We start from the raw sequence: 86,080 nt of genomic DNA, 5'->3' as shown, positions 1-86,080 counted from the left end.
CACTCTGCGGCGGCGGCGGACAAGGCGACGCACTCATCATCCGCGTCCCCAAGGCTTGAGTGTCTAAATACACCTGAACGAGCGCTCTCGCTCTGCGACGCCCCGTGGTTTTGCTCACACAACTACGGGGCGTCGTAGTTGTTCGGGCACAATGGCCTCATGGCGAACATCTTTGACGTATCCACTCCCGCGAAACGCTTCCGTCTGGTGGCGTGGTGGGAAGCTGTGACCTGGGCGGCCTTGCTGGTTGCCATGTTCTTCAAGTGGGTCCTCGGACACGAAGAAGCGATTCGCATCCCCGGAATGGTCCACGGCACCGCGGGCTTCCTGGTGTTCATCGTTGTTGCTCTGCTGACTGCGTGGTCGCTCAAGTGGGATATCAAGACCACGATCCTTGCGCTGATCTCGAGCGTTCCCCCGTTCGGCACCGTCATATTCGAACGCTGGGCAGTGCGAAACGGCAAGCTCGGCGAGCTGTCCACGGAGTTCGAGGCGTCCAAGGGCAACGCGGCGCTCGTCTGAGTGCTGCATCCCTCTACGTAGCTTCGCGCAACTCGTGACAAACTGGGAGTCGTGACTCGACCAGGTTCCAGGCCCCCCGCGCGTTCGTCCGCAGTTGCTGCCGCCATGAGCGGCGCAGTCGACTTGTCCGCCTTCAAAGAGCGGGCCACGGCCCCACCACCGCCGCGTAACACCAGCGGCGACGGGGCCGTTTCTGCTGTCTCCGAGGCAGTGATCGAGGTGACCGAGGAGAACTTCGAAAGCGAAGTCCTGCTGAAGTCGAGCCAGGTGCCGGTCATCGTCAACATCGGTGGCCGCGCATACGAGCCCTCGGTCGTGTTCACCGAAGTTCTCGAATCATTGGCGGCGCGCGCCGGCGGCAAGTGGATTCTTGCCAACGTCGACGTCGACGTGAGTCCTCGCATCGCGCAGGCATTCGGTGTCCAGTCGGTGCCGACGGTTGTTGCCGTCGCAGCTGGTCAGCCGTTGGCCGATTTTCAGGGCGCTCAGCCAGAGGCGCAGCTCAGCCAGTGGTTCGACGCAGTGCTCCAAGCTGTCGAGGGCAAGTTGAGTGGGCCGGTGTCCGACGGGGACGAACCGGTGGAGGAGGTCGAGGATCCACGCTTCGTGGCCGCTGAAACCGCGCTGGACGGGGGCGATCTCGACGCCGCCATCGCTGCGTACCAGATGATTCTCGACGCCGAACCCAACAATGCGGAGGCCAAGAGCGCTGTCCGCCAGGTGAAGTTCATGGCCCGGGTTCAGGGCGTCGATCCCGAGTCGATCGCGGCCGCGGATGCTGATCCGTCCAATCTCGAACTGCAGTTCGCTGCGGCCGACCTGGAAATGTTCGCCCAGCAACCCGAGGCGGCGTTCGCGCGCTTGATCTCGGTGGTTTCGCGAACCGCCGGCGACGACAAGGCCGCAGCGCGGACGCGCCTGCTCGAGCTGTTCGAACTGTTCGACCCGGCAGAACCGATCGTCATCGCGGCCCGACGTAAGTTGGCTTCCGCTCTCTACTGACGTGTGGACCGGCAGCCGCTACTCCGTGTAGCGGCTGTCGCACACTTCCCGGCCACCCAGTACGCCGGTCCGGAACGCGTCTACGCGTGCAAACCCGCTCGGCACCGTCTCACCGTTGACGTCACTGGCAGCAAGGCCGTCGGTCAGCAGCCCCGATACGGCTTCGTCGAGGTCACCAGGGGAGAGTGTGACCTGAGCCCCGGACGCCGCGGCGTTGGTGGGACTGAGCGCTGCGGTGATGACGCCGGACAGGCAGGCGGCGCGCAAGGCAGTCTGCGGAGTGTCGAGCGATTGGCCGTTCTCCTTCTGCATCGCGAGGGTGTACCGCGACGCGAGCAGGACGTAGGCGTTGTAGTCACCGGTGATGTTGGTCTGGATCAACTCGCGCCGTCCGACGCGACCCGGCGTGCCGCGCTCGGCCAGGTCGTCGACGCTGATTCCGATGGTGTTCGTCGACGGGCAGTACGAGACGGGCTCGGTCGCAACGGCGTCGCTGCACCCGGTGTCTGCGCCGGTGAACACGACCTTCGGCGGCTCGGGTAGATCGAAGATCGCTTGGAATGTCTTCACGAACTCGTCGAGCGTTGCCTCGGTGACAGGCAGTTCTCCGGAGTCGTTGCCTTCGGCGAATTGCTGCGGGAGGTCTGCGCGTCGTGACTCGATTTCGTCGGCGTCCATCTTCGCGCAGGCGCCGGCGCCGTCGGTGAAGCCGATCTGAGTGGCGGTGACGCGCTCGAACGCCGAACCATGGTGGCTCTCAGGATCATTAGGGTCTTCGTCGCGGATGGCGACCGCCGAGGCCAACACCTTGTTGAGGCCGTCGGAGGTGTTCATCGTGAAGTGTGCGGCCTTGTCCTCGGCGACGTGTCGCAAGAAGGCGCCACCGAAACAGTCGGCTTGCTGTTCTCGCACCAGGGCCGCATCTCGTTTGCCGCCGACGATCCCGGCTTTGCGTTGAACGGCGTGGCCGTACTCGTGCGCGAAGATGAAGGCGACGGCCACTTCGCCGAACTTCTCGCGTACCTCGGGCAGTAGCAGTTCGCGATCCCAACCGATGGTGTGATCGATGCTGCAGTACCCGGCGTTGATGAGTTCTTCGGTGGTCTCTTCGCAGAAGTCCGGGCTGTTCGATTCGGTGGGGTCCCACGAGATCAGCTCGTCGACCGGCTCGAAGGGCTTGTCGAACAGAGCCGGGTACTCGGCGGCCCAGTAAGTTTCGATGTCGGTGATGGCATTGGCCGCCAGGGCGTCGATGTCCCCGCCGTCGGTACCGGTGATTGCTCGGTCGGCATTGGGGGCTCCCGGGCGCAATCCGCTGGGGCCTGCTGTTGCGTCGAGTCCGGCGACGCGGAACGGATCGTGATAGATCGAGACGGCGTGCCCGTTCGTTCCGCTGGCACAACCGGCGAGCAGTGCGGCCACTGCGAACAGTGACGACGTGACAATGACTACTCGCCGGCCGACCATCAACGCTCCAGACTTATCCAAATCGCTCCAGCAGCTGGCAGCGCCACCTGTGCGGAGGCTGGCCGACCGTGCCACGAACGCGACGTTGCCGTGACCGCTCCGAGGTTCCCGACTCCGGAGCCGCCATACACCTCGGCATCGGTGTTGAGAATTTCCACCCATCGGCCGGGCTCTGGTAGCCCGACGCGGTAGCTCGAGTGCTCACTGCCCGAAAAGTTGAACAGGCAGGCGACAATCGAACCGTCAGTACCGTAACGCAGAAAACTGAGGACGTTGTTCTCGGTGTCGTTGGCGTCGATCCAGGAGTATCCGCCGGGGGAGGTGTCGAGGGTCCACATCGCCGGATGGCGTCGGTACGCGGAGTTGAGATCTCCGACCAGTCGCTGGACGCCGCGGTGGAGAGTGCCGGTGTACTGATCGTCGAGTTGCCACCAGTCGAGGCCGCGTTCTTCGGACCATTCCGCGCTCTGACCGAACTCCTGTCCCATGAACAGCAGTTGCTTGCCCGGATGCGCCCACATGTACGCAAGCAGTGAGCGTAGGCCGGACGCCTTGGCGAAGTCGTTGCCGGGCATCCGGGTCCACAGAGTTCCCTTGCCGTGCACCACTTCGTCATGGCTGATCGGTAGCAGGTAGTTCTCACTCCACGCGTACATCAGCGAGAAAGTGATCTCGTGATGGTGGTAAGTCCGGTGCACCGGGTCGTGACCGAGGAATCCGAGGGTGTCGTGCATCCACCCCATGTTCCATTTCATGTTGAACCCGAGGCCACCGACATTGGTCGCCCGAGTGACTCCGGGCCACGCCGTCGACTCCTCGGCGACGGTGACGACTCCTCGGTGGTTCTTGTGGACGGTGGCGTTCATCTCCTGCAGGAACGCAACAGCTTCGAGATTCTCGCGGCCACCGTGAATGTTGGGAGTCCATCCACCTTCCGGACGTGAGTAGTCCAGGTACAGCATCGATGCGACGGCGTCGACGCGCAGTCCGTCGATGTGGAACTCCTCGAGCCAGAAGAGCGCGTTGGCGACGAGGAAGTTCCGGACCTCGCGGCGACCGAAGTCGAATACGTATGTGCCCCAGTCCAACTGCTCGCCGCGACGCGGATCGGCGTGCTCGTACAACGGCGTTCCGTCGAAACGGGCAAGCGCCCATTCGTCTTTGGGGAAGTGCGCAGGCACCCAGTCGACGATGACGCCTATCCCTGCGGCATGCAGGTGGTCGACGAACCACCGGAAGTCATCCGGGGTGCCGAAGCGGGAGGTCGGTGCGTAGTACGAGGTGACCTGGTACCCCCACGATCCACCGAACGGATGCTCGGAGACGGGCAGCAGTTCGACGTGGGTGAATCCGGTTTCGGTGACGTATACGGCGAGTTGCTCGGCCATCTGCCGGTAGTCGAGTCCCGGACGCCACGATCCGAGGTGCACCTCGTACACGCTCATCGGGGACTGCGAAGGGTCGACACCAGCGCGGGTTTCCAGCCAGGCCGCGTCGTTCCATTCGTGCGAACTGGTGGTCACTCGCGACGCCGTCGCCGGCGGTACCTCGGTACCGAATGCCATGGGATCGGCCTTGTCGCGAACCGAGCCGTCGTGGCCGTGGACCCGGAACTTGTACAGCGAACCGACTGCGATGTCGGGCAGGAAGAGTTCCCAGACCCCGGTGGAGCCGAGGACTCGCATGGGGGCGAATTGCCCACTCCACCCGTCGAAGTCGCCGACGACGGTCACGCCGCGGGCGGCCGGAGCCCAGACGGCGAACGAGGTGCCGTCGACGGGTCCGTCCGGTGTCTCGTACGAACGCGGATGTGCGCCGAGGATGTCCCACAGTCGTTCGTGCCGACCTTCGCCGAACAGGTGAAGGTCGAGTTCACCGAGAGTCGGCAGGAATCGGTAAGGGTCGGCTGCGAGAACCGTGTGGCCACCCGGGTACGTCACGGAATAGCGATAGTCGATCAGGTCTGGGTAGGGGGCCAGGGCCGCGAAGATCCCGTTCGAAACATGTTCGAGAGGAAAGGTTTTGCCGCCGATGACGGCGCTGACGGACTCGGCGTTGGGACGCAACGCTCGAAGAACGGTGCCGTCGGCGTGGGGATGGGCGCCGAGGACACTGTGCGGATCGTGATGTTCACCGCGCGCCAACAGTTCCAGATCGTGATTGTCCGGCGCGATACCCGAAGGGGACTTTTCGGTTGGCATCACTTGCCTCCACCTGCGCGGTGCGCATTGCGAGCTTGGTAGGCCAGAGAGATCCGGGCCGGATACGGAACGGGTGGGAGCGCGAGGATGTGCGCCACCGAACGCCAGGGCTCGAGGCGGACGAAATTGGCCTGGCCCCAATTGAACTGCTCACCGGTAACCTCGTCGAGCACGGTCATGTGGTCGTGCCATTCGCGGCCGAGCGCCGGCATGTCCAACCAGACGGTGCCCTCTTCTGCCGCGAACGGGTTGAGGTTGATCACCGTCAGGACGGCGTCGCCGGTCGAGGCGTCGAACTTCGAGTAGGCGATCAACGCGTCGTTGTCGATGTGGTGAAAGTGCAGGTTCCGCAACTGCTGCAGGGCCGGGTGTGCACGCCGGATGCGGTTGAGAGCGGTGATCCACGGCTCGAGAGATTCGCCTCGCGCGGCTGCTTCGGCGAAACGGCGCGGCCGAAGTTCGTACTTCTCGGAGTCGAGGTATTCCTCGCTGCCGGGGCGAACGGCTTGATGTTCGTAGAGTTCGTAACCGGAGTAGACGCCCCACGTCGGCGCCAGGGTGGCGGCGAGAGCTGCTCGCAGTGCAAACATTCCGGGCCCACCGTGCTGGAGGGACTCGTGCAGGATGTCCGGTGTGTTCACGAAAAGGTTCGGTCGGGCTTCGTCGGCCTTTGCCGCCAGCTCGTTACCGAATTCGGTGAGCTCCCACTTCGCAACTCGCCAGGTGAAGTACGTGTACGACTGCGTGAACCCGCGCCTGGCAAGGCCGTACATGCGCGCCGGACGAGTGAAAGCCTCGGCGAGGAACAAGACGTCGGGGTCGGTTTTCTTGACTTCCGAGATGAGTGTCTCCCAGAAGTTGGGCGGCTTGGTGTGCGGGTTGTCGACACGAAAGATCTTGACTCCGGCGTTGATCCAGTGGCGGACCACGCGCAGGATTTCCTTGTCCAGACCGCGAGGATCGGTGTCGAAGTTGATCGGGTAGATGTCCTGATACTTCTTGGGCGGGTTCTCGGCGTAGGCGATGGTGCCGTCGGGAAGGACGTTGAACCACTCCGGATGCTTCTGAGCCCATGGATGATCCGGGGCGCACTGCAGCGCGAGATCCAGTGCCACTTCGAGATCCAGCTTGCGGGCCGCAGCGACGAAGGCCTTGAAGTCCTTGAGCGTGCCGAGTTGCGGGTGAACGGCGTCGTGCCCGCCGTCGGCAGAGCCGATCGCCCACGGCGAACCAACGTCGCCGGGTTCGGGGGTGAGGGTGTTGTTGCGACCCTTGCGGTTGATCTCGCCGATGGGATGGATCGGCGGAAGGTAGACGACGTCGAAACCCATTGCGGCGATGCGGGGCAGGTCTTCGGCAGAGGTACGGAACGTGCCGTGCTGCGGTACTCCGTTCTCGTCCCATCCACCGGTCGAACGGGGGAAGAACTCGTACCAGGAGCCGAACAGCGCACGGCTGCGATCGACGACGACAGGGTGGGACTCGCCCTTGGTGACCAGTTCGCGAAGTGGAGTAGCGCGGAGCAGTTCGGCGACGTCGGAGGCGAAGGCCGGAGCGACGCGAGCAGTCAGCGCCTGATCGCTGCGCAGCGACGCCGTGACGGCCTCGAGCCTGGACCTGTTGCCCCGCGGCACTTCGTGCGCGGCCTTTTCGAACAGGCGCGCACCGATTTCCAGGTCGTTGGCCAATTCGGCCGCCCCTTGCCCGACGGCGAGCTTTGCTTCCACGGCGTGCTTCCAGGTGGCGATGGGATCGCTCCACGCCTCGATCCGGAACGACCACATACCTTCGGCGGACGGCGTGAACACCGCGTCGACGGTGTCCGGTTCGGTCCCGGGATCCATCGGAATGCGCAGCGGCTTGGTACCGCGCGGACCACGCACGACAAGAGTGGCGGAAATGGCGTCGTGGCCTTCTCTCCACACGGTGGCGTGCACCGGGAAGACTTCACCGACCACGGCCTTTGCCGGATAGTTACCCGAGATCTCGGGTACCACGTCGTCGATACCGAGGCGTCCTGACACGGGAAGCTCCATTTCTGATGATGGATCGCGGTAAAACTTTCTTTCGCCGGGTCCAACCGTAGTGGGTGCGGCGCTGGAGTGCTGATAACGGCGAAGCCGCCAGGCTGATAACGACGAATTCGGGTCTGTCGGTGGTCAGGTCGGCTCGGGCGTTCGGTTCCACCGGACAGAGTGCAAGGAACTCGACTAGGGTTCGCGGGGTGAAAGCCTTGCGTCGGTTCACTGTCCGAGCCCACATTCCGGAGCGCCTCGCCGCGCTCGGCCCCCTGTCCACCAACCTTCGGTGGTCGTGGCATCCCGAGACACAGGATCTGTTCTCGCGACTCGACCCCGAACTCTGGCAAGCAGTCCAGTTCGATCCGGTCCGCATGCTCGGGGAAGTCAACCCCACCCGTCTCGACGAACTCAGCAGTGACGAGGCATTTCTCGGTGACCTCGACACTGCAGCAGCCGATCTCGATGCCTATCTGAGCACGCCGCGCTGGTATCAGTCCCAGCAGGCCAAGGGCACATCGTTGGCCGGCGGAATTGCGTACTTCTCCATGGAGTTCGGAGTCAGCGAAGTTCTGCCCAACTACTCCGGCGGATTGGGCATCCTCGCGGGCGATCACCTCAAGGCCGCGTCCGACCTCGGGCTGCCGCTTATCGGCGTCGGACTGCTCTACCGATCCGGCTACTTCCGCCAGTCGCTGACCGCCGACGGTTGGCAGGCCGAGCACTACCCGCCGCACGACCCTCAAGGGTTGCCTCTTCGTTTGCTGACGGACGCAGGCCCGACTTCCGACGACGGATCACCGGTTGTCATTCACGTCGCCATGCCCGGTGGACGAGTGCTGCGTGCGCGAGTGTGGATCGCTCAGGTCGGACGAGTGCCGTTGCTGCTGCTCGATTCCGACATCTCCGAGAACGACGCGGATCTGCGCGGCGTCACTGACCGTCTTTACGGTGGGGACCAGGATCACCGCATCAAGCAGGAGATCCTCGCAGGTATCGGCGGCGTCCGCGCGGTGCGTGCCTACACCGCGGCGTACGGATTGCCCGATCCCGAGGTTTTCCACATGAACGAGGGGCATGCCGGATTCCTCGGCATCGAACGGATTCGGGAACTTGTGACCACCAGCGGTCTGGACTTCGATTCGGCTCTGGCCGCGGTCCGCGCCGGAACGGTCTTCACGACGCATACTCCGGTTCCCGCCGGAATCGACCGCTTCCCGGCGGATCTGGTCCGTCACTACTTCGGCGGAGCGAACGGCGAGAACGAATCGAGTTTGCTTCCTGGACTGACCGTCGACCGCATCGTCGGGATGGGGCGCGAATCCGATCCGTCGATCTTCAACATGGCGCACATGGGTCTTCGCCTGGGCCAGCGAGCCAATGGCGTCTCGAAGTTGCACGGCATCGTCAGTCGCGACATGTTCAACGGACTCTGGCCGGGATTCGACGCCGACGAGGTGCCGATCGGATCGGTCACCAACGGTGTCCACGCTCCGACGTGGGCTGCGCCGGAGTGGATGGACGTGGCCAGGCGGATCGTGGGGCAGGAGCAACTCGAAGAAGCGCGAGGTTGGGAGCGCCTACACGAGTTGTCGGCCACCGAACTGTGGGAAACACGTAATGCGTTGCGCGGCAAGTTGGTCGACGAAGTCCGTCGTCGCGTCCGAGCGTCGTGGCTCGAACGCGGCGCGACCGAAGCTGAACTCGGCTGGACCACTGGAGTTTTCGATCCCAACGTCTTGACAGTCGGATTCGCCAGGCGCGTGCCTACGTACAAGCGGTTGACGCTGATGCTGCGTGATCCCGAGCGTCTGCGTGCGATGTTGCTCGACGACAAGCGTCCGGTGCAGTTGGTGGTGGCCGGTAAGTCGCACCCCGCCGACGACGGCGGTAAGGCACTCATCCAGCAGGTCGTACGGTTCGCCGACGAAGCGGATGTGCGTCACCGCATCGTCTTCCTGCCCGACTACGACATGTCGATGGCCCGGTACCTCTACTGGGGCTGCGACGTGTGGCTCAACAACCCACTTCGCCCACTCGAGGCGTGCGGCACTTCCGGCATGAAGTCCGCGCTCAACGGTGGACTCAACCTCTCCATTCGCGACGGATGGTGGGACGAGATGTACGACGGCGAGAACGGGTGGGCCATTCCGACGGCCGACGGTGTTCTCGACGACGTGCGGCGTGACGATCTGGAAGCCAGCGCGCTCTACGAACTTCTCGAGCACGCGGTACTGCCGACGTTCTACGACCGTGATGCAGCCGATCTGCCGACACGCTGGGTCGAGAGGGTTCGCCACACCCTCGAGAATCTGGGCCCGAAGGTGTTGGCATCACGCATGGTTCGTGACTACGCCGTCGACTACTACGCCCCTTCGGCGGAATCAGCTCGAGCGGTAGTGGCGGACGATTTTGCCGGCGCGCGTGAGGTGGCCGAGTTCCGTCGTCGCATCGAATCGCAGTGGCCGTCGGTCGCCGTCGAGCAGGTGGACGGTTCCGGCTTGCCGGACACTCCGGAGATCGGTGCGACCATCTCGTTGAAGGCCAAGGTCCGCCTCGGCGGCTTGTCGGTCTCGGATGTCCAGGTCCAGGCAGTCCTGGGACGCGTCAGTCCGGGCGAGGAACTCACCGACGTGGTGACGTTCCCGATGACACACTTCGGCGCCGAGGAAGGAACCGAGATCTTCGAAGCCGAGGTTGCGCTTCCGGTCTCCGGTTCCGTGGGATACACCGTGCGGGTGCTGCCGCATCACCGGTTGTTGGTCGATGCGTCCGAACTCGGGTTGGTGACCACTCCGAGCGTCTGACGTATTGCATTCTGCCCCGGTCCGTTCGGTCGGTACCGGGGCAGAATTGTGTCCGCGTGAGAACTGGCTCAGGGACGTGAGTCGCGGATGCGGGTGAGCGCCTTGCGGACGACTTCGGGGTTGGTCGTCTCCCAGAAGGGCGGCAGCGATGCGCGAAGGTAACCCGCGTATCTCGCCGTGGCCAGACGCGGATCGAGCACGGCCACCACGCCCTTGTCGTCGGTGCTGCGAAGCAGGCGACCCACGCCCTGTGCCAGGAGCAGCGCCGCGTGATTGGCCGAGACGCTGAGAAAGCCGTTACCGCCATGGGATTCGATGGCTTGTTGGCGAGCCATCAACAGTGGATCGTCCGGGCGCGGGAACGGAATCCGGTCCAAGATGACGAGGCTCAGCGATGGGCCAGGGACATCGACGCCCTGCCACAGGGACAACGTGCCGAACAGTGACGTGGGTTCGTCCTTGGCGAAGGCCTTGACGAGGGTGCCGGTGGCGTCGTCGCCCTGGCACAGGATCGGGGTGTCGAGGCGTTCGCGCATCGCCTCCGACGCGGCTTTGGCGGCGCGCATCGAGGAGAACAAGCCGAGGGTGCGTCCGCCGGCGGCCTCGACGAGTTCGGCGATCTCGTCGAGATAGGCCGGGGAGAGGCCGTCTCGGCCGGGCGTGGGCAGGTGGCGGGCGATGTAGATGATGCCGGCCTTGGCATGGTCGAAGGGCGACCCGACGTCGAGTGAGTTCCAGCGGAAAGCCGAAGCGTCAGAAGGTGCTTCGGTGCCGATGGCCGTACCCGAGTCAGGGCGCACCGACGATTCCGCAGGAAGGCCCCAGTTGACGGCGAGACCGTCGAACGATCCGCCGACGGTCAGCGTCGCGGAGGTGAGAACGACGGTGGATTCGGCGAACAGTCGCGAGCGCAGCAATCCACCGACGGAGAGCGGAGCCATCCGGACGGAGCGCCGAACCGATCCGCGGAACTCGTCCGAGGACAGCCAGACGACGTCCTTGCGCTTGGCCGGGTCTGGTTCGTCGAAGGCGGTGAGAATACGCACGGCACTGTCGTGGACGTCGTCGACGGACGAGAGCGCAGCGTTGCGGGCTGCAGCGGCTTCGGGGTCTGCGGCTGCCATGCCCGGTTTGGCCGGACCGATCGCGGTGCGCAGCGACCAGGCCGCATCGCGTATCGCGGCCAGTGCGGGGGCTGCCCCGTCCGGGAGGCCTTCCCATCGACCTGGACGCAATTCCTCGAGGAGTCCCGCCCAACCCTCGCCGGCAGCTTCGAGTCGGTCGGCGTCCTGCTCTTCGGCGATCTTGCCGCAACGCCTGGCCGCGGCACTGATCGACGAAGCTGTGAGATCGGCCGTGGCAACGCCGGTGACGCGGTCGACCAACTCGTGGGCTTCGTCGATCACCACGACGTCATGGTCAGGGAGGATCTGGATGCCGGTGATGGCGTCGATAGCGAGCAGTGCGTGGTTGGTGACGACGACGTCGGCCTTAGACGCCTCGACGCGGGCGCGCTCGGCGAAGCAGTCCTCACCGACCGGGCACTGGTTCTTTCCGATGCACTCGCGGGAGGTGACGCTGACCTGCCGCCACGCCTGATCGGATACGCCCGGTACCAATTCGTCACGATCACCGGTTTCGGTGTCGGAGGACCATTCGGTGAGGCGGACGACCTCCCGGCCGAGACGCGAGACCGTGAACGGATCGAACAACTCGTCCTCGGGTGGCTGTTCGGACGCGCCGGTGTGGATCTTGTTCATGCACAGGTAGTTGTTGCGGCCCTTGAGGATTGCGAACTCGGCGCGCCGGCCGAGTGGCTTCTTCAGTGCATCGGCCAGCCGTGGCAGATCTCGATCGACGAGCTGGCGCTGAAGCGCGATGGTGGCGGTGGACACGACCACAGTGCGCCCAGACTCGACCGCATGGCGCAGGCTCGGAACGAGGTAGGCGAGTGACTTACCGGTACCGGTGCCGGCCTGGACGGCCAGATGCTCGCCCGTGTCGATCGAGTGCGCCACGGCCGACGCCATCGTCAGCTGACTGGTTCGTTCGGCACCGCCGAGCGACCGCACCGCTGTCTGGAGCAGTTCGGGAACGTTCGGGAGTTGATCGGCCACCCACGAAGGTTAATGGATCCCTACGTCAGAAACGTCCACGGATGATTCCCGGGGTAGTTCCCCGGCATTCGAGTCTTCTTCCGACGACGCCTCGTCTCGCCCGATCAGCTGCACTCCCGCCTCCTGCATCTGTACCAATGCCGACTCGATCGTGGCAGTCGACACACCTGCGGTGAAGGGGAGAAGGACCGTCGTGGCGAATCCCGCGCGCGCCGCGTCGATGGCCGTGGCCTTGACACAGTGATCTGTGGCAATGCCGATCACGTCGACGTCGGTGATCTTGTGGGCGCGGAGCCAGTCCTCGAGCGTCGTGCCGTCCACGGCTGCTCCTTCGAAACCGGAATAGGCCGCGCTGTAGGCGCCCTTGGAGAAGATCGCCGAACCGGCGACGGAAGCGTCGAACGCCGGGTGGAACTCGGCGCCGGCCGTCCCGACGACGCAGTGAATCGGCCAACTGTCGACGAAGTCTGGGGTCTCGGAGAAATGCGCCCCAGGATCGATGTGGAAATCGCGAGTCGCGACTACGGCGTCGTACTCGTGGGAGTTGACGAAATCGTTGACGGCCGCCGCAACCGCAGCGCCGCCGTCGACCGCGAGAGCGCCACCTTCACAGAAATCGTTCTGAACGTCGACGACGATCAGTGCTTTTGCACTCACTGGTGCTCACCTCCGGAGAATCGAACGGGCACAGCCGAGTCTCCGCGCGAGAGCTTGAGTCCTTCCCACGGCAGGCTCACGAGCCCGGCCTTCAGAACTGCGCGGCTCTCTTCGAGCGTCGGTGCGCTCTCGACGACCTTGCCTTCGCGAACCAACGGGATCAGCAGTTCGGTCGCGCCGTCCGCCTCGGAAACCGGAGCGGGCGAGCCGGCAGGGTAGATGACTTCTTCGACGATCGTTCCGGTCGGGCGAACCACGCGCAGTGCCTTCTTGGCGCCGCCGCGAGATGCCTTGTTGGTGCTTCTCTTCTCGACCGCGATTCCGTCGACCTCGACCAGCTTGTAAACCATGCCTGCGGTGGGTGCGCCTGATCCGGTGACCAGTGAAGTACCGACGCCGTACGAGTCGACGGGTTCGGCGCGCAGAGCCGCGATCGCGTACTCGTCCAGGTCGCCGGAGACGACGATGCGTGTCTTGGTAGCACCGAGATCGTCGAGTTGTTGGCGTACCTGACGAGCAAGAACGCCAAGATCGCCGGAGTCGATGCGAACCCCGCCCAGCTCGGGACCGGCAACGGCGACAGCCGTTTTCACACCCTCGGTGATGTCGTAGGTATCGACGAGCAACGTGGTGGATACGCCGAGTGCCGCGACCTGACCGCGGAATGCCGCTGCCTCGTCCGGACCGTCTTCGGTGGTGTGCAGGAGAGTGAAGGCGTGTGCACTGGTACCCGCGCTGGGTACGTCGTGACGCCGCGCGGCTTCGAGGTTGGAGGTGGCGTCGAAGCCGGCGAGATACGCGGCACGTGAAGCGGCGACGGCGGCCTGTTCGTGTGTGCGACGCGAGCCCATCTCGATCATCCGTCGACCGCCCGCTGCGCTCACCATGCGGGCTGCGGCCGAAGCGATCGCGCTGTCGTGGTTGAGGATCGAGAGAATCAAGGTTTCGAGGATGACGCACTCGGCGAACGTTCCGCGGACCGAGAGGATCGGTGAGCCGGGGAAGTAGAAGTCGCCCTCGCGGTAGCCGTCGATGTCACCGGTGAATCGATAGTTGCGCAGCCACTCGACGGTCGTGTCGTCGAGGAATCTCGCAACGATCGCCAGTTCCGGTTCACCGAACCGGAACTGCTCGAGTGCGTCGAGAAGGCGTTCGGTACCGGCGACGACGCCGTAGCGACGACCGTCTGGCAGCCGCCGTGCGAATACCTCGAAACTGCAGTTGCGGAAGGCAGATCCGTCGGCGAGAGCCGCCGAGAGCATGGTCAGTTCGTACTGATCGGTGAGCAGTGCGGTGCTGGCACCGGCGTCGCGGATGTCGGAAATTTGCGTAGGCACGCACACAACTCTATGCGCGAGACGACGTGGGTGGGTGTTGTCGCCTCTCGTCGCGCCGTACCCTGGATACATGGTTTTCGGCGGCGCGACCGTGTCCGGCACTTACTCGGCGAACGTAACGATGAGAGGCGCTACGGCTTCCTCTCCTCAAGCCACGCCCGAGCAGTCGGAGGCTGTTGCGACCATCGAAGCCGCAGATCGGCCATGGGTGACCATCGTCTGGGACGACCCGGTCAATCTCATGCATTACGTGACTTACGTGTTCCAGAAGTTGTTCGGTTACAGCAAAGCCAAGGCCACCGACCTGATGATGCAGGTCCATTCGGAGGGCAAGGCCGTGGTCTCGAGCGGTTCGCGCGACAAGATGGAGGCCGATGTTCGTCGCCTCCACGCTGCCGGTCTATGGGCCACGATGCAACGCGACGACACCTGAGAAAAGCACTTTTTCGACCGATTTGTTCGCCTAACTCGTAGACGGGAGTCCGACGCGTGCGGACGTGGAGTAGGAAGAGTTCACTCGGCGGAGTGAAGTTCAAGTCCGAGATGGACGGCCACGAGGCGGCGGTTCTGCGCTCGCTCGTGGAGTCGGTGACCGGGCTTCTCGACGAGCGCGCGTCTTCGGCGCCGCAAGACGAGCTCGCTGCCCTGACGGGCCTTCGTACCGGAAACTCGGAGACGCCCGACAATCCGGTGTTGGCGCGTTTGCTTCCCGACTTCCAGCGCACCGATCCGGACAAGGTCGCTCCGGACAGTGACGATCTCGACGACGCCGGCGCCAATGTCAACGGCGCGCTGCGTAGTTTGCACGAACCCGAGATCATCGACGCCAAGCGTGAGTCCGCTCGCATGTTGTTGGCTTCGCTTCCGGAGGCCGGCGGCAAGGTCGTTCTCACGCAGGAACAGGCCGATGCGTGGCTGTCCTCGCTCAACGACGTCCGTCTCGCGCTCGGAACCAATCTCGGCATCGACGCCGACACCCCGGAGAGCCTCGAACCCGACGACCCGCGCGCCCCGCATCTCGACGTCTATCACTGGTTGACGTGGATGCAGGACTCCCTCGTCCAGGCGCTCATGCCATGACCACGACGCGGACCGGGCCCACTGATTCACTGACAGATGTCGCCGGCCTCGCTGTCGGTCATCACCACAAGCTCGACGAGGGAGCCACTCTCGGAAGCGGCGCAGCCACCGGCTGCACGGTCGTGCTCGCGTCGGCCGGTGTGGATGCCGGAGTCGACGTCCGCGGCGGCGGTCCGGGTACCCGCGAGACCGACCTACTCGACCCGAGCCATTCGGTCCAGCAGGTCAATGCCGTGCTGTTGACCGGCGGTAGTGCCTACGGACTTGCCGCGGCCGATGGAGTGATGCGCTGGCTCGAGGAACACGATCGCGGGATCGCGATGGGTGCTCCTGGTCAGGTGGTACCGATCGTGCCCGGCGCCGTGATCTTCGATCTGCCGGTGGGGGACTGGACCGTTCGTCCGACCGGAGACTTCGGATTCCTCGCTGCCGACACCGCTTCGCGCGAATTCGCCACGGGCACGGTCGGCGCCGGGGTAGGTGCCAGAGCCGGAGCGCTCAAGGGTGGGGTGGGAACGGCCAGCGTCGTGATCGCCGACGGCCCGGCCGAGGGTACGACGGTCTCCGCGTTGATCGTGGCGAACCCGGTGGGTTCGGTCTTCGATCCCAGAACAGGCTTGCCGTGGGGCGTCGGCTCGGACGGGGCGGAGTCGTTCGGGCTCAGGCTTCCCGACGCGTCCGAACTCGCGGCGGCCAACGCCGTTGCAGCCAAGGGAACAGTCCTCAACACCACGATCGGTGTGGTCGCCACTGACGCCGCCTTGACAAAAGCCGGGTGCCGACGCGTCGCCGTCGCAGGGCATGACGGTCTGGCTCGTGCGATTCGGCCCGCGCATTCGCCACTCGACGGCGACACGATCTTTGCGCTCGCCACCGGCGATCACACTCCGAATTCGGAGATCGCGGTTCCGGCCGCTTTCCCGAACGATCTGCCGATACTCGACGCGGTGTGTGCCGCCTCGGCGCAGGTTGTCGAACGTGCGATCGTCACAGCGATTCTCGACGCCACGTCGGTAGCCGGAATCCCGAGCTACCGCGAACTCTTTCCGTCGGCATTTCTCTAGGCAGCACTCCTGGAATCGGCGGTAATCTCGAATTGAGCCTGGTCGCGAGTGACCGAATCAGAAAACCGGATCGACGGTGGAGGACGCACACGATGACGATGGATTTCAACAATCCGGACTTCGGCACCCGGACGCCGGCACCGAAATCAGGTCCGCCCTCGGTGTGGAAGCAGTCGGCCGTGTTGGTGGGCGGCTTCGCGATCCTGCTCTACGTGATCGAGATCGTGGATGTCATCTCCGGTCAGAACGTCCAGAATGCCGGCGTCACCCCGCGCACGCTCGACGGCCTGTGGGGAATCCTGTTCGCCCCGGTCCTGCACGACGACTGGGCTCACCTGATTGCCAACACCATTCCGGTCCTGATCCTCGGGTTCCTCGTGCTGGTGTCGGGAATTGCGCGCGGACTCGCGGCGACCGGCATCATCTGGGTGATCGGCGGTGTCGGGACCTGGTTGTTCGCCGGCTCGAACTCGAATCACGTCGGTGCGTCCGTGCTGATCTTCGGCTGGGTCACCTACCTGCTGGTGCGCGGGTTCTTCACGCGGAGTTTCACACAGATCCTGATCGGCGTTGCCGTCTTCGTCGTGTACGGCGGAGTGCTGTGGGGCGTTCTCCCGAGCGATCCGCGGGTTTCCTGGCAAGGACATCTGTTCGGAGCGATCGGCGGCGTGGTGGCCGCCTGGGCGCTGACGTCGGGGGAGAGGGCCAAGCGCGCAGGGTCGGCGCCGGCCGTCCGACCACCGAGTTTCTGAACGGACGTGGGTCACACCCTCGCTGCGGTGTGACTTCGACGCGCCAAAACCACCAAGAGCTTTTTTCCAGACGGGTAGACGTGGCAGCATGACCGGTATGCGCATGACCGTCCTGGGGTGTTCCGGCAGCGTCACGGGTCCGGATTCACCGGCTTCGGGATACCTGCTCACGGCACCGGGAACTCCGCCGCTCGTGATCGACTTCGGCCCGGGAGTTCTTGGGGCGTTGCAGCGATACGCCGATCCGGGCGAGGTGACGATCCTGCTTTCGCACCTTCACGCGGACCACTGTCTCGACATGCCCGGCCTGCTCGTCTGGCGTCGCTATCACCCCAACCCGCCGGTCGGGCGGGCTCTGGTTTACGGCCCCACCGACACGGCCTGCCGCATCGGAGTGTCCTCCGCCGAGTGTGCCGGCGAGATGGATGACATCTCCGACACCATCGACGTCCGGCTCTGGGCCGAGAACGAGCCGGTGACGTTCGGAGAACTGAGCGTCGTCGCCCGTCGGATGAATCATCCTCCCGAGGCTTACGGTTTCCGGATCACCGGCGCCGACGGCCGCGTGCTCGTCTACACCGGTGACACGGGTATGTGTGACAACGTCGTCGAACTCGCCCGTGGAGCGGACGTGTTGCTCTCCGAAGCTTCGTGGACCGACAGTCCGGATCGCCCCGAGGGAGTTCACCTCTCCGGTAAGGAAGCCGGCCGTGTGGCTGCCCTCGCCGGCGTCAAGGAACTTCTCCTCACGCACATCCCGCCGTGGACCTCCCGCGAAGACGTGATCGCCGAAGCGAAATCCGAATTCTCCGGACCAGTCCATGCCGTCTCCGCCGGAAGCGTCTACGACATCTGATTCCCCTCACATTCGATGCAGTGCCGACCGGGCGACCGCTAGGCTCACGAAGGTGACTACACGAGAAGACGGTAGGGCGGACGACGAGCTCCGCACGGTCAAGATCACCCGCGGGTTCACCAGTCATCCGGCCGGATCCGTTCTGGTCGAGTTCGGGAACACTCGCGTGATGTGCACGGCCAGCGTCGAAGAGGGCGTACCCCGCTGGCGCAAGGGCTCCGGCTTGGGTTGGCTGACAGCCGAATACGCGATGCTTCCCGCCGCCACGCACACGCGCAGTGGCCGCGAATCGGTCAAGGGCAAGGTCGGCGGCCGTACGCAGGAGATCAGTCGACTCATCGGCCGATCACTTCGGGCCTGCATCGATCTCGCTGCGATCGGCGAGAACACCATCGCCCTCGACTGTGATGTCCTCCAGGCCGACGGCGGTACCCGCACCGCGGCAGTGACGGGGGCGTACGTGGCCCTGGTCGACGCCGTGACGTACCTGCGCGCAGCCGACCTGCTCTCCGACCCTCAGCCCATCTCGTGTGGCATAGCGGCCGTCAGCGTCGGCGTCGTGGACGGACGAGTGCGCCTCGATCTTCCGTACGAAGAGGATTCGCGCGCCGAGGTCGACATGAATGTCGTGGCCACCGATACCGGCACGCTGGTGGAAATTCAGGGAACCGGTGAGGGTGCCACGTTCCCACGCTCGACGCTGGACAAGCTGCTCGACTCCGCTCTGGCTGGTTGTGAGCAACTTTTCGAGATCCAGCGTCAAGCGTTGGCCGAGCCGTATCCCGGGGTGCTACCCGAACCGAAGAATCCGGAACCCAAAAAGAAGTTCGGTGCCTGAGCTGTGAGCGTACGAGTACTGGTTGCCAGCCGAAATGCCAAGAAACTGAAGGAACTTCACCGGGTGCTCGACGCCGCTGGAGTGAACGGAATCGAACTGGTCGGGCTCGACGAGGTGCCGCCGTTCCCCGAGGCCCCCGAGACCGGGGCGACGTTCGAGGAGAATGCACTCGCCAAGGCGCGTGACGGCGCGGCGGCAACCGGAATGCCTTGCATCGCAGATGATTCCGGTGTCGAGATCGATGCACTCAACGGTATGCCCGGCGTGCTGTCCGCGCGATGGTCGGGCACTCACGGAAACGACGGCGACAACACGGCGCTTGTCCTGGCTCAGCTGGGAGACGTGCCAGACGAGCGGCGCGGCGCGGCATTCGTCTCCGCCTGTGCACTGGTGATCCCCGGCGGCGACGAGACTGTCGTGCGCGGCGAATGGCGCGGGGTGATCGGCCGAGAACCAGCCGGCGACGGGGGCTTCGGATACGACCCCATCTTCCGTCCGGACGGCGACACCCGCTCTGCCGCAGAACTCACCCCGGCCGAGAAGGATGCGGCGTCACATCGAGGGCGCGCGCTCGTGCAGCTCGTTCCCGCGCTGGCGGCACTGGCCGGCTGAACCGAATTTCGAAAAGTAGAGCCCTGAACGCGTCTGCGTTCAGGGCTCTACTTTTCGAAACTCTCAGAGCTGATAAGCCTGCTTCACCTGGGCAGTCCGCTTGTGCTCGAACACGAACGACAGGAACGGGATCGTGCCGGCGAGCGCGGTGGCAACCGTCGTACCGGGCTTCCACCGGGCCTTGATCGCCAAGTCGATCGTGAACACGAGATAGAGCATGTAGAACAGGCCGTGGATCTGGCCGATGTAGAACAACCACGACGGTGCGTCCGCCGAATTGTCGAGAATCAGGTACTTGTAGACCATCTCGCCGGTCAGGAACAGCAGCCAGAGACCGGTGATCCAGGCGAGAACGCGGTATCGGACGAGCGCCGACGCAACCTTCTTCTGCTTTTCTGCGTTGACTGCGGGGGTAGCGATGCTCGCTTCCGAACCGGTACTCACGTCGTGCTCCTATCGGACTCGCGAGCGGCGAGCTGCGCAAGGTAGTCGTTGTATTCCAGCATTTGGCGGGCTTCAGGGTCGTCGACGTCGAGGTTCACATCGTCGAACTCGGCCTGCGGGCGTTGCGGCAAGAGGTCGGCGGGAATCTCACGCGGCTCCGCGGCGGCTTCCTCGGCTTCGGCCTCTTCGGGGTCCACGTCTTCGAGCTGAACGAACTTGCGATACGCGTACACGACAAACGCCGCGAACAGCGGCCACTGGAACGCGTACCCGAGATTCTGTCCCGAGCCTCCGACGGCTTCGAAGCGCTCCCACTGCCACCAGCCGAGCGCGAGGCAGCCGGCAGCTGACACGATGACCAGCAGAATCAGCGCAGGTCGGCGTTTAGTAGCGTTCTTGGACACACTAAGACGGTACCTGAGAGCTATAGTGCCTCGCCCTGCGATCTCCGACACGGTGTCGTAGAAGCCGTGCCACGGCGTGTCGTAGAAGCCGTGCCACGGCGTGTCGTAGAGGCCGTGCCACGGCGTGTCGCAGAAGCAGCATGTGCGCTATGCCCATCCAACACCGCACCGCCAGGCACTGAACACATTCACCCAGCTGTGCTGCATCGATAACCTCGGGCGTATCCGAAAGCAGGGGAGTGTTTCATGCACATCAGAGTGATTCGCCCGGTCATCGACACCACACTGACTCCGGCGGTGACAGACGAGGTGGAGCACTGGGCGGCGCCCGGCACGACGGTCGATGTCGTGTCACTGCTCTCTGGCACGGCGAGCATCGAGTCCGAGTACGACGAGGCACTGGCCGGCCCCGGGATCGTGCAGCGGGTCGAAGAGGCGGCAGTCGACGGCGTCGACGGTGTATTCATCACGTGTTTCGCCGATCCCGGAGTGCATGCCGCCCGAGAGATCATCGACGCACCGGTGGTCGGCGGCTTCGAGCCGTCATTTCTGACAGCGATGAGTCTGGGCGATCGCGTCGGTGTCGTGACTATCCTGCCGAACGTCGTGCCGATGCTGCGATCGCTCACTCGGCGGTATGGGCTCGATAGTCGGCTGGGCAGTATTCGAGTCGTGGACATGCCGGTGCTTGGCCTCACCGATCGGGAGGAACTGATCGATCGACTGGCCGCTCAGGCGTCTGCGGCAGTGCAGAACGGCGAGGCCGATTCCGTCGTTCTCGGTTGCACCGGGATGCTCGGTGTGACCAGTGCAGTCCGAGACAGGCTGCATGGCAAAGGGATTCACGTTCCGGTTGTGGATCCGACGGCGTCGGCGATCACGTGGTTGGAGAGCTCGGTCCGTCTGGGGCTGACGCCGAGCCGGACGACGTACATGACCCCGCCGGTCAAGGCACGAAAGCGCTGAGCCTGATCAAGAACTGAAAAAGCCCCGCCGGATCTGATCCGGCGGGGCTTTTCGTTGTGCGCGAGGGGGGACTTGAACCCCCACGTCCTGAGACACTGGAACCTAAATCCAGCGCGTCTGCCAATTCCGCCACTCGCGCGCGGAATTCAAAGGATACGCGAGTGGAATCGCTCGTGGGCACACCACCCTGGTCGGGATGCGCCCGCCCGCTCTCAGGCCGTTGGGGCGAGTGGATCCGCTGCGGGCGGCATGGTGGATTTCTTCGATCGGCGAGGTTGCTCGGCCGTGCGTTGATACCGCCACGCAGCGTGGGTGAGTGTTGGAACATCGACATCGAGATGTTCGGCAACCGCAACTAGCAACTCGGCTGCGTCGGTGCTCGACAACAATTCCTCGCTACTGCTTGCTTCGGTGGCGAACCGTGCAAGTAGATCTATCGAAGTTGCCGTCAACTTCCCGGACAGGAACACCAGCGTCTCGAAGGTCCTGGGGCCCAGGCCTGGAACGGAGACGACTGCCGAACGGAGGCCTTCGGTGTCCTCGACGTCGGCACCGCACCGGCAACCGGCGTCGGCGAGCGCTTTGGCCGCACGAGCCGCGCCTTCGGCTTTGGTGAAGTAGTTGCCCGGCACGCGCTGGCGATTGCCGAGAATCGTTGCGAGCTCGTCGCCACGGTCGGTGAAGGCGGCGAGAGCGGACAAGCTGTCGAGGTGTTCGCCTGCGGCTACCGAGCGGTGTGTGCGCCAACGGTCGACGACGGCGCGGACTCCGGTCTTCGGTGTTCCGTAGGCGGCGCGCGACGAGAAGATCGCGTCGAGAAGGGCGGCTTCGGACTCGCGCGGCCATCCCTGATTCCAATGCGGCCACGCCTCGCGCGGAAGCTCGGCGCCGATGAATTCGGCCGCTCTGACTACGTCTGTGTCTTTCATGTTTTCTCCCCCCGAGAAGTCGTCCGGTGTGGACGCGCTGAACGTAGCGAGGGGGTCCGACAGATGGTGGCCCGGAACGCACGGGATCGACCGTCCGTCAAGGAGGTCACGAATTGGTAACAATAAATATGAGGGGTTCCTCAGGTTTCTGAAAATCCCGGTAACAGTCCCAGGCAGGGCGTTCGCGACCTACTCGCGAGTCACTTTCTCGAAGTCTCGTGAGGAAGATCACGGCCTCGAAAGTCCAGATTTCCAGGGTGCCGACAAACGTGAGGAAATCCTCATGATTCTGTGTAAACCTTGTCTTGCACGAACGCCCTGACTCCGTCGATTCTCTCGACGAATTCGCGAGCACTTCAGCCGGGCAGCACACCGCAAATCCCACCTCGCCGCAGAGGTGACCAGGAGAGGACGTACGCGTGACGATCGATGACACGACACCTACAGGAAACGGACGCGACTCGAAGGGTGGACGCCGTTTCGGCGTCGATGGGGGACAGTCCCGCACGACCAGCAAAGGTGCCCTCGTCGATTCGCTGAACAACGGCGTTTCCTACGCAATCGCTTTCGGTGGACAGGGCGCTCCCTGGCTCACCTCGCTCGAGGAGCTCAGCCGTGACAACGGCCTGGAGCCCGTTCTGACCGATCTGGTCAATGACGCAGCAGCACGCCTCGCGCCCGTCGCACAGGATCTCCTCGTGGTTCGCCCGGTCGGATTCGATCCGATCGCGTGGATGCTCGAAGCCGAGATCGTCGACGAAGAAGAAGGTGAGAAGTCGGCCGGGCCTTCCGCTGCCGCGCTCACCGCAGCTCCGGTGTCACTCCCCGGCGTCTTCCTCACGCAGCTTGCGGCGTTGCGTGCACTCTCCGCTCAGGGTCTGGATGTAGCCGGCAACCCGCCTGCTGCCGTCATCGGCCACTCGCAGGGCCTGCTGGCCACCGCTGCCGTAGCCGCGCAGGGCAACGACGACGGTGAACTCCTCGCCGTCGCACAGCTCGTCGGTGCTGCTGCCAGCCTGGTCGGCCGTCGCCGCGGCGTCATCGCCGGCGCCTCCGCGAAGCCGATGGTTGCGGTCTCGGGCGTCGATCCCGAGCGTCTCGCCGCCATCGTCGCCGAGCTTGCCGAGGGTGTTGCCCCCGAACGCGCGGCTGTTCTCGCCATTCGCAACGGCCGTCGCCGCGTCGTTCTCGCCGGACCGCCCGCTCAGCTGGCACGCGTGCAAGAGCGTTGCGAGCAGATCGAAGCCGAAGAAGCTCGCGAGCGAGAGGGCAAGAAGCGTGGCGGTTCCGTCTTCGCTCCGTCCTTCGATCCGCTCGACACCGAAATCGGCTTCCATCACCCAGCATTGGCCGAGGCCGTCGAACTTGTCGGCAGCTGGGCAACCCGTTGCGGTCTCGATGCCGACCGTGCGCGTGAACTTGCACAGGGTGTCCTCGTCGATCCGGTCGACTGGGTCGAGGCTGTCGACGGCGCAATCTCCGCCGGCGCCAAGTGGATTCTCGATCTCGGGCCCAGCGATCAGCTGACCCGTATGACGTCCTCTTCGCTGCGTGGGCAGGGCATCGGCATCATCGCCGCCGCCACCCGCGGCGGACACCGCAATCTGCTCACCCCCGGTGCTGCGCCTGAGGTCTCACGTTCGTGGAGCGAATTCGCGCCGAAGCCTGTTTCGCTTCCCGGTGGCCGCATCGGCGTCGAGACGGCGTTCACGAAGCTGACCGGTCGTTCACCCATCCTGCTCGCAGGCATGACGCCGACGACGGTCGACGCCAAGATCGTTGCCGCGGCAGCCAATGCCGGTCACTGGGCTGAGCTCGCCGGTGGCGGACAGGTCACCGAGGAAATCTTCGAAGACCGTGTCGCAGAGCTGAAGATGCTGCTCGAGCCGGGCCGCGCGGTCCAGTTCAACTCCCTGTTCCTCGACCCGTACCTGTGGAAGCTGCAGCTCGGTGGCAAGCGCCTGGTGCAGCGTGCCCGTACTGCCGGCGCTCCCATCGACGGCGTCATCGTCACCGCCGGTATCCCGGAACTCGAAGAGGCCGTTGCCCTCATCGACGAGCTGTCCGAGATCGGCATCACCAACATCGCGTTCAAGCCCGGCACCGTGGCGCAGATCCGCTCCGTGATCCGCATCGCCAACGAGGTTCCGAACTTCCCGGTCATCGTCCACATCGAAGGCGGCCGCGCCGGCGGACACCACTCGTGGGAAGACCTCGACGACCTGCTCCTCGACACGTACGCCGAGCTGCGTACACGTCCGAACTTGGTCATCTGCGTCGGCGGCGGCATCGGAACACCCGAGCGAGCAGCCGATTACCTCACCGGTCGCTGGTCTGCCGCAGCCGGTTTCCCGGCCATGCCCGTCGACGGCATCCTGGTCGGCACTGCAGCCATGGCGACTCTAGAGGCCACCACCTCGCCCGAGGTCAAGCAGCTCCTCGTCGACACGCCCGGAACACCGGATTGGGTCGGTGCCGGTACCGCTGAAGGCGGAATGGCCTCTGGCCGTAGCCAGCTCGGTGCCGACATTCACGAGATCGACAACGCGGCTTCGCGCACCGGACGCCTCCTCGACGAGGTTGCCGGCGATTCCGAGGCAGTGGCCGAGCGCCGCGACGAGATCATCGCCGCCCTCGACGTCACCGCCAAGCCGTACTTCGGCGACGTCGAGGCCATGACGTACGCACAGTGGCTGCGCCGCTACCTCGAGCTCACCGTCGGCATCGACGCGGCGAAGGAATTCGATTGCGGCGCAGATCTTCAGGACGCCATCGTCGAGGCGACCTCGAGCCCGTGGCTCGACATCACCTGGCGTGCTCGCTTCGGCGAGATGCTCCAGCGCACCGAGGCGCGTCTGCACCCGGTCGACCGTGGCCCGATCCCCACACTGTTCGGCGACGCCGAGACTCTCGAGCGCCCCGAGGCTGCGATCTGCGCACTGCAGGCGTCGTACCCGGACTACTCGACGACGGTTCTGCATCCCGCAGACGTCTCGTTCTTCACCTCGTTGTGCAAGACGCCGGGCAAGCCGGTCAACTTCGTTCCCGTCGTCGACGGTGACGTCCGCCGTTGGTGGCGCAGCGACTCCCTGTGGCAGGCACACGATCCCCGCTACACCGCCGATCAGGTTTGTGTCATCCCCGGCACCGTCGCCGTCGCGGGCATCACCCGTGTCGACGAGCCGGTCGGTGACCTGCTCGATCGCTTCGAGAAGGCGACCTACGACGAATTGGTTGCTGCCGGAGCCGCTCCGGTTGCACTCGCGAGCCGTCGCCACCAGGATTCCGCACCCGGACTTCTCGACGCCGTCCTCTCCGCTCCCGACCTCCAGTGGGCCGGCCGCCTGACCCAGAACCCCGTCCGTCGCCTCGGCGACCTCGACGAGTGGAACGCAGAGTCTGCCGACAAGGCAGTTCACGGCACCACGGGGTCCAGCTTGACCGTCGTCGATTCCTCGCACGTGCTGCTCTCGGTTCCGTTGGTGGCAGACAAGTCGGTCGACATCACGATCACCATCCCCGAGTCCGTCGTAGACGGCGGCGCTCCGGTTGTCACCGAGGCAGACGCCGAGGGTGCGATGTCCGCGCTGCTGGCAGTTGCTGCCGGACAGGAACTTCCGACAGTCAAGAACGGAAAGGCCCGCCTCAACGTCGCGTGGGTTCCCGATCGCATCGCCGATCACGCCGGTGTCACCGGTTCCGGCCTGCCCACCACGCTCAGTGTCAGCGGCAAGGCTGTTCCGGACGTCGTCGTCGGAGCATGCTGGCCTGCAGTGTTCGCAGTCCTCGGCGCAGCCAAGCTCGACAGTCTTTCCGTTATCGAAGGCATGCTCGACCTGGTCCACCTCGACCACACCGTCGACTTCGTCGGTGAACTTCCCTCCGAGACAAGCATTCTCGTGGTCAATGCCGAGGTCGCCTCGGTTCTCGACACCGACCTCGGTCGCGTCGTCGAGGTCAAGGTCGAGGTCGGTGCCATGCTCGGCGAGGGCCTCGACGCCCCCGCAGTCGTCACCATGACCGAGCGTTTCGCGATCCGCGGACGCACCGGCGCTGGCGAACTCGCCGACCCGACTCGCGCCGGTGGATCGATCAGCGATGCGGCTGTCGACACCTCGCGTCGTCGTCGCCGTGACGCGAAGATCCTCGCGCCGGTCAGCATGGGCGCGTTCGCTCAGGTTTCCGGTGACCACAACCCGATTCACACCTCCGACAACGCCGCTCTGCTGGCCGGCCTCGGAACCCCGATCGTGCACGGCATGTGGCTTTCCGCCGCAGCGCAACAGGTAGTCACCGCAGTCGACCCGGCCGAGACCCGCGTCCCGCCGCGCCGCCTGACCGCCTGGACCGCCCGCTTCCTCGGGATGGTTCGCCCCGGCGCCGAGATCGACGTCCGCGTCGACCGTGTCGGCATCGACCAGGGCGCAGAAATCGTCGAGGTCGGCTGCCGCATCGACGGCGAACTGGTGATGGTCGCCACCGGCCGCACTGCCGCACCGAAGACCGTCTACGCCTTCCCCGGCCAGGGCATCCAGCGCCCGGGCATGGGCCTCGACGCTCGTGCACGCTCCAAGGCCGCCCGAGACGTCTGGGAGCGTGCGGACAAGCACACCCGCAAGGCGCTCGGATTCTCGATTCTCGCTGTCGTGCGCGACAACCCGGTGACCGTCAAGGCGCGCGGTGTCGAGCACAAGCATCCTGACGGTGTCCTGCACCTGACTCAGTTCACCCAGGTGGCCATGGCCGTTCTCGGTGTTGCCCAGGTTGCCGAGCTGCGCGAATCCGGAACCTTCATCGAGGATTCCCTTCTGGCCGGTCACTCGGTCGGTGAGTACAACGCACTCGCTGCTGTCGCCGAGGTTTTCCCGCTCGAAGCACTTCTCGAGGTCGTCTTCCAGCGTGGCTCCGCCATGCACCAGCTCGTTCCCCGTGACGAAGCCGGTCGCTCCGACTACCGCATGGCTGCTATTCGCCCGTCGCAGATCGGTGTTTCCGACGACGACGTGCAGGGCTTCGTCGCCGGTGTCGCCGAGACCTCCGGTGAGTTCCTCGAAATCGTCAACCTGAACCTGCGCGGCAGCCAGTACGCCATCGCCGGTTCGGTAGCCGGTCTCGACGCACTCGAGGTCGAAATCGACCGTCGCCGAGCAGAATTCGGTGGCAAGCGGGCATACATCCAGGTTCCCGGCATCGACGTGCCGTTCCACTCCACCGTCCTTCGTGGCGGCGTGGCGGACTTCCGCGTGTGCCTGCAGGACTTGCTCCCGCACGACATCGATCCGGACATCCTGATCGGCCGCTACATCCCGAACCTGGTTCCGAAGCCGTTCTCGCTGCGTCGTGACTTCGTTCAGGAAATCGCCGACCTGGTGCCGTCCGAGCCGCTGCAGGAAGTCCTCGCAGACTTCGAAAGCTACGCAACGCGCACTCACGAGTTGTCCCGCATCATCCTGATCGAGCTCCTGGCTTGGCAGTTCGCCAGCCCGGTCCGCTGGATCGAGACGCAGGACCTGCTCTTCGGCGACGAGTCCGAAGGTGGACTCGGGGTCGAACGCTTCGTCGAGATCGGTCTCGGCGCTGCCCCGACCGTTGCAAACCTCGCGTCGCAGACCCTCAAGCTGCCGGGCCGCTTCGGCTACCCGGTCGAGGTTCTCAACGTCGAGCGCGAAGCTGCGATCGTCTACGGCACCGACGTCGACCCCGCCGTCGATGACGACGACGAGATCGAAGCGCCTGCCGCGCAGGCTGCACCGGTTGCCGCGGCCGCTGCTCCGGTTGCAGCTGCTGCGCCGGCCGCACCCTCGGGTGGACCGCGTCCGGACGACCTCACCTTCAAGGCGCCCGACGCCACGAAGGTCCTGATCAGCCTGTGGACCAAGCTCCGTCCCGATCAGGTCGGCCCCGCCGACACGATCGAGGCACTGTGCGACGGCGTCTCCTCGCGTCGTAACCAGCTTCTGGTCGACCTCGGCTCCGAGCTGTCCCTCGGCGCCATCGACGGTGCCGCGGATGCCGACATGGGCTCCTTGGGAGCAACCGTCGACAAGCTCGCCCGTACGTACAAGCCGTTCGGACCGGTGCTCTCCGATTCGATCAACGATCACCTGCGCAAGGTCTTCGGCCCCTCGGGCAAGCGTCCCGGCTACATCGCCGACCGCGTCAAGAAGGTCTGGGAACTGGGCGACGGCTGGGCGCACCACGTCACCGCAGCAGTGGCTCTCGGCACCCGTGACGGCGCCAGCATCCGCGGCGGCGACCTCGGTGGCCTGAGCTCCGGCGCACTGGCCGACGCCGCAGCGGTCGACGCAGTCATCGACAGCGCAGTTGCCTCGGTCGGCTCTGCACGCGGAGTCAGTGTCTCGTTGCCGGCCACCGGCGGCGGAAGCGGCGGAACCGTCGACGCAGCCGCCCTGGGTGAGTTCACCGAGAACATCACCGGGCGCAACGGCGTTCTGGCCTCGGCTGCACGCCTGGTGCTCGAGCAGCTCGGACTGAACGAAGAAGCGGCAGTCGCGACGGTCGAGGACACCGAACTGGTCGACCTGGTCTCGGCTGAACTCGGCTCCGACTGGCCGCGTCTGGTTGCTCCGGCATTCGACGCACAGAAGGCCGTGCTGCTCGACGACCGTTGGGCAAGTGCGCGTGAGGATCTCGCTCGTATTTGGCTCGGTGACACCGCGTTGTCGGTCGAGAACTTCATCGGTGCCGGTTCCACCGTCGCCGCACAGGCCAAGTGGTGGGCCACCCGTGCAACCGACGAGGGCCGCACGGCGCTCGCCGAGGTCTACACCCGCATCGTTGATGCAGCCGTGACGACAGAATCCGACGCACCCGAGTGGGCAGGCGAGGTCGCAGTAGTGACCGGCGCCAGCAAGGGTTCCATCGCGGCAGCGGTCACGGGCAAGCTCCTTGCCGGTGGCGCAACGGTATTCGTGACCACCTCACGACTCGACGGTCAGCGTCTCGGCTTCTACCGCGACCTGTACCGCGAGAACGCTCGCGCCGGTGCAGCCCTCTGGGTGGTTCCCGCGAACATGGCGTCGTACACCGACGTCGACGCACTGATCGACTGGATCGGCAACGAGGCCACCGAGAATGCAGGCGGCGCAAAGAAGCTCATCAAGCCGGCCATGACGCCGACGATGCTCTTCCCGTTCGCAGCTCCGCGTGTCGGCGGCGAACTCTCCGACGCCGGCGCTCGCGCCGAAATGGAAATGCGCGTGCTGCTCTGGTCGGTGGAGCGCCTCATCGGCGGTCTGTCGAAGATCGGTTACGACAGCGATGTCGACACGCACCTGCACGTAGTGCTGCCCGGTTCGCCGAACCGCGGAACGTTCGGCGGCGACGGTGCTTACGGTGAGGCCAAGGCTTCGCTGATCGCCGTGATCAACCGCTGGAAGGCCGAGCGGAACTGGGCCGAGCGGGTCACGTTGGCACACGCGGTCATCGGTTGGGTTCGCGGAACCGGACTCATGGGTCACAACGATCCGATCGTCGACGCGGTCGAAGCTGCGGGCGTCCGCACCTGGTCCACCCAGGAGATGGCGACCCAACTGCTGAAGACGGCAACCCGCGAGTCGCGGCGCGCTGCAGCAGAGGCTCCGCTCGAGGTCGACTTGACCGGCGGACTGTCCGAGGCCAACCTGGATCTGGGTGCTTTGGCCAAGGAAGCTGCCGAGGTTGCCGAGATCGCCGAGGCTGTCGACGAAGCAGTGGACGAGTCCAGCATCCTGGCGCTGCCCACGCCGGCTCGCATCGACGACTCGGTCAAGGCTCCGAGCTGGCCCGAACTGGACGTCACCCCCGCGGACCTCGTGGTCATCGTGGGTGCCGGAGAGCTCGGACCCTACGGTTCCTCGCGTACCCGCTTCGAGATGGAGGTCGACGAGCAGCTCTCTGCCGCAGGCGTTCTCGAATTGGCGTGGAACACCGGACTCATCGTCTGGGAGAACGACCCCAAGCCGGGCTGGTACGACGTCGAATCCGGTGACCTGGTACCCGAGGCGGAAATCGCCGACAAGTACCACGACGCAGTCGTCGAGCGTTGCGGCATCCGTCGCTACGTCGACGAGGGCGCGATGATCGACAACACCGCTCCGCTGCTCACCTCCGTGTTCCTGGACAAGGATCTGAGCTTCGTGGTCGGCAGTGAGGCAGAGGCTCAGGCCTTCGTCGAATCCGATCCGGAGAACACGACGGCGACGGTTTCCGCCGAGTCCGGAGACTGGACAGTCACTCGCCGCGCAGGCACCGAGATCCGCGTCCCGCGCAAGATGAAGCTGACTCGTAGTGTCGGCGGCCAGATCCCGACCAACTTCGACGTCACCAAGTGGGGCATCCCCGCCGACATGGCAGATTCGGTCGACCGCGTCGGACTCTGGAACATCGTCGCAACGGTGGACGCCTTCCTCACCGGCGGCTTCACTCCGAGCGAACTGCTCCGCTGGGTACACCCGAGCCTGGTCGCCAACACGCAGGGCACCGGCATGGGCGGCATGACCTCCATGCGGAGCCTGTACATCGACACGCTGCTCGGCGAGAACCGTCCGAACGACATCCTGCAGGAAGCGCTGCCGAACGTCATTGCAGCGCACGTCGTTCAGTCGTACGTCGGCGGTTACGGCGCGATGGTTCACCCCGTCGCCGCCTGCGCCACGGCAGCGGTATCCGTCGAAGAAGGCGTCGACAAGATCCGACTCGGCAAGGCGCAGTTGGTTGTTGCCGGCGGGTTCGACGATCTGAGCACGGAAGGCATCATCGGCTTCGGTGACATGTCGGCAACTGCCAAGACCGAGGACATGCACGCCAAGGGCATCGAGGATCGCCGCTTCTCGCGGGCCAACGATCGTCGCCGCGGCGGATTCGTCGAGTCGGCCGGTGGCGGAACGATTCTCCTCGCTCGCGGTGACCTGGCACTCGAGATGGGCTTGCCCGTCCTCGGTGTGGTCGCCTGGGCCGGATCGTTCGCCGACGGTGTTCACACCTCGATCCCGGCACCGGGACTCGGAGCACTGGGCGCCGGACGTGGGGGAGCGGATTCACAGCTCGCACTCTCGCTCAACGCTCTCGGCGTGAGCGCCGACGACATCGCCGTGATCTCCAAGCACGACACCTCCACTGCCGCCAACGATCCCAACGAGGCAGAGCTGCACGAGCGCCTCGCCGGGGCATTGGGACGCAGTGAAGGTGCGCCGATGTTCGTGGTCTCGCAGAAGAGCCTGACCGGTCACGCCAAGGGTGGTGCCGCAGCCTTCCAGCTGATCGGGCTCTGCCAGGTACTGAGCCAGGGCATCGTCCCGCCGAACCGCAGCCTCGACTGCGTCGACGACAAGATGGCCGAGTTCGAGCACCTCGTGTGGGCACGTCAGCCGCTCAAGTTCGGTGATCAGCTTCCGCTGCGTGCCGGCCTGCTGACCAGCCTCGGCTTCGGTCACGTCTCCGGCCTGATCGCAGTCGTGCACCCGCAGGCATTCGTCGAGTCGGTTCCGGCCGACAAGCGCGCCGTCTATGTTGCTGCGGCGCAGCAGCGGGCGATCGACGGTCAGCGCCGCCTCGCCAAGGCGATGTGCGGTGGCGACAGCCTTTACGAGCGCCCGGCGGATCGTCGCCTCGGTGCCGACGGAACGCCGGCCAAGGCGTCGCGTCAGCTCGAAGCGGACATGCTGCTGAGCGAGGACGCACGACTCGGCGCAGATCTGGTGTACCGCTCGAATCTGCCCGGCTGCAAGTAATAATCACGGTATGGGAGTTCTGGGTATCGGCTTCGACCTCGTGACGGTGTCGGAGTTCGCCGAGCAATTGAACAGGCCGGGAACGGCAATGCTCGACAACTTCACACCGGGCGAGCGTCGAGACGCTGCTACCCGGAGCTCCGAACCTGCACGACATTTCGCCGCCCGGTGGGCAGCGAAGGAAGCAGTGATCAAGGCATGGTCAACTGCTCTCTTCGCCAGCCCGCCGGTGCTGGGGGAGATGATCCACAATCAGATCGAGGTCGTCTCGGACGCCTGGGGTCGCCCGGGCATACGGCTTCGCGGTGACGTGGCCAAACACCTCACCGGAGTGAAGATTCATATCTCGCTCACCCACGACGGGGACATGGCGGGCGCTTTCGCGGTCATCGAATCCGACCCGGAGTAACACTGCCGGACACGAAAGAGCCGGTCTCCCAAGGGGAGACCGGCTCTTTGGCGTTCGACTAGTCCTTCGTGCGGGATTCCTTCTCGGCGACGAGGAGATACGCGATCATCAACCTTTTCAGTTCGGCGACGGCGTCGGCATGCGACTGACCGTCCTGAACCGAGAAATTGAGCATCGAATACACCACGTGGACAAGAACTTCCGCCATCATCAGGCGACGATCTCGCCGCGTACGAGGCGTCAACGGACCGAGCATTTTCGCTACGGTCTCGGCGAATTGCTTTTCGTGAATGACTCCGGTGGCCCGCGTGGACGGCGTCGACTGCATCGCCAGCCAGACCTCGCGGCGCGACGGATCGGACGTCCACAGTCCGGCCATGTGATCGACGAAACTGTTCAGGAACCGCAACCAGTCGAGCGAGGGTACTTCGCCGCCGAACTGCGCAAGCTCGTGCTGGACCCCGACGAGATCCTGGCGGTTCAATTCGCACACTATGACGTACTTGTTCGCGAAGAATTGGTAGAGCGTCCCGATCGGGACGTCAGCACGTGCCGCGACCTCTTCGCAGGTGAACGATTCGAAACCGACATCGGTGAGGAGTTCCCGTGACGCCGCCAGGAGTGCGTCGAATTTACGCTGGCTGCGCTCTTGCGTCGGACGCTTGCGCGGCAGCAGTTCCTGCGGTTCTTCGAGGCTCTGGGGATTCTCCAGTGCTGGGTCGACTCGTCGCCGCGCGCGGTTACGAGTCGTGGGCTGCACGTCTTCCAGGCTATCGGTGTTTTCTGTCGAATTTGGGACTTGTGCATTATCCGGTGTCATCGGCCACCTACTTCGGCGGTCGTGATCGGTCGAAACGCACCGCGCAGGTGCGCGCACATGAGTCCCGATGCTGTTGCCACACCTCGATACTAGGTGACCACCTGTCCAGTAGCTGAAGAGGTTGCTGCGCGGTGTGGCGCAACGGCGATCCTGCCGACTCCCTACGCCCGATTCGGGCACACTGAGATTCTTCGGGCACACCGAGGTTCGATGCCGAGGAGAGGGAGACGATGACGGAAGAACTGCGAACCGCGGTACGTGAACTCATGCCGCGTGCCCATGAGGATCTGAGTGCACTTGTGGCGATGAAGTCCGTCGCAGATGCACGGCAGTACCCGCCGGAAGAGTGCGCGGCCGCGGCACATTGGGTCCTGGAGGCATTCCGGGATCAAGGTTTCGCCGATATCGAGGCGATCGAGACCTCCGACGGCTCGGCCGCCGTCGTCGGTCGTCGACCAGGTCCAGACGGTGCTCCGACCGTTCTGCTGTACTGCCACTACGACGTTCAGCCGCCGGGAAACGAAGAGCTCTGGGGCTCGCCGCCTTTCACACTCACCGAGCGGGGTGGACGGTGGTACGGACGCGGCGCTTCGGACTGCAAGGGCAACGTCGTCATGCATCTGACAGCTCTGCGAGCGCTCACCGCTGCCGGTGTGGATCCGAGCGCCCATCTGACGATCGTCGCCGAAGGATCCGAGGAGATGGGCACTGGCGGTCTCGAGGATCTGGTGCGAGAGCGGCCCGAACTTTTTGCGGCCGACATGATCCTGATCGCCGATACCGGCAACACCGAGGTGGGGGAGCCGACGATCACGACATCACTGCGCGGGATCGCCAACGTGGTGGTCCACGTGTCGACGCTCGAGGGTGAGATTCACTCCGGTGTCTTCGGTGGACCGGCACCCGATGCGATCACCGCGCTGGTGCACATTCTCTCGACGCTGCACGACGGCGCCGGAAACACCACTGTCGAAGGCTTGACCAACGACCAGGAGTGGGAGGGAGTCAGTTACGACGGCGATCAGTTCCGCTCCGACGCCGGGGTACTCGAAGGGGTACAGCTGACTGGTTCCGGTTCGGTCGCCGAGCAGGTGTGGGCTCGTCCGGCGCTGACCATCCTGGGTATCGACTGCCCGCCGGTCGTGGGTTCTGCGGCGGCAATCACGCCCCGTGCATCCGCACGCCTGAATCTTCGTGTCCCGCCTGGCACGGATCCGGCGCAGGCACAGAAGTTGTTGACTGACCACCTCCGCGCAGCGGCGCCGTGGGGCGTCCACATCGAGGTCGTACCGGAATCGACGGGATCACCGTTCTCGTCCTCGACGGAAGGAACGGGATTCGCGCAGCTGAAGTCTGCGCTGACCGATGCCTACGGCCGCGAAGTGGGGTTTGCCGGCCAAGGGGGATCGATTCCGCTGTGCAGTGCGTTGGCCGAGCAGTTCCCCGACGCGGAGATCGCGTTGATCGGCGTCGAGGAACCGCAGTGCCGCATTCATGCACCTGACGAAAGCGTCGACCCGTCGGAGATCGAGAATCTCGCTTTCGCGGAGGCGCTGTTCTTGAGCAGGTACGGGAGTTAGACGGATAGATCGCGTCGTAGCTTGGCGACGTGGCCGGTGGCCCGGACGTTGTACTGGGCCACCTCGATCTTGCCTTCCTCGTCGACGAGGAACGTCGAGCGGATGACGCCCTGGACCGTCTTGCCGTACATCTTCTTCTCTCCGAATGCGCCCCAGGCTTCGAGCGTCGCCTTCTCGGGGTCGGAGAGCAGCGGGAAGGTCAGCTCTTCGGTATCGCGGAACTTCGCGAGTTTTGCTGGCTTGTCCGGCGAGATTCCGACGACCTCCAGCCCGGCGCCGTTCAATTCGGCGAGGCTGTCGCGGAAGTCGCAGGCCTGCTTGGTGCACCCCGGGGTGCTGGCCGCGGGGTAGAAGTACACGATGACCTTGCGGCCGCGGTAATCGTGAAGCGAAACCTCGTTGCCGTCGGCGTCTGGGAGCGTGAAATCCGGCGCGACGTCGCCGGCGGACAATCTACTGTTCTCGGTCACGGGAATCGAGGTTAGTCGAGAAATTGCGCGGCAGGTGGGCGCGAGGGCATTCTGCTCCTCTACGGTAGAGCGAAGTGTCGGCGCGCTGCGTCCGCACAGCAGACCCGCACACAGAGCAGCAGAACACAGACAAGTTGGAGGACACGTGCCCAGGGACACCGAGAGCATCGAACGCGAGATCGAGAAGGCGCGTAACCAGCTCGCGAGCACACTCGACGAACTGACGGTCCGCACCAACCCGAAGCGGCTGGTCGAGAACACCAAAAAGACGGTGCTCGCCAAGCTCAACGAGCCGGCAGTGAAGTACGCGCTTATCGCAGTTGGTTCAGTGGTGGGACTACTCGTGGTCCGGAAGATCATTCGCTGACCCGAGTTTTCGAAGGCAGAACATGAAGAAGGCCCCCACCTGGTGAGGTGGGGGCCTTCTTGCAAGTGCGCCCACAGGGACTCGAACCCCGGACCCAGTGATTAAGAGTCACTTGCTCTACCAACTGAGCTATAGGCGCTCGCTCTTGCGAGACAGAACATTAGCCGACAGGCTCAGGAGTTTGCAAAACGCGTGTTCATCGTGGTGACGATGGTTACATCGCTTCCGGAATTCACGAGTGCGACGGGCGTGAATCCGGCCAGCGGACGGTGCTTTCCAACTGCTGTGCGACGGCGAGAATCGCCGATTCGCCACCGCTGCGCGCAACCAGTTGGACGCTCAGGGGGAGTCCGTGTTCGGAGAAGCCGGCGGGTACCGCGGCCGCCGGGTTGCCGCAGACATTCCAGATAGAACAGTAGGCGGCGATCGGCAACGCCTTGCGGACTGCGGACAGAAGGCCGGTTCCTTCGAGTTGTCCGATCGGGCGTGGCAGCGCGGGCGTCGTCGGCATCAGGACAAGGTCGAAGGTGTCGAAGACCTGGTTGACCGTCGCTGCAATTCGCTGACCTTTGCGGTAGGCGAATTTGCCGACGCGCGCGGGTGCAGCTAAACGGCCGATCGAGGCGAGCGCTCGCGTGCGCTTCTCGAGAAGCGCTGGATGATCGACACGAAGCGCTTCGTCGCGGACACCGCCGAGCACCTGCGGGAGAAAAGCGGCAGTGGCATCCGGGTACTCGGGATCGTGTTCTTCGACGTGATGTCCCAACGCGCTCAACATCTCTGCGATCGAGAGCACCGCGGCAACGATCTCCGCTGACGGACGGACGCCCCGGACCGGACTCCGGGTGGACACCGCGATGCGAAGCGGCCCGGGTGCCGACACGGCCGCGTCGGCAAAGCTGGTTCGGAGCGTTTCGGCTGTGTAGTCGTCGATCTCGGTGGTACCGGTGATTGCGTCGTATACGAGCGCGCTGTCCTCGACCGAACGAGTGAGAGGCCCGAGTGTGCCGAGTGCGCGCCAGAGGTTTCGGTTCGGCGCGGTGCTCACCCGACCGCGTTGCGGCTTGAGTCCGAACAACCCGCAGAACGCCGAAGGCAATCGTATGGAACCGCCGCCGTCGCCGCCTATTGCCGCCGCGACCATTCCCGACGCGACGGCCGACGCAGATCCTCCGCTCGATCCGCCGGTGGATATGCCGGTGTCCCAAGGGTTTCTCGTGTATCCGTTTGCGGCAGTCTCGGTGAAGGGCCAGATGCCGAACTCGGGCATCGTCGTCTTGCCGACGATCACCGCACCCGCTTCGCGCAACCGACGGACAACCTCTGAATCGGCCGATGCGATGCGCGTTGCTGCCGCACCGCCGTACGTCGTCGGCGTTCCGGCGACGTCGTTCTCGTCCTTGATTGCAATCGGGACTCCGTGCAGTGGGCCCAGGGTTTTGCCGTCGGCCTGACGTTGATCGAGCCGTGTCGCCTCGTCGAGTGCTTCGTCCGCGAGAACTCGTACAAATGCGTTGAGCGTCGAATCGAGGCGCTCGATACGGCGAAGTGTGGTCTCGGTGAGTTCGCGGGCGGACAAAGCTCCGGACCGGATCAGAGCTGCCTGACCTGCCACCCCGGCAAATGCCAATTCGCCGCCGGGCGTGAATTCGCGCTCAGTCATCAGACCTCCAGGCCGTGGTTCCGGTAACTGTGAAGTCTATTCACCACGACCTGTCCACCAAGCCACAAAGAAAAATCCCCACCTTCCGAAGAAGGTGGGGACCTTTGCAAGTGCGCCCACAGGGACTCGAACCCCGGACCCAGTGATTAAGAGTCACTTGCTCTACCAACTGAGCTATAGGCGCTCGCTCTTGCGAGACAGAACATTAGCCGAATCGCCGGTTCGGGAGCAAATCGCCAGGTGGCGGCCTCGCTGCCGTAGTCCAATCGGAGGAAATCCGCTGAAAGCGGTAACAAAACGGACGGTTCGGAGCGATTGATACTTGAACGTTACTGACGGCGTGGCCCTTCATGACCGTTGGTAACGAGCGCGCCTGGCATCATTGGTGCAGCGCAGTCATACCGCAAGTCCCACTTGCCTTCCGGTAAGTGGGATTCGCATGTGATGCGGAAGTTAGTCGGAGAAATTGTGAAGCGGAGTCGAACGATGAGTCGTCAAAGGTGGGGTCTGTCCGTGCGCGGGGGGAACGGTCGAGTGTCGAAGAGTGCGGCGATGATCGCGGTGTCTCTCGGTGCGCTCGTTCTGGTCACCGCGTGCACGTCGGGTGGCAAGGACGTCAGCACCGAGGGATCGGCGCCGATCGATTCCAATCCGCTCACCGAACTCATCAAGCCGAAGCTCACCTCGACCGCCGCCGACGGCGCTGTCGGCTTCTCGCCGGGCGACCCGGTCAAGATCAACGTCGCTGACGGCGCCCTGTCCGACGTGACGATGGTCAATCAGGACGGCAAGGCAGTTGCCGGCGCGATTGCTGCCGACGGTGCGTCGTGGACGACCACCGAACCGCTCGGCTACAACCGCAAGTACAAAATCGAGGCCCGCGCATTCGGATTGGGCGGCGCCAGTACGACGGTCACGTCCTTCACCACCAGCGCACCCGGCAACGTCACGAAGCCGTATGTCTTGCCGAACGAGGGCGACGTGGTCGGCATCGGTCAGCCCATCGCGGTGCAGTTCGACGAGAACATCCCCGATCGCAAGGCTGCCGAAGCTGCGATCACCGTCACCACGACTCCGACCGTCGAAGGTGCGTTCTACTGGGTCAACAATCGTGAGGTCCGTTGGCGTCCGGAGAACTACTGGGCACCGGGCACCAAGGTCGACGTGAGCGTCAACGTGTACGGGCGCAATCTCGGCAAGGGAGTCTTCGGGCAGGAAGACGCGAAGAGTTCCTTCACCATCGGTGATGCCGTCATCGCCACGGCGGACGACAACACCAAGCAGGTCACTTTCCAGGTCAACGGTGAGACCGTCATGACCATGCCCACCTCCATGGGCAAGGACAGCACTCCCACCGACAACGGGGTCTACATCATCGGTGACCGCTTCGCGAACATGATCATGGACTCGTCCACGTACGGCGTCCCGGTCACCTCGGCGCAGGGTTACAAGACCCCCGTCGACTGGGCGACCCGAATGTCCTACAGCGGTATCTTCTTCCACTCGGCGCCGTGGTCGGTCGGGCAGCAGGGCTACTCCAACACCAGTCACGGCTGCCTCAACCTGAGCCCGTCCAACGCCAAGTGGGTCTACGACAACACCAAGCGTGGGGACATCGTCGTCGTCAAGAACACCGTCGGCGGAACGCTCTCCGGCACCGACGGCCTCGGTGACTGGAACATTCCCTGGAGCGTCTGGAAGACCGGCAACGCGGACGTCTGAGTGCGTCCCTGAAGCACTGAACGTCAGAATGCCCCCGACCGTCCGGTTGGGGGCATTTCTGCATCTGTATTCCTTTTGTGAGCGAAAGTGCCTCTCGGTCTATCTGAGGCGACGGGAGGTACGTTCGCTCGGCGTCAGCGTCGACCGAAGGCGTCCACTCCGGTCATTTCAGCGGACAGCGCCCACAATCTGCGTGCGTCGTCGCGATCGGTAGCCCAAGGTTTCACTCCGCCGACGCTCATGTCATCCGTCTGCGCGACGTCCGCGATGTTGCAGTCCTGGAGGTACGCGCCGGAGTGATCGGCGAGTATCGGTGCCGTCGCTGCCCACACCGTTGTAGCGGCGCCCTGGGAGGGAGTCTTGAATCCCGGCACGGCGTCGCCATTCGACGTCGTCCATCCGAGATCGTGTTTCTCCGATGCAGAGAAGTGACGTTGAAGGGGAGTGAGGATGCTCCCGGGATGGACGGAGAACGCAGTGATACCGCGTGAAGCACCGGCGCTCGCCAGCTGGACAGCGAATAGAGCATTTGCAGTCTTGGCTTGACCGTACGCAAGCCAGCGGTCGTAACCGTTGCGGAAATGTATGTCATCCCAACCCACTCCCGACAGAAAATGTCCCGCCGACGAGACAGCGACTACGCGAGAACCGTTTGCGGGCATGGCTGGCACAAGCAGGTTCACCAGTACAAAGTGCCCGAGGTGATTGATCGCGAATTGTGATTCCCATCCGGAGCCGACACGGAGTTCCGGGCAGGCCATGACCCCCGCATTGCAGATGATGATGTCCGGAGTGATCCGGGATTCGAGAATTTCTCGCGCACACGATCTGACACTGCTCGGGTCCGACAGGTCGCACGCTCGCACTTCGATACCCGGAAGGTCGGCCACCTCGCTCCGTGCCTGTTCTGGTCGGCGGGCAAGAACTACAACTCGCGCGCCGACCGAAGAAAGTGACCGCGAAATCTCGTATCCGAGTCCGGAGTACCCGCCAGTGACCAATGCAGTTGTGCCGGTTAAATCTTGTCCGGCAAGTACGTCGTCGGCAGTGGAGATTCGGGAGAATTCGGTGTTGATTTTGCGCTGAATGGAATTCATGGCCGCGACCGTAAAATCTGGAGTGCACTCCAGGTCAAGGAAAGGTAGACGGGCAATGCGTGAACTATCAATCGGTGACGTAGCTGTCGAGACCGGAATCAGCATCGATTCCCTTCGATACTTCGAACGTGAGGAATTGCTCGTTCACGAGGTTGCGCGCTCGGCAGGTGGGCGTCGGGTCTACGCCGAAAACGATGTCGCTTGGTTGAAGCTGTGCAATCGATTCCGAGACTCGGGTATGCCGATCGCAACGATCCGCGAATTCGCCGCACTCGTCAGGTCAGGGCCGGGAAACGAGAAGGAACGGCTTTCACTTCTACAAAAGCATGAGGTGTTGATTCGATCCAGGATCTCTGCGCTGCAGGACAACCTGACCGTCATCCATGACAAGGTTTCGGCATACGAGCGACACGTTCGCGAGGGGACCGTCGCAGGTGTCTGGGAGCCGCAACCGTCGCCCGAGTGATCGACGGCTGGGCCATTTGCGGCGATTTCGGGCTACCCCAATGAGAGCGAAAGTGGCTTTCGGTCTATCTGAGGCGACGAGAGGTACGTTCGCTCGGCCCGGGCACGGGTTACTCGGGAGCGGGCGATTTGTCGCGGTCGCCACCCCACCCGCTTCGGGCTGGCGCACAAACCAAAAGAACCCCCGAAAATGTCTTTCGACATCTTCGGGGGTTCCGCTTGGGTGAGCGACGGGACTCGAACCCGCGACAGCCAGGATCACAACCTGGTGCTCTACCAACTGAACTACGCCCACCATTGCCTCGGCCACCGGTTTGACCCGGCTGCTTTGACGAAAGAGATACTAGCGCGAAAGTCGGTCAGGAAGCCAATCGGCAGGTCAGGCGGGACCCAAGCCCTCTACGACGGCTGCGATCTCCGCGCTCGACGGTCCGGGCGCCGCGACGAATGCAGTGCCGCGGTAGTACTTGAGTTCGCGGATGGATTCCTTGATGTCGGCGAGTGCCCGGTGGGCGAGACCTTTTTCGGGCTGGCCGAAGTAGATTCGCGGGTACCAGCGGCGGGAGAGTTCTTTGATGGAGCTGACGTCGATCATCCGGTAGTGCAGGTATGTGTCCAGCGCCGTCATGTCACGTGAGATGAATCCGCGGTCGGTGGCGATGGAATTACCTGCCAGGGGAGCCGTACCGGCGACGGGAACGTGCTTGCGGATGTACGCGAGCACCTCTTTCTCCGCCTCGGCGAGGGTGACCGTCGACTTACGAACCTCTTCGGTCAGTCCCGACTTCGCGTGCATCTTCTTCACGACGTCGGGCATTGCAGCCAACGCGTCGTCGTCGGCGTGGATGACGATGTCCACACCTTCGCCCAAGATGTTCAAGTCGCTGTCGGTCACCAGAGCCGCAATCTCGATGAGTTTGTCCGACTCGAGTCGCAGCCCGGTCATTTCACAATCGATCCATACCAATTTGTCCTGCACCAGGAACACAGTAGTGCGCGCGGGCGCGGGATAAGGTCTGCGGTGGAAACTCGACGTGTGTAAGACGGCGTTCGGGTGATGACAAGAACTTCGCCGCATTGCAACGAGGAGGGCTTTTCGATGACCGTGGATCCGAAGGACGGAGCCGCGCCGCTGACGCCGGCGGAGAAGGCGAAAGCTGCCAAGGCTGCCGCTGCCGAAGCCGCTCGGATTGCAGCTGAAGCCGCTGCGGCAGCTGAGGAAGCCGAGAAGGAAGCGGCTGCCGCTGAAGCCGAAGCATCGGCCGGAGCCACCCCCGCTGCTCAGGCGCCGTCGGGTGCTGCAGCTGAAATCGCGGCGGGCTATTCATCCGAGGGGCGGGCACTCGAGCTCGGCTCGGTGGTGATCGACGGAGTGGCAGATCCCACCGCGCGGGTGCGGATTCCATTGGCGACGATCAACCGTCACGGTCTGATTGCCGGTGCGACGGGTACCGGCAAGACCAAGACGTTGCAGGGCATCGCCGAGCAGCTGTCCGCCGCGGGTGTGCCGGTAGTGATGGCCGACGTCAAGGGTGACCTCTCGGGTCTGTCGAAGGCGGGGGATCCGAGCGAGAAGATGAAGGCTCGCGCAGTCGAGACGGGCGACGATTCGTGGACTCCCGCTGGGATGCCAGTCGAGTTCTTGTCGTTGGGTACTGACGGAATCGGTATCCCGGTGCGCGCGACCATCACCAGTTTCGGGCCGATCCTGCTCAGTAAAGTGTTGGGCCTCAACGAGACCCAGGAATCGACTCTCGGACTGATCTTCCACTGGGCCGACACTCAGGGCCTTGCCCTGCTGGACCTCAAGGATCTGCGTTCGGTCATCGCCCACCTGACGAGCGCTGAGGGCAAAGCGGATCTGAAGGGTATCGGCGGAGTTTCCTCCGCGACGGCGGGGGTGATTCTGCGCGCGTTGGTCAACCTCGAAGCCGACGGCGGTGACACCTTCTTCGGCGAACCGGAACTCGAAACCGAGGACCTGCTGCGTGTCGTCGGAGGTGCCGGTGTGATCACGCTGTTCGAACTCGGTGCCCAGGCCGCGCGTCCGGCAATGTTCTCCACCTTCCTGATGTGGGTGCTCGCGGACCTGTTCCAGACGCTGCCCGAAGAGGGGGATCTGGACAAGCCGAAGCTGGTGTTCATCTTCGACGAGGCGCACCTTCTGTTCGCGGACGCGTCGAAGGCCTTCCTGCAGCAGGTCGAACAGACGGTAAAGCTGATTCGCTCCAAGGGCGTCGGCGTGTTCTTCTGCACGCAACTTCCGACCGACATTCCCAATTCGGTGCTGTCGCAGTTGGGCGCGCGCGTCCAGCACGCCCTACGCGCATTCACGCCCGACGATCAGAAGGCGCTCAACAAGACCGTTCGTACCTACCCGAAGACCGAGCACTACGACCTGGAAAAGGCACTGACTTCACTCGGCATCGGTGAAGCCATCGTGACCGTGCTCTCGGAAAAGGGTGCGCCGACGCCGGTGGCCTGGACCAAGATTCGTCCTCCGAGGTCGCTGATGGACACCATCGGCAACGACGCGATCAAGGCGGCAGCGTCGTCGAGTCCGCTGAATCAGAAGTACGGCCAGACCATCGACCGCGAGTCGGCGTACGAAAAGTTGACGGCGAAGGTGGCCGGTGCTCCGACGGCGGATCAGTCCCTGGATCTTCCGTCGCTGCCCGATCTGCCGCCACCGCCGCCGGCCGAACCTGAGGGCCCCAACATCGCCGAGCAGATCCTGGGTAACTCGGCCGTGAAGAGTTTCCTGCGTTCGGCGGCTTCGGCTGCGGGACGCGAGATTTCGCGAAATATCTTCGGTACCGGTAGCCGTCGCAAGCGCTGAAGCTTAGGCGCCCGCGAGGTCAGATGCCGACCTCGCGGGCCAGCAGGTCGTTGATCGATTCGCGCCTGATCAACGGCCGCGCAATCCCGCCCAGCACAGCGACGACCGGCGGCCGGCCGACGCTGTTGTAAGTGGAGGCCATGCTGTGGTGGTATGCGCCCGTACACGGCACTGCCAACAGGTCGCCTTCATGTAGGTCGGCGGGAAGCCTTGCTCCGACGGCGATTTCGTCGCCCGATTCGCAGTGCCGCCCGGCGACGGTGACTTCCTGGAGCGGTGCGCTCGAATGCCGGTTCACCAATTCGACGTCGTAGTGGCTGTCGTACAACGACACCCGAGGGTTGTCGCTCATCCCACCGTCGACGGAAACGAAGGTTCGACCGCCGCTGATCGACTTGATGTTCTGTACGCGATAGAGCGTGACTCCGGCGCGCGCGGCGATCGCTCGGCCAGGCTCGAGCACGATTTCGGGGCGAGGGAAGCGGTTTCGGGTGCACGCGTCGTCGAGAGTTTCGTCGATGACGTGAGCGAGGCGGGTCAGATCCAGTTGGGCGTCTCCCGGCATGTATGCGATCCCATGGCCACCGCCGAGATCGAGTTCGGTGAGGATGATTCGATGCGTGCGTCGTATGTCGTCCATCTGTGCGATCATCGTCTCGATCGCGGGGCGGAAGAGTTCGGGATCGGTGATCTGGGAGCCGAGATGGCAATGCAGGCCGATGAGTTGCAGGTGCGCCGCGTTGGCGACGACGGATACCGTACGTTCCAGTTCTTCGGAAAACGCTGGTAGGCCGAACTTTTGGTCCAAGATGCCTGTGGACACTGCCTTGTGTCCGTGTATGTCGATGCCGGGTGTGACTCTGATCAACACCTTCTGTCGGTGGGTACACACCGACGCGAGCCGTACCGCTTCGCTGGGGGAGTCGAGGACGATCCGGCCCACACCCGCGTTGACCGCCGCCCTCAGTTCGGAAACCGATTTGGCATTGCCGTGCAGGATGATTCGGTGGGGGTCCACGCCCGCGGCGAGCGCGACGGCGAGTTCACCGGCGGAACAGACATCCACCCCGAGTCCCTCGTCGGAGACCCAGGTAGCCATCGCTCGAATCATCAGTGCCTTGCCGGCGTACACGATCTCCGAGTCGGGGAAGATCTCTCGATACGTGCGGCAGCGGTGCCGCACGTCCGCCTCGTCGACGACGTACGTCGGTGTGCCGTACTGGTCCGCGATCTCTTCGAGGGAGACGTCGCCGATGCAGACACGCCCGCTGTGGTCGTGGCGAGTACTGATGGGCCACAACGCAGGATCCATACGCGGTGTCATTGCGCCGCGTAGGGAGGGGAAGATTTCGAGTAGCGTCACGTCGATCTCCTGAAGGTGACCCGCCGTGTTGCGGGCCACCTTCAGATCTACTCCCGAAGATCACCGGTGGGGCGGTTCTTGACGCTTACTTGACGCGCCGCCGAACGAGGTTGACGCGGCCCTGACGGGGCTCGAATCACTGTGCCTGTCGAATCACTGTGCTCGCCGGCGCTTCCATCCGAACCAACCGAGCACCGCGAGCAATGCCACCGCGGCGCCTCCGCCGATGACCGCCGATCTGTCGGCGGACACACCAACGGACGGAGTTCCGCCGAGGCTCGGGGCGTAACCGGCGCCGTACACGGACTCGACCGCCGCTTGGATGTCGAACCCGGTTTCGGTAGCCGGCCCGCAGCTGTGCCCCTCGTGCTCGGCGTCGACGTCGTACGGCGCAGAAACGAACATCAGCTGCTCGGTGCCGAGCACGTAGCTTGTGCCACAACCGTTCCCGTTCGCGAGTGTCCCCACCGACGTCACCGATGCCAGATCGCCTTTGTAGACCCGGCTGACGTCGAACAGGTAGGTGTCCTCGAACCCGTCCGAAGTTTTCTCCGTCGGAGTCCCGAGGAAAACGGTGCTGGAGACGCTCACGGCTTCTTCCGGGGTAGCCGATGATGCGCACGAACATGCATTCGCTGCCGTGGGCAGCAGTAAGGGCAACCCTCCGGTCAAAAGAAGGATTGCCCCGACTGCCAGTGTTCTTCGCATCGCCATTAACCGACTATATGGTCTGCTATGGCCTGCTCTGAGAAGTTTGCGTGAATCAGCCGCCGAGCTTCTTGTAGAACGTGCCCACGATGGGCGCAACGACGGCACGCGGGCTGTAACCGCCCGCGACGGACATCGCCTTGCTCAAGATGCCCGGTACGACGCGCATCTTGTTCACGGCCAGGCCGTCGAGCGAGACCTTGGCGGTGTACTCGCTCGAGATCCAGAAGAAGTCCGGGACGAGCTTGTCGACGATCGACGCTTCGGCCGGGTCCGGGGTTTCGGTGCGTACTGGGCCTGGGGCGAGCAGGGTGACGTTCACTCCGGTGCCCTTGAGTTCACCTCGCAACGATTCCGCGAAGGTGTTCACGAACGCCTTCGTGGCGGCGTATGTCGCGTTGTTGGGGATCGGCATGTTTCCGGCCGCGGACCCGACCATCAGGATGGCTCCGGACTTGCGTGCGAGCATGCCGGGCAGCACGGCCAGCGTGAGATCGTGCACTGCAACGGCGTTGAGTTCGACCTGGTCGCGCTCGTATGCCGGGTCCAGCTCGGCGATCGGCCCGAAGGTGGCGATACCGGCGTTGTTGCACAGGATGCTGATGTCGCGGCCACCGAGTTCCTCGACCAGAACGGCACGCGCCGCGCTGTCGGAGAGGTCCGATGCACGGACCTCCACCTCGACGCCGTGCGCGGCGCGAAGCTTCTCGGCGAGGACCTCCATGACCTCGCCACGACGGGCAACGAGGATCAGGGAATGTCCGCGTGATGCCAGATCAGCGGCCAGTGCCTCTCCGATGCCGGAGGAGGCGCCGGTCACTACGGCGCGGGCTGTGGTTGTGGGTGTCGGCAGGCTCACGATCAGTCAGCGTAGCCGGTCAGATCTTCGCGGCCAGTCGTGTGCCCTGTTCGATGGCACGCTTGGCGTCGAGTTCTCCTGCCACGTCGGCGCCGCCGATGATGTGGGTCACCACGCCCGCGACGGTCAGTTCGTCCACGAGATCGCGAACCGACTCCTGCCCGGCGCAGATGACGATGGTGTCGACCTCGAGAAGTCGGGGCTTCTCGTGCTTCTCACCGAAGGTGATGTGCAGGCCGGCGTCGTCGATGCGCTCGTAGTTGACGCCCGAGAGCTCGTGGACGCCCTTGTTCTTGAGGGCCGCCCGATGGACCCAGCCGGTGGTCTTCGCGAGGCCGGCGCCGATGCGTCCTGGCTTGCGTTGGAGGAGGTAGACCTCCCGCTCGGAGAGCTCCGGTACCGGAGTGGTGAGAGCGCCCGGGGCCATTTCGGGTTCGGTGACGCCCCATTCCTGCTTCCACTCCTTGAGATGAAGAGTGGGGGAAGTGGGGTGCGTGAGGAATTCGCTCACGTCGACGCCGATGCCGCCGGCGCCGATGACGGCGACGGACTTGCCGACGGGCTTGCCCTCTCGGACGACCTCGGCGTAGGTCAGCACCTTCGAGTTCTCGATGCCGGGGATCTTGGGAACGCGCGGCGTCACGCCGGTGGCAACCACCACTTCGTCGAAGGATCCGATGAGATCTGCCGGTGTGACGCGGGTTTCGAGCTTGACCGTCACTCCGGCCACGTCCAGCATGCGGGTGTAGTAGCGAATGGTTTCGGCGAACTCTTCCTTACCCGGAATGAGCTGTGCGATCCCGAACTGTCCGCCGATCTTGTCCGAAGCCTCGAACAACGTAACCGAATGACCACGCTGAGCAAGATTGAGTGCTGCGGAAAGTCCGGCAGGACCGGCACCGACGACGGCGAGGTTCTTGGTCCGCCGAGTGGGGGAGAGGATCAGTGTGGTTTCGCGGCCCGCGCGCGGGTTGAGCAGGCAGGAGACCTGCTTGTGAACGAAGGCGTGGTCGAGGCAGGCCTGGTTGCAGGCAATGCACGTGTTGATCTCGTCGGACGCTCCTCTCTCGGCCTTGTTTACCCAGTCAGGATCGGCGAGCATCGGCCTGGCCATCGAAATCAATTGTGCGTCACCGCGGTTGAGGATCTCTTCGGCGGTCTCGGGCATGTTGATCCGATTCGAGGCGGCTACCGGAATGTCGACGTGCTTCTCGAGCTTGCCTGTTATGTCGACGAAGGCTGCTCGGGGAACCGAGGTGACGATGGTGGGCACCCGTGACTCGTGCCACCCGATGTCGGTGTTGATGATCGTGGCGCCGGCGGCTTCGACTTCCTTTGCCAGTGAGACGATTTCATCCCAGGTCTGACCGCCCTCGACCAGGTCTGCCATCGACAGCCGGAACACGATGATGAAGTTCGGGCCGACAGCCTTGCGTGTGCGTCGCACGATTTCGACTGCCATGCGTCGACGGTTCTCGGAACTGCCGCCCCACTGGTCGGTGCGCTTGTTCGTGCGCTCGCAGAGGAACTGGTTGATGAAGTAGCCCTCACCGCCCATGATTTCGACGCCGTCGTAACCCGCGGACTTGGCCAGGCGCGCGCAGCGAACGTAGTTGCGGATCTGCCAACGCACCCCACGGCCGGTCAGCTTGCGCGGACGGAACGGGTTGATGGGCGCCTTGATCGACGACGCGGAGACACTGAAAGGCTGGTAGCTGTAGCGGCCGGCGTGCAGGATCTGCATGGCGATCTTTCCGCCCGCGTCGTGAACCGCCTTGGTGATCCGGCGGTGACGGCGCGCTTCGATGCGGTTGGTCAGCTTGGCACCGAAGGGCAAGAGCCAACCGGTGCGGTTGGGCGCGTAGCCGCCGGTGATGATCAAGCCGACACCGCCACGAGCACGTTCCGCGAAGTACTCGGCCAAGCGGTCGGTGTCCTTCGCGCGATCTTCGAGGCCGGTGTGGATCGATCCCATGACGACGCGGTTCTTCAGCGTCGTGAATCCGAGGTCGAGCGGTTCGAGCAGGCGGGGGAACTGTGTATCCGTCATGACTGAAGATGTCCTTCCGTGGCGTACTCGCCGGTGTCTTCGATGGCGTACTCGCCAGTGTCTTCGATGGCGTACTCGCCAGTGGGCAATGCGTCCAGAACTTCCTGGCACCAGTCGGTGAATCCTTCTTCGACGCGGATACCGCCGCGAAGTACCAGGTACTGGTGCAGTGAAGAGCCGGAAAGTGCTGCTGGATTGGGGAAGTCACGCTTTTCGATGAGTCGGTAGACGTCGAGGCGGGCGGCGTGGCCGTCGCGGTGGCGAGCGACTTCGCGTCGTAGAGCGGGGAGATCGGCGTGCGCTGCGGCCCTGATCTTGATGGCCAACTCGTTGCGCAGGTGGTTCGGTTCGGACGGCTCGGCGATCCATCGGGTCAGTTCGGCGCGGCCGGCATCGCTGACGCGGTACATCTTCTTGTCCGGGCGGCCGTCCTGCGCGATGGCCTCCACCTCCACCCAGCCTGCCTCGTCCATTCGCTTGAGGACTCGGTAGATCTGCTGGTGCGTCGCGCTGTGGAAGAAGCCGATCGACTTGTCGAACCGGCGTGTGAGGTCGTATCCCGACGCATCCTGTTCGGACAGGGAGACGAGCAACGCATGTTCGAGTGCCATGGAAAAAGTATCTATGCACTCAGGTGCGTATGCAACTAAGTGCGTACTAACTTGGGTGCATAGAACGTCTTGTGTGTCGACTTCGGAGAGAGGCGCCGAGTCGCCCGCGCGCAGTTAGGCTTCGCCGTATGAGCGCCGAGTCCACGAGCATGCAGGCCGAGCCACCCGCAGGCATCGGTGGTGCGGCCACGAAGAGTCAAGTGTTCGCGTGGGGGCTGTGGGATTGGGGATCGGCAGCATTCAACGCCGTGATCCTCACGTTCGTCTTCTCGGTCTATCTCACCGACGCGGTCGGCGACGACCTGCCCGGCACGATTTCGGCAACTACGTGGCTCAGTTGGGCTCTCGGAATCGCCGGCTTCTTCATCGCGATACTCGCCCCGATCACCGGACAGCGTTTCGATGCGTCGGGTAAACGCAAACTCTCGCTCGCGATACTCACCGGCATCACCGTGCTCTCGATGGCGGGTCTCTATTTCGTCGAAGACAACTACCGCTACCTGTGGCTCGGATTGGTTCTGCTCGCAATCGGTTCGGTGATTTTCGAACTGGCCGGCGTGCCGTACAACGCCATGATGCGGCAGGTGTCGACACCGGAGAATCTGGGACGAGTCTCCGGCTTCGGCTGGGCCATGGGATATTTCGGCGGAATCGTGCTGCTGTTGCTGTGTTACTTCGGGTTCATCGTCGGCGACGGCGACACTCGGGGATTCCTGGGATTGACCACCGACGGCGGCATGAACATCCGGATGGTGGCACTGCTGGCTGCAGTGTGGTTCGCGGTCTTCGCGATTCCGGTGTTCTTCAAGGTTCCCGAGTTGCCCAGCCCCGCGGTCGATCCGGGAGCGTCCAAGGCCGGGTTCCTCGACTCCTATCGGGTGTTGTGGCGCGATCTGCGCGAACTCTGGAACGTCGACAGGCGCACGATCTGGTACCTGATCGCGAGCGCACTCTTTCGTGACGGTCTGGCGGGTGTGTTCACCTTCGGAGCCGTGTTGGCTGTCAACGTCTACGGAATCAGTGCGGCCGACGTCCTGCTGTTCGGTGTTGCCGCCAACGTGATTTCCGCAATCGGTGCATTGGTGGCCGGACGCTTCGACGATCGGATCGGACCCAAACAGGTCATCACCGTCTCGCTGGCGTCGATGATCGTGGTCGGCGCGATATTGATCGCGGTGTCCGGGCCGGTGATGTTCTGGATCTTCGGTCTCGCGCTCTGCCTGTTCGTCGGGCCCGCTCAGTCTTCGGCACGAACCTTCTTGGCACGCATCACCCCGCCTGGGCGTGAAGGTCAGATGTTCGGCCTGTATGCGACCACAGGCCGAGCAGTGTCGTTCTTGGCGCCGACACTGTTCGGCCTGTTCGCTTGGCTCTTCGGTGCAGACCGTGCCGGCATCATCGGACTGCTGGTGGTTCTCGGCGTCGGTCTTGCCGCATTGTCGATGGTGAAGGCGCCGGAAGGGGACAGTGCGATCCCCGTCAATCCTTGAAGTAGACCAACTGGTGTGTCGTAGCGAGCAATGCGCCGTCACTGCCCCAAATTTCGGCCGACTGATCGAAGTATCCGTTTCCGAACCGTTGGGTCCGTGCGGTTCCCAGCACGGAATTGTCTGCCTGTGCGGTCAGCGTCTGAGCGTCGGCGTGGAAGTAGATGGTCATCGAGACCGTTCCGGCCGGAGCCATCTTGCCTCGGCGCAAGAAGACTCGTGGGAAGAAGACATCACACAGTGCGGTCAGCGACGTGAAGTCGAGAGCGCGTGCCGGCTGATCTCGCACCCAGAGCGTCGTGGTCGAGTCGGGGTGCTCGCCCGACTCCAGATCGGGGATCGCACCTTCGACAAAGCGCATCTCGTAGTTCTGTGCCCAGGCGATGAACTCGGGGAACGGCAGCAGCGCAACGTTTTCGGCCGACGGAACTTCCGGCATCGTGATCTCGGTAGACGACCAGGTTTCACGCCTGGTACCGAACACTGCTGTCGCGGTGGTGGCGACGGTTCCGTCCTGAGACAGTTCGATGGACCAGTGCTGCGTCGAGCGGTTGGTACGCACCGGCCGGGCGGAGATCTCGAAGGCGCCCTCGGTGATCGGACCGGCAAAGTTGACGGTCAACGACAGCGGATCGCCGAGGCGTTCGGGGTGCTTCAGTACAGATTCGAGCAACGTGGCAGCGGTGACGCCGCCGAACGGCCCGACCATGTTGTTGTATGCCGGATTGGTTTCGCCGGTCGACAAGCCGGCGGTGAGTGGCGTCAATCCGACAGCGGTGTCGAACGGATGGGGTGGTGCAACGGTCTCGGTCATCGCAGAACTCCTGGTGGTGGAATCAATTCGGCTCTATGTATGACAACATACATAGAGCCGAATTCGTCGCGACGATCAGGATCCTGCACGTGCGAGGATTGCCTCGGCCAACTCTTCGGCCCGCTCTTCCGGAATCCAGTGACTTCCGCCGTCGAGCACGACGAACTCGTAGGGAGCGTCCACGAATTCACCACAGCGTTCTGCGCCTGCGCGGCCGAGCGCTGTGTCGCCGGTGCTCCAGACATACGTGGTCGGCACGGTGGTGCGATCGATGTCGCCGAAGTCGCGAGTCATCGCGCGGTACCAGTTCAAGGCGCCGGTGAGCGCGCCCTCCCCGCTCAGGACACGAATGTGCTCGTCGGCGAATTCAGGATCGATCTGGCCGTCGAACATGGCGCGCAGCCGGCGGAAGTTGTCCTCCGACAACACTTCCTCGGCTTTGCCCTCCTGTCGGAGAAGTCCGATGTACGACGAGCGTTGCTTCTGGTCCTCGTCCTCGCGGAGTGCCCAACCGAAGGCGGTGGGGTGGGGGACCGAGATCGCCGTCAGGCTGCGGATCCGGTTCGGATGGCGACCGGCGACCTGCCAGGCGACCGCCGAACCCCAGTCGTGGCCGACCAGATGCGCGTCGGACAGGCCGAGTGCGTCGAGCAATCCGACGACGTCGGCTACCAGGTGCTCGATCTTGTAGGCATCCACCCCTTCGGGGCGCGCGCCGGCGGAGTATCCGCGCTGATTCGGTGCGATCACACGGTATCCCGCCGCGGTGAGCAGTGGTGTGACCTTGCCCCAGGATGCGGCGCTCTCCGGGAAGCCGTGCAGCGCTACCAGCGGAATGCCGTCGTCCGGGCCCGAGATCAGTACGTCGAAGGTGAGGTCGCCAACGGGGATTTCGTATGTACTCGTGGAAGACATGACTCTCACCGTACGTCGAAAAGGTGAACCCGAGGTCAGTTTCGAGGTGGATTCCAGGTGGCCATTCCGAGCATGATGACTCGCAGTTGCTTCTCGGCTCGTGTGATGACGGCGGCTTCGTCGCGATACCCGGCCGTCCCGGCGTCCAGCAGTTCGACGACAGCGCTGAACATCGTCGAGACGATCAGGTCGGCAGCCATTTCCAGATCGTCCGACGACCAGCTTTCCAGTCCGGCAATTCTGGAGAGGTCGATGGTCAGTTCGCTGACGAACAACCGCATTTCAGTGGCTATCGCACGTCGTACCTCACTGACGCCGCTGTAGCGTTCGCGGCAGAGGAACCGAAACTGTCGCTCGTGTGTATGCACTTGTCGCACAAGGATGCCCAGTGACGTAGCGGCGTCCTTGGTGCTGGGATTACGCCTTGCGTCGCGCAGCATCTGGCGCAACATGCGCATGCTCTCTTCGACGAGGACGACACCGACGTCCTCCAGTGAAGCGAAGTGGCGGTAGAACGCCGTCGGAACGATCCCGGCTTCCCTGGCTACCTCTCGCAAGCTGATTCCGGCGAAGCCGCGATCGGCCGAGAGGTCCATGGCAGTGTCCAGGAGCGCTTGGCGTGTGCGTTCCTTCTTTGCGGCACGACTTTCCGGCTCCCTGTTGTCGGGTTCCCTGCGCTCTGGGTTCACCGGTCCGGCCTTCGTCACGACGTCGAGTGTAGGTACAGGCATTCCGGCTCCTTTCGGCAACTCGTGTAACTCGGATCACATTCTTGTTGACATGTACTTGTGTGCACCTGTCACACTATCTTCGGTGAACATTTGTACACTGAATTCACGCCGTCGGGGGAAGCTAGCCCAGCAATCGATACACCCGGCAACCGAAGTGCGAGGAGGGTCATGACAATCGCATCTGCTCCTGAGAACACGACACCGAAGTCCACACCTCGGCGCGGACTGTCCTTGGTGGGACTGATCGAAGCCATGGCTGCTCCACATCAGATCGATCGGTACCTCGAGTTGGTCAACCCGATGGCGACCGTTCGTGACATCCGCGCGCAGGTTGTCGCCGTCGACCATCCGACCGCTGACTCCGTCACTCTGACGCTGCGCCCGACTCGCCAGTGGCGCGGTTTTCAGGCGGGCCAGTTCGTGCAGTTGGGCGTGGTGATCGACGGTGTTCGTCACACTCGCTGCTACTCGCCGGCCGGCGGCGCGTCTACGCGCAACGGGCTGATCGAGCTCACCGTGAAAGCGCATCCCGGTGGCCTGGTGTCGCAGTATCTGTACGCCAACGCGGCGCCCGGACTCGTTGTCAGCCTCTCGCAGGCAGACGGTGTGTTCTCCCTTCCCGTCGACCGCCCGCGTCGGGTGTTGTTGATCAGTGGCGGCAGTGGAATCACCCCGGTCATGTCGATGCTTCGGACGCTGGTGGAGGAGGAGCACTCGGGCGAGATCGTGTTCGTGCATTACGCGAACACCGATGCCGACGTGGCATACACGCGCGCGCTGAAGACCATCGCCGAGCAGAACCCGAACGTGAAACTGGTACTCGTGTACACCGAAAGCGGTGGAGGTGACCTCGAAGGTTTCTTCGATCGCGGGCACCTCGACGCCGTGGCTCCGTGGATCGCCGATCCGGACACGATCGACGCCCAGGCTTATCTCTGCGGGCCTCCCGGTCTGATGCGGGGAGTGCGTGAGGTGTTCCGTGAGGTCGACGTCGAGCACTTGCTCAATACCGAGGAGTTCGCGCCGGCGGTGGCCGAGCCGGGTGAGGCCGGCGGCGAGGTGTCATTCACCAAAAGTGGGGTGGCGGCCGAGAACTCCGGCGAAACACTTCTCGAACAAGCAGAAGCTGCGGGCCTCAATCCCGAATACGGATGCCGGATGGGAATCTGCTTCTCCTGCACCTCCGTCAAGAAGGCGGGTCGTACCCGAAACGTGCGCACCGGTGAGACAGACGACGAGCCGGACAAGAAGATCCAGCTGTGCGTCAGCGCTCCCGTCGGCGACGTCACCGTCGACATCTGAAGTCCCATTTTCCACACGACTGTCTGGAGACCGACATGTTTGGACTTTCACTTCCCACCCTCCCGTTCCTCGGCAACGGTTCCGATGCGAAGGACGACGCTCCCGTCGTCCTGACGTACGAGCAGGTCGAGGAGATCGGCCGCGAGTTGGACGCATTGCGTGATCGCACCGTCGCTTCGCTTGGGGCCGAAGACCGGGAGTACATCTACAAGATCATCAAGGCTCAGCGCGGGTTCGAGGTCGCAGGTCGCGGCTTGATGTACCTCGGATTCCTACCGCCGGTGTGGCTCGCGGCAGTCGGTGCGCTGAGTGTGTCGAAGATTCTCGACAACATGGAGATCGGCCACAACGTCATGCACGGTCAATATGACTGGATGCGGGAACCCGGGCTCAATTCCGAAGTCTTCGAATGGGATACGGTGTGCCCGGCCGACCAGTGGCGCCACTCGCACAACTACATGCATCACACGTACACCAATATTCTCGGCAAAGACCGTGACATCGGATACGGCATCCTGCGTATCGACGACGCGCAGAAGTGGAACCCCTATTACCTCGGTAATCCGGTCTGGGCCTTTGCCTTGATGATGCTCTTCGAGTGGGGTGTGATGATGCACGATCTCGAGATCGAGAACGTCATCCAGGGCAAACGCAAGTGGCACGACGTCAAGCCGCTTCTGAAGGGCTGGTGGAACAAGGCGGGCAAGCAGGTCCTCAAGGACTACGTCATCTTCCCGGTTCTGACGGGGCCGCTGTTCGTGACCACTCTCGCGGGGAACGTCACCGCCAACCTGGTCCGAAACGTGTGGACGTACTCGATCATCTTCTGTGGCCATTTCCCCACCGGCGTACAGAGCTTCACCGAGGACGAGACGGCCGACGAGACTCGTGGTCAGTGGTACGTGCGTCAGATGCTCGGCAGCGCCAACATCGAGGGAAGCCCGCTCTTCCACATCATGTCCGGCAACCTCTCGCACCAGATCGAGCACCACCTGTTCCCGGACCTGCCTGCGCATCGTTATCCGGAACTCGCTCCCCAGGTGAAAGAATTGTGTGGGAAGTACGGTTTGCCGTACAACACCGGTGGGTTCTTCAAGCAGATCGGTTCGGTATGGGGCAAGATCTTCAAGCTCGCTCTTCCGCCCGGTTTGGTCAAGTCGAAGACCCCTCCCGGTGTTATCGTCGAGCGCCAGCGAACTGCAGCCTGAGAGGCACACACTGATGGTCGGGAAATTCGAACGCCGCAAGGACACGGTCCAGGAACTGACCGAAAGTGCAGCCAACCACGTGGGCTCCATCGCGATGATCATCGCCGGGGCTGTTCGAGACGTGACGCGCGAGATCGGTGACTGGGTGTCCGACGGAATCGAGATGCGTGAAGCAGCGAAAAAGGCTGCGGCTGACGATCGTTCGGAGTCCGTGACCATCGAGCACGACGAGACCGATCCACCGGAAGATTGGCGTTGATTCCAACTCTTCGATCGCCGAGACAGTAAGGCCGACGGCCGGATCGCCCAACCGCGAGCCGTTTCGCCTGAACGACCACGTTGCCCTCCGTCACAGATGACGGAGGGCAACGTGGGTTTCGTGGACTGTTTCGGCGGCCGAAGACGCGGATCGAACACCGATCACGAGTGAGGTCCTAAGCAGCACTTCCGAGGCTCGCCGAGTCGAAGCTGCCGAGCCCGGTGCTACCGAGACCGCTGCTACCGACCCCGCCCAATGCGAGCGCATTGCTGCTACCCGCGCTCAGTAGCTGGACGATGATGTTGATGACGATGGGGTCGCCGGTGAGCGGAATTGTAGGCACAGGGGGACCTGCTTTCTGTTTCGAGATGTGGTGAGCAAGGTGAGCGGCGACGGGATCGTCGACGTGGTCAGGCGGGCTGTTTCAGCCACTTCCGGTGCTGCCGAGCGACACGATAGAGCCGTTGCCGAAGCCGAGTGCTCGGGAGAGTGAGCCGAAGTCGATGACCAGGCTGCCCAGGGTGTGCTGGTTTATCACAGTGGTTCCTGTCTGTGCCGCGACTTTGTGATGCGAGCGGGTAAGTCGATCAGGGAGCAGGCGTCGTGGGAGTTTCGCCGCCGCCGCCGCCAATCGGAGAGTTGTTGGTGTAGAGGAAACTGCTGCCGGCGTTGAACATCTGTAGGACGGTGTTCATGACGACGGCCAAAGCGCCTGTGGTTGGTGCGGCGATCATGTGCTTGCTCCTGGTTTCAGCGGTGGCGACGTGGTGGTCACCGTGGTCACCGCCATCACAGTGTCAGGCGGCTTGGAGCGGGCCCTGCGCGAGAGATTCTCTCGCACAGGGCCCGAGATTCGTCCTAGGAGACGCCGCCGCCATCCGTCGAGCCCGTGCCGGTGCTGCCCGCGTTGAAGAGCTGCAGGATGGTGTCGAAGAAGGCACCGAGGAGAGCGTTATCCTGGCCGTTGATCATGTGTTTCCCCTTAATTGTTACTGGTTTGCGCGGTGATTCGCACCACACTTTTATAGCCCGGTTCGGAGCGGAAAAGTGGGGTCCAGGCGCCACACGTGGACAGCTAATAGCGAGGATGTGAGTGTTCACATTTTCGCTGGACGATTGTCCACATCAGTGCTTGCGAAAGTCAGAGAGATCATGGCAGCGCGCAGTTTGAGCAGTTCAGAGGGCAGGGCCGGATCCAATCCGGTCAGGGTTGCGATGCGCTTGATTCGATTGTCGACGGTGTTGGTGTGCAGGCCGAGCGCCGACGCGGTGCGCTGACGATGCTGGCCGTTGGCGAGATGTATGGACAATGTCTGCAGCAGTTCCGGATTGCCGTCGAGTGGCCTTAGAAGATTGATCAAGCTGTCGCGGCCTGCGCCACCCCGAGTGAGTTGATACTCGAGCGCGAGGTCTTCCATTCGGTACGACCGCGCCGGCAGTCTCAGGCGCCGCACGAGTTGCGCCAATTCGTGAGTGGTTGCTTGGGCGGCGGCGATATCTCGTACCGCGGCGTTCTCGGCGATTGCTGTGATCTCCACCCCGACCGTTGCGCGTGCACGTTGGATGACCTCGCACACTGTTCCCCAGTCGGGTGTGCCCTCGATCAGGACCAGACCACGTTGCGGTGCAGGAGCTTCGAGCAGCGCCGACCCGAAGTGGGCCGCGATTTTCGATTGAGCGACGGAGAGGTCACGGTAGGCCTGTATGCGCTGGTGGTTGCCGTTGCGTGCTCCCGGGCGGATGGGCGGCAGGTTCACCAGGAGCCGCAGGACGAGATAGCGGGGTGCGAGTTCAACGCCCATCTGCAACGCAAGCTGGGTGGGATCGTCGCCGTCCATCATGGCTTTCACGAGAGCGCCGGCGGAGTATTCCCCGAGTTGGGAGCCAGCTGGAAGAGCCGAGAGATAGCTGATCGAGATGAACGAGTGAAGCCGCTGCGCGAGTGCGAACAAGAACTCGTTGAGATCCCCGAGATTGGCGGAGTCCTCGGCGTCGGCCCGGCTGAGGATGAGGGTGCGGAAAGTGCTGATGCCCTCGTTGGTCAAGTTGAGGATCGCGCTGAGTGGCACGCCTTTCAATGCTTGTTGGACGGTCATCGTGTGAATGCCGTCCAACTCTTGGTCGGTGGGAAGTTTGCGGTGATCCAGCAGCTGGATCCCCACTTGGAGCCCCTGCACGATCACCGCAATCAGTTCCCGACGAACTGCCTCCGTTTGGAGGGAAGTCAACGTCGGGTTGGCACGGGACAGGTGATCTACGAGATCGCTTGCCAGTGGGATGACGTCGTTGACCGCTGTGGAGGCGGGCTTGCCTCCCAACATGAGCGGTCCCGGGTTGTTCAGCAGCGCTGGGGACATGGGTGGCCTCCTCTAGACAGGTGCGTCGCCTGGCACAGGCACCCGGAGGCTCGGCGCGTTACGAAGCGGGGTACACGCTGAGGCCTTGTTCGGGGGCATACTCGCCGCTGAAATTTGCGGATCGAATTGCGCCAGGCGTTGTGATTTCTACCACATGAACGATCGTCCAACTGTGAAATGGACAAATGTGAAGATAAGTCCATATGCCCCACGCGCTGCGGACCTAAACAATCGTCCACTTACGGTGTTTTTCGACGTCAGGGGGGAAAACGGATTCGGAGGACACCACGAGTTCCGTCTGGGATCATTGCCGGCGCCCATGGTGCTCGTCGCGGGCGATTTGCTCAGATCAAGCTCGAGGGCCCTGGGCCCTCGCGGACCCAGGGCCCTCGAGGCCTAGGTATTGATTCGACCAGTCCGATGTACGGGAACCGGTTCAGGGTGAAATCACCCCTTTTTGTACTGCTGTCTGTATTGCGGAAATCTCTAAATGACGCCCAGCGAAATCATGGCGTCGGCCACCTTCACGAAGCCGGCAATGTTCGCGCCGTGCACGTAGTCGCCCGGCTTTCCGTACTCGGCAGCGGTGTTGATGGTGCGCTTGTGAATGCCGCGCATGATTCCGGCGAGACGCTCGTCGGTGTACTCGAAGCTCCAGGAATCACGCGAAGCATTCTGCTGCATTTCGAGGGCGGAGGTTGCGACGCCACCGGCGTTGGCCGCCTTGCCGGGCGCGAAGGCTACGTTCGCGTCACGGAAGAGCTGGATGCCGCCGGGGGTGGTGGGCATGTTCGCGCCTTCGGCAACGGCCTGAACGCCGTTGGCGATCAAGGTCTTTGCGGCATCTTCGTCGAGCTCGTTCTGAGTCGCGCAGGGGAGTGCGACGTCGCACGGCACGTCCCAGATGGAACCATCGGCGATGAACTCGGCATGCGGAACTGCGTCGGCGTACTCGCTGATGCGGCCGCGGCGAACTTCCTTGATCTCCTTGAGGAGGTCGAGATCGATGCCCTTCTTGTCCACGATGTATCCCGAGGAATCCGAGCAGGCGATCGCGACGCCGCCGAGCTGGTGGATCTTCTGGATTGCGTAGATGGCGACATTGCCGGATCCGGAGATCACGACGTTCTTGCCTTCGAGGCCTTCACCCTTTGCCTTGAGCATTTCGGCGACGAAGTACGCGACGCCGTAGCCGGTGGCCTCGGTGCGAACCTGCGATCCGCCCCAGGTGATGCCCTTGCCGGTGAGGACGCCCGACTCGTACGTGTTGGTCAGCCGCTTGTACTGACCGAACAGGTAGCCGATCTCGCGACCGCCGACGCCGATGTCGCCGGCCGGAACGTCGGTGTATTCACCGATGTGACGCTGCAGTTCGGTCATGAAGGACTGACAGAAGCGCATGACCTCTGCGTCGGAGCGGCCCTTGGGATCGAAGTCCGAGCCACCCTTGCCGCCGCCGATGGGCAGGCCGGTGAGTGAGTTCTTGAAGATCTGCTCGAAGCCGAGGAACTTCACGATGCCCAGGTTGACGCTGGGGTGGAAGCGCAGGCCGCCCTTGTAGGGGCCGAGTGCACTGTTGTACTGCACGCGGAAGCCACGGTTGACGTGAACGTTGCCCTGGTCGTCGGTCCACGGCACGCGGAAGATGATCTGGCGTTCCGGCTCGCAAAGCCGCTCGATGAGTCCGGCGTCGGCGTAGCGGGGGTGGCGTTCGAGCACTACGTGAAGAGACTCGAAGACCTCTGCGGCGGCCTGATGGAACTCGGGCTCTCCTGCATTGCGAACCAAAACCTGATCGTAAATCTGCGCTACGCGGTCACGTACGGACACCGCTCACCTACCTCGTTGTGAGAACTCTTTTACATTTCCGTTACATACTAGGCGCCTTTATTGCTGTATCGGACAACTGTCCTGTGAAGGTGAAATCGGACACAGCTGTCACTTGTGTCAGTTGAACGGGCGATTTATAACAATTTGCTCAGCTTTCACTCTCTTAACACAGTCCAAATGGTTTGCTTCTGCGGTCGGGGATCACTGTGCCTGTGGTCCGAACGGGAGTCGAAATGATCAGAGGGGCTGCACGTGCGTAATAAACACTCCATGTCGGCGATGTTGTCGATAGGCGTCGTCACGATTGCCGCGACGATTGCCGCAGCACCGTCTGCGTCGGCGATCGGCGGACCGTGTGGGTCGGGAGGAAGTGGTTCCGCCGGATCGATGACGGGTTCGCTCGGTTCGCTGACCGGATCACTTGGCAGTGGTTCCGCCGGTACCGGCTCCCTCGCCAACGCGTTGCCCTGGATCACCGGCGCGCCCAACGGTGCTCTGCCGGTGCTGACCGGCCGCACCAAAGCGATCGAAATGGTCACTGGCCCAGGCAGTCCCAACAACACGATCGAGCGGTTCAACGTGTCGGGAACCGACCTCGGAATCATGTGGGACAACGGTCTTTCGGGGCCGGATCACGACGTTCTGATGGCATTCGGCGATACGGTTGGCGACTGCGACACCCCGGGTGACGACTGGCGCAGCAACGTGTTGTTCCGCAGCAACGACACCGCCATCGCCGACGGCATGAAGATCGACAGTTCTCCTTTGGACGGCCCCAATCATTCCAAGGAGATCATTCCGGGATTCGGCATTCCGGGCGAGTTCACCACCATCCCGACCGCTGGAATCTCTTACGGTGGTGTGCAGTACATCAGATTCATGTCCGTTCGGTCGTGGGACGAACCAGGAGCCTGGACCACCAACTACTCGGCTCTGGCCTTCTCCACGGACAACGGCGAGAACTGGGAGCTCGATCCGGCGACGGTTCGCGCGAACACAGAAGGACTCGGTATCCCGGGGATTCCGGCGGTATCACCGATCAATTCCACCTTCCAGCAGAGCGCCTTCCTCGACGGACGCGATGGTTACCTGTACGAATACGGAACTCCTTCAGGTCGTTTCGGTAAGGCGGTCCTGGCGCGAGTGGCCGGCGCCGACATCAGAAACCTCGGCGCCTACGAATACTGGGACGGCTCCGGTTGGAGTCCGCGAGATACCGATGCCGTTCAGGTCATCAAGGCACCGGTCAGTGAACTTGCCGTGCAGTGGAACGACTACCTGAACAAGTACGTTGCCATGTACACCAGTGCCGAGGGCAACCTGGTGATCCGTCAGGCCGACCAACCGCAAGGCCCGTGGAGTGGTACGCAGACCCTGTTGAGTGGAATCACGTTGCCCGCGTTGTACGGCGGATTCATGCACCCGTGGGCGAGCGGACAGTTCCTCGAATTCGTCGCGACCACGTGGGACCGTTACAACGTCATCTACATGCGAACCGACTTGAACGGACTCAAGATGGCGTCGTCGGATTCGCGCGATCGTCCTGACCCCGCGACCACCGGTGAGGCTCGCGTCCTCGAAGTCACGATGCCGGAAGACCGCTAGCCCGAGCAAGATTCAACAACTGTGGCCTGCAACTCGATCGAGTTGCAGGCCATAGTTCTGTGGGTAGTGATATTCGGGTGATGCTCAGAGAATGAAGAGCATTTCCTGATACGTCGGGAGTGGCCAGTGATCGTCGGCGACGATGGTTTCGAGGAAGTCGGCCGCTGCACGTACCTCTGCCATGGCGGGCAGGAGTGCGTCCTGTGCGTGCTTGGCCTGATCGAATGGCGACTCGCCGGCGTCGGTGTCGATTGCTGCGCGCAGGGCCGCGAGCGCTGTGCGCAGAGCCGCAACGGGCGCCGACACTTCTTCGAGCGGAGCTGAATCCGGTTCGAGGCCGGCGGACTTCAGTGCGACGAAGTTCTGCGCAACTTCCGTCTGGTGGCGCACTGCAGCCGGAAGGATCAGCGTCGTACCGATTTCGGCGGCCAGGCGTGCCTCGACGCCGATGCTCAGTGCGTACTGTTCGAGTCCGACCTCGTAGCGACTGTGCATCTCTCGGTGGTTGAAGACCTTGTACTTCTCGAAGAGTTCCATCGAGGACTCGGTGATCAGTTCAGGAAGGGCGTCCAGCGTCGTGCGAAGGTTCGGCAGGCCGCGAGACTCGGCCTCGATCTGCCAGTTCTCCGAGTAACCGTCGCCGTTGAAGACAACCGCACCGTGGTTGGTGATGATCTCGGTGAGCAGATTCTGGACGGCGGTGTCGAAATCCGCGCCGTCGGCGACCGCGGCCTCCAGTTCGGTGGCCATGTAGTCCAAGGCCTCGGCCATGATCGTGTTGATGGTGACCATCGGGCCGTTGACTGTTTGCAGCGATCCTGGTGCGCGGAACTCGAAACGGTTGCCGGTGAAGGCAAACGGGCTCGTGCGGTTGCGGTCGCCCGGATCGGTCGGCAGGACGGGAAGGGTGTCGGCTCCGATCATCATGGTGCCCTTGTCCTTCGACGATGTTGCCGCGCCCTTGGCGATCTGCTCGAAGACGTCGGCCAGTTGATCGCCGAGGAAGATCGAGATGATTGCCGGGGGAGCCTCGTTGGCACCGAGACGGTGATCGTTGGTTGCCGATGCGACCGACGCGCGCAGGAGGCCGGCGTATTTGTGGACGGCCCGGATGACTGCGGCGCAGAATACGAGGAACTGGGCGTTGTCATGCGGATTGTCGCCGGGGACAAGCAAACTGCCGAGTTCGGAGTTGCCCAGCGAGAAGTTGACGTGCTTGCCGGAGCCGTTGACACCGTCGAACGGCTTCTCGTGGAACAGACATTCCATGCCGTGCTTCTTGGCGATGGTTTTGAAGGTGGTCATCAGCAACTGCTGGTGGTCGGCGGCGATGTTGCCTCGCTCGAACATCGGGGCGATTTCGAACTGGCCGGGGGCAACCTCGTTGTGCCGTGTCTTGGCGGGGATGCCGAGTTTGAACAGTTCCCGCTCGGTGTCCATCATGAATCCGAGCACACGTTCCGGGATCGCCCCGAAGTAGTGGTCGTCGAACTCCTGGCCCTTGGGCGGCTTTGCGCCGAAGAGTGTTCGGCCGGCGTTGAGGAGGTCGGGGCGTGCGAGGAAGAAGTGTCGATCGATCAGGAAGTACTCCTGCTCGGGACCGCAGAACGACACGATGTGCTCGGGGTCGTCGTGGCCGAACAACTTCAGGATTCGTTCGGCGTGGAAACCCATTGCCTGTTGTGAACGCAGCAGGGGAGTCTTGTGGTCGAGCGCTTCGCCGGTCATCGAAACGAACACGGTCGGGATACACAGTGTGTTGCCGTTGGGGTTTTCGAGAACGTAGGCCGGGCTCGTGACATCCCAGCCGGTGTATCCGCGAGCCTCGAATGTGTTGCGCAGCCCGCCGTTCGGGAAACTCGAGGCGTCGGGTTCACCTTGGATCAAGGTCTTGCCGGCGAACTCCGCCAATGCACTGCCGTCGCCGACCGGCTCGAGGAAGCTGTCGTGCTTCTCGGCCGTCAACCCGGTCAGTGGATAGAAGACGTGGGCGTAGTGGGTTGCGCCTTTCTCCAACGCCCAGTCCTTCATCGCCGACGCGACCGCATCGGCGACCATGGGATCAAGCGGTTTGCCTTGCTCGATCGTCGCCATCACCGACTTGTAGACGAGCTTGGGCAGTCGCTTCTGCATGACCACCTTGTTGAAGACGTTGGCACCGAACACCTCGCCGGGTGTCTCGTCGGTGGTGAAACTGACCACCGGAGGTGTGTAGGCCTCGACGTCCTTGATCGCTTGCAAGCGAACTGCATTTCCACTCATGTGCTTACCCCTCGCCCGGGCCCAGGGCTGCGCTGCTGATTGCGAGCCCGACTTCGGCAAACCCTACGAACCTCCGGTATCGGGGGTGTTTCGTAGATATTGCGCCTGTCCGCAAACTTCGAGTCACAACGGAAATGTCGATCTGTCGGAGGTCTACGGCAGACTTCGAGCCGACGGGCTATTGCAGGACAGTCGAATCGGAGAGTCTTCGTGATCAGGGTGTTGGTGCCAACAACGGTGGAGCAGAGCGATCTCGCGGAAGTGCTTCGGTTGTACGAAGAACTTGTCACCGAGACCCGAAAAGAGGTCGGCTGCATCAATTACGAGTTACTGCAGCGCACCGACAATCCCTGCGAGCTCGTGTTGGCGGAGGAATGGGAATCGCAGGAGCACCTCGACGCCCACACTCATACCGAGCACTTCGTCAGGTTGGTTGAGGCGCTGGACAAGCTCGAGACGGCAGCGCCGGCGCAGATCTTCACGAAGGTTCTGTAGCGGCGGAGTCCGGTCTCAGTGCTCGCTCAGGCGTCGAACGAACATTCCGGAGAGCCTCGAGCGTCAACTAGGCGAGCCGTTCCGACACACGCGGAAACTGGTTTGCGTCGACACGCCAGAATCATCGTAGGTCCGTCGAGTCCGATGTAGGACAGCGCCTTCGGGCTCCAGCCGGGCCTTGTGCCGGTGTCGGCCGACCTGCACGGGCGCTCTATACGGTCACGTCGGAGTAGGGCATATGCTCTGACACCCAAGGAAATACGAATTCCATGAGTAGCAGCACCACCGCGACCAAGAGAACGATCGCCAGCAGGGCCTTCACTGGTTGGGGGCCGGGGAGCGCGCCCCAGAGGTAGCCGTACATTCATTGCTCCTGGAATGCCGCGGGAATGGTGCGCGAAGTCTTCGAGATTGTTTCGACGAGAACCGCGTGGACGATCAAGCGTTCGCTGTTCGAGTAGAGCGGATGGCACGTGGTCAGTGTCAACATACTTTCCAGCGTGGCGTCGGGCTCGGCCCAAGGGCTTCCGGGCAGCGGGTTGACGACCGCAACATCCCCGGGCACGGTGATGTGCCGCCCGAGGAGATGGGCGTAGTCGCCTTCGGAAACCCGATCGGCTTGCTCGGGATTCAAGCAGGCTTTCGCCGCAGCGCGACGTTCGGGTGAGGCCTGGTCGAGTGGGAGTAACCGGTACGTCATCCACTGGGACTCGGTCTCCACGACGACGGCATCGCATGCATCGAGTCGATCCAGGTGTTGGAAGACTGCGCCGGAACCATTGCGGTGCCCGGCGAGCGCGAAGTTTCCGGCTTCGCCGGGCATCTGCGAGTCCGGGTAGTGGCCGGGGCCGGCCCGCAGGTCCTCGTTGCGTGTGCCCTCGACGATTGCGTACGCGGCGCCGAGTGTGGGGAAATGCACGCGCGCGAATCCCTCGCCGAGCACAGGGATCAGCGGGGACACCGGCTGACCGTCGATCGCTCCTGGGGCTTCGGGGACTTCGGCCCAGGATTCCTCCAGACTGTTGTTGAGCTCGTCCTGGAGCCGCCCTGAGACGATATTGGTCCAGAACGCCTCATAGATGACGAACAGCAGGACGACGACCCCGGCCGTGAGGAGCAGTTCGCCGATTACCTGGCCTGTGCCCGGCCGCCGACGCCCTGGAACTTTGGTATCGCTCACGGACCGGGGTCTCCTCTTCACAGATCTACCGAGCTAGCTGATGTGTCGAATTGGTGCCGTATCGAACTAGCTGCCCGCGTTGATCGTGGCGCTTCCGGTACCGCCGAGGAGATCGTAAAGGAGTACGGACAGGCGACCGAGCCCGTCGATCGCGGCAGAACCAGTGGTCTCGATGCCTTCGATGACGATCGGGAACGGGAGGAATGACATGGTGTTTCTCCTTCGAGGGGTGGGCCACGGGGGCCGCGAGATAGATACGTCGTGACGGTGAAACAGGGCGGGGGCGACCAGGCGTAGGTCGCCACCCGCCCTGTTTCGGTATTCCTGGTTGGGAGTTACTCCTGGCCGGGTGCACGCTTGCGGTTACGCAGGGTGAGCCATGCGCCACCGCCGATCAGCGCCAGCGCCAGACCGGCGAGCCAGATGACGTTCGCGCCGGTTACCGGCAGGGACGATGACTGGTCCGGTTTGGCCTGAGCAGGATTTCCCAGAGCAGGCGTGCCCGGAGCACCGTTGTGTCCACCACCGTTATTGCCGGGAGTGTTGTTGCCGGGAGTCGACACGTCGGTGCCTGGTCCTCCGGGTACCTCAGAGCCCGGCCACGTCGGGATTTCCCACGGCGGCAGCGGGATCGGGATCGGGATGATGATCAGCCCATTGCTGCTGGTTTTGTTCTCGAGTCCCAGGACCACCGACTTGTTTGCTTCGCCGGTGAGCTTGACGGAAGTTGCGGTCGGTTCGCCGTCGATATTCGAGACGTCCGCCTTGCCTTCCTTGACGCCCCAGATCACTTCACCCCACTTGACGTTGGTGACGTCAGTGTGAGCACCGGATTCTGTGAAAGTGATGTCGGTGTTCAGCGGGAACTGGACCCGGCCGTCGATGACGGCTGCGTCGCACTGGGCGGTCGGAGTGACCGAAGCGCCCGGTCTGACATCGAGAACACAAGACCGCGCCTCATTGTCGATGTCCGTCCACGAAGTCGTGACCTGGAAGATCGTGGATCCGTCCTTGGCCACCTGGCCGCCCTTGGGGCCGGTCACGATCTTGTCGATATCCACCTCGGTGGTCGGGATCGGGCGGTTGTGGATCTCCACCACAGCCTTCTCACCGGCTACCGCCTTGACGGTGTCGCGGTATTCGGCGTCACCGGCATCCGCGGACACGTAGTAATACGGCCGCGCCCAGTCGATACCGGCCAGGGGCTTGGGGTCGACCTCGGAGAAGGTGATCACGGTGTTCCGCGGCACAACCTCGTCGGACGTCCAGCTCCAGTCGTTTCCGGCATCGAGGGTGATGGTCTGGCCCACTGCCGGGAAATCGGTTCCGGCGGGGAGCGCCGGATCGATTCCGTCGATACGGACTTCGAACTTCGTGCTGTCAGGCAGGTCGGCCTCGGGGGCGCGGACGGGGTTGCCGTCAGCGTCGAGGATGAACTTCGTGAATTCGACCGATCCGAATTTCCACAGCGCCTCGTTCGACAGCGTGATCAGTCGACCGTCGGTCGGGTCGTCGGAGACTATGCCCGTCGCGGCGCCGTCGAGGTTCGAATGCAGCCACGATTCGCCTTCCGGGCTGGTTCCCCAGGAGATGGTGCCCCACTCGACTCCGTCGACATCGGGACGGCCGGTCTCGGTGAAGGTCACCTCGGTGCCGACGGGGAGGTCGACGCCGAGCGGTGTGGTCTGTCCCTGCTTGACGCTCAGCACCTGGGTGCGGTACTCCACACCGTCGCGCCAACGCGCCTCGACCGTGAACTCCACGTCGTCGCCGACGGCCTCGGCGGCCTCACCGCCGACCTGCTTTGCGATGCGCAGAGTGCCGTCGTTGACGTCGACGAAGTTCGACACCTCGATCTTGCGCAGATCCTTGCCGATGGTCACCACGGCTGCGTTGTCCGGATTGATCCTGACATTCCCGGAGTATGCGGGCACGCCATAGGCGAGACCGTCACCGTTTGCCGGAACCAGCTCTGTAAGTGTGACTTCGGTGCCACCGGGCAGGTTCTCGCCGAACGGAACCGCGGTGCCGTCGGACGGAAGAGACAGTGTCTTGCTCTGCGGTTTGTCGTCCGTATCGAGCCAGGTGGCAATCACGTCGAAGCTCGCCGGTACGGCCGTGTCGGACGCCTTCGGGCCCGTGAGTTTCTTGCTCACTTCGAAGGTGCCTTGCGTGATCGTGGCCTCGTTGGTGACGGAGACCGTGTTCGCCGACGCGTCGGTGCCGATGGTGAGCGTCTTCGGGTTGATCACCGGCTCCGACCACGTCACGAGGTCGGTGTTCGTCGGTTGGACCTCGGTGAAGGTGACTTTCGCTCCGATGGGCAATTTGCCCAGGTCGTAGTGCTGACCGTCCTTCAGAGTGAATTGACGCAACTCGTTGCCGGCGGCGTCGTCACCGAAGGCGATCTCTGCGTTGACGACGAAAGCCTCGAGTCCCGTGCGCGCTCCGTCACCGATGACGGACTTGGTGATCCTCGCCGATCCCAGACTCGCTTTGTTGAGCAGTGTGACACCGACATTGCTCTTCGGCGTGATGGTCACCAGCGCCTCGGTGCGGTCCCCGTTGAGCGTCACACCCTCTGACGGGCGGAACGTCCCTCTCTCGAAATACACACCGTCAACGGTGGGGAGGTTGATCTCGGACAGTCGGATCTGCCAGCCGGTTCCGCGGGGGTTGATCCCACTGACCGGTGTCCCGTCAGCCTTCACCTTGATCTCGTAGGAGCTCACCGGGGCGTCGGTCGCTGGGTTTTGCCCGGGGGCGAACTCCTCGACTTTCACGGTGAACTCGGTGTCTTGCGGGAATTTCTCGGAGAAGGGAGCGATCTCCTTCAGCAGCGAGAACGAGCCCCGCGACACACCTTGACCGGTGCCGCCACCGCCCCATTCCTGCTTGACGCTCTGCGACAGCGTCTGCTTGCCGGCATAGGTGAGGGTATTGGCGTATTCCGTGTCGCGCTGGTCGAGTCCGCCGCTGCTGGTGCACAGGGTGTAGCTGACGAGGTACTTCGTCTGACGGCTGTAACCGTCCGCGTCACGCGGGAGAGTGAGATCGAAACCGCCGTCGGCGCGCGCCACCGAGGTGGCATCGGTGATATCGCGTTTCTTGTTGCCGTCGAAGAAGTCTTGCGCGACGACCTTGAGATTGAGGTTGCTCTTGAGATCGCCGCCGATTTCACACACCGTCATGTTCGGTGAGAACCTGTCGTTGATGACCGCCGGTTCCGTAAGGCCCTCGAGATCGTGTCCGGAGATTTCCACGGTCCAATTGAGGGTGGTGCCTGCCGGCTGCTCCACGCCGCCGACAGTCTGCGACGTGGTGTTGATCGCGCCGTTCTTGCCGCTCGTGAACCCAGGCCCCTCAGTCTTTCCCGTGATCGACGTCTTGTTGACGACCGCCGAGTTGGTGAGATGGTCCTCGGAGTCTGGCACCTCGGTGGTGGTCAGGCAGGTCCGGTACGTGACGTAGTAATACTGCTCTTCGTTGAACGTGTCCGGGTTATCCACAGTGATCGCCGCGGTGAAGGTACTCGCGCCGGCTACTGCGCCGATGGGAGCAATGGTGAATCCTGCGGCAGGAGTGCGGTAGTTGGGTTCGTTCTCCCGCCCTGGGAGGTAGTCAGACTTCTCGATGACTACCTGCACGCCCGAGGCACAGACCGAATGGGGGCCGCCGAAGGTGTCGGTGATGTCGATCTTGTGGTTGTTGGCGGCAATGTCGGTGCCCGGAACCACAATCGTCCAGACGGCTTCCATATTGCGCTTACCGCCGTCGAGGTAGCCACCCTTCCAGGGCTCGGTCTGCGGCGCATAGTCCTGTCCCACGCCATCCGAAGCCACCGTGTTGTCACCGATCGTCACGGAGTTGGTGTACTGAGTCCCCTTGAGATCCACCACGCCGCTGGTCGTGCATGAGGTGTACTCGATGCGGTAGAGTTTGTTGCCCTCGAAGGGCGCGCCGTTGTTGATGTTGATGGTGACCTGATCACCCGCGTCGGCTTGAGCGACGGTGACGCCGCCGGGGGTCTCTTTGAGATCGCCCGGGCGACCGGACCACAGCTTCGCGTTGAGCAGGCTGCCTGCACACACCTTCATGTTGTCGGAGAGCTCGTCGCTCAGGGTCACCGAACCGGTGTTGCCTGCGTCCAACTTGGCCAGATCGGCGCCGGGGATGTCGATGGTCCACCGCACTGACTGCTTGTTGTCCTGGAGTTTGCCGGACTTCGTCGACTCGCCGATTACGCGGCCGTCGGTGATGCCGCCCGTGCCGGGCAGGTCGACCGGCGTGACCTTGTTGTTGATCGTGAAATCCACAGTCTCTGACGTGGTGTACTCGACTGCCTTCGTGTAGACGAAGAAATCGCCCTTCACCTCGTCCGGCCGATCCGCCACAGCGACGGAGAGCACGCAGGTCATGAGATTGGTGGAAGCAGCCAGATCGCATGTGCCCCAAACCGTCCCATCGTCGCCCTCCAGCGCGATCGTCGGGTTGGACTGAAGCTTCAGCTCGCCAGGGAATTCAATGGTGAACTGGTCGCCCGGCTGCGGACTCGCGCTTGACGCGTCCCAAGTGCCCTTCACGGTGACGGAGTCCCCGACCGTAATCTGCTGGTCGTTCTTTCCCTCGACCTGGACGTCGGTGATTTTCACATCGATGCCGGGATTGACTCCGCGTGCGGCCAGTCGCTGCGCCGCCACAGAAGTCGTAGACGGGGGCGCTGTGGATGTGATCGGCGGTTTCGCAGAAGTGGGTGACTCCGACGTGGAAGTAGGCGGCGCCGTCGTTTTCAGTGGCGCCTCCGTCGTAGTCGCGGGCGGCTTCGTTGTGGTCGGAACTGTGGTGGTCGGAACTGTGGTGGTCGAGGTCCCGATGTCATCTGCTGAGGCAACCTGGACGAAAGAGAACGACGATACGACCAGCGCCAGGACCGCAACGATCATCCCCAAAGCTGCCCACCGAGACACCACCCCCTCCCCGGCACGGCGTGGGAAGACACGGTTACGCATGACGAACACCTTTCGTTCAGAACACATGATTTAGGCCCCGTTTCCGGGGCCGTCGAATAGCGAAACGGGACCTTTGAGCAGCTCTGGAGCCTGGATGCGAGCGTTGGTGATTCTCAGGCGACCTATTGCGGAGCCGAACAGTTGGTAATCGGACCTGGTTGGCGCCAGCGCAGACCGACGGCCGGCTCTGGGTAGGCCAGGAAATTCCAAGAAAAATCGACCGCCGGTATTACCTAACGCGACGACCTACGAGGTACTAAAGGCTGCGGCCGAGGATCTTTCCTGCGCGATTCATTGCAGTTCTGGCATGAGCACCATCCCGGATAGCAAAAGCAACAGTGCGATGGCTCCGAGGGGGGAGTCTTCGTGCTACGTGCTTCGCTGCCGTGACGGTTTTCATGAAATTCCTTTCTTTGGCACAACGTAAAGAAATTTGCGCGGGGCCTTCGCGAGAAGATGCAAATTCCGCGCAAACAACGCAGAAGGCGCAAACCGGGCGATGCGCAATCAGGAATCTAACACGAGCAAATCGCATAGCTGGACACGCCATGGACGTGCGTCCATGCAAGAAAAACTGCGCTTACCTGGCTATATCTATCTTCCGTTGATTTCTTTCAAGTTAACTGGCTGGTTCATCACAATTCGATCTCGACCATCAGTTGAATGCCTGCCTTGGCCCTTTTCGACAATCGGTGAGCGGCCGAGCCGAGTCGGCGCTGCTGTACCGAATGAGCCTTTATGCAGTTCACTGACCCTTATTTGCTGTCTGAACGACAAGGTGTGGAGCGAATTATCTGTGCACACACGCTCGACATAAATGCAAATCATTTTTCTGCGTATAGGAGGAGGGTGAATTAGGGGGTGAATTCAGTCGCGGGTCATCGAAACCCCTGTTCTGAAAGGATCCAGAGATAGGAGTCACATTAGATTCGTTTTTCTTAGCAGATTGGATTCCGGCCTGAGCTAACCGTCGATAATGCTTCGGGGGCCGACATGGCATTTCGAGACGAAGAATCGCCCAGCTTTTCGTAGAAAGCCTTCGGTACGGTTACGTCAGTCCAGCTGATCACGCGCCGCAGCGACTTTTGGCGACGCTCTTGTGCGCACGGATGAGGCACTGCCTGGGATGTGTGTGGATCTCGGAAAATGCCACGTCGGAGGCTTCTTCGAAGATCTCGAGACCTCGCAAGTTCAGGTCGTTCTCGCGCGCCTCGGCACGATGAACTGGCTTACTTTTCAAGCGCTTTCGATGCCCGGAGTCAAATGGTGACGGTGGTTGCGTAGTTGCCGACGGTGGATGCGACCGGCTCGATCGGTGCTCAGTCGCCACATCCGAGCAACCGCACCGAGTGGCCGCGAGGTCCCACAGCCGGTACTTTTCGCAGCTCTCTGGACACTTCGCGAAATCGGACCTTCGAATCGAGTTCTCGCGCAACCATTCTGACGCAGCTTGTGTCAATGGTGCTACACCCACGGCTGACCGCAAGGTTTGACTGCCCCGGCTGCTGTGACGCCTTGGGATCCGGAGCCCAGAGATTCTGTGACAGTCGCGGCCGCTCCGCGCAGCGTGTTGCATGCGACTCAGCCGCCATTGGTGGACTCTTGCCTACCGACTCGTCGTCGTAGAACTTCGTGAGACGACCTTGTCGCAGGGAAGGGCTACAACGATTGGTCGGGTCCGGTCAACGAGGCGGGACCGGTAGTCGGTTGGTGTGCGCCGGTGAACCGCTCGACGACGGATACAACGACGATCGCGAGTGCCAGGATTCCAACGGTCCGGGCGAGTGACTTCAGGGTCTTCGGAAGTGCCTTCTTCATGCGTGGCAGATTACTGCGGACGGCACGCAATTGGGCTAGGTTTCGGTCCGAATCGGATCGGTCTGCACAGATACCGCTTTGCCCACACAGCGTGACTATCCATGATGCAAATCTTGTGGTGCCCCGGCAACTGGCTCTCCACCCCGCCCCACGGAACCGCCGACATCGTCCGGGTGTCCGACGGGTTCGCCCCTACGCACGGTGCGCGCACGGTGATCCCGGGATGAAATGTGACGGTGGGCATCCCAGTTTCGCAGGGATTCTCGCGCTTGCGGATAAAACCGCCATGTACGTTCCCGTCACCTGGCCGGACGGCTGACGCCCCGATCCTCATTGCGGGAATGCGAGGGTTTCGTCGCTTTCCGGAGCGCAAATATGGTCTGAGCTGCAGGTTTCGTGCAACGTCATCTGTTTGGATGACTGCCCGGACCGGTTTTCTCCCGGTAGCGTCTGCCACTCCCATGCCCACAGGTGGCAGAAGTCGAAGGGAAAGCTATGCGCGCAAAGGGATTGGCCAAGAAGGCTGCGGTTGTCGGGGCTGTGGCGGCAGCTAGCGTGATGGTTCTTCCGGGACTGGCAAGCGCCGACGACATCATTACACCGACACCGACTGACGTTTCGCTGTCGGTCAACGACAGGACGGCCACACTGAAGTACACGACTCCGGAGTTCGCGAACTGCACTTCGGCCGTCCATACGCCGAAAAATGTTGAAGCGATACGCGCCTTTGCCGAACATAATCCGGTACGGTTCGCCGCCACCTTCATTTATGGGCACCCGAATCTGGAGGCCGATCCCGTGTGGAAGTCGCTTAACCCGGCTTCCGAAAATAGTGCGAAGATTACGGATGCCATCGCAGGACTTCCGTATGGCAACTATGTCGCCGGAATCTACTGCGTCAGTGACGGACCCACCCCGGCCGGATACAACCAGACTCACAACTTGGTTGAGCTTCCGTTCACTCTCCCGCAGGCGCCTGCGAATCCGGGCGGGGGATTCGGATCCATCCAATTCCCTGCGTTCGGCTCGTAGAAACTCACGACGAAAGCCCCTCAACCTCGCAATGAGGTTGGGGGGCTTTCGTCATCTGCAGAAGGGCTGTTGCTGCTAGCTGCCGAAGATGTCGCCGAGTGAACCGAGCGAACCGGTGCCTGTCTCGGGCTTCGGATCCTTCTTGGCGAAGTTGGTGGTGCAGCCGTTGAACTTCACCGCGTCGACGAAGACGCTCGAGGCCGCCGAGCCGGTGCCGACGCTCACACCGTAGTGCTCGACCTTCGCGCCGGGGTTGGCTGCCACGATGGCATCGAGTGAGGTGGGCTCGCCCTTGACTGCACCGCCGATGGTGCGGGTGCTCCACCAGAGTCCGTCCTGGATGTTCTCGTGCTTGACCGCAGCGTCCGTCACGGGTGCGCCGTTCTGGCTCGGCACCCACACCAGGGTGGTGAAACCGTTGTCGTTCGGGTTCGTGGTGCCGGTCAAACGCAGCTGGAACGCGGCGCTGGTGGTTACGGCGCGCTCGGAGAACCCGATTTCCTTGGCAGCCGCGTCGGCGAGCTTGATGCTTCCAGCCGCGTGGTAGGACACGGAGCGGTCCTTGACGTCGGTGACTTCGAGTTTGAGTGAGCCGTCCTTGTCGAAGACATTATCGGCCGCGTAGGAGGCGGTCTGGTCCTTCTCGTCAGTGAACGGGATTCCCCAGCCGTTCGCGGTGGTTTCGGTAGACGTTGTGGAGCAGGTGAAGCCCGCTTCCGGCTCTGCGGAACCGAGTGAACCAGTGGGCGCTGCGCCCGCGAAAGCCGGTGCAATCAATGCGGCGGAGCCGACAAGTGCGGCAACGATTCCGGCGCGGCGGGTGGCTTGAGACATGCGTGATGAACCTCTCGGAGGGTAAAACGGGGGTGAAGGTCTGTAAAATTTAGCACAGACTGTCCGGTTTGTGAATGTTGAGGATGGGAAACGATTGCCCAAAGTCGTCCGGGGAAAAATGCTGGCAAGTAACGCATTTCGGTTTTCCGCGCGATTTACGATCGCGGCATCGGTGAATCGGCACTCGTGATTTCTCAGTAAGTGAGAACGAGCTACCTCGTCGTCGAACTCCGCAAGAACGGCACCGCAGTGTCCGGCACATCGACCACGATCGGTGCCGGCAATCAGGTCACGGGCGGAACATCCATCGGAACATGGGCTTTCGCAAAAGGTGACGTACTCACTGTGTATGTGACCGGCGTTGGAACATCCCCCGGCAAGGGTCTCGTCGCCGACCTGGAAGGACTCGCCTGATGCCGCTCCTCTTCGCCCGCCCATCAATCGCGCCGGTCGCTCGAACGCTCGCGTACACCAACGGCGGGCAGGGTGGCTGCGTGGCCTACCCGACACCGTCGTCGGGGACTATTACGCAGCTCGGGCCCCGGCATGTCATTGGCATCGACGAGCAGACCGATGAATGGCGCGTCAAGGCGCGCAACTGGCGATCGTTCGACGACACGGCCGGTACTGCAGATCTGGTCGGGCGGGGATTATTTCGGCGAGCATCAGCCTGGAGGGAGTGGGGAGCACACCGGCAACTTCAAGGACGGTGTTGCAACGACGCTCGTGCCGGCCGTCTCCCACAGCAGGATCCCGAACTCGACAAGTTTCTACATCGCACCGTGGTTCACTGATCCAGCCTTGCAGTTCGATCCGGCCAAAGAGTATGTGCTCGGGTGGGGCTTCACCAGTTCAGCGCAACAAATGGCGGCGGGCGCGAACGAGGTGTTTCAGTTCCCAGGTTGGTCTGCCGCAACGAATCCAGCGACAACCGGCGGTGTTGCGGGCGCAGGAAGCACTTACCGCGGGACGCCGATCGACTTTCAGATCGAGTACTCAGATCGAGTACAAGGTGACCTCACGCAAGAAAGCATTCCTGTGGCTCGGTGACTCCATCTCCGAAAGCGCGACAGGTGTTGTCGGTACCTCGTATCCGACCACGTGTCGGCCGTGTTCGATCCAGGACAGCTACCCGGCACGCTGGGCGAGGGCGAACGGTTTTCTGTAGCAGAACATTGCACAGTCGAACCTGTATGCACGTGATTGGGCGGTGACGTCAGCGGATCGTTGGAATCGAACGGATCTTGCTGCCGGAAAGTTCGACGGGGCGTTCATCGCTGCAGGGTCGAACGACTACGCCAATAATCGATCTCTGGCGCAGTACCAGGCGGACGTGGCGACGATCATTTCGAAGATCAGGGACACCATCGGAGCTGACAAGCCGATCTACCTCGTCGACATCATGCCGAGAACCGATGCATCCATTCGTGAATCGTTGCGGACCTAGTACAACAACTGGCTCTACACCCTGCCTCACGGAACCGCCGGCATCGTCCGGGCTTCCGACGTCTTTGCCGCTACCCCCGGCGCAAGCACCGTTATTTCGGCGATGACGTGCGACGGCGTGCATCCCAGTTTCGCCGGGATTCTTGCGCTCACCGACAAGACCAGCATGTACGTCCCCACTAGCTAGACCTTGCGCGACGAAGTCCCCAACCTTTCGAGGTTGGGGGCTTCGTCGTGCGGATTGCCTGTTACGTCCTCTAGCAGGAACTCCGCAGGAAATTGCCAGGAATAGAGTTGCGTTACTCAAAACTTCAACCGAAAGCCGGAACTGTGAGCACTGTGCATCCCCGTGTCGACGAAATCATTAAGCGTGTCATCGACGAGGAGCGCATTGCACGCCGGAAATCCTGCAACGATACTGAACTGACCGACGAGACTGCCCAAACCGAGCTTGTCGCCGCCACGCGCCAGCTCGCCAAAGCCGTGGAGATGCTGTCAGAGATGTAGACCGCACGACAAAGTCTCGGCCTTTCGAGCCAGTGAGACAATCGGGATATGGCCGTCGACCCTGACCCTGACACGCGCCAACCCGGCACAGTGAAACTCGCTGACGGCCGTTAGGCGTACCGCTGGAAAGATGCACCGGACGCCGAACTGACCATCATGAAGCAACCGGAAACACCCGCGGAACCTGCAGGGTAACAAGCGAGTGACGCCCCATCCTCATCGCGAGGGTGGGGCGTCTTTGTCGTTTTCGGGCCAACAAATGTGGGTTCACCTGCAGGTTTCGTTTAATGTCATCTGTTTGGATGACTGCCCAGACTGGTTTTTCCTCGGTAGCGTCTGCCACTTCCATGCCTACAGGTGGCAGAAGACGAAGGGAAAGCTATGCGCGCAAAGGGATTGGCCACGAAGGCTGCGATCGTTGGGACTGTCGCGGCAGCTAGCGTGATGGTTCTTCCGGGACTGGCTAGCGCCGACATCATTGAAGGTCCGCGACCAGCGGAAGCGACCGCTACCGCGGTCGAGAATGGCGTGAAAATCAAGGTGACGAAAGGTGAGGTCGAGGATCAGGGGTATTGCACACCAATTGTTCACACCCAAGCTGTTGCGGATGAATTGAACAACGATCCGGTGGGTCCCATTTCGTTGGTGCCTGAGAATTGGCACCGCATTGACCCAACTTGGCCGGTTTGGGACGATGAACATGGGAATAATCGCGTTTATATCTATCCCGGTGAGTCGTTCGAGACGACTATCGATCTTGCAGACGGCAAATACGTGCTGGGTGTCTACTGCTACATGAACTACCCTCCAGAAGGTATGCGGTCGGACTGGGTAACTCAAATCCCCTTCGTCGTAGGCGAAGAGGGAACTCCTCCCGTGGGAGGATTCGGATCCATCCAATTCCCTGCATTCGGCTCGTAAGCGTCTCGACCACGAAGCCCCCGAACCTCACTGGGGTTCGGGGGCTTTCGCCATGAGGGGTGAACCTCCCGGGCATCGTGTGCGTCCAAGGATGAATGGACGACTACGAGCAGGACCTCGAAACATGCCGACTCCACGGATGGACGCTCGACGAACTCGAAGAAGCCAGAGCGTTTCATGACTCGTGGTGGGCGACGAGGAATGATCCCGAAAACTGGCAGAAGATGGCAGAAGATGTGGCCGCACCGACCGATGCCGTACGTGATTTGCGAGGCCGAGGTGGCGATTCCGCTCCTCGCCCGACCCTCCCTACACAGGCAAAGCGCGGCGCGGGCAGATCAGTGACGCTTCTCGTCGCGCCACTCCTTCGGGGAGCGCGGCAGTTGACGTATGCGAGGCTTGGGGTTGTCCGGGTCCGCCGGTGTGAATCGGCCATAGATTCCAGCGTCTTCACCCTGAAGGTATTGCTCGTGCTGTTCCTGCGCTCGCTGAGCCATGCGTTCATCCTCGGCTCGGTTGGCCGCTAGACGATCCTGGCGAGACCGCCACATTTTTCGAACGATGACAAAGCAAATCCATACTGCGAGCGCAATTCCGCAGATGAGCAGAATTTGTCGCCAGAAATTGATGAGTAGAACGATCGCGACGATCACACCGACGATGATTGCGATCCCTACCGCTGTATCTGAGTTATTGGCAGCACCGGTCGGTCGAGACTCCCGTCCGGCCGTCCCGCTGGGCTTCTTCGTCGACTGCTTGCCGCCGATCACCTTCGTGTCCGAGGTACCTGCACCGGGAACCCTCACGGTTCGTCGAACTTTGCCGTCGGCGCCGCGACCAACCCGCACAGGTCCACTGCCGGCGCTGATCCCAAAACCCTTGGTGGATGCAGTCACTCGGACAGGACCGAACTTCTTAGATTTCCGAAAGCTGACCATGTGTCATCTTCCCTGTCTATCGAGCCGCGCAGTCGCGCTCATTCTCACGTACATCTCGACATCCAACCAGAAATACTGGACATAACAGGAATTTCGGTCGGTTTCGGTCCGAAGTATCCGAAGTATCCGAAGTATCCGAAGTATCCGAAGTAGCAGAGGGGACCAGTTGACGGATAACCCGGTTTCGGTGTGACGGTCCATCCCTCGGCGCTTGATCAGCCGCGGAAGTGGCGTAATCCTCGTGTCGTGTTCGTGAATTCGATGAGTGACCTCTTCCATGCCAAGGTGCCGATTGGATTCGTGCGAGATGCCTTTGGCGTGTTGCGGGAAACTCCTCAGCACACCTATCAGATTTTGACGAAACGATCACTCCGACTGAGTCGGATGGCAGACAAGATCGAATGGCCCGAGAACCATGCGGAGGTGAGCGATCAAGAGATGGTTCTTCGTGTCACCACGCTCGCGGGTTGCTCCCCGCGATCGCGACCGAGCTTGGGGTCTCGGTTGGCACTGCGGGCCTGCTGTTCTCAGCATTTGCGGTCGGTACGGTCATCGGTGCGACAGTTATGGCGGTCCTCTCTGCGGTGCCAGGCTGGCGCGTTTCCTTTCGCGGCCAAGACTTCGAACGCATTAGCAGTACTCCGGAAACAAGTGCACGCAAGCCTCTGCGCCGAGCACCATTGCAACGCCGTCACGCGAACGTGCCACTACCCAACCGAGCCACGACCTCCCCTCAGCGCCCGCTCGTCGAAGCTTTCGTTGCGCCGGTTGCGAAGTGGTGCATCCCATCCGCGTCGAGCCCTCGATGCGCCCAACCGAGCTCGCTGAAGAAGCGGTAAGCGGGCTCGTTCCCCTGGTCAACGAACGCAACCCACCCCGTCGTCGGCGGGTGCTCGGGCCACGAACGGACGCAGTCGATCGTTGCCCGGCCGAGCCCGTTCCTGCGCCGGCGCGGATCGATCGCGAGATCAGTGATGCCATGCTCGTGTCCGTTTGGGTCCCAAGCGCAGCCGACGAGCGCGACCGGATCGACACCGTCGAGCACCACAAGCTGCACACCCGAGTGGGTGGCGAGGACATACTCGAGCCACTCGTCGTCAAGCGGACCCAGCTCACGGTCTAGCGTCTCATCCTCGTACCAGCGCTGGATCCACGGCCAATCGGCACGGGTCATTAGCCGCGCCGCGAGGGTCTGCTCAGTCATGAGGTCTATTCTCTCGTTCTCGTTCTTTTTCGGGGCTTACTCTCATTCGGCGTTGGCAGCAGCTTGATCACGCGTGTGCCGTATGCAGCACAAGAATGCCGCCAGCCTCACCCGAGATAAGGGAGACGCGCCCTAGTCAAGTTTCGCCGGCGGATAGTCCCCGTAGACGCCTTCGTCGCGGCCGGCTAAGTACTTGCTGATGCTGCAGATTCGTGCGCTCGTCGAGGCCTTTGTAGTAGTCGGTCTTCACCTTGCGCATGTCGGCGCGGTACTTGCGAATGAACTTGAAGCCTTCGTGCGTCATCGGGATAACGAACGCCGCGATTACAACCCACAGCAGGATCCACAGCAATGTCTGCCAGTAGTTCGTAATGAAGACAATCAGCAAGAATGCCACGATGAATCCGACGGGCGTCCGTTATTTCGAGATGTATTCCGCGAAAAGTTCTTTATCTGATCGTGCATCGCAATCGTACGCGTGAGTACGGCGACCGTCATCGGTCGTGCGTTTCATGATTCGCATCGATGCGTCAGTTCGCTCTTCCAAGCTTGAACCCTTGTCGCTAATAATCTTTTGGTCCGCTTGAGTCTCCAGATATCCGGGCGTCAGTTCGGCGAAACCCGCACACTGAGTTGCCCTCACTTCCTCGGCGGTGGGACCCGCGGGCTCGCTACTGCATCCGCTGATGAGTAGCGCCGCTCCGATAGCCGCGACTGCGGCGAACGGCATTTTCATGCCGGAATAGAACCAGACGGACCGGTCGTAACTGACATTTGATCTGCCTCAGTTGGTCGTAGTCTTCGGCTCCAGTGGCTTCCTGTTCGGCGACCCATGCGGGTGCGACACTCTTGCGCCAGACGCGCCGGCGTCCGAGTTTGAAGCTAGTGTCCCGCGCCGGTAGTAAGTTTCCGATATGGCTCTCGGAAACGGGTTGGTCGCTCGGATCGAGCGGACCGTGGACTTCTACGGTCCCGGCCGTCCGATTCCGGGAGACGAGCTTCACGCGCGATTGCATGCGCTCGACATCGTCCCGGACAAAGACTTCACCGAGTTCGTGGGACGTTGGGGTGGATGCTTCGTGGGCGTGTCAGTGCACGCATGGGACAACGCCGAGCTTATCGGTCGTGAGACATGCATCGAGCTGACCATTGAGGCGCGTGACGCATACGGTGCCCTCATCGACGGGGTGGTGTTCGCTGACGACGGGTCGGGGAATCCGATCTGGATCGCTGCGGACGGAAGCGTGTGCTTGGTCGACCATGACAACGGGAACACAGTTGTCCGACTGGCGGCCAGTTTCCGCACGCTGTTGGAGGAGAACGTCGACGACTGACTCGCGCGACTAACCCTTCCTCGAGGGTCGGATCTTCTCGGCTTACTTGGTCCAGATGAACGGCTTCGGGTTCTCATTCCATCCCTTGACCCCTGCCGTTGTTCGGCAAGATAGTCGACGATGAGTCGGAATTCGGCGCCTAGCTTGCGTCGAGAGACGTACACGCTCACCTGCGAACCGCTCAACACTTACTCAACACTTTGGTCGGGATTGCGCGGGATAACGCAGGATTATTGCATTGGTCGTATCTACGTACATGCTGGCCTAGAAGGTATTGAGTCCTGCGTAAACGGTACGAAAAGTGCCCCCGGCAGGATTCGAACCTGCGACCAAGAGATTAGAAGGCTCTTGCTCTATCCCCTGAGCTACGGAGGCGCGTGGAACATCATACTCGAGGGTTCGGGATGTGACGCGCGCCGCCCAACTCCGACGCGTTGTCGTAGTCGGTTCGCGAAGGTCCTACCCTTGAGGTATGGCTACACCCGACCTCGCGCCGACAGATTCCCCACCGGAGTCCACACAGCACAGCGGTGCACCCGCTTCTTCGACCGCGATATTCGTGGTCAGTGGACTAATCGCAGGGCTCACCGCAGCCATCGTGGTGGGATTCTCCGCGTCGCAGGCACTGACTCTTCTGGGTATCCCGGATCCAGGCCCGATCACCACGTACGGCCTGCCCGCGATGCGGGCACTGGGGGAGATCGCCGCGGTCATTGCGATCGGGTCACTGCTGCTGGCCGCGTTCTTCGTGCCGCCGCAGAAGTCGGGCGTCCTCGACGTCGACGGCTATCGGGCAGTCCGAACTGCATCGCACGCCGCGATCGTGTGGGCGATCTGTTCGTTCATGATGGTGCCCCTGACGCTCTCCGACACATCGGGTCAGCCGTTCGCCGAAGCGATCAAACCGGCAAACCTCTGGTCGGGACTCGATCAGGTCGAGATCGCCGGCGCCTGGCGCTGGACGGCAATCATTGCGGTTGTTCTGGCGATCCTGGCCCGACTGACACTGCGCTGGTGGTGGACCCCGCTCCTGCTGCTGGTCGGTCTTCTCGGACTGATGCCGCTCGCTCTCACCGGTCACTCGTCTTCGGGCGGGTCGCATGACATCGCTACCAACAGCCTGATCCTGCACCTTGTGGCGGCTTCGCTCTGGGCCGGCGGCTTGTTCGCGCTACTGGCCCACGCGCGGCGCGGCGGCGATTACACCGACGTAGCAGCCCGACGCTTTTCGACGGTCGCATCCATCTGCTTCGTCGTCATGGGATTCAGCGGCGTCATCAACGCGATTGTCCGTCTGCCTCTCGACGACGTTTTCACCACGACGTATGGACGATTGATCGTCGCGAAAACGGTTGCACTGATCATCCTCGGGTTCTTCGGTTGGGCTCAGCGGAGTCGGGCGCTACCGGCGCTGGCGGAGAATCCGAAGAGTCGCTCTGCCCTGATTCGATTTGCCGGCGCTGAAGGCATCGTGATGGCGGCGACCATCGGTCTCGCGATCGGCCTCGGTCGTACCCCGCCGCCCCCGCCGCTGTCGATTCCCTCGATTCCCGAGGTCGAACTCGGTTACAACCTTCCGGACCCGCCGTCGTTCATGGCCTTCGTGACGGACTGGCGATTCGACCTCATGTTCGGCACCGCCGCGATCGCCGCGGCGATTCTGTACGGCATCGGCCTGCGCAAGCTGGCCAAGCGTGGAGACTCCTGGCCCGTCGGCCGAACCATCGCCTGGATGAGCGGTTGCGCGGTGCTCCTGATCGCCACGTCGTCCGGTGTCGGCAAGTACGCGCCGGCAGTCTTCAGCGTTCACATGGGCGCACATATGGCGCTGTCGATGTTGGGCCCAGTCCTGCTGGTTCTGGGTGCGCCGATCACTTTGGCTCTGCGGGCGCTCGATCCGGCGGGCAAGGACGGCGTGCCCGGCATTCGCGAGTGGATTCTGACCGCGCTGCACAGCCCGTTCTCACGATTCATCACCCACCCGATCGTGGCGGCAGTTCTCTTCGTCGGCGGTTTCTACGCGCTGTATCTCGGCGGAATCTACGGCGCGACCGTCGACTCGCACAGCGCTCACCTGCTGATGAACCTGCACTTCATCCTCAGCGGCTATCTCTTCTACTGGGTGGCGATCGGAATAGACCCGTCACCACGCCAATTGCAGCCGGTGACCAAGCTGGCGATGGTGTTCGGCTCACTTCCGTTCCACGCGTTTTTCGGCGTGGCATTGATGAGCACCACCGCAGTCATGGGCGGCGCGTACTTCCGCTCGCTCGGACTCGGTTGGAACAACGACCTGATCGGCGATCAGCAGCTGGGCGGCAGCATCGCGTGGGCGACCGGCGAGATCCCACTCATGGTGGTCATGCTCGCGCTGCTGGTTCAGTGGTCGCGCAGTGACGGAAGGACCGCGCGCCGAACGGACCGTGCCGCCGAGCGTGACCACGACGCCGACCTCGCTGCTCACAACGCCATGTTCGCCGAATTGGCCAGGCGGGACCGCGAGGGGTGGAAACCGCGTGAGGCTGCTGACGCGGAAACTGCAAGCGAGGACTCTGCGGGCGAGACACCCAGCGAGAAGAAATCCGACGAATCCTCCACTAGCACTTAGCTCCGACACTGCCCGGGCCGTTTGGCTCGGGCAGTGCTGTTTCTCCACAGCTGTCCCGCCGATGCACAGGTGGAAATCGAAATCCCGAGCCAGGCGTTTGCCGTTCCACAATCGAAACTGCCGACGCAATGATCGGCCCCGCGACAGTTGGCGGGTTCTGGAGTTCGAAGGGGGATCGGACATGTACGAAACGCATGCAACGGTTGTCGGAACCGTCATCACCAATCCGGTGAAGCGGCAGACAACCAATGGCGAAGAGGTGCTGAGCTTTCGGATGGCGAGCAACACGCGTCGCAAAGACGCGGTGACCGGAGAGTGGACGGACGGAGCGACCCTCTATCTCACGGTCAGTTGCTGGCGGCGGTTGGTCACCGGCGTCGGCGCATCCATCATGAAGGGTGATCCGGTCATGGTGGCGGGGGAGTTGCGCACCAACGAGTACACGACCAAAGAGGGTGTGCCTCGTTCCGATCTCGAGTTGCGGGCGACGGCAGTTGGCGCGGACCTTGCTCGTTGCATCTCGAAGATCGAGCGTCAGAGCAAGCCGACGTCGGCGGAGAATGTCGAGGACGCAGTCGACACCGTCGCTGCGTGAGGACTCACACCGAAGGTTTCGGGCAGTCGCGGGGCCGAGAGTCGTGCCCCGCGTCCACTCGCTCGAGAAGTTCGGTGAGAGTTGCTCGCTCCGACTGGTCGAGGTCGTCGAACACATCCGAGGATTCGCGTCGTTGAGCTTTCGCGACGTCGGCAGCGAGGGCAGCGCCGGCGTCGGTGAGCTCGAGTAACACGGCTCGCCGATCGTTCGGATCGGGAGTGCGGCGCACCCATCCGGCCTCTTCGAGGGAATCCACGACGTCGGTCGCCGACCGCGGAACGATGCGCAGTCGCTCGGCAAGAAACCCGAGTCGAACCGGCTCGCCCACTCGGGTCAGTACTCGCAGCGCTCGGCTTTGCGACGGCGAGAGACCGAATGGTTCCAGCGCTGCCACCTGACGTCGGCGGATGAGCCGTGCCACGGACATCACGACGTCGGTGAGTTCGCGCTCTCGGGAATGCATGGCGTCAGTCTAGCGTTGTTGGTGTCAGCCTCATAGTGAGGTAACCTCATCAATATGAAACTAGGGTGAGAAAGCCTCCAGGAGGTAGAACGTGAAACCAGATCACATGCGAAACATCGAACGATCCGCTGTCGATATCACTCCGGCGGACTCCGTACCGGCAAAGCGCGTACTCGGACTGTTCGCGCCGTATCGAACTCAGATCGCCATCGTCACCGCGGTCATCACACTCAGCGCGATCGTGGCGTTGGGCAGTCCGCTGCTCCTACGCGAAATGCTCGACAAGGCGATCCCGGACAAGAACCTCGGACTCGTCAGCGTTCTGGCCATCGGCATGATCGCCATTGCCGTGATCACGAGCTGTCTCGGCGTGGCGCAGACTTGGATGTCCAACAGCATCGGCCAGAAACTGATGCACCAACTGCGCGTGCGGGTCTACTCGCATCTGCAGAATCAGTCGCTCGGATTCTTCGCTCGAACCCGAACCGGAGAAGTTCAGTCGCGCATTGCCAACGACATCGGCGGTATGCAGTCGGTGGTCACCAACACGGCAACGTCCATCGCGCAGAATGCAACGACCGTGGCAGCCACCATTGTTGCTCTGTTCCTTCTGGATTGGCGACTCGCCATCTTCTCGCTGGCGATCTTGCCGGTGTTCATCCGTATCGCACGCAAGATCGGTGACGAGCGCCGCAAGATCTCGGGTAAGCGGCAGAAGCTACTCAGTGATCTGTCGGTCCAGGTGGAGGAATCTCTCTCCGTCAGTGGCATTCTCCTCGGCAAGACGACCGGCGCGAAGTCGGCTCTGACGGATCGATTCACCGAGCGTTCAGCGGAAGTCGCGGACGTCGAGCTCCGGGCCATGATGGCCGGCAAGTGGCGCATGGCGACCATGTCGATCACTTTCGCGGCCATGCCCGCACTGGTCTACTGGTTTGCCGGTTTCACTCTCGATCACGGCAACACCATCACCGTCGGCACCCTCGTCGCATTCACCACACTGCAGACCCAATTGTTCCGCCCCACCATGATGCTGCTCAACACGGGCGTCGAGGTGCAGAGTTCGATGGCACTGTTCAGTCGCGTGTTCGAGTACCTGGATCTGCCGATCGACATCGCGGATCCGGAAGAGTCGAAGAGCTTCGACCGCACCAAGATGTCCGGCGAACTTCGGTTCGACCACGTCGACTTCTCGTATCCAGGAACCGACAGCAAGACTCTCGACAACATCGACCTCACGGTCCCGGCCGGCGGAACCTTGGCGCTGGTCGGCTCCACAGGTTCGGGCAAGACCACCCTCGGATACTTGGCCGCACGTCTGTACGACCCGACTGCGGGATCGGTGAGAATCGACGAAATCGATCTGCGGGACCTCGATCTGGCGACGGTCTCCGATCTGGTGGGCGTGGTGTCGCAGGAGACGTACCTCTTCCATACGACGATTCGTGAGAACCTTCGGTTCGCGAAACCCGATGCCACCGACGCCGAGATCGAGCAAGCAGCGCGCATCGCGCAAATCCACGAGTTCATCTCCGGTCTCGACGACGGGTACGACACCATGGTCGGCGAGCGCGGCTACCGATTCTCCGGCGGTGAGAAACAGCGCATAGCGATCGCGCGCACAGTCCTGCGGAATCCGCCGATCCTCGTCCTCGACGAGGCGACGAGCGCCTTGGACAATCGCACTGAACGTGCGTTGCAGGACGCGCTCGACGAGCTGATGGTCGGACGCACCACTCTTGTTGTAGCGCACAGGCTTTCCACGGTTCGAGATGCGGATCTCATCGCGGTCCTCGACCAGGGCGTGGTTGTGGAAAAGGGTACCCACGACGAACTTGTGCAACAAGGTGGGCGATACGCACAGTTGCTTGCGGCCTCGGGTAGCGACGCCGTCGAACTCCCGTCGGAACTGCAGACCGTGTGAGTGTAAGAAATGTCGGCCATTTCACTTCCGCAAGTTTCTAGAACGTGTTCTACTTTAGTGGTCGTTGATCGACTATCAGTGGAGGCGGAAAGATCATGGGTCAGGTTCTGGACAACATCCCACAGTTCGCCGACGAGATCCGCGCCGACGGAGTCGAGGGCGACAAGCTGATGCG

At 62.8% G+C, this 86,080-nt stretch carries 72 protein-coding genes, 5 tRNA genes and 3 pseudogenes; 37 read left to right on the top strand and 43 right to left on the bottom strand.

The features are described 5' to 3' along the window. The first annotated feature begins 159 nt into the window (after window positions 1–159). Both H7C86_RS22835 and H7C86_RS22830 read left to right on the top strand, forming a co-directional pair. Window positions 160–522 (top strand): DUF3817 domain-containing protein, encoded by a 363-nt coding sequence (locus H7C86_RS22835; RefSeq protein WP_020908283.1) that lies wholly within the window; start codon window positions 160–162, stop codon window positions 520–522. 105 nt (window positions 523–627) lie between these two features. Continuing rightward, complete coding sequence (locus H7C86_RS22830; protein ID WP_029538373.1) at window positions 628–1,524, top strand: tetratricopeptide repeat protein; 897 nt, start codon at window positions 628–630, stop codon at window positions 1,522–1,524. Between the two features lie 18 nt (window positions 1,525–1,542). On the opposite strand, the gene H7C86_RS22825 is transcribed toward H7C86_RS22830, so the two are convergent. Genes H7C86_RS22825 through H7C86_RS22815 form a run of 3 tightly spaced genes read right to left on the bottom strand, consistent with a single transcriptional unit; the run spans window position 1,543 to window position 7,216 of the window. After that, window positions 1,543–2,991 carry a neutral zinc metallopeptidase gene (locus H7C86_RS22825; protein WP_182262290.1) on the bottom strand — a complete coding sequence of 483 codons (1,449 nt, stop codon included), beginning with the start codon at window positions 2,989–2,991 and terminating at the stop codon, window positions 1,543–1,545. Beyond that, window positions 2,991–5,192, bottom strand: a complete 2,202-nt coding sequence (gene glgB, locus H7C86_RS22820) for a 1,4-alpha-glucan branching protein GlgB (protein ID WP_182262285.1) — start codon at window positions 5,190–5,192, stop codon at window positions 2,991–2,993. The genes H7C86_RS22825 and glgB overlap by 1 nt, the downstream gene beginning before the upstream one ends. Then, window positions 5,192–7,216, bottom strand: a complete 2,025-nt coding sequence (locus H7C86_RS22815) for an alpha-1,4-glucan--maltose-1-phosphate maltosyltransferase (protein ID WP_020970040.1) — start codon at window positions 7,214–7,216, stop codon at window positions 5,192–5,194. The genes glgB and H7C86_RS22815 overlap by 1 nt, the downstream gene beginning before the upstream one ends. Before the next feature lie 200 nt (window positions 7,217–7,416). On the opposite strand from H7C86_RS22815, the gene glgP reads away from it, so the two are divergent. After that, window positions 7,417–10,017: an alpha-glucan family phosphorylase gene (gene glgP / locus H7C86_RS22810; protein ID WP_182262284.1), complete on the top strand. Its 2,601-nt coding sequence runs from the start codon at window positions 7,417–7,419 to the stop codon at window positions 10,015–10,017. Between the two features lie 68 nt (window positions 10,018–10,085). On the opposite strand, the gene H7C86_RS22805 is transcribed toward glgP, so the two are convergent. Genes H7C86_RS22805 through H7C86_RS22795 form a run of 3 tightly spaced genes read right to left on the bottom strand, consistent with a single transcriptional unit; the run spans window position 10,086 to window position 14,128 of the window. Further along, a complete protein-coding gene (locus H7C86_RS22805) occupies window positions 10,086–12,134 on the bottom strand; it encodes an ATP-dependent DNA helicase (protein WP_182262283.1) in 2,049 nt (682 codons plus the stop codon). Window positions 12,135–12,143: 9 nt separating this feature from the next. Then, complete coding sequence (locus H7C86_RS22800) at window positions 12,144–12,791, bottom strand: isochorismatase family protein (protein WP_182262282.1); 648 nt, start codon at window positions 12,789–12,791, stop codon at window positions 12,144–12,146. Further along, window positions 12,788–14,128, bottom strand: a complete 1,341-nt coding sequence (locus H7C86_RS22795; RefSeq protein WP_029255696.1) for a nicotinate phosphoribosyltransferase — start codon at window positions 14,126–14,128, stop codon at window positions 12,788–12,790. The genes H7C86_RS22800 and H7C86_RS22795 overlap by 4 nt, the downstream gene beginning before the upstream one ends. A gap of 121 nt (window positions 14,129–14,249) precedes the next feature. On the opposite strand from H7C86_RS22795, the gene clpS reads away from it, so the two are divergent. The 7 genes from clpS (at window position 14,250) to rdgB (ending at window position 19,330) form a co-directional block, all read left to right on the top strand. Further along, window positions 14,250–14,561: an ATP-dependent Clp protease adapter ClpS gene (gene clpS, locus H7C86_RS22790; protein WP_029255695.1), complete on the top strand. Its 312-nt coding sequence runs from the start codon at window positions 14,250–14,252 to the stop codon at window positions 14,559–14,561. A 56-nt stretch (window positions 14,562–14,617) separates the two neighbouring features. Further along, on the top strand, window positions 14,618–15,208 hold the full coding sequence (locus H7C86_RS22785) for a DUF2017 domain-containing protein (RefSeq protein WP_003945318.1): 591 nt from the start codon (window positions 14,618–14,620) through the stop codon (window positions 15,206–15,208). Further along, window positions 15,205–16,272 carry a P1 family peptidase gene (locus tag H7C86_RS22780; protein ID WP_182262281.1) on the top strand — a complete coding sequence of 356 codons (1,068 nt, stop codon included), beginning with the start codon at window positions 15,205–15,207 and terminating at the stop codon, window positions 16,270–16,272. The genes H7C86_RS22785 and H7C86_RS22780 overlap by 4 nt, the downstream gene beginning before the upstream one ends. Window positions 16,273–16,364: 92 nt before the next feature. Continuing rightward, a complete protein-coding gene (locus tag H7C86_RS22775; RefSeq protein WP_020970033.1) occupies window positions 16,365–17,024 on the top strand; it encodes a rhomboid family intramembrane serine protease in 660 nt (219 codons plus the stop codon). Between the two features lie 97 nt (window positions 17,025–17,121). Further along, complete coding sequence (locus H7C86_RS22770; RefSeq protein WP_007733274.1) at window positions 17,122–17,880, top strand: cyclic nucleotide-degrading phosphodiesterase; 759 nt, start codon at window positions 17,122–17,124, stop codon at window positions 17,878–17,880. A gap of 52 nt (window positions 17,881–17,932) precedes the next feature. Beyond that, window positions 17,933–18,718, top strand: coding sequence for a ribonuclease PH (rph, locus tag H7C86_RS22765; RefSeq protein WP_003945332.1), 786 nt, complete (start codon window positions 17,933–17,935; stop codon window positions 18,716–18,718). Window positions 18,719–18,721: 3 nt separating this feature from the next. Further along, window positions 18,722–19,330 (top strand): RdgB/HAM1 family non-canonical purine NTP pyrophosphatase, encoded by a 609-nt coding sequence (rdgB, locus tag H7C86_RS22760; protein ID WP_084324795.1) that lies wholly within the window; start codon window positions 18,722–18,724, stop codon window positions 19,328–19,330. Between the two features lie 63 nt (window positions 19,331–19,393). On the opposite strand, the gene H7C86_RS22755 is transcribed toward rdgB, so the two are convergent. Together H7C86_RS22755 and H7C86_RS22750 are read right to left on the bottom strand one after the other, a co-directional pair. Further along, the gene (locus tag H7C86_RS22755) at window positions 19,394–19,774 is read right to left on the bottom strand and encodes a DUF3817 domain-containing protein (protein WP_003945334.1); all 381 of its coding nucleotides are present in this window, start codon (window positions 19,772–19,774) and stop codon (window positions 19,394–19,396) included. Then, the gene (locus H7C86_RS22750) at window positions 19,771–20,178 is read right to left on the bottom strand and encodes a hypothetical protein (protein WP_021333455.1); all 408 of its coding nucleotides are present in this window, start codon (window positions 20,176–20,178) and stop codon (window positions 19,771–19,773) included. Before H7C86_RS22750 ends, H7C86_RS22755 begins: the two co-directional genes overlap by 4 nt. A 246-nt stretch (window positions 20,179–20,424) precedes the next feature. On the opposite strand from H7C86_RS22750, the gene H7C86_RS22745 reads away from it, so the two are divergent. Next, window positions 20,425–21,144 carry an aspartate/glutamate racemase family protein gene (locus tag H7C86_RS22745; protein WP_019749146.1) on the top strand — a complete coding sequence of 240 codons (720 nt, stop codon included), beginning with the start codon at window positions 20,425–20,427 and terminating at the stop codon, window positions 21,142–21,144. A 57-nt stretch (window positions 21,145–21,201) separates the two neighbouring features. Here H7C86_RS22745 and H7C86_RS22740 read toward each other — a convergent pair. Next, window positions 21,202–21,283 (bottom strand) — tRNA-Leu (locus H7C86_RS22740). 73 nt (window positions 21,284–21,356) lie between these two features. Beyond that, on the bottom strand, window positions 21,357–22,073 hold the full coding sequence (locus H7C86_RS22735; protein WP_182262280.1) for a hypothetical protein: 717 nt from the start codon (window positions 22,071–22,073) through the stop codon (window positions 21,357–21,359). A gap of 419 nt (window positions 22,074–22,492) precedes the next feature. On the opposite strand from H7C86_RS22735, the gene H7C86_RS22730 reads away from it, so the two are divergent. Beyond that, window positions 22,493–31,804, top strand: coding sequence for a type I polyketide synthase (locus tag H7C86_RS22730; protein WP_182262279.1), 9,312 nt, complete (start codon window positions 22,493–22,495; stop codon window positions 31,802–31,804). Window positions 31,805–31,814: 10 nt separating this feature from the next. Further along, the gene (locus tag H7C86_RS22725; protein ID WP_021333452.1) at window positions 31,815–32,213 is read left to right on the top strand and encodes a holo-ACP synthase; all 399 of its coding nucleotides are present in this window, start codon (window positions 31,815–31,817) and stop codon (window positions 32,211–32,213) included. A gap of 58 nt (window positions 32,214–32,271) precedes the next feature. Here H7C86_RS22725 and H7C86_RS22720 read toward each other — a convergent pair whose 3' ends face one another. After that, window positions 32,272–32,973 (bottom strand): TetR family transcriptional regulator, encoded by a 702-nt coding sequence (locus H7C86_RS22720; protein WP_019749142.1) that lies wholly within the window; start codon window positions 32,971–32,973, stop codon window positions 32,272–32,274. Window positions 32,974–33,263: 290 nt separating this feature from the next. On the opposite strand from H7C86_RS22720, the gene H7C86_RS22715 reads away from it, so the two are divergent. Next, window positions 33,264–34,613 (top strand): dipeptidase, encoded by a 1,350-nt coding sequence (locus H7C86_RS22715; RefSeq protein ID WP_182262278.1) that lies wholly within the window; start codon window positions 33,264–33,266, stop codon window positions 34,611–34,613. Here the strand turns inward: H7C86_RS22715 and bcp are convergent. Beyond that, window positions 34,610–35,083 (bottom strand): thioredoxin-dependent thiol peroxidase, encoded by a 474-nt coding sequence (gene bcp, locus H7C86_RS22710; RefSeq protein ID WP_019749140.1) that lies wholly within the window; start codon window positions 35,081–35,083, stop codon window positions 34,610–34,612. The genes H7C86_RS22715 and bcp overlap by 4 nt on opposite strands. 145 nt (window positions 35,084–35,228) lie before the next feature. On the opposite strand from bcp, the gene H7C86_RS22705 reads away from it, so the two are divergent. Further along, complete coding sequence (locus H7C86_RS22705) at window positions 35,229–35,450, top strand: DUF3618 domain-containing protein (protein ID WP_003945299.1); 222 nt, start codon at window positions 35,229–35,231, stop codon at window positions 35,448–35,450. A gap of 66 nt (window positions 35,451–35,516) precedes the next feature. Here the strand turns inward: H7C86_RS22705 and H7C86_RS22700 are convergent. From H7C86_RS22700 to H7C86_RS22690, 3 genes are all read right to left on the bottom strand, one after another. Then, window positions 35,517–35,589 (bottom strand) — tRNA-Lys (locus H7C86_RS22700). Window positions 35,590–35,682: 93 nt separating this feature from the next. Then, window positions 35,683–37,113, bottom strand: coding sequence for an amidase (locus H7C86_RS22695; RefSeq protein ID WP_070797081.1), 1,431 nt, complete (start codon window positions 37,111–37,113; stop codon window positions 35,683–35,685). A 111-nt stretch (window positions 37,114–37,224) separates the two neighbouring features. Then, a tRNA-Lys gene (locus H7C86_RS22690) sits at window positions 37,225–37,297 on the bottom strand. 329 nt (window positions 37,298–37,626) lie between these two features. Between H7C86_RS22690 and H7C86_RS22685 the strand changes: the two genes are divergently transcribed. Next, window positions 37,627–38,835, top strand: coding sequence for an Ig-like domain-containing protein (locus tag H7C86_RS22685; protein ID WP_019749139.1), 1,209 nt, complete (start codon window positions 37,627–37,629; stop codon window positions 38,833–38,835). A gap of 134 nt (window positions 38,836–38,969) precedes the next feature. Here the strand turns inward: H7C86_RS22685 and H7C86_RS22680 are convergent, their stop codons facing one another. Further along, window positions 38,970–39,932 (bottom strand): oxidoreductase, encoded by a 963-nt coding sequence (locus tag H7C86_RS22680; RefSeq protein WP_182262277.1) that lies wholly within the window; start codon window positions 39,930–39,932, stop codon window positions 38,970–38,972. A 55-nt stretch (window positions 39,933–39,987) separates the two neighbouring features. On the opposite strand from H7C86_RS22680, the gene H7C86_RS22675 reads away from it, so the two are divergent. Continuing rightward, a complete protein-coding gene (locus H7C86_RS22675) occupies window positions 39,988–40,398 on the top strand; it encodes a MerR family transcriptional regulator (RefSeq protein ID WP_019749137.1) in 411 nt (136 codons plus the stop codon). Window positions 40,399–40,619: 221 nt separating this feature from the next. Here H7C86_RS22675 and H7C86_RS22670 read toward each other — a convergent pair. Further along, window positions 40,620–40,692, bottom strand: a tRNA-His gene (locus tag H7C86_RS22670). A gap of 84 nt (window positions 40,693–40,776) precedes the next feature. Next, window positions 40,777–41,376, bottom strand: coding sequence for an oligoribonuclease (gene orn / locus H7C86_RS22665; RefSeq protein WP_024487359.1), 600 nt, complete (start codon window positions 41,374–41,376; stop codon window positions 40,777–40,779). 120 nt (window positions 41,377–41,496) lie between these two features. On the opposite strand from orn, the gene H7C86_RS22660 reads away from it, so the two are divergent. Next, a complete protein-coding gene (locus tag H7C86_RS22660; RefSeq protein ID WP_020970020.1) occupies window positions 41,497–43,236 on the top strand; it encodes a helicase HerA-like domain-containing protein in 1,740 nt (579 codons plus the stop codon). Between the two features lie 19 nt (window positions 43,237–43,255). On the opposite strand, the gene lysA is transcribed toward H7C86_RS22660, so the two are convergent. From lysA to H7C86_RS22635, 5 genes are all read right to left on the bottom strand, one after another. Next, window positions 43,256–44,599 carry a diaminopimelate decarboxylase gene (gene lysA / locus H7C86_RS22655; protein WP_020908262.1) on the bottom strand — a complete coding sequence of 448 codons (1,344 nt, stop codon included), beginning with the start codon at window positions 44,597–44,599 and terminating at the stop codon, window positions 43,256–43,258. 153 nt (window positions 44,600–44,752) lie between these two features. Next, window positions 44,753–45,190: a hypothetical protein gene (locus H7C86_RS22650; RefSeq protein WP_182262276.1), complete on the bottom strand. Its 438-nt coding sequence runs from the start codon at window positions 45,188–45,190 to the stop codon at window positions 44,753–44,755. 172 nt (window positions 45,191–45,362) lie between these two features. Then, on the bottom strand, window positions 45,363–46,166 hold the full coding sequence (gene cmrA, locus H7C86_RS22645) for a mycolate reductase (RefSeq protein ID WP_182262275.1): 804 nt from the start codon (window positions 46,164–46,166) through the stop codon (window positions 45,363–45,365). 19 nt (window positions 46,167–46,185) lie between these two features. Then, on the bottom strand, window positions 46,186–48,216 hold the full coding sequence (locus tag H7C86_RS22640) for an NADPH-dependent 2,4-dienoyl-CoA reductase (protein ID WP_092763307.1): 2,031 nt from the start codon (window positions 48,214–48,216) through the stop codon (window positions 46,186–46,188). After that, complete coding sequence (locus H7C86_RS22635; RefSeq protein ID WP_019749131.1) at window positions 48,213–48,827, bottom strand: PadR family transcriptional regulator; 615 nt, start codon at window positions 48,825–48,827, stop codon at window positions 48,213–48,215. Before H7C86_RS22635 ends, H7C86_RS22640 begins: the two co-directional genes overlap by 4 nt. A 128-nt stretch (window positions 48,828–48,955) precedes the next feature. Between H7C86_RS22635 and H7C86_RS22630 the strand changes: the two genes are divergently transcribed. Then, window positions 48,956–50,317 (top strand): MFS transporter, encoded by a 1,362-nt coding sequence (locus tag H7C86_RS22630; RefSeq protein WP_046378786.1) that lies wholly within the window; start codon window positions 48,956–48,958, stop codon window positions 50,315–50,317. Here the strand turns inward: H7C86_RS22630 and H7C86_RS22625 are convergent. From H7C86_RS22625 to H7C86_RS22615, 3 genes are all read right to left on the bottom strand, one after another. Continuing rightward, a complete protein-coding gene (locus tag H7C86_RS22625) occupies window positions 50,307–51,128 on the bottom strand; it encodes an acyl-CoA thioesterase II (RefSeq protein WP_020908258.1) in 822 nt (273 codons plus the stop codon). The genes H7C86_RS22630 and H7C86_RS22625 overlap by 11 nt on opposite strands. 75 nt (window positions 51,129–51,203) lie before the next feature. Further along, complete coding sequence (locus tag H7C86_RS22620; RefSeq protein ID WP_003945355.1) at window positions 51,204–52,043, bottom strand: alpha/beta fold hydrolase; 840 nt, start codon at window positions 52,041–52,043, stop codon at window positions 51,204–51,206. A gap of 35 nt (window positions 52,044–52,078) precedes the next feature. Beyond that, on the bottom strand, window positions 52,079–52,774 hold the full coding sequence (locus H7C86_RS22615; protein WP_003945327.1) for a TetR family transcriptional regulator: 696 nt from the start codon (window positions 52,772–52,774) through the stop codon (window positions 52,079–52,081). Between the two features lie 168 nt (window positions 52,775–52,942). On the opposite strand from H7C86_RS22615, the gene H7C86_RS22610 reads away from it, so the two are divergent. Genes H7C86_RS22610 through H7C86_RS22600 form a run of 3 tightly spaced genes read left to right on the top strand, consistent with a single transcriptional unit; the run spans window position 52,943 to window position 55,543 of the window. Beyond that, complete coding sequence (locus tag H7C86_RS22610; protein ID WP_021344756.1) at window positions 52,943–54,076, top strand: ferredoxin reductase; 1,134 nt, start codon at window positions 52,943–52,945, stop codon at window positions 54,074–54,076. A gap of 35 nt (window positions 54,077–54,111) precedes the next feature. After that, window positions 54,112–55,284 (top strand): acyl-CoA desaturase, encoded by a 1,173-nt coding sequence (locus H7C86_RS22605; RefSeq protein ID WP_020908255.1) that lies wholly within the window; start codon window positions 54,112–54,114, stop codon window positions 55,282–55,284. A gap of 13 nt (window positions 55,285–55,297) precedes the next feature. Then, window positions 55,298–55,543: a hypothetical protein gene (locus H7C86_RS22600; protein ID WP_019749125.1), complete on the top strand. Its 246-nt coding sequence runs from the start codon at window positions 55,298–55,300 to the stop codon at window positions 55,541–55,543. Window positions 55,544–55,718: 175 nt separating this feature from the next. On the opposite strand, the gene H7C86_RS22595 is transcribed toward H7C86_RS22600, so the two are convergent. The 4 genes from H7C86_RS22595 to gdhA form a co-directional block, all read right to left on the bottom strand. Beyond that, window positions 55,719–55,886: a hypothetical protein gene (locus H7C86_RS22595; RefSeq protein ID WP_003945367.1), complete on the bottom strand. Its 168-nt coding sequence runs from the start codon at window positions 55,884–55,886 to the stop codon at window positions 55,719–55,721. 244 nt (window positions 55,887–56,130) lie between these two features. Next, a complete protein-coding gene (locus H7C86_RS22590) occupies window positions 56,131–56,277 on the bottom strand; it encodes a hypothetical protein (protein WP_167333749.1) in 147 nt (48 codons plus the stop codon). 363 nt (window positions 56,278–56,640) lie between these two features. Beyond that, the gene (locus H7C86_RS22585; RefSeq protein WP_182262274.1) at window positions 56,641–57,900 is read right to left on the bottom strand and encodes a CdaR family transcriptional regulator; all 1,260 of its coding nucleotides are present in this window, start codon (window positions 57,898–57,900) and stop codon (window positions 56,641–56,643) included. A gap of 486 nt (window positions 57,901–58,386) precedes the next feature. Further along, entirely contained in the window at window positions 58,387–59,730 is a 1,344-nt protein-coding gene (gene gdhA / locus H7C86_RS22580; RefSeq protein WP_003945368.1) for an NADP-specific glutamate dehydrogenase, read from the bottom strand. 270 nt (window positions 59,731–60,000) lie between these two features. Between gdhA and H7C86_RS22575 the strand changes: the two genes are divergently transcribed. Beyond that, window positions 60,001–61,335 (top strand): DUF4185 domain-containing protein, encoded by a 1,335-nt coding sequence (locus H7C86_RS22575; RefSeq protein WP_182262289.1) that lies wholly within the window; start codon window positions 60,001–60,003, stop codon window positions 61,333–61,335. Window positions 61,336–61,419: 84 nt separating this feature from the next. On the opposite strand, the gene H7C86_RS22570 is transcribed toward H7C86_RS22575, so the two are convergent. Continuing rightward, window positions 61,420–63,597 carry a glutamine synthetase III gene (locus tag H7C86_RS22570; RefSeq protein WP_019749120.1) on the bottom strand — a complete coding sequence of 726 codons (2,178 nt, stop codon included), beginning with the start codon at window positions 63,595–63,597 and terminating at the stop codon, window positions 61,420–61,422. 210 nt (window positions 63,598–63,807) lie between these two features. Here H7C86_RS22570 and H7C86_RS22565 point away from each other — a divergent pair, with 210 nt between their 5' ends. Beyond that, window positions 63,808–64,092, top strand: a complete 285-nt coding sequence (locus H7C86_RS22565) for a putative quinol monooxygenase (RefSeq protein ID WP_182262273.1) — start codon at window positions 63,808–63,810, stop codon at window positions 64,090–64,092. Between the two features lie 364 nt (window positions 64,093–64,456). Here H7C86_RS22565 and H7C86_RS22560 read toward each other — a convergent pair whose 3' ends face one another. The 4 genes from H7C86_RS22560 to H7C86_RS22545 form a co-directional block, all read right to left on the bottom strand. Beyond that, window positions 64,457–65,272 (bottom strand): class E sortase, encoded by an 816-nt coding sequence (locus H7C86_RS22560; protein ID WP_021333434.1) that lies wholly within the window; start codon window positions 65,270–65,272, stop codon window positions 64,457–64,459. Window positions 65,273–65,338: 66 nt separating this feature from the next. Beyond that, window positions 65,339–65,482 (bottom strand): hypothetical protein, encoded by a 144-nt coding sequence (locus H7C86_RS22555; protein WP_003945342.1) that lies wholly within the window; start codon window positions 65,480–65,482, stop codon window positions 65,339–65,341. Between the two features lie 125 nt (window positions 65,483–65,607). Next, window positions 65,608–70,215, bottom strand: coding sequence for a DUF5979 domain-containing protein (locus H7C86_RS22550; RefSeq protein WP_182262288.1), 4,608 nt, complete (start codon window positions 70,213–70,215; stop codon window positions 65,608–65,610). Window positions 70,216–71,940: 1,725 nt separating this feature from the next. Further along, entirely contained in the window at window positions 71,941–72,099 is a 159-nt protein-coding gene (locus H7C86_RS22545) for a hypothetical protein (protein ID WP_003945304.1), read from the bottom strand. Window positions 72,100–72,200: 101 nt separating this feature from the next. Between H7C86_RS22545 and H7C86_RS37345 the strand changes: the two genes are divergently transcribed. Continuing rightward, a complete protein-coding gene (locus tag H7C86_RS37345; RefSeq protein ID WP_259349277.1) occupies window positions 72,201–72,326 on the top strand; it encodes a hypothetical protein in 126 nt (41 codons plus the stop codon). Window positions 72,327–72,594: 268 nt separating this feature from the next. Continuing rightward, window positions 72,595–73,131 carry a hypothetical protein gene (locus H7C86_RS22540; protein ID WP_182262272.1) on the top strand — a complete coding sequence of 179 codons (537 nt, stop codon included), beginning with the start codon at window positions 72,595–72,597 and terminating at the stop codon, window positions 73,129–73,131. Window positions 73,132–73,206: 75 nt separating this feature from the next. Here H7C86_RS22540 and H7C86_RS22535 read toward each other — a convergent pair whose 3' ends face one another. Then, window positions 73,207–73,965: a hypothetical protein gene (locus H7C86_RS22535; protein ID WP_182262271.1), complete on the bottom strand. Its 759-nt coding sequence runs from the start codon at window positions 73,963–73,965 to the stop codon at window positions 73,207–73,209. A 201-nt stretch (window positions 73,966–74,166) separates the two neighbouring features. Here H7C86_RS22535 and H7C86_RS22530 point away from each other — a divergent pair, with 201 nt between their 5' ends. The 3 genes from H7C86_RS22530 (at window position 74,167) to H7C86_RS22520 (ending at window position 75,412) form a co-directional block, all read left to right on the top strand. Continuing rightward, window positions 74,167–74,379: a hypothetical protein gene (locus H7C86_RS22530; RefSeq protein WP_182262270.1), complete on the top strand. Its 213-nt coding sequence runs from the start codon at window positions 74,167–74,169 to the stop codon at window positions 74,377–74,379. Then, window positions 74,379–74,759 carry a hypothetical protein gene (locus H7C86_RS22525; RefSeq protein ID WP_182262269.1) on the top strand — a complete coding sequence of 127 codons (381 nt, stop codon included), beginning with the start codon at window positions 74,379–74,381 and terminating at the stop codon, window positions 74,757–74,759. The genes H7C86_RS22530 and H7C86_RS22525 overlap by 1 nt, the downstream gene beginning before the upstream one ends. A 416-nt stretch (window positions 74,760–75,175) precedes the next feature. Continuing rightward, the gene (locus H7C86_RS22520; RefSeq protein WP_182262268.1) at window positions 75,176–75,412 is read left to right on the top strand and encodes an SGNH/GDSL hydrolase family protein; all 237 of its coding nucleotides are present in this window, start codon (window positions 75,176–75,178) and stop codon (window positions 75,410–75,412) included. Between the two features lie 26 nt (window positions 75,413–75,438). On the opposite strand, the gene H7C86_RS22515 is transcribed toward H7C86_RS22520, so the two are convergent. Further along, window positions 75,439–75,591, bottom strand: coding sequence for a hypothetical protein (locus H7C86_RS22515; RefSeq protein ID WP_182262267.1), 153 nt, complete (start codon window positions 75,589–75,591; stop codon window positions 75,439–75,441). Between the two features lie 159 nt (window positions 75,592–75,750). On the opposite strand from H7C86_RS22515, the gene H7C86_RS22510 reads away from it, so the two are divergent. Beyond that, entirely contained in the window at window positions 75,751–75,918 is a 168-nt protein-coding gene (locus tag H7C86_RS22510; RefSeq protein ID WP_182262266.1) for a hypothetical protein, read from the top strand. Window positions 75,919–76,275: 357 nt separating this feature from the next. Next, window positions 76,276–76,839, top strand: a complete 564-nt coding sequence (locus H7C86_RS22505; protein WP_182262265.1) for a hypothetical protein — start codon at window positions 76,276–76,278, stop codon at window positions 76,837–76,839. 338 nt (window positions 76,840–77,177) lie between these two features. Here the strand turns inward: H7C86_RS22505 and H7C86_RS22500 are convergent, their stop codons facing one another. Further along, entirely contained in the window at window positions 77,178–77,609 is a 432-nt protein-coding gene (locus tag H7C86_RS22500) for a hypothetical protein (RefSeq protein ID WP_259349276.1), read from the bottom strand. A gap of 21 nt (window positions 77,610–77,630) precedes the next feature. Next, window positions 77,631–77,777: pseudogene (locus tag H7C86_RS37950) on the bottom strand (DUF4236 domain-containing protein); the annotation flags it as partial. A 177-nt stretch (window positions 77,778–77,954) separates the two neighbouring features. Here H7C86_RS37950 and H7C86_RS22495 point away from each other — a divergent pair. Together H7C86_RS22495 and H7C86_RS37945 are read left to right on the top strand one after the other, a co-directional pair. After that, window positions 77,955–78,191, top strand: a pseudogene (locus H7C86_RS22495) (DUF5131 family protein); the annotation flags it as partial. Beyond that, window positions 78,179–78,358, top strand: a pseudogene (locus H7C86_RS37945) (hypothetical protein); the annotation flags it as partial. The pseudogenes H7C86_RS22495 and H7C86_RS37945, both read left to right, overlap by 13 nt. 152 nt (window positions 78,359–78,510) lie before the next feature. Here H7C86_RS37945 and H7C86_RS22490 read toward each other — a convergent pair. Both H7C86_RS22490 and H7C86_RS22485 read right to left on the bottom strand, forming a co-directional pair. Then, window positions 78,511–78,981: a GNAT family N-acetyltransferase gene (locus H7C86_RS22490; RefSeq protein ID WP_259349275.1), complete on the bottom strand. Its 471-nt coding sequence runs from the start codon at window positions 78,979–78,981 to the stop codon at window positions 78,511–78,513. A 136-nt stretch (window positions 78,982–79,117) separates the two neighbouring features. Further along, window positions 79,118–79,378 carry a hypothetical protein gene (locus H7C86_RS22485; protein WP_182262263.1) on the bottom strand — a complete coding sequence of 87 codons (261 nt, stop codon included), beginning with the start codon at window positions 79,376–79,378 and terminating at the stop codon, window positions 79,118–79,120. Between the two features lie 517 nt (window positions 79,379–79,895). Between H7C86_RS22485 and H7C86_RS22480 the strand changes: the two genes are divergently transcribed. Next, window positions 79,896–80,315: an SMI1/KNR4 family protein gene (locus H7C86_RS22480; RefSeq protein ID WP_182262262.1), complete on the top strand. Its 420-nt coding sequence runs from the start codon at window positions 79,896–79,898 to the stop codon at window positions 80,313–80,315. Between the two features lie 302 nt (window positions 80,316–80,617). Here H7C86_RS22480 and H7C86_RS22475 read toward each other — a convergent pair. Further along, a tRNA-Arg gene (locus tag H7C86_RS22475) sits at window positions 80,618–80,690 on the bottom strand. 97 nt (window positions 80,691–80,787) lie between these two features. Here H7C86_RS22475 and H7C86_RS22470 point away from each other — a divergent pair. Beyond that, a complete protein-coding gene (locus H7C86_RS22470) occupies window positions 80,788–82,923 on the top strand; it encodes a cytochrome c oxidase assembly protein (RefSeq protein WP_113684270.1) in 2,136 nt (711 codons plus the stop codon). A 181-nt stretch (window positions 82,924–83,104) separates the two neighbouring features. After that, the gene (gene ssb / locus H7C86_RS22465) at window positions 83,105–83,518 is read left to right on the top strand and encodes a single-stranded DNA-binding protein (protein ID WP_007733347.1); all 414 of its coding nucleotides are present in this window, start codon (window positions 83,105–83,107) and stop codon (window positions 83,516–83,518) included. Between the two features lie 4 nt (window positions 83,519–83,522). Here ssb and H7C86_RS22460 read toward each other — a convergent pair whose 3' ends face one another. Further along, complete coding sequence (locus tag H7C86_RS22460; RefSeq protein WP_182262261.1) at window positions 83,523–83,981, bottom strand: MarR family winged helix-turn-helix transcriptional regulator; 459 nt, start codon at window positions 83,979–83,981, stop codon at window positions 83,523–83,525. A gap of 106 nt (window positions 83,982–84,087) precedes the next feature. On the opposite strand from H7C86_RS22460, the gene H7C86_RS22455 reads away from it, so the two are divergent. Next, entirely contained in the window at window positions 84,088–85,905 is a 1,818-nt protein-coding gene (locus H7C86_RS22455; RefSeq protein WP_182262286.1) for an ABC transporter ATP-binding protein, read from the top strand. Window positions 85,906–86,080: the final 175 nt, after the last annotated feature.

It is taken from the genome of Rhodococcus sp. UFZ-B548 (genome assembly GCF_903819475.1).
GTDB classification, from domain to species: domain Bacteria; phylum Actinomycetota; class Actinomycetes; order Mycobacteriales; family Mycobacteriaceae; genus Rhodococcus_F; species Rhodococcus_F erythropolis.
The sequence above is the reverse complement of the archived record's forward strand: the minus strand, read 5'-3'. Positions and strand labels throughout refer to the sequence as shown.

Bases quoted from the DNA above. Each gene is read 5' to 3' on its own strand.
- H7C86_RS22830 (WP_029538373.1), top strand. From the start codon at position 628: ATGAGCGGCGCAGTCGACTTGTCCGCCTTCAAAGAGCGGGCCACGGCC.
- H7C86_RS22460 (WP_182262261.1), bottom strand. From the start codon at position 83,981: ATGCATTCCCGAGAGCGCGAACTCACCGACGTCGTGATGTCCGTGGCA.
- H7C86_RS22545 (WP_003945304.1), bottom strand. From the start codon at position 72,099: ATGAAGAAGGCACTTCCGAAGACCCTGAAGTCACTCGCCCGGACCGTT.
- H7C86_RS22630 (WP_046378786.1), top strand. From the start codon at position 48,956: ATGAGCGCCGAGTCCACGAGCATGCAGGCCGAGCCACCCGCAGGCATC.
- H7C86_RS22490 (WP_259349275.1), bottom strand. From the start codon at position 78,981: ATGACTGAGCAGACCCTCGCGGCGCGGCTAATGACCCGTGCCGATTGG.
- H7C86_RS22835 (WP_020908283.1), top strand. From the start codon at position 160: ATGGCGAACATCTTTGACGTATCCACTCCCGCGAAACGCTTCCGTCTG.
- H7C86_RS22775 (WP_020970033.1), top strand. From the start codon at position 16,365: ATGACGATGGATTTCAACAATCCGGACTTCGGCACCCGGACGCCGGCA.
- H7C86_RS22675 (WP_019749137.1), top strand. From the start codon at position 39,988: ATGCGTGAACTATCAATCGGTGACGTAGCTGTCGAGACCGGAATCAGC.
- H7C86_RS22680 (WP_182262277.1), bottom strand. From the start codon at position 39,932: ATGAATTCCATTCAGCGCAAAATCAACACCGAATTCTCCCGAATCTCC.
- H7C86_RS22735 (WP_182262280.1), bottom strand. From the start codon at position 22,073: ATGAAAGACACAGACGTAGTCAGAGCGGCCGAATTCATCGGCGCCGAG.
- H7C86_RS22590 (WP_167333749.1), bottom strand. From the start codon at position 56,277: ATGATCGCCGCACCAACCACAGGCGCTTTGGCCGTCGTCATGAACACC.
- H7C86_RS22585 (WP_182262274.1), bottom strand. From the start codon at position 57,900: ATGTCCCCAGCGCTGCTGAACAACCCGGGACCGCTCATGTTGGGAGGC.
- H7C86_RS22555 (WP_003945342.1), bottom strand. From the start codon at position 65,482: ATGTCATTCCTCCCGTTCCCGATCGTCATCGAAGGCATCGAGACCACT.
- H7C86_RS22525 (WP_182262269.1), top strand. From the start codon at position 74,379: ATGCCGCTCCTCTTCGCCCGCCCATCAATCGCGCCGGTCGCTCGAACG.
- H7C86_RS22695 (WP_070797081.1), bottom strand. From the start codon at position 37,113: ATGACTGAGCGCGAATTCACGCCCGGCGGCGAATTGGCATTTGCCGGG.
- H7C86_RS22570 (WP_019749120.1), bottom strand. From the start codon at position 63,597: ATGAGTGGAAATGCAGTTCGCTTGCAAGCGATCAAGGACGTCGAGGCC.
- H7C86_RS22540 (WP_182262272.1), top strand. From the start codon at position 72,595: ATGCGCGCAAAGGGATTGGCCAAGAAGGCTGCGGTTGTCGGGGCTGTG.
- H7C86_RS22780 (WP_182262281.1), top strand. From the start codon at position 15,205: ATGACCACGACGCGGACCGGGCCCACTGATTCACTGACAGATGTCGCC.
- H7C86_RS22615 (WP_003945327.1), bottom strand. From the start codon at position 52,774: ATGCCTGTACCTACACTCGACGTCGTGACGAAGGCCGGACCGGTGAAC.
- H7C86_RS22660 (WP_020970020.1), top strand. From the start codon at position 41,497: ATGACCGTGGATCCGAAGGACGGAGCCGCGCCGCTGACGCCGGCGGAG.
- H7C86_RS22550 (WP_182262288.1), bottom strand. From the start codon at position 70,215: ATGATCGTTGCGGTCCTGGCGCTGGTCGTATCGTCGTTCTCTTTCGTC.
- H7C86_RS22605 (WP_020908255.1), top strand. From the start codon at position 54,112: ATGTTTGGACTTTCACTTCCCACCCTCCCGTTCCTCGGCAACGGTTCC.
- H7C86_RS22770 (WP_007733274.1), top strand. From the start codon at position 17,122: ATGCGCATGACCGTCCTGGGGTGTTCCGGCAGCGTCACGGGTCCGGAT.
- glgB (WP_182262285.1), bottom strand. From the start codon at position 5,192: ATGCCAACCGAAAAGTCCCCTTCGGGTATCGCGCCGGACAATCACGAT.
- H7C86_RS22635 (WP_019749131.1), bottom strand. From the start codon at position 48,827: ATGGCACTCGAACATGCGTTGCTCGTCTCCCTGTCCGAACAGGATGCG.
- H7C86_RS22470 (WP_113684270.1), top strand. From the start codon at position 80,788: ATGGCTACACCCGACCTCGCGCCGACAGATTCCCCACCGGAGTCCACA.
- H7C86_RS22725 (WP_021333452.1), top strand. From the start codon at position 31,815: ATGGGAGTTCTGGGTATCGGCTTCGACCTCGTGACGGTGTCGGAGTTC.
- H7C86_RS22745 (WP_019749146.1), top strand. From the start codon at position 20,425: ATGCACATCAGAGTGATTCGCCCGGTCATCGACACCACACTGACTCCG.
- H7C86_RS22480 (WP_182262262.1), top strand. From the start codon at position 79,896: ATGGCTCTCGGAAACGGGTTGGTCGCTCGGATCGAGCGGACCGTGGAC.
- H7C86_RS22620 (WP_003945355.1), bottom strand. From the start codon at position 52,043: ATGTCTTCCACGAGTACATACGAAATCCCCGTTGGCGACCTCACCTTC.
- H7C86_RS22610 (WP_021344756.1), top strand. From the start codon at position 52,943: ATGACAATCGCATCTGCTCCTGAGAACACGACACCGAAGTCCACACCT.
- H7C86_RS22625 (WP_020908258.1), bottom strand. From the start codon at position 51,128: ATGACCGAGACCGTTGCACCACCCCATCCGTTCGACACCGCTGTCGGA.
- ssb (WP_007733347.1), top strand. From the start codon at position 83,105: ATGTACGAAACGCATGCAACGGTTGTCGGAACCGTCATCACCAATCCG.
- H7C86_RS22715 (WP_182262278.1), top strand. From the start codon at position 33,264: ATGACGGAAGAACTGCGAACCGCGGTACGTGAACTCATGCCGCGTGCC.
- H7C86_RS22535 (WP_182262271.1), bottom strand. From the start codon at position 73,965: ATGTCTCAAGCCACCCGCCGCGCCGGAATCGTTGCCGCACTTGTCGGC.
- H7C86_RS22455 (WP_182262286.1), top strand. From the start codon at position 84,088: ATGCGAAACATCGAACGATCCGCTGTCGATATCACTCCGGCGGACTCC.
- H7C86_RS22640 (WP_092763307.1), bottom strand. From the start codon at position 48,216: ATGACGGATACACAGTTCCCCCGCCTGCTCGAACCGCTCGACCTCGGA.
- H7C86_RS22575 (WP_182262289.1), top strand. From the start codon at position 60,001: ATGTCGGCGATGTTGTCGATAGGCGTCGTCACGATTGCCGCGACGATT.
- clpS (WP_029255695.1), top strand. From the start codon at position 14,250: ATGAGAGGCGCTACGGCTTCCTCTCCTCAAGCCACGCCCGAGCAGTCG.
- H7C86_RS22825 (WP_182262290.1), bottom strand. From the start codon at position 2,991: ATGGTCGGCCGGCGAGTAGTCATTGTCACGTCGTCACTGTTCGCAGTG.
- H7C86_RS37345 (WP_259349277.1), top strand. From the start codon at position 72,201: ATGATGCAAATCTTGTGGTGCCCCGGCAACTGGCTCTCCACCCCGCCC.
- H7C86_RS22600 (WP_019749125.1), top strand. From the start codon at position 55,298: ATGGTCGGGAAATTCGAACGCCGCAAGGACACGGTCCAGGAACTGACC.